A 115,343-nucleotide genomic window follows, 5' to 3' on the forward strand; every position below is an offset into this window, starting at 1 on the left:
TCTCGCCCAAACGCTGTATGTGGCGACAAGCTCATAACACGATCGAAACTTTTGCGACGTTGAGCGTTGTTAATTCCATTCACTCTTGGTAGCGAAGAGGCATTGATCAGATTGGCAGTATGGTCGCTACCATTCAATAGCTGAGCATAGCCGTTAAGGCTGAAACTTGGGCTAATGGAGTCTGATTCACTACTCAACACATCCATTAAGCGACCTGCCCAGCCTAGCGTAGTGTTGCTACCAGACCAACCACGTTGCCATTCGGCTTGTTGGGAATTGTGAGAGAACAGGAAAGGTGGCATTGCATGTGTGCCGTCCTTCAGCCCTGTCTTAGTCGCAGGTTCAATGAGTACACCACTATTGGCAATAGCAATCATTTTCCCAGCATCGAACAGGCTTTGTGCTTCTCCCATAGAAGGGTGCAAACTCAACGATAAACCTGAACCAGTGTTTAGTGACAAAGGCAGTAGTGATGCTTGTGGGATGGCAATGTCTGGACGAGCATTCGCGTATTCATCGTAGTGTGCGTTGTCGTTAGGCACCAACATATTAAAGCCATCGTTTCCACCAAACAAAAATACACAAACAAGGGCCTTATAGTCGTTGTTTGGCAATGCATAAGCGGAGTTAGTCCCCATCATCGAAACAATAGGTGTCGAGGCCATGGCCGCTAATAATTGACGACGTGAAATCATTGGGCTAGCTCCTCGATGTGAAACTCTTGGCTCGTGACAGCGATATAGATGGCATTGCGAACCTTTAAACTCTGTTGGGTATCTCGAAGCTCCTCTAATGCTTCTAATACTATCTCCCGAAGCTCATCACTCATTCTTTCAGAGAGCAAACGCCTTTCAATTTCTGTAATCAGAGCTTCATGATCATTGGCGATCGCTTCTAACGGTGCCGTGTTGATGACAATACGAGTTGGATTCGTTTCGCCCTCGTAATTGGTTCGCCCTGTCGCTGTCCACAACTGGTTGTTCGTCAGAATAAAATTATTCCAACTGAGTATTTCAAATTCCGGTGCTACGTCTTTCGCTGCCGCTATCTCGCCGTTTGGAGCGTATTCTGGAGAGAAGAAGTTGAACACACTCGGTGAACCTAATGGCGATTGTCCGTATGCACCAAACATATTGATGGAGTTATGGAACCGCCCAGTAGGATCAGCCGATTTAGCCTCAAATGCTCGGAAAAAATTGGTCATCGCGATAAGTGGTTCTTTCATCTTAGCAGGGGTTCGATCTCCGCCACTCAGTGCTTCAGCGTCAGTCAGAATTCCACGAATCACAGCTTTAAGATCACCTCTGACACCGGAACCGTTGTCAGAAAACAATGCACTGATTCGAGCAACATAAGCAGGCGAAGGGTTCGATGTAACCAATCTTTGAATAAGGTGTTTACTGATCAAAGGCGCGGTATTAGGGTGGTTGAGCAACATATCCATTGCCTGATCCATGTCTTGCTCTGGCGTTTGCCCTTGAGCAAAAACATTCCCCATCACGACCTTCTGTTCATCATCATGGTAGTCAGGATACGCCACCATTGGGACGAGCCAGTTCCCCTCTTTAGAACCCCACCATGGCTTAGTTTTTTCGGCGATGTGCCAGCCAGTAAATACTCGCGCAAGGTTTTCGATGTCATCTTGCGTGTAAGTTGGGATCAGTTGCCCCTGACTGTCCAATTTATCTGTGCCATCGGGGTTCAATTCATAGAGACCGATACTAAACAACTGCATCACTTCACGTGCATAGTTTTCATCTGGAAAACGATTATTGTCCGGATCCGCTTTTTGGTTTGCCATCATGGATAAATAATCACCCATTGCAGCATGCAGCGTGACAGATTCAATCAGGTCGCGATAGTTACCAAACGCATGCGTGATGAGCATATCGTAGTAGTCTGTCATCTCTACCGGACGACCACCCAAACTTGCGCCATATCTTGAGATCACGAAAAGCTCACTCAACGCGAACGCGACGCGCTGACGCAATTGGTCTGGTGCGTTCAAACTAACGTCCCACCAAACAGCAACGCGATCGGATTGATTGTAACTGTCAGCGTTCTCCGCCAGTGGATACTCTTGCAGACGTGTTGAGTGCAAAGTTGGAGACATAGAAAACTGCTTATTTAGCCAAGCCGAATAACCCAAGCTTTCTAACTCTTGATAAGAGCCTGGCGCTGGCCCAAACGTCGAGCGATACAGAAGATCGTAGCGCTGCTCTTGCGTTAGAGAGCTTGGCGCAGGAGAACTGCCACCACCATCTCCCCCACCACATGCCGAGAGAATTGAGAGACTCAGAAAACACACACTCAGTTTGAGGTGAGAACGCTTTAACATAGACAACAACCCAGAAACACTAACTCTACAGATAATTTACCGCACACTAGCGAAGAACATCATTCGCGGCAATCCAGCGCAGCATAAATCGTGCTACGGGTTCAAGTTTAGCAAACCAACCGATGTTCAACTCAAGCCATGTCAACTAATACAATATGTGTCGGCACAACTATCCTTACAGAGGAGTCAATCGTGCAACTTACTCTTGCCAGTCAGCGAAATATTCGAGTAAAAAGTCGATAGCCAATCTCGCTCTTAATGGCAAAAAATGGCGGTTCTGATACACAATCCAGCTGCTGTTGCCACTCCCCCAATAAGGTTCAAGAATGGGCACTAAATACCCAGAAGAAATGGCATCGTTGAAGCTGCTCTTTGGCAAATAAGCAACACCTAGCCCTTGAGTACAAGCTTGTAAAACCGTTTGAGCATTATTGCTCTTCCATCTACCTTGAACTCTCACGCCATCCATAGCTTTGCCATCTTTTTCAAACAACCAAACGTCTTTGTTCGCGATAATACAGCTATGATGTTTAAGCTGATCCGGATGCGTTGGTAAACCATGTTCATCAAGATAACTCTGGCTGGCAGCCGCTGCCATTGGACGATCCACCAGCTTTCTTGCCACTAAACCTGAATCACTTAATCTTCCGTAACGAATAGCAAAGTCGAAACCGTCTTCAATAAAGTTCACCATGCAGGTGTTGAAGTTGATCTCTACCGTGAGGTTTGGATGCTGCTTAGCGAACTCCATTAAAGCCGGCGCGACATGATTCTCAGAAAACGCCCCAGCCGCACTCACTCTTAATACACCGCTCAATTGTGTCTGTTGAGTAGTCAGGGTTTCATTCGCTTGCTGGAGTCCAATCACTAACTCTTTACACTGTTGATAATAAGCCTGACCAGCTTCGGTCAAGCTCACCATTCTCGTTGAGCGTGCCAACAGGGCCACGCCCAATCGTTCTTCTAATCGTGTGACTTGGCGGCTCACGTGACTGGTACTGCATCCCAACTGTTTTGCTGCTGCAGAAAACCCTTTGCTCTCCGCAACCGTAACAAACTCGTTAATGCCTTCGAAGCTATCCATATTTACCTGTGCCATATTCACCTTTGCTATTTAGCAATAATGTTTTGCCGTTTAATCATATTATCACCCATTTGGTTAGCAATTAGTATGAAGGTATTCAACAGATACCCGTAACCTCACAAGGACATCATCATGAACAAAGTACTGATTATTGTTACAAACCATGCAACGCTAGGTGAAACCGACCAAGCAAATGGAACTTACGCACCAGAGCTAACTCATGCCCTGAGCGAATTATTGAATGCTGGCTTTGAATACGACATTGCTTCTATTAAAGGTGGTCAGGCTCCTCTGTACGGTACAGACATCGAAGGCGATGCGGTAAACGCGAAAATCTTGGCAGATGATGATTTCCAGAACCGTGTAAACAACACCATTCCTGTATCGCAAATCAATGGAGATAACTACGATGCGATCTTCTACCCAGGTGGTTTTGGTCTACTTTCAGACCTAGCAAGCAACGAAGACTTCGCTAAGATCTCGGCTAAGCACTATGAAGATGGCGGTATTGTGGCAGCAGTTTGTCATGGTCCAGGTGCCCTATTACCAATCACGCTAAGCAATGGCGAAAAGCTGCTAGCATCTAAGTCAGTGACTGGTTTTACACGCGAGGAAGAGATTGATTTTGGCACTATCAATGACATCCCATTCTTATTGGAAGAATCTCTGGCTCGTAGCGCGGCGCGTTACTCTAAGGTGCAGCCATGGCAAGAGTTTGTGATTGTCGATGACCGAGTGATCACAGGTCAAAACCCGACGAGTGCTCATGGCGTAGGCCAAGCTATCGTTGATCTTCTGAAGTAAAGATTCACCTCAAACCGAATAAAAAGGAAAGCATGTTTCGTACTGCTTTCCTTTTTCTTTATTTGGAAGCGTGTATCAGCGAGCCGAAGATACTAGTACCCTGCGACTTAGGTAATCTAGGTCGCAGTGAGAGCTTTATCTTCCAAAGGCACACCAAAGAATGAACGAAAAGCTAGCGACAGCATAAAGAATGATAACGAGATCAGTGATAAAACGAAAAATCATAGTGTTGTTATAGGGCATATATAAGTGCCTATCAGAGTCCTCTAAATTGAGGAAGTTCCACAATTCTTCCTACCTAAGACATTCGCATTAAACTTGACGAAATTTCGACAAAAAAGTGGGATGGCTTCAAATATCGCCTAGCTTTAGATTATAAAGCGCTCCAATCTAATCACGTTTATTCACCGATTCAGCAGGCGGATAACCAAAGGCTTTCTTGTAGGCATTGGTAAAGTTCGAAGGGTGACGATAACCTGCATAGTAGGCTACCTCCGTTATTGAAGTTAACCCTTGTTCAAGGTGTTTACGAGCAACTTCTAAGCGGCGACGACGTATGTAACTTTTAATACTACAGCCAATCACTTCTTTGAACTTCCGTCTAAGATTGGATTCGCTTGTGTGCGAATATTCCGCTAAAGCCTTAACAGAAAGATCGCTATCGAGATTGTCTTCAATGTGGTTAATAAGGCCATCAATGGAGCTCTTGGTGCTATCCGTTGTGATATTAGAGCCTTCTAACGGAACGGGGTTCACTGGACTGTCACTGTTTGTGAGCTGCTCAAACACCTCTAAAACTAAGTTTTGAGTTAGTGCCTCCAACTTAATTTTCTTAAATGTTTCGTTTCCATTATGCAGTTCAATAATCTTGTCGATGATTGCACGTAGATGCTCATTAGAATACAGGTCAAAGTTAGCTAAGTGCTGTGAGATAAATTCGTCGACTCGACTGCCCGCATCTACTCGCTCCTCAACCCACTCCTGCGGAATCAGTACCTTTAACTTGGCAACCTTGTTTCCTTTCTGAACAGAGCGTCTAAAGGTAGCAGGTTTGGCCAAGTTAACGACCAAGCCTTGGTAGCCATCTTTAGAGTCCATATTGAAGTTCAAATCATCGTAACTGAAGTCAAGCTTGCCGCCCGTTAAGATTATTAAGATCAAAGCTTTACGCGCTGTGGATATCACTTGATGATCTTTAAGCTCTGTTGTGGTTCCCCAATGCAGAGAGAAGCTTTCTTTAACCTTGCACGTATCCACATTACCTTCAAGAAGTGGATCTGTCTCTGTGAATTGTTCAGACACCATTTGGTATTTCTCTTCAGCCTCAACCCAACGCACGAGAGCGCTTTTCCTAAAAGATGAAGATATTCGACTATTCATAAATGCCTGCCAGTTTTCATAACAATCTAGTTACTTTGCATAACTCAAACTGCTGTTAGAGGGTGAAAAAGAAAATTACTATAAATGATAATTAATATCATTAACACCAATTGGACTTTTCATGAAATGGATTTTTCTCTTTTTTGCTCTTGTCACTCAGTTATCCAGTGCTCAAGCAATGATCATTAATGCAAACAAAGCACAGAACATCAAATTCGACACCGAAACACAGCTATCTTTGAAGGTCGATAAACCTGGATATTACCGTGGCTATATCCGCAGCCAAGGATATATGGAGCAAGTGATTGCATTTAACTCGTCTGGCGACCCAATCAAGAAACTACTTAACGACCACTCCCGTGAAACCGAGATATTTTGGTACGTCGATGAAGCAGACACCTACCAAATAGAGGTGACAGCGGACAGCAACAAGCGAGTAGAGGTCGAGATGCAACTCAACCCGATCGCGCTCAAAAGCGATCAATACTTATCGCCAGATCTGCCAATCCTTAGCCCAACCCTGTCTAAAACCGCCAGTGACATCAAAGGTGGTGTAAAAGATGCTGAAAAAAAGTTTTGGCAAGCCATTGAGTCGCAGGGCGCGCCGCTCGTTGAATATCAAACCCTTAACAAAGCGATCGTTACCTTTTTATATAAAGGTGATGTCGACAATGTCCGCTTGTTAGGCGCTCCTTATGGCGGCCATGCTCAGATGAGCCAGATTGAAGGTAGTGACATCTGGTTTCATTCATTTGAAGTACCCGACACCACGCGCCTCTCATACCGAATTGCGCCCAATGTTCCCCAGTTACTAAAAGACGCAAATCGAGAGCAAAGAAAAGCGGTATTGGCGACCGCCGCACCCGATCCACTGAATCGACAGCCAACTTTTGGATCAGATACCGATCTCTTTGGCGCTGCGTCAACGTTAACGCTGAAATACGCGTCGAGCGATCAGGTTGCAACCGAGCAAAAACGACCAAAAGGGCTGGTTAGCCACTTTTCTTACAGTGACTCGATGAGTGATGAAGAGAGAAAGATCAGCATCTATCAGCCGAACAAAGTTTACCCGCTAGATAAGGCTTCACCGTTACTGATTCTATTCGATGGCGACGCCTACCTAAATAAAGTACCGACACCCGTTGTCATGGATAACTTGATTGCCGACAAAGCTATCCCACCAATGAGGGTCGTGTTTGTTAACCCATCAAGGCCAAGTTTGCGAGGTAAGGAACTCACACCCAATAAGACGTTCGCCAACATATTGGCTAATGAGCTGATGCCATGGCTTTGTGACACACATTCTATATGCCCTTCCGCAGAGAATACGGTGTTGTCTGGCTCGAGTTATGGCGGCTTAGCATCGACTTATATTGCTTTGGAACACCCAGAACGTTTTGGCAAGGTGCTCAGTCAATCTGGCTCATTTTGGTGGAAACCACGAGGCACCAAAAAGCAATTGCCACACCAGCAGAGTTGGATGAGCGAATTTGCCTCGACCAAGAGCAAGATGAACATCCAATTCTATCTCAATGCCGGTGTATTTGAGACAGAGCCAAAGAACGCAAGTATCTATCAGACCAACAGAAACCTATTCAACACCTTAAAACAGAAAGGCTATCCAGTGACGTTCAAAAGCGTTGCAAGTGGTCACGACTACTATAGCTGGCGTGTGATGCTCGCAGATGGATTAACAACGTTATTTAGTAAATAAGCCCCAAGGACTTCCCAAGAAATGGAACAAATAAAAACAAAGAAACATCAATTAGCAGTGGCTATCGCTTTAGCAGGCTCAATCTCGTTACCTTCAGTAGCAAGTGAATCCATGCAACACACAGAAACTATGGTAGTAACGGCAAACCAATACGAGACATCGATAAAGAATGCGCCAGCATCAATCTCGGTGATCACACGTGAAGATATCGATAAGCTGCCTGCCACCGACATTTCGACAGCACTTGAGAGCGTGGCTGGTGTACACGTTGCCAAGACAACAGGTGCAGAACCAAGAATCATTATCCGTGGTCTACAGAATCAAAATTCATCTAACGGAAACTACACTCTGTTTTTGATCAACGGACGTCGAATCAGCTCTAGTGAGACGGTGATCCGTGGTGCTTCATTCGATCTATCTAGTATTCCAATGAGCGCTATTGAACAGATCGAAGTCGTAAGAGGGCCAATGTCTTCGCTCTACGGCAGTGAAGCGATTGGGGGCGTGGTTAACGTAATCCTGAAACAAGCTTCAACAGAAACCAATGTCTCAGGTAGCCTGACCTACAGCATGCCAGCAGACAACAATGCCAGTGCACTATTGCCTAATGCTGGCGGTGAGTTGAAAGCAGGTAATACGTTTGTTAGCGGCTCCATCATTCCTGACGTTCTGACTTACACTGCGACCGTAGACATCAGTGATCAAGAAGCATGGTTCCCAGATAATGCAGGTGAGAACTTTTCTCCGCAGACAGAACAGAAAAGAAACGTGTTCCGAGGCTCTTTGAACTGGTTTATCACAGACAGAGACGACATCTATCTTGATGTGTCGTACTCAAAAGATGAACGTGTAGAAAACAGCTACTTCAGCAGCAGGAACATGTTAGCAACCAGCTACTACGACGGAAAAAAACTGACCAGCACTTTAGGTCATGTACGCAGTTGGGATTGGGGTGAATCGGATACCAGTTACTTCTATGAAACAGCCAAAGTGAACGAAAACAACTTCCACCCATTGGTTGATGAAGCTGAACTAAATCAAGACAATCACACAGTAGATTCAAGATTTGTTGTCGACCATTTTGACAGTCAGATCCTGTCTCTGGGTGCGCAAGTCTCTTACACCAGCGTTGAGAACCAGCGCGACTATTCGAGCTCTCGCTCAGTCACGCAAAGTGCCGTCTATGTTCAAGATGAGTATTTTGTTACGGATGATTTCGCGGCAACCTTAAGCGGCCGACTCACGCACAACAACCAGTTTGGTAATGACTTCAGCCCACGTGTCTACTTTGTTTACAACGGTATTGATAACGTCACCCTAAAAGGCGGGTACGGTGAAGGCTTTAAGTCACCAACACTTTTCCAATCATCTGAAGACTTCTCTCTAGTAAGTTGTGGTGGGCGATGTACGCTTGTGGGTAACCCAGATCTAAAGCCGCAAACGTCGAAAACATATGAGTTGTCTGCCATGTACTCTGGCGTCGATGGTTATGTGCAAGCGACGGGTTTCTTTAACGATGTTAAAAACCTGATTGACCGTGACTTAACACCTTTCTTCGACGGAACATCGACCATCATTCAATACGAAAACGTGGATAAAGTTGAAACCAAAGGTGTTGAACTGGAGGGTAACTATGAGTTCTCAACAAGCTGGTCGTTTACAGCCAACGCTACCTATACCGATGCCGTTAATAAAGTTGACGATGAGGACATCGCCTACACCCCAGAGTGGTTAGCAAACGCAAATCTGAACTGGTTGGCAACACGCGACTTATCTTTCTTTACTGGCCTTAACTACACCGGTAAGCAGAAAGATGGTAGCGACAATAACCTCGACGCCTACACTGTCGTTTCATTAGGCGGTGCATACGCGTTCAACGAGAACTTCACGTTCCGCGCCGGTGTAACTAACGTGACAGATGAACGTTTAGACCAATCAACACAAGCCTACGAAGAAACAGAAATGGGCCGTACATATTACGTGAAGGTCGATTTCGACTTCTAGCATCAATACGGCGAACGATTGAAAAAAACCATCATTAATTAATCGCTAACCCTGCACGTTTTACCATGCAGGGTTAGATAGCCACCCAACAAGTTACCGCGTCACATCCATTTTTGTTTCAATTAGATATTGATCAGCTACACCCGACCATAAGTGATAGTACCTGTAGAAAACATCATGTCCCGAAGCTCCAGAGCCGAGCTGATATAGCTCAAAATCCATATTTCCACCCGCGTTCTCATAAGACATTGCGTAAGTCTTTATCGACTCATCGGAATAAAATGGGTCGTTTCGTCCGTAGATAAATAAAGTCGGTATGCTGAGCTTACGTGCCGCATTCTCGAATAAAGGTACGTTTGGTGATACACCGCCAGCAACACAGGAATCATCAACCCAACCTCCAGCAAAGTTCATCACCCCAGTGAATGCACCTGGATGTTCTGAAGCAAACTTCAACGACAGGATCCCGCCTCTTGAGTTACCTGCTAACATAACTTTCTCTTTGTCGACCCACGGTTGATCTAAGATGAACTGATACGATGCATCGAGAGATTCCGTCGCATACTCTATACCCTCACTGATTCCCTCAGTGCTACATGTGTATTGTTCTTTGTAGCTCCCTTCTGAACCACCTCGACCTCTTCTCATCGGTATCACGAGTGCGATGTTTTTATCATTTAGATATTTCCCAAAGCCCCACGGATTGACCGTTTGTTTGGCGTACTCTTTATCACCTCCTGTCGAGCCGTGATTAAAAATAACGACAGAGAAGGGCCCTTCTCCTTGCGGCTTATAAAGAGTAGCTTCTAGAACAATATCGCTATCCCATAACCAGCCCTTATCTTTCATAGGAATTTGAATTGACTGACCGTGATCAGCAGCGACAGCACCTAAAGCAAAACTCGCGCAGGCTAGACTCAACAAAACTTGATTAGAAGTTGGAAACATGATGAATACTCGTTAGCTAATATATTGTTTTTCATAATAACTATCGATAAACGCGCAATTTGTGATCGAATCAAACTATTACAATGTTATAAAACATCATCGAACTATGTGTTCAAGCCGTTAGCTAGCCGTCTCTATTTCGTTGATACGATCACGATAGCGAGCAAGCGCTTCTATCAGGTCCGATTTTATTAAAGGCTTGGCCAATACTTCATTCGCGCCTACCTCTAAAAAAGCTTCAGTTGATGTTTGCATAATGTCGGCGGTCCACCCAAAGATCAGGATATCGTCATGGCCTGCTTCACGTATTTTCTTAACTGTCTCCACCCCATTCATTTTCGGCATATGATTGTCAATAATCAGAAGGTTAAAGCGCCCAGTCTCGACCATAGCTAAAGCCTCGTACCCATCTGCACAAGTTACACACTCAATGTTTAATTTATCTAGAAAACCATTGGCGATAATACGGTTCATTTTGTTGTCGTCTGTCACCAGCACCTTAAATGATGAGAGATCTATTTCTTGAGGTATTGAGCTTTTATCTTCTTCGTGAACAATTTTTGGCAATTTAATAACAAAACTAAAGCAACTTCCCTTTGATAGCTGACTTTCCACATTAAGCTGGCCATTCATAAGAGTGACAAGCTTGTGGCAAATGGCTAACCCAAGCCCAGTACCACCATAATTTCTTGTCGTAGAGACATCTGCTTGCTCAAACTCATCAAAGATTGAACCAAGCCTTTCTTGTGGAATTCCTATCCCCGTATCCTCCACGGAGAATTGAACTTTCGATTGCCCTAGTGGTTTTATGCTGACGTTGATCTTGCCACTTTCAGTGAACTTCAATGCGTTACCAACCAAGTTAAGCAGAACCTGTCTAATTCGCACGGAATCACCGTTGTATGCCAAGTTAGCATCACACTGGTCGTTCAAACTAAACTCAATGCCTTTTTCTGAGCATAACGTCTGATAAGTATTCAAGACTGGGCTGGCTATCTCTGACATTTTGAAGGGATGAGGATCGATCTCTAACGAGTCGTTTTCAATTTTAGCCAGGTCGAGAATGTCGTTAAGAATGGCAATGAGATGCTCACCAGACCCAAGAGCTAACTTAAGGACATCTCTCTGCTCATCTCTTTCTAAATCGTCGACGAGCATCTGCAAAATACCCAATAACCCATTCATCGGTGTTCTGATCTCATGGCTCATTGTTGCCAGAAATAGTGACTTCGCATCATTAGCTTGGCGTGCTTTATGGGCTTGGTCTTCGAGCTCCAATCCAAGTTTTTTAAACTCTGTAACATCACGCTCGATAGCGATAAAGCGTTCGACTTCCCCTTCCCCATTTCGTAAAGGAACGATATCAATATCGACCCAATAGGGTGTTTTATCTATGGTGTAATTCAAGATCTCTGCTTTGACTTGGTTACCCTGCTTTATTGCAGAACCGATATTGCTCGCCATTTCGCGGCAAGTATCCTCTCCTTGCAAAAAGGAGCCTGGAGTTAACCCTTTGACTGCATCAAGTCGGTACCCTGTCATCGTCTCAAAAGCACTGTTAACCCACTCAATACGCCCTTCTTGGTCGGTAATCACGACCGCATCTCTAGCCGTTTTTACTACAGTTGCAAGAAGGTGACTTTCACGCTCTTTCTCTGCTAACAGTTTGTTCGATTCTTCAAGTTGCTTCTTCGACCCGTCTAACTCACTGTGAGGGTTCACAAACAGCTTCTTCCCCATCAATACAACCAAAACTGAACTGATCGCCAAAACAATCAAGAGTCCATTAAATAACTCTTTCTGCAGAGCTGACAGTTGTTCATCGAGAAACGAACGACTAATACCTTGAGTGAGAACCAAATCTCCTCGAGTTAATGCCGTTTGAGTCAACAACCACTCTTCACTATTGTGGTTGTGTTTTACGTTGGTGTGTGAATGGCCATCACGTGCGAGTTCACCGCCCGTTTCTAAGAGTTCTGTAACCGGAGGAACTGTTTGGCTGAGTTCATACCACCGCTCTCTACTCGTCACAAATGAACCAAAAAAGTCATCATAATCAACCGCAGTTTCACCGTATAGAACACCTGTGAAGTCGCCGGATTGATACAAAGGCATGAATAGCTTGATACAGATATGATTCGTATCATCGTGCAGCAGATATAAAATACGCTCATTCACTTCTTTGTTGGCAAGTGCATTGAAAATAACGCGCTCTTGTTTGGCTGCGGGGTGACGAAATGTATCCTCAAATAAGATCTGCCCAGTACGGTCTCGTACCGCAAATTGCATCGATTGGTTTTGACCTTTGAAGCGCTCTAACTGAAAGGCAAGGCGTTCTATATTTGAACTGGAAGCAGCATCAATCACACCTTGATACTGAGACGCCAAGATAATGCGATCCTCTGCGACTTCGAGGTACTTCTCCATAAAAATTTTGGCGGATTCAAGCTCAAAGCTACTGTTCCCACTTTGCAGCTTTTTAACCGTGGATTGGCTGTGATTTGAGAGCACGTATATTGAGATGGCGCCGTAAGTCAACGACGTCAACAAAATGAACAGAGCTAGAAGAACTTTGGGGCTCACCGAAGATAGCTTGGCCATATCTAAATGACTTCCATGTAATTTTCAAAGCGTGATATGAAAACTATAGGATAAATCTGACTCTGCGATGCCGAATTTCCATCCCAGTCATACATTTAGAGTGTTACTGCCGTCGGTGTTTGCATTTGTGGGCTCTCTAACATTGGTCAATAGATATGAAAATCCAGCGCCTAAACGCTGGATTGAGCCTTAATATTTCTGTAGTGCTATTTCACCGGTACCAATGGCGTGTTGCGGATTGTCTCTAGGTACTCAACATTGGCCTTCCAATCCGTTGGTTCATAGAAACGAACAAGTCCAGCCCAACCATCGACGACATCAACAGAGTGCTTTGCATACTCTGGATGGTCGCTACAGTTTACAAACAGTGATGTTGTACCATCGCCATTGTCTTTCATGCGATCGTTACCGATGTAGAAGTTATCTTTCGCAATCCAACCGTCGCCACCGTAAGTCGTCAATGACCAGTAACCGCCTAACGCTTCGTTAAGATCCGGGGTAGGAATTCGCCATTCTGAACACTCTGGCGATTCACCTTTAAGTTTCGCTGCATCGAGGTATTGAGCAATATCTGATTTAAGGCCGCCCCAACCGTAAGCAGAAACCATGTTGAAGTGATGGAAGTCAATGTCAGCCCAGTCACTACCAAAACCCTTAACTGCTAAGATCGGAGAGCCTTTCATAGCTGAAGCAATGAGTTTCTCACGATACTTAATCACGTCTTCTTCTTTAAAGCCCTTAGCTTCATAAGGCTGACTCGAGTTAGTGATAAACTGCATTAGATTTTGGCGACGCTTGAGGTCTTCGACATCTCCCATGTCTCGTGTACGAGCCAATAAGTAAACGTGATTACCACCAGTGAGATCTTCAGGAGTGATCCTAACTGTCTCTCCACGACGAACCACTTTATGTGTCATGTGGTTCTCATCGATAATGTGGATGATTTGAAAGTAGTCGTTGTTTTCAGCTGGTACGTTAAAAACAGCGCCTTTAGATACATCGACGACCGCTAAAGAGTAAGCAACATCACGGTTTGAACGAATAACGGTTTGGTTTTCCATACTTACAGGTGCATCATGAATCCAAGTGTTGACTGGTACATCTTCTAACACTTTAAGGAAGTTCCAATCAGACTCTGCCACCGAGTAGTTGTTCCAGTTCACATTGTTTACCGCTTCGTAATCAAAGCCTAACTCGAAAGAGTCAACTGTTGAAGCCGCGCGTGGTTGTGCCTGTTCCGGGTTGGCATTTCGCTCGTTAGCATGAACGATTGAAGTTGCTAATAGGGTCATTCCTGTTGCAATAGTTAGAAGTGTTTTTTTCATGATTTACTCTCGTTGTTTGGTATGACGAGGAGTATCCATTGAATTTGAGCTATGCTCCAATGAAGTAAATGAAATCAAGATATATCAATTTGTAATTTTTGGAGTATGGGAATGAATCTACGGCAGCTGGACATGAATCTTTTACTTGTCTTGAAAGTACTCCTAGAGGAATGCAACACGCGTCGAGCCGCAGAGATTCTCAACCTGAGTCAACCTGCTATCAGCCGAGCACTTGGGCGATTAAGAGAGAATTTCAATGATGAGCTGTTTGTCCGTTCACGTTATGGGTTAACCCCTACCGCTAAAGCAATAGAGCTAAAAGTTGGATTACTTCCTGCTATAGAATCATTAGAGCACGCTTTATCGCCTCAAGACAGTTTCAGTCCTAATCAACTAGAAGGAACAATTACCGTCGCGATGAATGGATTTATCGCCAACGCCTATTCAGCAACACTCTGTAAACAGATGTTAGAGCAAGCGCCGAATGTGCAACTAAATGTGGTCTCGTGGGACAATCAAACATCAGACAAGCTTTTGAGTGGTGAAATTGATGCCGGAGTGAACTACTACCCTTTGGAACTGACGAAACAGTTGTATCAAAAAAAGATCGCAAACGATCGATTCGTCTTGTTATGCCGAAAAAACCACCCTCTTGCCGGCAAACAACTCGATTCTGTTGCCCCTCAGTCGGTCGATATTGCCAGTTTGGTAATCCCCGATTGGAACGAGAAACAGGCCTTTGCGATACGGGCATTTGAATCGGTGGGGTTGGTTGGACAAATCAAGTTCCGTAGTAGTTATCTGCACAGTATTGTTGAGATGGTTGAACAAAGCGATTTGGTTTTCCCATGCTCCGAGTTACTTTCACACCGTCTGAGCAATCGCTTATCCACTATTGAAGTTCCGTGTACTGCGGATATCCCCACTGGAGATCTAGCCGTCGTGATCTCTAGAAGACTCTATCGCAGCCCAAAATACAATTGGCTACGTGAACAAGTTGAAGCATCGTTCAAGCAAACCATCAAATAACTCGCGATATCCTTAAATATTCCGACTTATCGTTAACTGCTGCTTAACGATTAATTAATTTATTGTTAATTCTATTAATTTATTTTGTGCGTAAACTTGTTAGCACTCGAGTCATAGGGTGAACGGATAACACTATTTACCCCACGGTTAACCCGATGGAAATCAGCTGGCTGAAAGCTCAAATTTGACTGGTGTATTGAATATAGGAGTACTGAGCAACTAGCCGCATTTTAGTTAAATACTTCAACGGTAAATTTAAATGGTACACAAGTTTTCTTTTCTAGCAACAAGCGCCACTCTCTGTCTAAGTCTATTAGCACTTCCAGCCCAAGCCTCAGTTAAAGTGGGGATGGCTGTCGACCACGGCTTAGGTGTGAATCTCAAGTTTAATGACACAGTAAATGTCTTCGCCGGTAATGACGGCTTTGCACTCGATTACCACTTCACTAAAGGCTCGATGTCCAACGACGGCTCTGTTGGCTATTTTATTGGCTTTGGTGGCTGGACAGATTGGGATGATGATTTTGGTGTAAGAATGCCATTAGGTTTAGATTGGAACTTTACATCAAACTGGCACCTTACAGGCCAATTAAGCCCTGCCTTTCAAATACAAGACAAATCCAAGTTCAAGATAGACGCTGGTTTTGGTATTCACTACCAATTCTAAAATCTTTCCTACATAGGTTTATTTCGAGAGTCTTCAATGAGTTTAGAACGAAAGATATTATTTTCTCTCGTGATCTCTATATTTCTATACAGTGGATATATTTTCGATCATATCCACTCCAAATCGAACACGGAGATGCGTTCCTTTAACATGGCAGTAGAGAATGTACTCACCATGAAAAACCTACTGTTACTGAAAGCCGATATGGTCACAAAAGAGATTTCCGATGTAGAGAAATTGAAGGACGATATTTCTTCAGAAATACTCAATACAACAAGAGAGCTCGTAAAATACGATGCTGCCCATATTCGGAAATATGGCGCGCTGTACTTTCGCAACTATGAAGATAACTCCGTTATCCATATTGAAGACGGGCATGACGACTTAACGTCTGGCAGCAATCTCATTTCAAGGTGCGATAACAATGAAGATTGCGCCTTAAACTCAAGTCGACAGTCATGGGTGGATAACGTCATTATATCTAAGTTCCATGGAAGCTTTTTTACGATAAGTTCACCTATCTATTACGGCAATAAAATCATTGGTGACCTATCTTATGACATCAACTTTGACTCATTACTCAACACCTCGGTGACCTACGATTACTCATCAACCATTAATAACGGAATAACCATTCTCCAATTGTCCGACCGCACGGGCATGAAAGAGAATGCCTTATCCTCTTTTCGGGTAGAAGTTCTCGACGATCGGGCACTGATTACGATTAAGCTCTACGCAGGTTACTGGATATATGAAAGACTATTTGCTCTGGTAATATTTTTTGCAATCTGCTTTCTATTCTTTTGGGGATGGGGTAACCACCGCTCTTTAGGGTTCGAAATTATAAGGTCGAATACAGACTACTTAACGAAAGTACTCAATCGAAAAGCGTTAGACGCACAAATCGTAAGACCTGATATTAAAGACTTCCTTTTAGTATCAATCGATGGAAACAAAATTAAGCATGTCAATGATAACTATGGCCACGCAATGGGTGATAAAGCGATTATTAAAATTGCAAATACTCTCAAAGATACACTGCGTTCCAATGACCTTATCTACCGTACAGGAGGTGACGAATTTATCGCCCTACTCAAAAACTGTCCTGAAAAGAAGGGTGAAGAGCTGATGGGTAGAATCAATGACAAACTCGCCGTCTGCCCTGTTGTTGAGAATTTAGCTATCAGCATTAGTTACGGCCTTGCGCAAGTAAAAGAGTTCAGTTCCTTTGAATCGGCATTGATGCATTCGGATAACGAGATGTACTCGCATAAAACAGCAACAACAAAATAGAAGAGCGCTCGACATTTCGTCGGGCGTTTTTTCATCTATAGCAGGCTTCTTGCACTTCTCTCAAAGTAGATACTTATTCGCACTCGTTGTTTATAAAGCTCGGGATCTTACTGCTAACTTTCCACCAGCTGTTATCGGGTTAGCTGCAATCACAATATCACCACTAGTGATATCTTATATCAATACGAGTCTATTTTTCGCCCTCTAATTTCTCGTCATACTGGTTAGGTAATCTAAAATACTGAAGCTTATTTGAGAGTAATTATGAAAAAAACCATCCTAGCTACTTTAATGTCACTGGTGTCCACCTCTGTTTTGGCAACCGAGGTGACTAAAGAGAACTACGTTGAGGCAGAAACCGATTGGTATTTTACCGGTGTTCAAACAAAAGCAGGTGTAAACACTTGGATGCACGACGCTCCAGTGAGTATCGATAATCAACAAGTGATTCGTTCGAACCGTGACGTTGCTTACTCTATCGCTATTGTCGATGTCTCAAAAGGGGCGACTTTTACTGTCCCTGAGTCCGATCATTATCAAATCATCCACATCATGGATGAGCTGCACCTTTCGCACCAAGTGGTATCACGTGGCGAATCATTAACCATCACCGCGGATGATATCAATGGTGAATATGTTTACATCCTAGCGCGCACAAAAATTGCGGGTGATGACACGGCAGAGCGTCAACAACAGCTTAAAATTGAAGCCAATGCTGCTCGCCCTTACCCATCAAAAGGCTTTGCAGAGCAAGACGTAATGGCACTACGCCAAGCCCTTGTGATGGAATTCATTGAAGGCAAAGCCAAGATCTTAGAGCACAAATCTTTTGTAGATAAGATTGAGCAGGCCGACCCTACCTCTTACCTTTACGCAACCGCTGTGGGTTACGGTGGTCTTCCTTCATACGAAGCTCAATACCTACCATACGTAGTGGGTGGTGGTTCAGCTAACGAGTGTCAAACATTCAAGATGCCGAAACCCGACTTAGACTATGCCAATGGTGGCTTTTTCTCTCTTACCACCTATGACACTGCAGGCTGGATTGTCGAAGACAACTTCTATATCGGTCACGAAAACATGAAAGACAACGGCGACACGTTCGAAGTGGCGTTTAACTGCCCTGGTGTTGCACATTCGATTGATGTTCAAGAAGGATGGACGGGCGTATGGCGATTCTATAAGCCAAACGACGAGATGGCATTTATCGATTTCATAGACAGTATCCGCAGCGTGAGCGTTCAGTAATCAGCAAGTCGGCTTTAGAACCAGCACTTCACTATGCTAATGCAGCATATTAAGATGAACCTTCTACTTCGGTAGGAGGTTTTTTTTGAGGAATGCGCATGGATTACAACCTAATAAAAGTGTTTGTTGCATTAAGCCAAACTCGCTCACTAACGAAAGCGGCTGAAATGCTCGGGATGACGCAACCGGGCATTAGCATGGCGCTAAAAAAGCTCAAAGCGGAAGTAGGCTATGAGTTATACATACGCAAAGGCAGAGGCGTGGAATTGACTTCGGAAGGCTTATGGCTAGCTGAACGCTTTGCGCAGGCCGAATCACTGCTAGATGTTTCTCGAACTAAGGCTAAACCCGTTATTTATTGCAGCGAGTCGTTATTGTATCAACTTGACGGCAAAATCGATGCTCATTTTTTGGAGTCTCCTTTAAGCGATGAGCAGCTAGTCGAAGATTTAACTTCAAGAAAGGTCAACTTGGTGGTTGACCATCTGCCTAGACAATCGAGCGCACTCATTTCAGAGGTGATCTATCAAGACCAAATGGTGGTTGTGTGTCGCCAAGATCACTCTAGAATCCAGAGTACCCTCACAAAAGAGCAGTATTTTAGTGAGCAGCATGTTGCCCTAAAGATGAAGCGTCAAAGTATGTCTGCGTTTGAGTATCTGCAAGTCGGACAAAGCGTAGAGCGAGATGTTGTTGTTGAGACGAGTTCGATTGCCAGTATGATGTTGTTGGTTTCTGAAGGTGAGCGGTTAGGCAGTGTTTCAAGAAGCATGTATGAACGCTGGGGAGAAAAACTCGGTTTGAAGTGCTTTGAATTTCCCTTTGAGTTCAGTCCTGTTGAGTACCATTTGATTTATCACCGTCGTTATCTTAATGATCCTGTTCACAGCGAACTTCGAGAGCAAGTGAAGGCTATTTTCAAGTAAGTCGATAAGCTAGGCGACATTCGTTCTTTCTAAAAACGGGACAAAAAATCAACTGTTCCGCACTTACCAATGGTGAGTTAATTCATAGTTACTCACCATTGGTAAGACTAATAAGGTCAGGTATATGCCTGACCTTTTTGTTTTTAACCAAAATTTACACTACGTTGTGGTTATACACATGCACATCTCGTTGTGGAAACGGGATTGAAATACCTTCTTTATCTAGGCTCTTCTTCACTTTTTCCGTCATGTCCCAGTAGACATCCCAATAATCAGCCGTGTTTACCCAAGGACGAACGATGAAATCAACCGAAGAGTCACCGAGAGCGTGCACACGAACCATAGGCTCTGGTGTCGGAAGTACACGCGGGTCACTCGTCAAAATATCCATGAAGACCTTTTTAGCCTTGTCGATATCGTCTTGATACCCAATGCCAAATACCATATCAACACGACGAATACTCTCTGCCGTAATATTATTAATCACATCTCCCCAGATCTTATTATTTGGGATCACTAGGCGTTGGTTATCTACAGTTTGAATTGTTGTCGAAACCAGACTCATTTTGTTTACCTTGCCTTGAATATCGTTCACTTTCACAAGGTCGTCTACATCAAATGGTCGGTAGATAAGAATCATCAAGCCTGATGCAAAGTTGGACAGAGTATCTTGCAATGCAAAACCGATGATCACACCCGCCACACCAAGACCAGTCAGCAGCGGCCCTAGCTCAATGCCAACTTGCGACAGCGCCACTAACGCGCCGATAAACATCACCGCTTTAGAAGCAATCGAGGTGAAGAAGTTTTGCATCAAGACGCTAAAGTTCATCTTGGCGCTTTTCACGCTCATGCCAACACCGACCGCTACCAGGTTGGCAACCTTTTTAGCTGCAAACAGTATTGCTAAGCAAAGCAGCAGACGAACAACCAGCGATGGTGCTTTATCCACCATCCAAAGCTGAAATGAGTGCACTGTTTCTTCAACGAAAGAGTAAGCAACGTCCACATCCAGAAGATCAGTATTGAGATGCCTTTGGAGCTGTTCAAGTAACGCTTGTTGTTCCGTCATCTCCATTCCTAAGGAAGACATCATATCCACTATCGATTTGAAACTATGAAAAGCGATCTCTAGCTCTTCGTTTTCTTGTACCAATTCACGCGTAATGTCCTCATTATTGCTGATGAATGCACTACGATGCTCTAGCTCGATAATTTTGCCTTCTTTATACAGCAGGATGTTGGCTAAAAAGTCTGCTCTAGCGCTCACCGAATGTTTGAATGCCGACTTTGCGCTGCTGATAGGAACGCTATGAGATTCAAGTTGACTGATCGTGTCCATCAACTGCTCATAGTAAGTATCCATCATCATAGAACGACGCTGAAGGTTAGCGAGTAAACTCGGTTTTTCGTCTTCTTTAGCGGAACGAAACTCAATAGCGAGCGTGTTGATTTTCTCTTCGCTCAAGCGCAGCAAGCGTTGAGTAATATCGAGTTGCGCAAGGAGTAATTCAGATGCACCTTCAGTATCTTCTTGAGCTAAAAGCTCGACGATCTGGTTCTTAAAGTGGTCATTTTTCCGTTTAAGAATGTTCTCGTGAAAATCTTGTTCATTAACAGGAATATCACCGGCTTTGTGAGCATGCTCAAGGGTAGATAGGTCATCGAGCAACTTACTTTGAGTTGATTCTAAGTCTGTAGCGAAACTGTGTCCGGCAACAAATAGAGCCAAAAGAAGAAAGAGTTTGGTTAGGAGTGGGTACATTAGTGCATCGCCTATAGGTTAGCGTAATGACATCCTTGATCGTTTGATTAAAGTTATTGTTTATACGAGGAAAAGAGGAGCCAATATACTCCTCTCTAATGTTGACTAGTCGCTGCATAAGACTCAATATTCATCCTTATGCAGCGAGCGATAGTCACAAGTGTTTAGAATTGGTAGTTAAACTCAATGCGGTGATCGCCATCTTCAAAGCTGGTGTTTTCAGTCCAGTTTGCAAAGTAGCGAACGTTAGCGCGAGGCGTGATTTGGTAGCTTACTGCAAACTCATGAGCAAGTACGGAGTCACTCTGTTCAAAGCCGTAGTTTTTGAATTCAGACGATCCTGAAAGTGAACCAAGGTACATTGGGTTATAGTTCAGCCAAACTTTATCGGTCAGCTGCATTTTGCTGTACATACCCGCGACATAGAAAGTACCGTGCATGTTGTAGCGATCGCTAAATTCAGCCGCGTCCAAATCCCCACCTGTAGTCCCTGGCAGCTCTTCGCCAGCCGCAATACCTAAACCAGCTAAAGGATAGAAATTAAACATCCCCATTTGCGGCAACGCTTGGATAAAACTATAAGAAGCACTACCTTGGTTGGTGTCAAAATCCCAAGACATATCAACTTGAGCACCACGACCGTTGGTTAAATCAACACTAAAGTTGCGAAAACGAATAGAGTCAATACTGTCGTCGGTATCGCGGCTACTCCAGCCCATTGCATCCCCGGCGAAGCCTTTTATCTCTAAGACATTCATCCCCATTGTGGTATCACTGCCAGTATCATAGGTTTGGCCTATTTTCAGGTTTAGACCTTTGTCCGTATAACCGAAGCCTGCTTGGGTGTACACTGCCAAAGGATCAGACATGTCTTGAACTTCGGCATCTTTTGCAGTTTCTTGAGCAATTGCAGAGCTTGAAAAAGCAATCACAGCCATAGAAAGAATAGAGCGACGTAATAGCATAGTAACCTCATAGATTTGTTATTACGTCCATGTAATTTCAGCTTGTGGTGGTATGTATTGTTTCTAGAAACGACTGTCGAATCGCGATACCACCCTGTAAATGTGCAATTACTATACAAACTGGACACAGTTAACTAAATTCACATAAACTTAATTATTCATTAAGCAATTCTTTATGGTTTAAAATGAAGTTAAATAACGTTGATCTCAATCTGTTGAAAGTCTTTGTGGTGGTATATCAAGAGAAAAGCTTGCGTAAAGCGGGAGAAAAGCTCTTTGTTTCTACCCCTGCGGTTAGCCAAAGCATCAAAAAACTCAAAGAGTCGCTTGGAGAAGAGTTATTTGTTTTATCCAATAAACAATTCCTACCAACCCCATTCTCTGACGACCTTTATCAGCGTGTTTACCCGTTATTAGATGGCTTGTTCATTGCGATTGAAGAAGGCAGACAATTTAGCCCTGCTGACTTAGAAGATACCTTTCATATCGAAGCTAACCCGCATATTCTGCCTTGGTTGACACCGGCTATGTTTAAGCTTGTCACCAATGAAAGCCCTAAATCCACTCTCATCACACACACCATCTCTCAACATTCATTGGAAAAACTCCAACAAGGTAGTATCGACTTTGTGGTTCATTTCGGTGCCGAAGATCTACCATCAGAAATTATTGCAGTGCCATTAGGTAAACTCAGTTTTGTCTTGGCCGTTCGACATGAACATCCAGTAAAGGAATCCATTGCAAAGATAGAAGATTTGCTCTCATTTCCGTTTGCTCACGTTGATTTAGCGTATTTCGATAAGAGCAAAAAGTCTCGAATTGAAGAAGAAGCCACAAGAAGGGGAATGCACATTAATATGGGGCTGCGAACGACTTCCATTGTTGGTTTGATTGAAACAGTGAAACAAACGAATGTCATCGCCCCTTGCATGCTGCCTGTTGTAGAACAACACAGTCAGGATGTACGAGCGATTACAGTCACAGGCTTAGAAGGTGCCGAAGAGATGCAGGTGTTTGCTTACATCCATAAGAAGAATCAGCACTCCGCAAAATATAAGTGGTTACTAGACCACATTGAAACCGCAATGACGGAAGCTTGCCACCTTTAAGATATACCAATTAGTCATATCTTGTTTTCATTTTATTAGTTGGAGCATTTTTAAAGCCGTCCGCATACTGACCTCATCGAAACAAACATGAGACACAACGATGAACAAGACAACTTTAGCGGCTCTATTGGCAACCTTCTCATTCGGTGCAACGGCTGGCGACTACGATCACGCGCCAATTGGTGATGTTAACTGGAATAATTACCATCAAGCTGAATCGGACTGGAACTTTTTAGGCTTACAAGAAAAAGTCGGCGTCAATCAATGGTTACACGCTGAGCCGGTATCTAAAGAGGCTCAAACCGTCATTCGTTCCAACCGTGATGTCGTTTACTCAACAATGGTGGTGGATGTCTCTGAAGGCGCGACTTTCCATGTACCAGCTGACAATAATGACTACTTCCAGATCATCCACATCATGGATGAAAACCACTTAGTACATAAAGTGGTTCGTCGTGGCGAGACTCTGACTTTGAATGCTGATGATCTTACGACAGGTACTCACGTTCATGTTCTCGCTCGTACTCGCATTGCAGAATCAACTGAAGATACAAAGCATCGTCAAAACTTACTATCGATTAATGCTAACTCATCGACCCCTTATCAGGGCAAAGGCTATAACCCTGATGATGTAGTGAACTACCGCTTGAAGCTAATTAACAATGTTATGCAGCACGGTGCGCCAATCGAAGCTTTAAAAGGCTTTGGTTCAGACTTTGACGCTGTTGAGGATCACCACTTTAAGTATGTCACTGCGTTCGGCTATGCGGGCTTACCGGCCGATACAGCACAATACTTGGAGCGTGTACCGGGTCAAGGTAAAACAAGTTGCCAAGAATGGACGATTCCAAAACCTAATCTAGATTTTGAAGGCCGTGGAGGTTACTACTCACTTACCACCTACGCTGCTGATGGCTGGATCGACTCAGAACATTTCTATGCGTCGGGGGAAGACATGCGTGACAACGGTGACGGTACCGTTTCAGTGACCTTCAACTGTGGCACGGGCGAGGCTTATAACTTTGAAGTATCTGAAGGTTGGGCTGGCGTTCTTCGCTTATATGAGCCAGTCGACGTAAACGAAACCTTAGAATACATGCAGACACTACGCGGTATTCAAATCAAAGAGCTGTAATTCCTCGCTCTTAACCTACCTCCGTGTTTGTAGCAAATGGATTTGCTCTCGTCATGAACCTGGCTAGAGCATTTTCATTTCTATAACGCTCACCCTTTTTTATTACACCTACGCCTAATATTTCTGGAATCTTTATGAAAACTAAATTCTTCACTGCTGCTCTGTGTTCTCTATTTCTTGCTGGTTGTGCCGGTCAAAATGTAGCGACGGTTAAAACAATGGAGCTGAATATGAAGCCTGTCGATAACCGATATGCAAGAGCAGGACTTACCATCTTGATGTCACCAATTTATGTTCTAGCAACCGGCGCGGATTTTTTCATATTGAATGGTATTGAGTTTTGGACCGGGACCAACCCAATTACAGGAAAACCGTCCATTTACGACACCTCAACAAATACTTGGTTAGACATCAACGATGATCTGCCAGAAGAGGTTCGCGACGCGGCGCTAAAAAACCACGCAATCACCGTTCAATAAATATCTCTGTAATTCATCGCAACCTTGAAACAGCCAACGTTATTACGCGTTGGCTATTTAATGACTTGGTTACTGAGTTACTGGGCCTATTAGCGCTCGCTTTTCATATCAGCGAACCCACAATTGATCCGTAAACTGAACCTTCTCGATATTCAATAATACGTTGTCGCCATCACGCCCTGTGAGCATATCATTCAACTGTACTATTTCTTCCCCAGAGTCACGGAGGTGATATTCACTGCGAAGACCATGAACGATGACCGTATTTGTGCCTTGATTACCTGTTACCTGATTATCATGACCATTTAGCTCAACGTTTGCATCGTTACTCCCTGTCAAAGTGACCTTAGTGAGATATTGAGAATGGTGGGTATACGGTGTCATCGGGTCATACTTCATTTTGAAAGTGCCATTGAACGTATCCGAAATATAGGCGTCATAGCTCAAGGTTGGAGAGAAAATCTGTTCCGTGATGTATTGAGCGTTAGGATCCTCTGATGAGAAGTCTCCACGATTTTTAACGCTGTACATACCCCACATGCCTTTTCCGGTATAGGCTCCCCAAAGTCCATAATAACTGTCGATGACCGCAGCAAAATACTCCTGATCTACGCTTACCTCTTCTTGCCACTCAGTAAGAATATCTGCAGGCGGTGTGTAAGCACTGTTCAGAGCTTGCTTCTGTATCGTATTGAATTCTTTTTGGAACTCAGGCAAAGCCGTACGCCCACCCTCTGGAGAGTTGAGAACTCCAATGCCATAATCATGGACCAAGTGTAATATCTCTTCATAGGAAGCATCGCGATGTTCTTCATAGTCTTGTCGAACGTACCAATCGCCACCTTCCACCTGAATTTCCTCTTCAAACAGAGGCTGTCCATCTAAGTCATCATTATATTGAGGCTCATCGTGGTAGTTCATCAACTTCAATATCGCCCCGTTATTCGCCATGGCATTGGCTATGTCGCGTTTAGAATCCTTATCGCCATATTTGGTCCCTTCCACTGGGGTTAAATAATGATTCAAGACATTGACCGCTTTGACGATCTGATAAACGCTCAATCGATCCATAATCAAAATATGAATCGATTTACCATTAGGCGCTTTCACTGCCACATATCGGTCGTAACCCGCTCTAGAATAATTTGAGAATTTTGAAGGTACAGATTCAATCGTAACGCCATGCACAGTGGCGAGCGTTGCCGTAGTAGATATCCCCGTTGAACTGCCTTGATTAGAACTATTACAACCGGAAAGCAAAGCCGCCGTGATCACAGCGGCTATGGATAAAATTTTCATGATAAACCTCATTACGCTCAACGAGGTATCAATGTACGTAAAAAGAGCGGGGCCATAAGTGACGACGATGACTAAAAGACATTCCCATACAATCTCTTACAACCCGCCTTACATTGCCATTCTATGTCGACCACTCCTTAGCGTTACCACTGGCCACGATCAAACCTTAAACTTATCAATGGCCAGAGTCAGATCGCCCGCTTGACTCGCAACTACTGTCGCGGACTGCGCATTTTCTGAAACCGCACCAACATTGACACAAGTTAAATCTCGAATCGTGTTGACGTTACGTGCGATCTCTTCAGAGACACTGCTCTGCTGCTCAACTGCCAACGCGATCTGTGTGCTGCTATCCAATATGTGCTTCATTTCTTCCATAATCGCTTTAATATGGCTCAGCGCTTGCTCGGATAAGTGAACGCTGTCAGCACCTTTATGGCTACAAGATTGAATTGTCGATACCACGGTTTGAGTTTGTTGTTGCACGGCGGTAATGATCTCAGAAATCTCTGCCGTCGAACGCTGAGTTTTCCCCGCTAATGATCTCACTTCATCAGCGACAACTGCAAAACCACGGCCTTGCTCTCCTGCCCTCGCTGCTTCAATCGCAGCGTTTAATGCAAGTAAATTTGTTTGTTCCGCGATCTCTCCGATGACGTTCAATACCGAGCTAATTCGATGAGACAGTTCTACTAAATGATTCACCTCATCACTCGCGCTCGACAAGTCACTAGAAAGTTCGGTGATCGTATCGCGTGTTTCGACAATTTCATTAAAACCTAATTGAGCATTGTCGTAGCTTCGCTGTGTATTATCTGCCGCACTTTCTGTTGTACTGGCTACCTCTTTAATCGACTCACCCATCTCGGTAACAGCGGCAGCAACGCCGTCGGTTTCTAGTTGTTGGCGATTCAAAGCCTTCTCTGTATCGACACTGCTCTGTTGCAATTGCGTCGATGCAGCGCCAAGTTCACAAACGCTGCCTTGCACTCGAGAAATAAGCCCCTGTACGCTCTCTAGAAGAATGTTTAACTGACCCGCCATTTCTGAGATCTCATCGTTCCGATCAGTGTTAGCTTTCAAGGTTAGGTCATGGGTATTCGCTATAGTCAGCATCATTTGGCTTAGCTGACGAATATTCCCCTGAATATTCTGAATCAAGATGTAAGAACCAAAAATGAGCAAGCCTGTGACCAACAGAACCGATATCGTGATAAAGCGCTCAATGCTATTTTGCTCTTGAGTTAACTCTGTATTCAACGTGGACTCGATACCATGGAAAATCGTGAAGATTTCGGAAATTAAGGTTTTCATCTCTGCGCGCATCCCTGCGACAACGTTTGATTCCGCGTCACGATTAACCACCGTAGCCTCAACATCTTTACGATAAAGCGTAATCTTTTGACGCAATGAAGAGAGCTCAGGGACACGAATACCTAACTCATTTAGGTCATTAGTCAGTAATCCAGACAGCATCTGGAAGTCTGAATACTCATTTTTGAATGAATCTAACTTAGAGGTGGCAAATGAATCGGATAGATCTCGTTGAATACGATCCATCTGTAAAAGAGACACTTCCATCTCTTTCACTTCAATTAAGGTTTGTTCCAACTTTAGCAGTTTCAGATTAGCTAACTCAGTAATGGTAACAATGGCAATCAAGGCGAGAATAGAAAGGCCAGTTAAGCCAAATAGTTTAGTTTTTATCGTCATTTTGTGTCTCAGGGCAGCAATCGTTCAATAACTACTTATAATCCATAAGTATTTTTGCTGCTTTGTAACATTTTGTTACAGGCGTGTCACTCAAACATTACTAAGAAAGCTGCATTGCGCGTAGTTTTATAATATAGACAGTTCGCAGGGTGCCACTCACCACAGTATTCTAACGAATCTAGCCTTTACCTAAGCTCAAATAATGCGTAACACACGCGACTCCTAAAACTCCAAGTTTAGAGAAAGTGATTGAGTAATCATTAAGTTATTTCTTTTGATAGCTTGATACTTTAGACTGCTTTTAACGTTGTAAAAAATGAACAAGGATAGACGATGAGCTCAAACCAAATTTTAGACCAAGCACTGATCGAAAGTGGTCGTGACATTCCATTAACTGAGCTCCTTTTCGCTAAGCGAGTGCTCGATAACTACCTAGCGGTAGCGAAGGAAACAAGCCCAGCAGAACTGCTTGTTGAAATGCGAGAAGCGGCTAAAGGCGTAGAATATTTCAAAACAGAATCAAGCCCGTGTGAAGCTCGAAATGTTATCAGTGAAATGTTTAAAGCGATTGAATCTGCGCTCTCTTTTGAAGAATTCAAATCAATCGCATCAAAGCCCCAGCAAGCCCTGCATGAGCTGATCGAAGACCGAGCTCAACTGATAAAACATGAGCGAGGACTTCTCCTTGCTGCTGGTTATGATTTATCGCGCGTATAAACTTTTAAAGGCCACTTATCTCGTGGCCTTTTTCGACTCTAACACCTAACCGTCATCAAACATCAGTTTTTAGCATCATATTCCATGCGGGCTTTTTCTATGTGTTTCTGATGATCACCGGCCCAAGAGACCAATTGGTACAGTGGCTTAACAATCTCTCTTCCCATTTCCGTCAAGCAATACTCAACTTTAACTGGTACTTCTGGGTAGACCGTACGATTCACATAACCATCTCGCTCTAAATCTCTGAGTGTTTGTGTGAGCATTCTCTGTGAAATACCTTCAATTCTCGATTTCAAAGAGTTGAATCGGTCTTCTCCATCCACCAGCGCAAACAAAATCAGTAATGACCATTTGTCACCGATATGTGCAACGACATTTCGAATTGGGCAGTCTTCGTTGTTGTGAAATACACGTCTATCTGGTTTTGTCTTTGCCATCGTTTACCTCACGCTCTCAAGGTGAATTTATCTATATAGGTTACCAAAATGTGCCTAGGGCATGTTTTGGTGCGTTCTTGTACAGTAGGTTACTATTAATTACTATGGTTATCAATGTATACCTAGGCAAGAAAAACAACGGAGTGAACCATGTTTAAAGCACTGACCTCATTTATCCTTTTACTGGCAAGCACGGCTGCTTACGCGCAAGCTTCAGATAAAATCATCATCGACTTACCTTCATTACAAAAATCAAACTGGTCTGAGCAAGAGCTTAATAACGCGACGATCATTACCGACTTCGTTCAAAACTTGATGAACAACCATGATTTTAACTACGTTTTGACTCACTACAACGACAGCTCATACACTCAACATAATCGAAACCTACCTGACAAAATCACAGGCCTTGTCGGCTTTTTGCAAGAGTTCGTTGAAGAGTACCCAGACTACACCTACGATGTGAAACACATCTACGTTGATGGTGATTACGTTATTTTTCATTCTCATGCGACGTTATATGCAGAAGATCGCGGCAACGATGAAAAAGGGATGAACATTATTGATACATGGCGTTTGGAAGATGGAAGAATTGTTGAGCATTGGGATTCAATCCAAGCGCTGGATTTTTCGATGAGACTGTATTCACTTATCAGTGGTGGAGATATCGCAAACTCAAATGGGGTTTTCTAAACTCAGAATGCTCAAAGAGCAGTACCCATCAAAGGTACTGCTCTTGGTCGTTAGTTGCTTTCGTCAAACTTCTGCGCAGCTTGTTTTAATTGATGAATGTCATCAGCGCACAGGTATCTTTTTAACGCATTGAACTTGTCTTCAGGCCAATCGTAGATGTTCAAAGCCAAAAGCTCTTCTACGATGGGTTGGGCAAATCGATATTTGATGTGTTTAGCCGGAGACCCTGCAACAATGCTGTATGGTGCGACATCTTTCGTCACAACGCTGTTGGCAGCGACAACCGCACCTTCACCGATCGACACACCAGGCATGATCATCGCTCGCATTCCTAACCATGCGCCGTCACCTATGTGTGTATCACCCTTACCGATATAGGCTTCTTCGATATAGTCCATAAACGGGTATAGACTGAACCAATCAACGCGATGTGTATGGTTCCCTCCCATCAAGATCACGACTTCAGCGCCAATACAAACGTAATCGCCAATGTATAGTTTGTCGATCTCCCAACGAGGTTCCCACTCGCGGCTGATTTCATCACCATGCAAGTAACGCACAACGGATGATTCAAATCCGTTATCCCAGCAATCGCTGTAATAACTATGCGTGCCTTTGATCAATATATTGGGGTTGGTATTTACCTCATGCAGATACTGCATTTTCGACCAATGCTTCTTATCCATCTTTTCACCTTAAATTCGTGTTGATATAAAAAATTCGAAAACTCAAACAACGAATTAGTCAGTGAATACGAGGTTGTTTTAATAAAGGAATAAGTTGCATGTCAATACTCCATGAGCTGTGAAGCGGTGATGTTAACACACCATGAGTCATGCTTGATATTATGTAATCTTAGATCGCAAAGAATGTGTAGTACCCGATAACTTATGCTGTTCTCTGTGCCTCACACTCACCCATTAGACTTTAGTCTAAACCCAAGATCCACTCTCCACCCCCCAATTTAAACAGAAATTTACGCGCCTTCCCTAATGCCACAGCCCGTTCAATAGATTAATCAAACAATCGTTGCTGAAAAACGAAATACAACTAGTCACTCACTGCCACTAAAGCCCAAATGAACTGTGTTACGGTTGCTGTCACAATCAAATCCCATACAACGATGTGTCGAGCAAGGATGACAAACAATACCCCTTTTATAAACCGAAACAGCTTGGCAGGGCTCGCCGCAACCTTGGTAGGTGTCGGAATTGGTCGATTTGCCTATATTGCTTTGATGCCTGCGCTAATTCAGCATGGATGGTTTAATCAAGACCAAGCTGCTTATTTGGGCGTGTCTACTCTTGTCGGCTACCTACTAGGTGCACCTTTAGCGAGCTTATTATTACGATTTTTTAGTCCCGGTCACCTTGTCCGTACTGCTATGGTCATTAGCACGTTCAGCTACTTCGCTTGCGCGTTCGAACAGGCGCCTCTTATTTGGTTTTACCTATGGCGGACACTCGCGGGCACTATGGGCGCACTGTTAATGATTTTGGCGCCACCCATGGTTCTAAGGAGCGTCTCTCCTCAATCCAAGAGTAGAATCAGTAGTGTGGTATTTTCTGGTCTAGGGATCGGAGCCATGCTCTCAGGAACCTTAATACCTTTACTGATCAGTACCAGCGTCATCTCAACATGGATTGGAATGGGCGTCATTACGCTATTGGCAACATTATTAACTTGGCGCGCATGGGAAAGTACATCCCCGTCTTCTAGCGCTAGCTACATCAAAGCATCTTTCTCTCAACTCTCTGTTTCACAGCGCCGCTGTGTGATGCTAATTTTCATCGCTTACACCTTTGATGCCATTGGATACCTGCCTCACACTCTATTCTGGGTAGATTACATCGTAAGAGACATTGGTATGTCTTTTAGCGGGGGTGGTTTTTTCTGGGCTGCTTTTGGGGTTGGTGCCGCCATTGGCCCAATATTGATTGGTATAGTCGCGGAAAAGCAGGGCATCAAACTCACCTTGTGTATTGCATTCCTATTTAAAGCGATTGGCGTAGGGCTGCCACTCATGAGCATTCACCCTAGTGCCTTATTCATATCTTCCATCTTGGTCGGTATGTTCACACCGGTGACTGTGATGCTAGTTTCAACCTATACCCTCGAGTGCGTGGGCTATGAACTCCATACTAAAGCTTGGGGTTTAATGACCATATCCTTTGCCCTTTCACAAGGCATTGTGGGCTTTTTGATGGCCTATCTATTGAGCCAAGATGCGACCTACTCTCAGTTATTTCTGGTATCGACTGCCGCTTTGATAATCGCCGCGCTTTGTGTCTCATTTAGCTCGACTCAAACTCAAGTTGCGTCACCATCCCCAGCTTCGAATAGAAATTAAAGGACGAATTATGAAACTGTATCTCAATGACACCTCCCCCTTTTCACGCGCAGTGGTCGCAACAGCGATTCTAACGCAAAACACCTCTCTATCTTTCGAATGGGTCGACCCATGGGCCTCACCTAATGAATTAGTGGACGTGAACCCGTTTTGTCTAATCCCAACGCTTGTAACCGACGAAGGTATCGCACTATCTGAAAGCCTATGTGTTTGCCAACACCTCATCGAAGTGAGCCGTTCACAGAAGCTAATACCTATCGACTATCAAAACACTGATCAAGTTAGCCAGTTGGGTTTTGCAAAGACACTGATGGAAATCGCGTTTAGAAGTGCAGCATTAAAGCGTTATACCGAAGAGTCGAACGAGTTGATTGCTCGTGGCGAGAAAGGCATGTCTTTAGCGCTGGTGAAGCTAAACGAGCAATTGAGTCCCACATGTATCGACTCTTATCTACTGCCAACCCTTGCCAACCTATACCTTCACATCGCTCTGGATTACGTGCAGTTTCGCCATAACACGATTTTCAGCGACATTAAGAACGATAATATTGTCGAGTTTATGCAGCGCTCGCCCTTCACTGAAGTGCTGAGTGTTATTGACCTTGAAACTCTGTCTACTCAGCCAACTTTCCAATCCATTCAATGGCCATAAAAAGTAATATGACTGAAAAACAAGGCTCACACTAGTTGAGCCAATAATAAGCCCCTTCAATGTAAAAATGAGTTCATTTACTCATTGTTTAAGTTAGACGCATCATCCTAAGTTATCATTCTTAACCTCAACATCTCATTTATGTCTGTAAGTCTTTGTTGGTTATTAAAAATAATTAGTATGATGCCCGTGATGTAATAACCAATGGTTAAGAAGCTACCCTCATAAATCGGAACGAAATTGTGTCTAAGTATCAACTAAGAGGGCGGCTCAAAGTTCAGGACGGTCGCCATATACAACCAGCCTAAAAAGATTTAGAGAGTTTCATAATACAAACAGGAATAATGATGAGTTTTGATATCGCTGTTTTAAGCCTAGACAAAAAAATCACCAACGCAGAAGCAACAGATATATACGCAGAGCTAAACGAAGGCAACTATTCACGTATAGCACCGAATGACGCGATCAACCGTATCTATCATGAGTTAACGGCTAAACACCCTGAGATTGATGATGTTCCCGAAGATAAAATTGATGACTTAGATTTTTGCCCTTGGAGTTGTGATATCGACAAGTCTGATGGGCATTTAATTATTAGCACAGTTTGGCCGAAATCAGACTATGCACACAAGCTCGTTCAAGAGATTGCAACTAAACATCAACTTCCGACCTTCGACCCACAAAATGGGGTTATTACATATCCCGATGGCTCCAGTGGAATCGAGAGTGAAAAGAAAAAATGGTGGCAATTTTGGTAAGTTCGCATCCGATGATGACATGAACACTATCGTTTGATGTTTTCGTATAGATGGAACGACTAGTCGCCACAGCCTTACATCGCACCAACACTCAAAAGGAATCATTACTTTGAAAACTCATGAATGTGTCTCTTTCATTATTCTAAATGAGGCAAAAGTACTGTTGGAGAGACGTAGCGAAGAGAAAGAAACGGATCCTGGCTTGGTTACCATACCCGGAGGTCACGTAGAAGACGGAGAGACTCGCATTCAAGCTTTAGTGCGAGAGGTGCAAGAAGAACTTGATGTAACGCCCACTGAATACAAGTTCTTGTGCTCTCTTTACCACCCTACCAAAGAGCTGCAACTCATTCACTATTTTATCGTCAGTGGTTGGAATGGAGAGATAAAGCCTTATGAGGCAGATAGTGTTGAATGGCATACGTTGGAGTCAGCAGCCGTTGAAATAGCCGCTGACAAAGTTGCCTTACAAGAACTAGAGCGCGTTCAAATGTTTCTTTAGATTTGGTTCCCGCTTTTAATGAGTTATAACAGTCTGCGTTATGCCCCCTCGACTCAATGAACATACGCTATTTAATGAACCAGAATGCAACCCGTCATTAATGACATTTTCCCTATCAATACCTAATCTAATCAACACATGAAGAGAACGAAGAAACCCTCTGGTATATTTTTAGCCCTTTATCTGTTTTAATTTGAAAATCATCCAGCCAATAGATGCTAGCTAATAAGTGAGTATCTCCTATCAGTTCGCAACGTTCTTTTTCATGTAGCGCGTCAAATTCATGATTCCAACATGTTGATATGTCGATGACTATTATTCTTTCTAGCTCGAGAAACTGGTGGCTAAAGTGCTCATACAATGACTCTATACCTTCTGCGTAACTCAGCACTAGAGTGCATCTCCCTTCACCAATATCGCAAAATCTATATTTTCGGTCGTTTAAATATATTGTGCAATCCACGTAGAACTATCCTCATTAATTAATTCAGTTCTCATTATTTTGATTAAATCGAATGTTTTCGAGGAATTAGAGAAATTCATATATGAAAAACCAAGTCAACCAAATATGAATTTCTCTAACCCATAGTTTGAATAACCTGTTCACATTAAGTTAGCGACATGCTTAGGCGCATTGCTTTAGGCCAATCGCATTAAATGCTGAACCTAAGTACATGACTTGAAACGAACCGATTGCTGCAGAGGAAATTGCAGTATTCATCCGATTAACTCTCGTTAAAGGACATTAGCGAGTCTTCGATTACTTAACAAAGGCTCAATATGCTCAACGCACTCAAACAAGAATATAAATTGCCACTTGGCCTGCTCGCCGTCCTGTTTTTTAAGCTGGTCGGCGACAATTGGTTACAAGGTGGCGTAGAACCATTCACTTATATCATGATTACGGCGGCGCTGTTTTATGCCGTCATGAGCGCTATATTCTCGGTTGTTCGTCACTCTGACGCTCTAGCAATAAAGCTTGGTGATCCGTATGGCACCTTAATACTGACGCTGTCCGTGGTACTACTCGAAGTCATTATGGTCTCGTCGGTTATGTTGACCGGAGACTCAAACCCCTTCTTAGCACGTGACACCATGTTTGCTGTCGTGATGGCAGTACTCAATGGCTTTGTTGGTATCACCTTGTTGATCGGCGGTATGAAATACCATACTCAAACCTACAACCTTGATGGAATAAAAGCGTACTTGGTGGCCATTATCCCACTCTCATTACTGTGCTTGGTACTGCCTAATTTCACCAGTATGGATCCACTGGGTAACATGTCGACCAGCCTAACTTGGACATTAGTGCTCGCTTCGATCGCCTTGTACGCCGTATTCCTGTTTATCCAAACACGCACCCATACCGACTACTTCATCGATGGCGACAATGAAGATCACCACGAACATCACGGCCCTCTGCACAGCAATATATTCCACACGATCATGCTGGTGAGCTATTTGATCGTGGTGATTTTGTTAGCGAAAAGCCTCGCGATTCCAATTAACGATGGAATCACGGAGATGGGCGCACCTGCCGCGCTGGGTGGATTAATCGTCGCGTTAATTATTCTTGCTCCTGAAGCAGTCGGTGCAGTCAAAGCCGCTGTCACTAACCAATTGCAAAGAGCAATGAATCTGTTCTTTGGTTCTGTTCTTGCCACCATTGCACTAACCGTACCTGCCGTTCTGCTGATTTCAGGGGTAATGAACGAACCCATCCAACTCGGCCTAGCCCCTGCTGAAATGGTCTTACTCGGCGCAACACTCCTAATGACCAGTGTCAGCTTTAGCAGCGGAAGAACCAACTCGCTCAATGGTGCAACACACCTCATTTTGTTCTTTGCCTACATCATCTTGATGTTTGATTAAAACACATTGTGGGCTCCGGCTATCAACAGCCAGAGCCCATGTTAACTTGGAGTATCCATGCAAGAGATTATTTCCGCGATTTGGCTGCAAGACTTTGATGCCTTACTTGAATTGAATTCACTGCACGTTTTATTGCTTTTGCTTGGTGTCGTGCTTTTCCTCGAGTCGAGTTTTGTTTTCTTACCACTACCCGGTGACGGCCTAGTGCTGTTTGTCGGGGGCATGGTAGGTTTAGGCGCGATTGATTTTTCAAGTGCTCTAATGCTTCTAACCAGTGCCTCTTTTTTGGGCAGTATCGTGGCCTATTTCCAAGGGCGCTGGCTGCACAATACTCCGTTCATGCGTAAAGCCGAGCAAACCCTTCCAGATGAATCATTACCCAAAGCAAAAAGACTGTTAAACCGCTACGGTTTTTTATCCTTATTCGTTTCGCGATTTGTTCCATTTGTCCGCGTGTTGACTCCCATGTTAATGGGCGTCGCTCAACTAAGTGTGGTTCGCACTTTGCTGGTCAGTTTCACAAGCTCAATCACTTGGGTCATCAGTCTATTAATGGCTGGTCAATGGATCATGCGCCATCCGTTCATCTCTCAATATCAGGAGCTACTGACTAAGTGGTTTTTATTGGGCAGCTTGATATTGATGATGACCGCATTTATCACCCTCTTGATTAGGGTTGCAACCAAGAAGCAACAACCACAAACATCCGAATAAGAATCTCTTCAATCGTATTATCACTTATTGTCAAAGGTCTAACATATGACATTAATTACATTAGCTTTTTCATCAGAAGGGGCGGAAAAGCTGTATCTCAAAATACTGGAGTGTCTCACGCTAAGAAAGGCTAAACGACTGAATCAAACGCTTCTAGAGTCTGAACCCACCGAACTGCCATCAGTATTAAGGAAGCTCACCGACCAGCAACGTATCGCCACTTGGACTCTATTAAGTGAAGTAAACCCAAGCCTTGCTGCCAACTTACTTGATCACTTATCTGATCCCGAGCTTCTATGGCTGATCAGTCAACTACCTGAAAGTAGCACCATAGTGCTATTTCAATATTTGCATTCCGCAGACCGTCGGCTGCTACTCAATGAGCTGCCAAGCGACCTACAAAAACAGCTCAGGCAAGCCCTACCTTCAACATGGAAAGACGAAGAGCGCGCAGCCTTGATCTGTCCACAAGACTCTGCCGGAGGGATTTGTAAAAGCGAAGTCCTCAAACTGGCAGCAGACGCGACCATCGACAGTTTGAGCGCAATATTAAGCGCAGAAGAACACAACTTAGATCGACTAGAGTGGCGTTACGTTTACTTGCATGACAATGAAGGAAGTTATTTAGGCGGGCTGAAGATCCGTGATGTACTGCTACTACCACGTGGTACGTCATTACGGGAATACATAGATACCACAGTGCCCGTTATCAGCCCTGACACGGATCTAAATACGATTAAAAGTACGCTGGACACCACTTTACACCCCGTTGTTCCCATCGTTGATGGACAAGGTTTCCAAATAGGCATCGTCGGCTTTAAGCATCTCAATGAAGCCTTATACCAACGTTCGAAGCAGCAAATGTTAGAGCAATCCGGTGTATTTGGTGGTGATGAATCTCGCACCATGCCAGTACTAAAACGTAACCTACGTCGACTCGCATTTTTGTTGCCTTCCGTCGCCTTAAGTTATGCCGCTATTTCAATCATTGCTATTTACGAGCCCATCATTGAACAAATTGCCGTCTTAGCGGCCGTGTTACCGCTTGTCGCCAACCTTTCTGGTGCGGCTGGGAATCAATCCGTTGCCGTGTCGATACGTGAACTTTCTATGGGGCAAATCTCACCTAAAGATTTTCTGTATGTGGTAGCCAAAGAGATCCCAATAGGTGCCCTTAATGGAATACTAATTGGTAGTATTTTGGCTCTGCTTACGCTGTTCACGCTTGGCGGAGAGCACGCTGGATTACCATTGGTTATCGCCATTGCTTACACACTTTCTTCCACTCTTGCCGTCGTGATCGGGGGGACATTGCCCCTGCTACTAAAACGGCTCAACTTCGACCCAGCTATGCTATCAAGCCCTATGCTGACAACCTTAACCGACGCAATTTCGTTCTTCAGTGTTCTATATCTAGCACACGCTTTTTTACTGTGATGTAACTTTCTTTTCCACCACTAAATGGAGACTCCTATGCATATAGAAACATTATTCACCTATATGACACTCACGATTCTTGGTCTGCTACCCATTATGAATCCACCCGCAGCAGCAACGGTTTTACTCGGTTTGAGTAAGGGACGAGATAAGAACTATATTGTGTCGCAAGCCAAAGCGACTGGACTCTATCTTTTCATTGCCTTGTGCATCACCTTCTTCATTGGGGCATCGGTACTCGAACTCTTCAGTATTTCCATACCAAGCTTGCGTTTAGGTGGGGGAATCATCATTGTTGCGATTGGTTTCAATATGCTGTTTCCTCGCTCCGACAATGGAGCAGCCCCGTCCGGACAAGATTCAATCGCACTAGTCCCATTGACCATTCCGTCACTGTGTGGCCCAGGTTCTATGGCTATGGTCATCAGCCTAGCCGCTCAAATCGCTACCTATGAAAACCACATCAGTATGACTAGTGTCTATGGTGGTGTCGTCGCCGGGCTTGCTTTCGTCGCACTTATTGCGACCTTCACATTAACCATGGCATACCCTTTGCTTAAAGCACTTGGTCAGAATGGAATTAACGCATTTACCCGAATTATGGGCTTTCTACTAATTTGTATGGGAGTGCAATTTTTCACAATTGGGATTCAAGAAATCGTTCTTGAGATCAACGAACTCTTATAAGTCACCAATACAGCCCCAGCTTGAGCCTCAACCAGTTTTGGTTGGGGCTTTTTTATGTTTATACGTTTAGCAAATATGAATCGCTGTAATTCATAGTCAAAAACCAAGTCGATAAATAAAATAGCGTCATAAACAAACACAACTAGGATTTATATTTATGAAACTAACTAAAACATCGCTATTAATTGCATCACTTATTTCTTCACCCTTAGTACTTGCAAATACTAATATTGATTTTTCAGATTCTAAACAACATTATTCGGGTTTTAATATTGGTTACGGCAGCAACGATTTTGATATTGGCCTTCAATATGCCAAGTCACTAAATAACGATTGGAGTTTGCTAAGTTCATATAGTAGTGACGACAATTTTGATAACCACGAACTTGGCTTCGACTTCCAGCGTACTGATGGGCTAGGAGGTGCTTTTAATTATCACCACGATACTGACTATCAATCTCGAGATTTACGTGCGAACGACTACCAGTTTACTCTATATCGTTCAAGTAATATCACGGACAAGCTTAACGTGACACCAGAACTTGCACTAGGTAATTTAAAGCACCAAGACATGAGCAGCAGTGTTTACTACACCAGTGCATCACTCGATATGACTTACAACCTGAACCCTAGCATGTGGGTAGGGTTCACACCGGAATACACTTACAGCTTAGGTAAAGTGAAAGAAAATAATGGAAATCAATCTACGCTGAGAGATTGGGATTACACAGCAGAGCTTGGTTATCAATTTAATGGCACGAGCGCATTCGTATATAGCTATCAATATGATGATGGTAATAATCTTTCATTATTTTCGTTTAAGCATTCATTCTAAATTATTAGAGCTGCCGACAATAGGCAGCTCATTTTTTTAATATCCATTTTAACAATACTTTAATAGGCGAGCCATTTTGAAAACCAAACTATTATTGCTGAGCTGTATTGTCAGTGCCTATTCTATCGCTGATGAAAACACAATTGACTTTGAATCCGCGGTAGAAGAATTTACAGAAGCCACCATAGAAACTTCTCCCGTTGATTTCACTGACCCAACAGCAGCTTATAGCTCTCTCCAGATAGGGTATAGCAACGAAGGCTTTGAGACAGGATTTGGTTATGCCAAAACGATTACTGATAATTGGGCCGCATTGATTTTTGCACAGTCTCTAAACAACTTCGATACTTACAGAGTGAGAGCTGCTGCGCTAAGCACCAATTTCGGTAGTGGCATAATGGGAGACTATTTATACGATGAGCGACACGATACACACACTTTCGTACTGAACGCAATGCAAGTCCTGCCACTGCATGAACGATTCATTATTGCACCGGTTATTGGCGCGGGCGCCATTTTCAACGATAGCCTCAATAAAGAAGTGCCTATTGCCATGGCACAATTATACAGTGTGATGACCATTACCGAGCAAGCTTCTATAATGTTCGTACCAATCTATACGATGTCTTTAAGCGACCAAACTCTTAAATTCAATACGTTAGACTGGGAGAGTGGCTTCTCCTACCGAGTCGCAGATAATCAAAATGTTTCAATCAACTATGGCATCTATGACCAATCCGACAACAAAGTTGGATTTAACTACACCTATGCTTTTTAGCTGTATACCTGCTATCTAGGTCGAATTCTACGCACCGGCTTATTTCAAGCACTCAAGTTCAAAATTCTTACTCCACTTCAAACACCTACTCCCTTTTAGTAACAAGGATGTTGCCGGCGAACACGTTATATTAAAATTGACTGCCGCTCACACCCCTTTCTTGCGGAGTGCATCAAAGATTCATTACCACATAACATTCGTAACCTATTGAACAACTCGCAATTTCCCTTATTCTTAAATGGTGCTTCTAAACTTCATTACGAAAAGGTAACCCATGAAAGAACTTCAAGACTTAGATCTAAATCTACTCAAGTTGCTTAAAGCGGTTGTCGAAACTCGTAATACTCATGTGGCGGCAGATAAGCTTGGTATATCACAAACCAGTGTGAGTCGAGGCATGGCAAAGTTAAGAGAGACCTTTGGTGATCAACTTTTCATTCGAAAAGCGCACGGTGTTGAACCTTCAGAACTGGCAGAAAAGCTCGCAGAAGCTGCGGATGAAATGTATTCGCCGTTGATTAAAGTGGTCGAGTCCTACCACAACTTTGAACCAAAAGAGTTTACGGGTGAAGTTACAATTGCCCTGAATATATTTTTGCTAGAACTGTATGGCGATGGCATCTTTGAAGCGCTACAAAAAGTGCTACCAAAGGCACGCTTCAAGTTAGTCTATTGGCAAGATAAAAGCTTAGTGGAAATGTTGAATGGTCAAGTGGATTACTTACTGCAGCTTTCTGGCATTCCATTTCCACAAGATATCTATCTACATAAGCTCACCGAAGTGAAGTTGAGCATTGTCGCACGCAAAAACCACCCAGTACTAATGAAAAGTAGCCACTGGGAAGACATCCACCATTTACCAATCAGCAGAATATTAATCGATGGTATCAATACCAAAAGGGCCCCCGTAGAAGATCTCTATAAGTCAAAAGGCTACAAAGCAAACATGGCACTTTCGACGCACAGTATCACTGTGTTGCGAAACAAGCTTAAGCACTCAGATTCGATCTCTTTTGGCAGTAGTTTTATGACTGAGGGCGACTCAGATTTAGCGTGTTATCCGCTACCGAACTTGCCGAAAGAACTCCGACAAATTGTGGTGGATGGGGGCTACCTGCAATCTAAACGCGGCTTCCCACTCCACCAACTCTTGCACCAGACAATGCAGCACTTCTTTGACAATCTTGCCCAGCCGGAAGTACAGTATCCCGAACAGTCGGCTACATAGATCCAGACTGACGTACTGCAGAGGTTGCAGCTGGATACATAACGGTGTCTTTGATCTCATACTTATATTCATAACTAAAGTCTGGAAATGGGAAAGCTTGCTCTTCATGCCACTGCGCAACCACTTGCTCCGCTTTCCGTTTCTGCTCTTGGTTATCCGTCGATACCTTATCAAATAGCTGATATTGAGTGGAATGCGCTATCTTGGCGCCCACACTGTCAACCTGAGTCAGCATTGAAAACAGAATATCTTCTTGCACTGCCATAAACTCTTCATGATCTCGGCAACTGATGTAAGCCATCATATTAATATTGATAGAGTACTCTCCTACTCCCATCAACCGTACTCGCACCGGCTCCTCTTCTATCATTGGGTGCTGCAGTAATAAACGGCGAATGTTGACGATAAGCACTCGCAACTGTTCGAGTGAGGTTTCTGAACGGAGCCGAATAATATGATCCATACGTCGCTTGTCACGCCGCTCTAGATTATCTATTTCCATATTGGCAAATTCTGAGTTAGGTATGGTAATCAACGAGCGCTCTAAAGTGCGAACACGCGTGGAACGTAAGCCTATACTCTCAATTGTGCCTAGCTTATCGCCGTAGCGACAAAACTCACCAAGCTTCACCCCACCATCGGCATACAAGGTTAAGCCATTAATGACATTTTCTAAGATCGGTCGAATGGCCAAAGCAACCGCTAAACCACCCACACCTAAACCAGCAAGAATTGGGGAGATAGAAAAACCCATAAACTCAATGACGTAAATGCCAAGAATAACGATCGTTAGACCGCCAAAAATACGAGCGAGTACAGTGATTAATGAGGAATCGACATGTTTGCCGTTATGCTTCTTGAATGCGTAAATGTCGGCGAAATAGTTAAAGATCGCCATAATTAGCCAAGAAACAAAAAAGAACTGCGCGAGCAAAAATGAGGTTGTAAACAACTGGTAAACTCCACCAGTGATCCAAACACCATCATCAATAATCCATCTTGCGAGCAGTAATAAATTCACAACCCCGACAAGAGAAAACAGCCTGCCCGCCTGCCATTTCAATCCTCTACCTTCCCAACGAAGGTTCCAACGCTCACCCAATATGAAGCTGATTTTCATCAGTATTCGACACGCAACCAGAATGCCTGCAAGTGCGAACCACTGCCACATCGGTAACGGGCCATGAAGTTCATTGAATGGTTGAGGCAAAGATAGAATAAATTGCTTAGAAAACAATGGCCCCGGGCTGATCAAAAACTCTTGATAATAGTCAGAACGGTTCTCCGCATCATAGGGAAGCGCGGACATCGTGCGATACCAGCGAGACAAACTCTGAATCGTGCTTGAGCTGAAAAGAAACTGATCACTCCTTTCGCCCTCCGCTTGACGAGATATTACGATTTCTGTGTTTCCAAAACGCCAGTGTTCAATGCCTTTTTCTTTCACTTGAATTACATCAGGCGCAAGTTCATGAGTCGCCTGGTCGATCCGGTCGAGTAGCTCTCTAAGAAGAATGATTTTTTCCATCACCACGACGGTTCTACTGCGATTAGGCACCATAGAAAGATCCATGGTTCGTTGGACTTGAGAGTAGGCGTATTGCGCTTCTTTTGTATGTAATGTCTCTTGCTGCCAGTGCTCAATGACAACACTGGAATCTCTCATAAAACTTGCAAGCGTCTTATTTGGGCTTGATGTGTCTGATAACTCAAGGGTTGTGCTCGATATCGCTAATGAACTGGATATCGTTAAGCACAACCCAAGCAGTGTTTTGAATAGCACTCTAATCACAGGCTTCTCCCGCTATTACGCAGTTTTAGCTCCACCATTGGTGCGATGGGGTATGAGTGGTCTAATACGGATTGATGTGGGGCATAGTGATAGTTCGCACTGAGGAGAGTCGCGAAACATCTGAAAATGGACGTGAATATTTTAGTCATCATAGCCTCCTAGGTAAGAAGCCACATCCCTGTGAATAAGCGTCGGTTACACTTCCTTATAACTAGCGATTAATATGTTTGTTGAAGAAATTCCTCAATTCATTAAGCGCATCATCAGACTCAGGCATATCGAATAATAAGCTATTCATGTAATCACCATGAGATTGCCCGTCATAAATATGAAGATCGGTTTCTACATCCGCACTACGTAATAGGCGGTGCATTCGAACGGTGTCACTTAATAAGAGATCACGAGTACCCGAAATAAAAAGAGTTGGTGGAAACTCATCAATCTCGGCATAAATTGGGGAGATGATTGGGTTATCAAGTGACTCTCCCCCTGCATACAATTCAAATGTTCCATCAATCATCCCAGCTCGCTGACCGAGCGGGTCAAGCCCTTGAAGGGTTAACCAAGAGTCTGATGTCTCTTTCAAATCAACCGCAGGTGTGCCCGCGAATAACGCACCCGGTGTTGGTAGACCTAACTCTTGCAGTTTAAGTGTTGTCGCCAAGGTCAAGTTACCACCAGCAGAGGTGCCAAACATAGCGGTTGACTCTGGAGACTGAGTTTTAATCAGCTCTTTCCACACCGCCACCGCATCATCAACGGCCGCAGGGAATGGGTGCAGTGGCGGCTGGCGATAATCAATTGAAATCACTTGTGCCCCAAGTCCGTCCGCCATCCATATTGCTTCACGTAGTGCCGACTCGCCACCACCAAAAACAAATGCCCCACCGTGAATATGAACAAGCCACTTATCTTTATATTCAGGTGCAATGTTTTTTGGCGTCACCAAGAAGGTATCAACACCTGCAATCTGCTTCGTCTCAAAAGTCACCCCCGTGCGCTCAAGAGCTTTATGGGCAATCTCTATACCGGGAGCGTCGAACTGAGTTTGGAACGCTAACCACTCTTCTGTCGTAGTTGGAACAGGTAGTAACGGTGTGATCGTTCTATTCTCTAAAATTTGTGCAAACTCTGATGAAACGCCTGCAGGTGTGGGTACCGTTCGTTCTTTCATCGTTATGTCAGCAAGTACAGCTGTGCTTGATAATCCAAGTAATAAAGCAGGGATGATTGTACGTAATGAATTCGATTTCATGATGACTCCAGTTATTAATTAAAGGCCACTTTCGGCTAACGGGTTCATTATCACTTCCCTCAATAATAACCGCGATGAATTACAGAAATTCAAATTTGTAGCCAATTAGCCGCAATTATGAATTTCTCTAATTCCTACCCATCCGGAAAAATCAGTGTGATATTGAGATTAGAAAACATAAGGAGGGAATATGAAGTACTTACCAACCAGCTTAATCTTGATTGGTTATTTGGCCTTTTTCTCCATATTAGTTATTCGGCTAAATAGTTAAAGTAACAATTAAAAAATCAGACATACCTTTATTTTATATCAATAACATTCTTTATTAGATCAAACAATTCGGAGTTAAAATGAAACTTAATGCATCGACTATTTCTATAAAAACATTTCTAATAACCGCATCTATTAGTGCCACTACGGTCGCTAGTGATGACATATTCCCTAACCATCAAAATATATATAACGGTTCAGAAGTTAACCTAATTAAATATGATAATGGTGGAGTAGTAAATTCCATTGTTATTGATAGCATTGCGAAAACCCAGCCTGAGGAGGCATACATCAAACAAGTAGCAGACGGCGTTTGGGCTTTAACTGGCTTTCATTGGGGCTATAAAACCGTCATTGAAGGAGATACTGGGCTAATTATTTATGACTCTGGTGACGATATAGAAGAAGCTCGAGAGATCATTGAGTTAGTGCGAGAACACATTAGTGATAAGCCAATTCATACGGTTATCTACAGCCATTCGCACTATGCTTTTGGTTCGAAAGCTCTACAAGACGTTTATGACGGCGAACTGACTGTAATAGGCCACCCTAAAGTCAACTCAAACATACTAGAGAGTGGCGGTCTTGGTTCATCGATACCAGAATTGTCACCAACATTAACGGCTAGAGCCTATCAGCAGTTTTCTGTGTTACTGCCAGAAAGTGGAGCAGACGCTAAAGCCCCTAATCCTGTAGGTAAAACCAAAGGGTTCACCCCTGTAAATACGCCTGTAACAAACGGTGAAGTAATGACTATCGATGGGGTTGAGATGGTGTTCTATACCGACTTTGACAGCGATACAGATGACCAAGTTATTGTGTACTTACCTGAGTCAAATACCGTCCTGAACAACCATTTATGGCCAACCTACCCTAACTTCTATACGTTGCGAGGTTCAATATACCGAGACCCGACACACTGGGCTGAAGGGATTCAACTTCTCCGAAGCCTGAATCCAGAGCATTTAATTAACACCCATGCAGAACCGCTCAGTGGTCAAGAGAATATCCAAACAGTATTGAATGGTTACTACGATGGCATTATGTATCTCTATGATCAGACTCTACGCGGTATCTTACTAGGACAAACACCCGAAGAGCTAAGTTATTCTGTGCAGTTGCCTAAAGACTTAGCTGAGTTCCCTCATAACCAAATGAGCTATGGTGAGTTTGCCTACTATCCAAAAAGCATCTACCAACATGCGTTAGGTTGGTTTAATGGCGAAGTCGAAACGTTAAATACCATTGAGCCAAGTCTACAAGCCCAAAAGATAATTGAAGGCTTTGGAGGCGTCGACGCAGTGAAAAAAGAGCTGGTTAAGACTTTAGAAAACAAAGAATTTGCTTGGTCAGCTGAGTTAGGAGGCTACTTAGTTCGTGTTGCGCCAAACGATAAAGAAGCCAAGCAACTTTTAGCCAATGCGTTAAGAGAAATGGGTTATAGAACCGAAGCGACTATTCCACGTTCTTGGTACCTCACAAAAGCACTCGCTTTAGAAGGTAAGCTAGAAATCCCGACAGTCGTCTTCTCAGATGCAGATTCTATCATTGACACGCCATCGGAGACTTTCATTAACCAGTTCCGAGTGCGTCTGGATCCGAAAGCTAGTTATGGTAAAAACCAAATGCTGGCAATTAACATCACAGATTCTGATGGGCCTACATCAGGATTACATGTTCGCAGTACGGTTGCGGAGTTTGTGCCTAATGTTGCCGCTTATACGCAGCAACCAAACCTCGAACTAAGCCTACCTAAACACGTTTGGGTGCAGTACTTTGTTGGAGAATTAGATTTAGATGAGATGTTGGATAGCAGTAACGTAGTCACTAACAACAAGAATGATGTAAGAGAGTTCTTTGGCCTCTTTGATCAATTAAACGAGTCGAGGACTCATTTTGTATCCCCATCACAGTCATAGACTTTGACATGGCTATGAGCTAAAAAGCAAACCACATCCGAACAAAGCCTCCACTCAGGAGGCTTTCTGTTATTCAATCAGCTCTTATTTCTATTTATCGAAGTGCTCGGACATCTTTTGAAGTGTCGCAAGGGTGGTTTCTAGATCTTTAAGGTCAAGACCATCGGCACCCTTAGCAGCCCATGAGAGTTGCTTGATGTATAAAAAGTTGTAAACGCGTTTTCCCTCATCAGTCAAATCAACAAGCTTGGCACGCTTATGGTGTGGGTTGTCCAACATCGTTAATAAGCCATCTTTTACCATCACATCGACGAGTCTTTGTGTTGCTTGGCGACTTTGTCCCATGGTGCGACCAATTTGCGCGACTGTCGCTGCTTGCTCAAGTTTGACAATAGCACCCAGTACTTTCCAGCGAGCACTGCTCATTCCAAACTCTTTGGACATCTCATCGCCTTCCGCATTGAGCATTCCATTCACTTTAAAGATTTCTAAAACAACATTGGTGAACATTTCACCCTTTGGATCAATATACATAACTGCGCCCAACACATTTAACTACTTGCTACTCTATATGTTCAGAAGAACAAATTCAAAAGTAACAAGTTCAAAGCCTTAGGTTGCGATTAGAGCGTCACTTATGCTCTAGCAGCAACCTAATTATGCCTTTATCGGCTTAGCGCCGAACACCGATGAAAAGCCCAACCTGAAGAGTCTGATACCGCTCACGACATCGCCTCACCAGATTGACAACACAATGTCAATTCAAACAATAAGACACCTTGTTGTCAAATATCACCTTATCACTAATTTTATTCAAAACTCTCAACAAAACACAACTAAGTATTATTTAACAATAAGTTAAACCAATACAAAACTAGCGTATTGATTAAATTTGATTTTAACCCTCAAAAATAAAATTGACAACAAGTTGCCTTTTTACTAAGTTTCACATCGACAATATGTTACCAACTAAGAGAATCCCGATTATGAAACCAATCATTCACCGCACCGCTGCTATCATTGCCACCCTATGTGTCGCAACTTTTTTTACTTCAACGTTGGTTGTTGAGTTATTTGGTTCAACAGAATCCATCCAGTTGGTGAAATCTCTTATCGTCTTTCCTGGGCTGTTCATATTGGTACCGGCTATTGCAACCACAGGGGCGACAGGCGCCGCTATGGCCAAAGTAAGAAAAGGGAAAGTGATTGAGCGCAAAAGTAAGCGTATGCCGATCATCGCTTTCAACGGCATCGCTATTTTGATCCCAGCCGCTTACTTCCTTAATCAATGGGCGCAAGCCGGTGAGTTTGGGACTCTCTTTTACGGAGTACAGGCACTAGAGTTGATTGCAGGTGCAACCAACCTAAGTTTAATGGTGCTAAATATTAAAGATGGTCGTAAGTTTTCGGCAAAAAGAAGAAAGTGAAACAACAGGTATTGTCAGTCACAGGTGTGAGAGCAAACCTAGGCCAGTGCAATAAATAAACAAAAGCCGCTAACAATAAGCGGCTTAAATACTCGGCACTGTTAGAGGTACCTTACAAGTACCCCTTTCCGTTAGGTTGATTTAGAAAGACATACGGTTACTTTCTTGCGAATAAGGTAACCGACTTCATCCCAATCATCATGCTAGCAATAAACAGGATGATGGTAATACTGCCCTCTCCTAAGCTAGCCACTGCTGGGCCTGGGCAGATACCACCTATCCCCCAACCTAGGCCAAAAATAGATGCGCCCAAAATAAGTTTGTGATCAATCTTTGTATTCGTAGGCAGGCTAAACGCATTGCCATCAACAGTTTTACTACAAGGTTTGATGATGAAATGGTAGAAAGGCGTAAATACGAGCAAAGCTCCCCCCATCACGAACGCAAGACTCGGATCCCACTCACCTGTGATATCAAGAAACGCAAAAATGTTCGCAGGGTCGACCATTCCAGAAACATTCATTCCAGCGCCAAACAGTACGCCAGATAAAAGAGCGACAAATAAAGAAACAGGGGGCATCTAAAGCACTCCTAAAATACGACGAACGAATACAACGGCGATCGCGACAATCATAAAGGTACAAGTCGCAACAATTGAACGCTTCGAGAAACGTCCCATTCCAACAATTCCGTGCCCACTCGTACAACCATTACCTAAACGAGTACCAATACCTACCAGTCCCCCGGCAACCACCACCAATCCAAGGTTCATCGCACTTAAATCTGGCAATTCGAAACCCATTGGACGTGTAAAAACGATGCTAATAACCATGCCGAACAAGAACAGAACTCGCCATAACCGGTCTCCCGATTTTGGCGTAAGTAACCCTCCAATAATCCCACTGATCCCAGCAACTTTTCCACTAAACAACATCAGTAGACCTGCAGATAGACCAAGCAAAGCACCACCAGCCAACGCATGCCAAGGCATTGAGAATTCCATCTATTTGTCCTCTTGTTGATGTTTACAAAATACCGTGTGAAGAGAGCACATCAACATCATGACGCGCTCATCGGCCAACGAATAAAACACTTGTTGTGCTTCTTTTCTCACTTTTACCAAGCCTTTCTTTTTCAGAACCGTAAGCTGTTGAGAGAAAGCAGACTGACTTAAATGAGATGACTCCAGCAATTCAGTAAACCCAACCTCACCACTACTCAGCTGACACAGCACCATCAACCTGTCAGGGTGAGCCATCGATTTTAAAAACTCAGCGGTTTCATTTGCGTTATCACGCATGTCTTCAATGTTCATTCAAACCATCTCATCACTTAATTTTGAACAATATCATGGTACACCCAATTAAATTAGTCAAATCTAATTTAGAAAAATATACATTAGACTTTTCTAATTATAGGTTTTATAGTTGTTGCCATTCAGAATGATCAAAAGGTGACCTTATGACTAAGATTCTTATCGTTGGTGGCGTTGCTGGCGGAGCATCTGCTGCTGCGAGAGCGCGACGTTTAAGTGAAGATGCAGAAATCATCATGTTCGAAAGAGGAAATTTCGTCTCATTTGCTAATTGTGGTTTGCCATACCACATAGGTGGGGACATTAAGGATAGAAGTAAGCTCCTTCTGCAAACTCCAGAGAGCTTCTTAGCTCGATTTAACGTCGATGTTCGCGTTATGAACGAAGTCGTATCCATCAACCGACACAACAAACAGGTCACAGTTAAGAATCTACTGGACGGTAGTGAGTATATTGAAAGCTACGACTTCCTTTTGCTCAGCCCTGGAGCCGGCCCAGTGGTTCCTCCAATACCTGGAATTAATAACCCATTGACCCACTCGCTACGTAACATTCCAGATATGGATCGTATTATTCAAACGATACAAATGAATAAGCCTGAACACGCGACTGTCGTTGGTGGCGGATTCATCGGTTTAGAAATGATGGAAGCCTTTCATCAACTGGGAATTAAAACCACGCTAATTGAGATGGCGGATCAGGTGATGACTCCTGTTGATCGCGAAATGGCAGGCTTTGCTCATGCCGAAATTCGCGAGCAAGGGGTTGACCTTAAATTAGGCGTTGCACTTCAAGCGGTCGAGTACATACCGAATGACCATATCGCTAGTATCGGCTCTGGTGAAGACGAAGAGCACCAACATATTGAGGGTGAGTTGAACCTTACTCTGAACAACGGTGAGTCACTTACCACCGACATCTTAATCATGGCTATCGGTGTACGCCCTGAGACGAAATTGGCAGAAGAAGCTGGGCTTCAAATCGGTGAGTTAGGTGGTATCTACACCAATGAAATGATGCAGACTAGCGACCCTAGCATCTACGCCGTTGGTGATGCCGTCGAAGAAAAAGACTTTGTCACAGGTGCACAAACTCTCGTTCCGCTTGCAGGGCCAGCTAACCGTCAAGGTCGTATGGCTGCCGACAACATGCTCGGACGCAATGAAACCTACCAAGGTACACAAGGCACGGCAATCTGTAAGATTTTTGATCTTGCCGTTGCCTCAACAGGTAAAAACGAGAAGCAGTTGAAACGTGAGGGTGTGGACTATGAAAAAGTCTATGTACACACCGCAAGTCACGCTAGCTACTACCCTGGGGCTGAGATTGTCTCATTCAAAATGCTGTTTGAACCGTCTTCTGGAAAAATCCTGGGGGCACAAGCCGTCGGCAAAGATGGTGTCGATAAGCGTATTGATGTGATGGCGGTTGCTCAACGAGCCGGCATGACTGTCGAGCAGCTGCAACACTTGGAGCTCACTTACGCTCCACCATATGGCAGTGCCAAAGATGTGATTAACCAAGCGGCTTTTGTGGCAAACAACATCGTCAAAGGTGACGCCAAACCAATCCACTTTGATGAGATCATTAACCTCAATGACGATCAGATTCTGTTAGATGTACGAAATCCTGGCGAACTCGAAAACGTCGGCTTTATCTCTGGTGCTGTCAATATTCCAGTAGACCAGCTTCGACAGCGTATGGATGAGCTGCCAAAAGATAAAGAGATCATTATCTACTGCCAAGTAGGATTGCGTGGCAATGTGGCCTATCGCCAGCTGGTCAACAATGGGTTTAAAGCAAGAAACTTAATTGGCGGCTATCGCACCTTTAAGTTTGCTAACGCCTAAACGAGACCTTGTAACAACTGCTTGCTCCCGAATCGCCAACAGATAGTCCGTGCAAGAAGTTAGTGTAATTAAGAGTCGCTGTAACACATAACGCCCCTCTAGGTTACTGTTTATAGAACCTGAGGGGCGTTTTCGTATTAGAACAGATTATTGGAGTGTTTTACTGAGACAGCAGCTTTCGCACAGGCTCGGGCTCCGTATATTCCACTGATTGGTGGTTAGCAAGCTTATCCAATTCGGATTGCTCGCCAATCACAATCAGCACATTCTGGTCCACCAGCACGTCTACCACTTGAACATCGTGTTGATGAAGCAGCGCTCTTACCTCGTCTTCCTTCCCTTCAACATACTTAACAAAGTAACGAGTAGGTTGTTGCTCCACTTGTTCAGGGCGTTTATCCACCAAAGGAAAGCCTTGGTTATTAGCCAAACTGTGTGAGCTCAGCCCGAGTGCTAAAAGCGCACTCACCCCCATTGCGGACAATGAAACAAAGTTCAACGCCTTCATAGTCACTCCTTATTGAAAGGTTAGTGTCCAACTGTTGATGGTTCCTGTGTCTCTTCTGGCACTGTCTACCGCTTTAAGTTCCCAAATGCCTTGAGATTCAAAACCCGTAAAGTCGACTTGGAAGGTGGTATTGATATCATTGGCACTACCGCCTTGATTGTCATGCAGAACCACTTGCCCACCCGTTGGAGAAGTGAGCGTGATACGCAGATCACCAATGTAGGTATGAGCAACATCTAAATCAATCGTTACCAAACCCGCGTCACCAGAACGAACGACATCAAGTTCACTCACAACGCCCGCAGCACTGTTATCAGGAATCGCAACAGCATCAGAATTAGTGTAGCTATTTAGATCGCCTCCATTACCTGAGCCATCCGGGCCATTACAACCAGCATCTAAGTATTGCTTCGCAGCATCTGCATTCACAAGACCATGACCAGTACGATTGTCACGACCCACGACATCGATATCCGTTGCTGTCTTGATCAACGCATTACGCACTTGTGAAGCGGTACATGTCGGGTGGTTACTCCAAACCAAGCCTGCAACACCGGTGACATGCGGCGTCGCCATTGATGTACCGTTGTAGTACTCATAGTCTTCGTCTTTGGTGGTCGATACCGTAATTTCTTGACCAACATAGCCTAATAACTCCTGACCAAAGGCACGATCAACCGTCACCGACACCATGCGCGCAGCGTTGTTTTGATCGACTAAGAAAGGGTTCTGTAAGCCTGGAAGTGCTGAGTTACTATAAACAATCGCTGCACTTGCCCCTGCGTTGTAACACGCTTGAACAGCATCAACCTCAGGATAACTACTCGAAGACTGATTACCAACGCGTTCAACCAAGCAGATCTTGCCTGACATATCACCACAATTAAAACGACTGCCAGACACCTCGCAGCTTGCTAATGCCGCTGTAATGGAACCTGAAACGGGATCAGGACCGTAACTGCCGCCACTCTGAACCAATCGGTTGTGAGGAACAATACCACGTTCAAATTGACTAACACCGTTAAGTTTGATGTCTGAAAGCTTACCTTCACCGACAGTAACGGTAGACAAAATCGCCACACCCGGACCTGAGATCTCGACTTGGTTTGTCGCCTGAGAGAACGCAGCATGATCGCTCTTATCATCCACCGCAGCGACGGACATCACCGAGTCGTAAGATGCTGGATAACTGTGTGCCGTATTGCCGTCGTTACCTGCTGCTGCAATTAGCAGCACTCCATTATCGTATACCGCTTTTAGGGCATTTTTCTCGGTCACACTCGATTGGCTACCACCCAGGCTCATGTTGACCACATTAGCACCGTTGTCGGCACAAGTTTGTACCGCCTTCACCAAGCTAGATGAGTACCCCCAACCCGCTTCATTGAACACCTTGACGATGTGCAGGTTCACGTTTTGATTAGGCATGATCCCTTTGATGCCCTCAGTATTAGCAATCGCTGCAATGGTGCCTGCTACGTGTGTACCGTGCGCGTTGTTATTCCCAGGAACGCTCCAAGAACCAGTGCCGCTGTCGTTAGTCCCCGACACAAGATTGCCACTCAGATCGTTATGAGCGAAGTCGTAGCCTGAATCGATAATGCATACGGTGCGATTACCTGCGTTCGAATCCTCCAGAAGCTGAGCATTCACCGCTTGATAGCCCCAAGGAACGGTTTCACTCAACAAGTAACGCGGAGGGTCAACCTCTACATACTCAACATCACTACGATTGCGCAATTTCCCCAACTCTGAGTCTGCCATCTCCACACTGTAGATCGCATTTTTACCTAACTTTTCGACCTTACGTGCTTTGAGCTGATCGAGCACCGACTCTTGCACAATGCGCGGCCCCCAAAACACGTTCCCACCCATGACGGAAGGGCTAGATGCATCCTCTTTAAACTTAACGATGTACTTGGTTGGCAAGTTGGATTCATCGAACCCAGAGAATGGAGCCGCCTGCGCTGACATAGACAATGTCATCGCCACTGCTACGGCGGACAGTGGCATTAAGCCTTTCATATTTAACGTTGTATAGTGCATCTGCTTTTTCCTTTAGCATATTTTTATTCACACATAACCCATGAAGAATCATTTATAAAATCCACTCATGGGCTATTCAGCTATAAATTAATTGCTCTAAAGTCCAAATCATTCACCACACAAATGTTTATTTCTTGAGCGGTTATCACTCGCTAAACCAAAAGAGTGAACACTCAATACCCAATTTATCGTTTACAAAACCGCCAATTATCTATCAAAAACATGAATTTCGAGTTATTTTTATTGAGTATTTATTCTAATTGACAATAAATCTCATTAAAAAAGAAGAGGTAAGCCATAATCAATTATCTTGGAATTGATAAATAAATAACTAAGCACGCTTTCATACATGCTTTTGATTCCAATACGATGGTTATTGTTTGCTACTCTTTTCCGATATGATTAGCCGTTGTGAATTACGTATAGTTATGCTTTTTGTTAAGCCCATGTTCGTCAAAACATTGTTCATATCGGAGTTGAGTTCAATTTATGAATTTACTACACCTACAAGCGCTTTTATTAGCCGCGGAGACAGGTTCAATTTCTGCTGCAGCTCGTAAGCTGGGGAAAAAGCAGCCGCAAGTTAGTCAATGGATCTCTGACTTAGAAATTGATCTTGGGGTTTCCTTTTTTGATAGAACTGGAAATAAAACATCACTCAGTAAGGATGGGGAGCGTTTGCTGCCTTATCTTTCCCACAGTATGAGTCAGCTTACCAAGCTGGTTAAAAGTGCTGAAATGATCGCCCAAGGAGAGTCGACCGTGGTGAGAATTGGGATTGAAAACTATGTTCCCGACCTTGCTTTCGCCACCCCTCTTTCTCAAGCACTAGAGCTGCCTAATTTGTGTATCGAGGTGTATCGCGAAGATAAAGCGCAGCTCATGCAGGATCTAAATGAAGGCGACGTCGATATCATCATTACTCATGAGTCCGATATCCTTCATCATCAAAACTTCGAATATTGTCGCGTAGGTCATTACAGAGAAGTATTAACGTGCAGCCCAAAGCATCCTCTTAGTCAATTGCCGGTCGTTACAACCAATGACTTAAGCCAACACCGTGAGCTAATTTGGGGGGAAACAGATAGCGATCTTGAAACGATCAATGAAAATCACGATGGTTTTAGTCCTAATTTTGGCTTTTTCTCGGACGTACAACTTCTAATAGCGATGCTAACACGCGACAAAGGGTTTGCGTTTTTGCCCAACGAGTGTGTTGATGCCTACATTAAAAATGGCGAGCTCATAGCTCTGAATTGTGATTTTGAGCCAGTGGGGATAGATCGAAGAATTGAGTTATGTTGGCGCAACGGCTTAACGCTGTCTCAGTATGGTCTTCAAATCGTAGAGGCTTTCAAAAATAGTCACCAACTACAAAGTCGCCCTATTACTTAGAGTGATTATCTGGCGTTTCAGAAGTCGCGATTAAAGCATCCCACCAATCATAGATATACAGAGATGCGTAAATTGGGAGAACAGCCCATAGCAATGGGTCATCCCATACTGTTGACGTTATTCCAATGGCTGCAATAGCCAAAATAATAAGCTCAGAAATACCAATCAGTAAGAGTAATTTGGTTAAATGAGCCAGTGCTCGTTGAACTACATTTGAGAGCTGTGTTTTTTGATAAGTAGCTTCGAAAAGGCCAATGATACCTGCGGCCATTAACAGCCCAATCACGGAAAGGATTGCACTTTGGTTTTCTTGTTCCATCTGACGCATGCTGTCAAATGTAAACCGGAACAATAGAGGCACAATAAATAATAGAAGTACCAACTGCCTAACTGCTATTTCGACAAAAAAGTGTTTTTTCTGCATATTAGACTCCACTAGAAAGGGTGTAGAGATAACTCCACACCCAAGTTTTTTACTCTTCAGCGTCAAATACAATATCACCCTGTAGTACCGTCATTAATATCTCCGTATCGGCGATATCATCTGGCGATAAGCGAGTAATGTCGCGATCTAAGATCGCAAAGTCTGCTGACTTTCCAACTTCTATGGAACCTGTAATCTCTTGTATACCAAGACTTTTTGCTGCGTTAATGGTATACGCATCAATGGCAGACTTTACATCAGGTAATCCGGTGTTTCCCATTCTTATGCTGTTTGCAATCCCGACAAGCGGGTTAAGTTCGTGAACATTCCAGTCACTACTTAATGTCAGGTTAGCTCCCGTATCAAAAATAGCTTTAAGATTCATAAGTGCCTGTGCTCTTTTTGCGCCTAGGAATAGCTTAGCCCATGAATGGTCGTGCTCAACAACATATTCCGAACCGACTTGAAAATCCGCAGTGACATCAAGAGTAGCAAAGCGATTCACATCTTTGGGGTCAACAAGCTCGACATGAGTCAGGGTGTATGGTTTCGTTGAGCCATTCCTACGAGTATGCTCCACGGCATTAAGCGACTCGCGCACTGCACCGTCTCCAATCGCATGAATATGTGCGCTATAACCAATCTTATCCAATGCATCCAACCACGTTTTCATCTCGCTTGGTGGTATATAGTTAATACCGTAAGGCTCATCGGGAATGTAAGTATCTAAATAAGGTGCAAGTGTTTTAGCGGTGCCGTTTATGGTAATTCCGTCACTGTACATTTTTACCTGGTCTACCAATAACAAACCGGATGTATCACTAGTTTGAATTGTTTTCAGGAATGCTAACTGCGGCTCCATAGAGTCTGCAGGATACACCCAAGGACGCAGAGAAACTCGCGCAGTTAGATTGCCGTCTTTTTCTACTTGTTTCCAAACTTCATACCAGCCACGCTTCCAGTACAGTCGCCCATCACCAATAGTTGTTATTCCATAAGCTGCCGACTCTTCTAAACCTGCCATTAAACCGTCATAACTTTGGTTGAACTGCCCTTCCAGACTATTCCACGCCATCTCCATCACGATATCGCCAGCATTATCAAATAAGATTCCATTAAGTTCTCCGGTAAAAGGGTCTTTAAGAATCTTCCCGCCTTGCGGTTCTGGCGAGTCTTTAGTAATTCCAGCCAGCTCCATTGCTACAGAGTTAACCCACATCGAGTGCGAAGTCTGCTCCATGATAACAACGGGGCGATCAGGAAAAACACCATCTATCACCTCCAGAGGAGTTTGTGTATTCGTTTCATTTAGAATGGCATCAAGCGAAAAACCATACCCCATCAGCCAACCTTTAGATTTACTGCTCCGGCTACACGCCTGTAAGTAAGGAATCTGACCTTCCAATGAAGCATCCATACTCAGCTCGCAATTACCACCCGCTTCGGAAGCGGCTTCAAATACGTGATTATGGTTATCAATAAAACCTGGCATGACATAAGCGTGTTCGAGATCGATGATTTCTGTGCTTTGATTACGATACGGCTTGGCGTCTGCCCCATTACCGACAAACACGATATTTCCATCATGAATGGCAATCGTATTCGCTTCTTCGTAACCATAAATTTTTGCGTTGGTTAAAATCGTATCAGCGTTTTCAGTAGCCAATGCATTCGAACTCATTGTTAAACTCACTATCAGTGTCAAAGGAAGGATTCGGCTCATCATTTACTCCTTTCACTCCCTAAAGCCTTATTGCTTTATGATTGCAGGAAGCGATTTGTTATGCGTTGAATAAAGGTTAAAGCAACAAGCGAGAAAAAGAAAAATAGCGAGTATAAGAATATTTAGATAGCCAGATCGTTGTACTCTCGTCACAAAGATGAGTACCCTGCATAACAGGATGGTACTGGCTTTCGACTTTACCAATGCTACTACCCAAACTTAACCAAAAGACTGACTATGAAATTTGATATCAACACATTGAAACACCACCAACTCGTCGAAGATGGCCAACTAGAAGGGTGCTACATTCATCAGCCAGTTCAAGGCAGCCAAGAAGATGATAAAGAAGTAGTAGCCGAGCGCAAAACGCTCGAGCAAATGGGGTTTAAAGTCGTTCAGGTTAAGGCAAAAGGCGGGACAACAACCTTTGCCGAAGCAATGCAAAAGCTTGCTAAGAAGACGGGGCATATACCTAAAGAATAAACACCGAGTAATTAAGCGGCGTAGTTCTCCATGTGGTCGTCTTTTCCTACGAAGTAATGATGCGAGTAAAATTCGCCTTTAAAAACTTCAAGAATAGCGATAAGCGAAACGGTACATGCTTGCGAGTTGGATACATACCATAGATATTCACTATCGGAAAATTGGCAACATTTTCAATTTGAACTAAATGCCCGCGCTTCACATGGGGATTAACGAATACACTTGGTATCATCGCAATCCCCATTCCATCTAAAGTCGCTTGAATTAACGTGTGTGTATCTGAAATAACAGCGACCCAAGGCTGCCTATAGGAAAGGCTTTTTCCATCAATGGTGAGTGTCCAGTAATCCCCATCTCTTGAATTCCCCATATGTAAACAATCGTGATCCATCAGCTCAGTATAATCAGTTGGAGCTTGATATTGTTCTATGTATGAAGGAGCCGCATAAAGGCCGAATTCTGACTCTCCGAGCTTAGTTGCGATATAAGAAGAATCCTGAAGTTCGAAGGAAAATCGAATACTCAGATCTATCTCCTCCTCAATCAAATTTATATGATGGTTCGACAAAGCTAAATCAAAACGAATACCTGGATATTCGTTACGAAACTCTTTGATAGCCTTCATTAAAAAAGATCCCATGGCATCAGGTGCGGACAAACGAATGAGCCCTTCTGGGTTATTTTGATGTGCTGTCGCCAATGAGTCCTCGAGCTGCTCAATATCACTTAACACCGCTTTCGCCCCCTCGTAATAGGCTTTGCCTCCCGGTGTAAGGTGCATACTGCGCGTTGTGCGATTTAACAACACAAATCCTAGTGAGTCTTCTAACGCGGCAATATGTCTACCAACAATCGCAGGTGTGATACCCAGTGATTTTGCCGCTTTAGAAAAGCTCCCTTTATCGACAACAGAGCAAAACAGCTGCATATTCCGGTACTTATCCATTTGATACCTTTTGTATTAAGTGAAGTTACTTTTACGCCTATTGTTCTATTCATTGATGTTAATTATCTTCTGTTTCATCATCAACAGTGAAACGGAAATAATCATGTCTCTTACTTCAAAACTCACCACTCTTTCTCTGGTTTTAGGAATGGCGACCAGTGTCAGTGCTGCTGACAGTTTCGATCCTTCTAAACCGGTAATGACAAAACTGAAAGATGGCATCTATCAATATTCTCAGTTTTTTTACAACAGCTTGGTTGTTGTTACCGACGAAGGGGTGATCATCACCGATCCCTCTGGAGATGCTCGCTCAGCACAAATGATGAAAGAAATCCGCCGTGTGACAACGCAACCCGTTAAAAAAGTCATCTATTCTCACGACCACTTTGATCATTCCCGTGGGGGAAAAATCTTCAAAGATCAGGGGGCTGAGTTTATTGCACAAGAAAACTGCACAGACTTACTCTCTCGAGATTTAGAACAAAAAGTGGCTTACCCAACAACGACTTATAGAGATGACATGACTATCTCATTGGGTGGGAAACAAATCGACCTCCATTACTACGGTAAGAATGATGGTAACTGTATGAGTATTGTGCACATGCCTGAAGACAAAGTTCTTGTTGCCGTTGACTGGCATTTACCACAGTACCTGGTGAGCTCAGGTCGTTTGATTGAACAAGACTACGTCGCAACATTAAATACGATTAAACGTGTTCGAGAAGAACTCGAATTCGACACTATCGTCAATGGCCATATTCCGGTCGATTCACCTGAGCTTCTAAAAGAGAGTGAAGAATTTGCCCAAGCTCTATTTGACGCGGTTTGGAAAGGGCTACAAGAAGGAAAATCTGTCGATGAGCTTAAAACGTCGATAAAACTTCCTAAATTCCGTCATTGGAATGGTTACGAGGAACACCTATCCGCTCATGTTGAGCGCATGGCTTACTCAATTTGGCATGGTAACTAATTGGAGCGTAACGATGAAATTACATGTATTTGATAGTTGCCCTTTTTGTGTCCGAGTTAAGACCGTTATTGGACTGAAAAACCTGAATTGTGAAATCAAGCCAATGACACTAGGTCAGCTACCGGCATCTCTAGACGGTAAGTTAGAGCGTTTGACTGTTCCTGTACTTGAACTACACCAGCCCCATGATCGTGAAAGCTCACTAATGGTCGAGAGCCTAGATATCATTCGTTACTTGGATCAACTAGATAAGCCGCTATTTGAGGGTTATGAAATATCAGAACCGTTACAAGATCTTCTGACGCGACTCTACCCGGTATCTGCACAACTTCTATACCCGAGAATGCCGAAGCTGAATCTCCCTGAGCTTGCATCACCGTCGGCACTCAAGATGTTTACCGAGTCACGCAAAAACGCTTTGGGCCAATCAATTGATCAAGCGTTAGCAAGAACTAAAGAGTACCTACCAGAGTTACAGCAACTTTTAGAAGAGCTCGAATCATTCATTGAGCTTGATGACTTTATATCTGGCAAGCGAGCGCTGAGTATCGACGACGTTGTCATATTTGCTGAGATAAGAAGCTACACCATGATTGCTGAACTTGAAATGAGCGAACGCCTTATGAAATTTGTACACACCATTGCATCACGTTCAGGCGTGTCTTTATATCCAAAAATCAGCGAGTAATGGAGTTTAAGATGGCAAACAACAAAATTCTTCCTCTGTTGGTAATTTTCTCACTCATACCTTTGGGACCACTAGCGATTGATGTCTATTTGCCATCTTTTCCTCAAATGATTGAGAGCTTTGCTGCCTCCGACAGTGAAATAAGGCAGACCATTTCAATCTACATTCTGGCTTTGGGGGTCAGTCAACTCATTGCTGGGCCGGTCTCTGACCGTAAGGGTCGAAAGTTTTCAGCAATGCTTGGCTTGTTTATGTATGCCGCCGGTAGCTTGTTGGTTGTCGCTTCGTCCTCCCTAAATATGCTGTACGCCGCGCGAGCAATTCAAGGTGTCGGAGCGTCTTTCACCATGATTACGGCAATGGCTTGGATACGTGATAACTATGAAGGAGACGCTGCTGGAAAGTGGTTGAGCTACATGGGTGGCGTGACCAGTGCTGTTCCGACAATTGCTCCGCTAATTGGTAGCGGGTTAGCACTATTTTGGGGCTGGACCGCTGGCTTTTACCTCATGGCTGGCTTGGCAATATTGCTTTTTGTGCTCTCTGCAATGGCTCTTAAGTCGCAACCGAGTGTTAAGACAACAATGGAGGTAGAGGATACCGAGGCTCTACAATGCAACGTACGAGATATATTGAGCAATCGAAGTTTTTTGGTGTATTCGCTGACAAACATGCTCAGTTTTGGCGCCTTATTAACCTACATCTCTGTCGCCCCCATAGTGGCAATAAGTGAAGGTGGGTTTTCTCAAGTACAGTTCTCTGTGATGTTCGGGATCATTGGAGGCGTTCAAATACTGTCTAGCCTGATTGCCCCCAAGCTAATGAAAGCGTTTGGTCGTAGAAATACCGTGCGTTTAGGTACTGTGATTATCGTTATCGGTGGCATTGGATTGTTATTCATTGCACCGAATGCCACATACCTATTCTTTGTTTTATCGGCATTAGGCGCCGCGGGGTTCAGTCTTCTTTCTGGCTCAGCGACATCATTGGCACTCGAGTCATTTAAGTACTGTGCTGGTCTAGCGACATCAATTGATGGTTTTTTGAGAATGATTGGTGGTGCGCTGCTTGTAGCAATTTCAGGATTGATGGGCGTTAGCGGTATCTCTACATTAGCCGCGGTGATGTTGCTATCAATACTGCCCGTTATATTGGTTACTTTGGATAATCGAATCGTGAATGCCGCAAGTAGAAGCGTAGGTTAGCCATTAGAAATTAGGTCAAAAATAAACGCCCCAATGGTTGGACGCCAACTATTGGGGGCTTTTTATACCCCACTAAACTATTGCAAAACGTGGTCGATAAACGTTCTAACCTTGTGTGATGCAACAACAGAGCTCGGGTAAACAAAATACAATTCAGTTGACCAAGTATAGTCCGTTAATAAGTTCACAAGCTCTTCTCGTTTTAGGTAATCATTAACCAGAAAATCCAGTGCACATGCAACGCCTACTCCACTTTTGGCCATTTCGACTAGCATCGCCTCAGAGTCCGACCGTATCGTTGAATTCAATTCAACAAACTCATGAGACTCATCCGTAAAATTAAATCGCCATTTATCCTTCGTGAGACAACTTCGATAGTTCATACAGCGATGTTTTTTTAAGTCAGACGGGATGGTTGGCGTACCATTTTGTTCTAAGTAACTCTTTGAGGCGACCACTTTGGTACCGATGTCTTTGATCTTTCTACATCGAAAGCTGCTATCCGGCATATCACCGATATGAAAGGCCAAGTCGATTCCATCAGACACGAGATCATCCAATGTATAGCCGTACGTAAATTCAAGTTCTACCTTAGGGTATGCTTGAGCGAACGAACTGATTTTTTGCATGAGGTCTAAATCATGTTCAAGAACGATCGGGAGACGCACCTTAAAAGAGCCACTCAAAGTCTCATTACGTTGATCGATAACATCGTGAGCTTCTTTAATATCATCAAGAATCTTTGAATATCGGTGATAAAGATACTGTCCATGCTCTGTTAAGGATAACGTCCTGGTCGTTCTCTGAATGAGCGTACACTGCAATTCATTCTCTAACTGACGAACTTGCTTGCTGATAACAGATTTGGACAACATCAGCTCATCCGCAGCCTGAGAGAACGAATTGTTCTTCACTACGGTATAAAAGGTAGTGACCAAATTTAAATTCAAGTTTTTCATAGGGGCACCTCAAATAGTCTCTCAATTCTACCCCATTACTACTAAAAGAATTCACAAGTTCCTTTTACATACCTCACGTTATAGTTTCTCTACAAGAACAATCTTTCCACGTAGCTTTGTTTTTCAAAACCTCGATTTCACTCATTCTGTGTCCATACCAATTTTCATTAAAGGATACAGACATGACGAATATCACCCATGACGTAGCAGATTTGGCGCTTGCGCCTGAAGGTACTAAACGAATCGATTGGGCGCGTGCACACATGCCGATTATGCGAAGTCTTATTACGCGCTTAGAAAAAGAACAGCCCTTCAAAGGGTTAACCATCGGCATCTGTCTTCATGTTGAAGCCAAGACTGGCGTATGGATGGAAGCTCTAACAAAAGGTGGAGCCAGAGTTGTTTTAACCGGTTCTCCGGGGTCGACCCAAGACGAAACCGCAGCGGCATTGGTGAAAGATTACGGCGTTCACGTATTCTCTCATCGCAATGAATCGTTTGAAGATCACATGCGCTACTGTGAAAACGTTCTTAGCTTTAATCCAGACATCATTGCTGACAACGGTGCGGACTTACACGAACTTGTGTTTACTCACCCTGAGTTTGAGCACTTGCAAGCCACGTTGCTAGGGGCAACAGAAGAAACGACGACAGGCGCTAACCGCCTCCGTGAAGACTTCAACTCCGATAAGTGGTCGACGTTGATCATCAACGACACCATGTCTAAGCGCATCATTGAAAATCGCTTTGGCGTAGGTTCGTCGGTTGTGGACGGAATAATGCGAGCCACCAACGTTATGCTTCATGGCAAGAAAGTTGTCGTCATTGGCTATGGTTACTGTGGCTCTGGAACCGCACAGCGTCTACGAGGAATGGGAGCTCATGTCACTGTGGTTGAGAACAATTCTCTGACTAAGCTTGAAGCGCACATGGAAGGCTTCTATACCTCAACACTTGAAAAGGCACTGCCTGATGCCGACATGGTTGTCACAATCACAGGTCGTGACGATGTGCTACGCAAAGAGCACTTCGAGCTCATGCGTGACAAAACCATCATCGCAAATGCTGGTCATTTCCAACGAGAAATTAACTTACCTCAACTTAAGTCGATGAGTGAGAGCGTTAATCGTATACGCCCGCACGTCACTGCTTATCAAATAGCCGGTGAAAACAAAGAACTGTTTGTGTTATCAGATGCGAACTTAGTCAACCTATCTGCAGGTGATGGAAATCCAATTGAAATTATGGACTTAGGTCTTGCTCTTCAAACGCTTAGTCTTGAGCGTATCGCGCTGAATGCCAAGTCACTCACCAAAACACCGCAGCCAGTACCCTACGACATCGAAATGATGGTTGCAGAGCTAGCTTGTGAGCACTGGATCAATCACTAACCCTCACTATAAAACGGCAAACTGTTTTAGTTTGCCGTTTTAACCGTTTACTTGGCATAGTCAGCGAGTTGGTGTAGTGAGTTTTAGTATTGTCGCAGTAACTCTCAGTTTTATTGTTAACCAAACAAGCAAAATATAGAGTCAATCGGCCTTGATCAAGCTTGATTAAAATATTGAAAGCGACTGGATTTTTCCGACGGCACTTTCTTAATTTGAAGAGCCCTTTTTCAAGTCAAAAATTCATTTCGCAGTGTGCGATTCGCAGCCTGCGAAATGAGCTTATTTTGAGTTCATTTCAGCTTTCCCCTGACAGCCTAGATGAGTCTTTTTTTCTAAAATCTGGCCTGTGAAATACATTTAATAGGTCAATGTTGCATTGTTCTACATCACATATATTAATAAAAGTGATGACCATTACATTTATTAATGAGATGTATGTCTCTCTTAATGTTTTGATTACTTTCTAAGCTTAGTTGATTTTTATCCAATTAAACAGAAGGTTATATGATAAATAGAATAATAACACTAAGTGGCGTTGCATTACTTTGTTCAGCAAATGCGCATGCACAAATCCAAAATGGAAGTTTCGAAAACTGGGAAGGAAACACACCATCTGGATGGAGTGTAATTGATTCCGGCATTGCGGTTTCCCCCTCTAACGTTCCTGTCACTAACGGCAGTTTCTCTGCGCAAGTAACAGTGAATACAGGCACTCAAAGTAACACCGATTTTCTGCAAACGATAAGTGTTGAACAAGGGAAAACTTATGATTTCTCTGTCGATGTTTACCATACGGAAGGCAACGTGAAAGCTCGCCTTTTTGTTGATGGCTATTTAGGTTACTCAAATAATGGTTTAACGAACCAGTGGCAAGCATTGACTCACTCGTACAGTGCTACAAGCACCAAAGACATTGTTGTGGGCGTACGATTTTATGATGAAGCAGGCTTTGATGGTTCGGAAGTTGTGTACCTAGATAACTTTCAGCCTACGGTCACTCCACCCACTCAAAGCTGTAATGATACCAGCGCCACACTTACGCTAGTGACGGATAACTATGGCTCTGAAACCAGTTGGTCTCTTAAAAACTCAGTTTCTCAAACTCTTTATTCTGGTTCAGACTATCAAAATAACACCACCAATGAAGTGGAAATGTGTTTAGCAAACGGCAGCTATACGTTAGAAGTTAAAGACTCTTATGGCGATGGAATGTGCTGCAATGTGGGCAATGGCTCGTACAGTTTGTCGGTTAATGGAACCATTGTGGCGTCTGGCGGTGATTTCCAATCAAGTCAGAGTACAGAATTTACAGTCGGTGGCTCAACGACACCACCAACTGAACCACCAGTATTAGGCGAGTATTACAAAGACGCTGAAGGCAAAACGGGCTTTGCGTTAAAAACGGCCTTGCATCAAATTATTGATAACCATAGTAGTCAGGGTTACACCGCTATCTGGACATTAGTGTCTGAGGCTGACCTAGACGCATACTATGAGACAGATGGGTCAATTCTCGATATGTATTCAGAGAAGCCTTCAGGTTCGGATTCAATCCAATTCACTAAGGTGACTGATCAATGCGGTCAGTACAGCAAGGAAGGTGATTGTTACAACCGCGAGCACTCTTTCCCGAAAAGCTGGTTTGGTGGAAAAGTGGAGCCAATGAACTCTGACGGTCATCATCTATTTGCTACTGACGGCTACGTTAACTCGAAACGCAGTAACTGGCCATTTGGTGAGGTGGGTAATGCAACATACACGTCAAGCAATGGCTCTAAACTAGGCAGCGCAGCGAGCTCTCTTGGTTATGTGGGTACTGTGTTTGAACCAATTGATGAGTTCAAAGGTGATTTCGCAAGAGCATATTTCTACATGGCAACACGCTATGAAAATGAAATCGCGAGCTGGGAAGGTAACTCTACAAGCTCAAACGCCGTTCTGGATGGAACCAATACCACCGTATTTGAACCTTGGCTACTTACTATGCTTAAGCGTTGGCATTCTATAGATCCAGTAAGCCAAAAAGAAATCGACCGAAACCAAGCGGTACATGATTTCCAAGGAAATCGTAACCCGTTTATTGACCATCCAGAGTTTGTCAGCCAAATCTGGGGGAATTAAACGGTATATAACCGCCGTGACAATGGTTTCATGATAATTGAATTAAGCCCAATCCTTCGTTTGGGCTTTTTTATTGAAAGGCATTAGAGCGCTGATTTCCATACCTTTAGTTATCTATGAATTGCTAATTTAGAGGAATCTTTGACACATTCCTTGTCCAAAAGCTTCATTGATCTGAAATTATACTCGTGGCACTTTCTAACTCAAAAATGCCCCATTGTAATTTATGATATTCGTCCATCGCTCTTTTGTGTATTTAATTTGACCTACTTTTTCAAATTTGTGTAGTGTCCAGGGTGCTGAGGTTTAGCACATCAAAGTCACTTTAGTTCTTCAATGCAAATTCATATAAACCAACAGGTTAAGTGTAATTCTAGGTGCTTATCACTATTAAGAAACCAAATGTTAAGTTAAAATTCATATCAAACGTACCTAGTAGGAAAGTATCGAGCGCTTGTTCATCATGAAGATTTATATTTCAAAAACTTTATCCATTACAGATTATGAAGGTTTTCACTTGGTTCAAGACCACATAGGAACCAACTTTGGAAGCCCTTGGGATGATTTTGGCTACAAAGTAACATTCAAGCTTTATCATGTCTCCAAAGGTAAATTTAATAAAGTAGGAACTTTAAAATTACTGATCGATGGTCAGAAACACACCGCTTCATACTTCTATGAAAAAGGAGAGCAAATATCAAAGAATATCTTTGATGTAACAGAAATGATTGGAGATCTAACAGCAGTTTCTCTCGGTGAAAGTATTGATTACTATCAAAAACTGAGCTTCGTACTTGGAGAAGTACAAGAGAAAGTTGATAACTTATTATCACACCTTCACGATGCGAGTTACCTATATGAAAACATCGCTGAATTTGTCCAATTTGACGGTTACGACGAAACTATAGGTCGTGATGGGGAAACTACTAAATCATTAATAAGAAAGGGGTATCACGTAGCCTTAGGCACTTATGAAACCGAAACTAGGTTTAACCTACAACTTGACGAACCATCAGAAACGATGGATCCAATAGAGTTTAAATTTAATACATCAAAAGAAATTGCAAAAACTAACATAAATCTTCTAATTGGAGAAAATGGAGCAGGTAAAAGCTACGTTCTGAAACGGATAACCGAGGTTATGTCTGGTGTTCATGAAAATAGTCATAGCTGGCCATTTTTTCACAAGCTAATAGTTACAGCATACTCTCCTTTTGAGAGCTTTTATACTAAAACTCAATTGCTCGATATGTTAGACAAAAAACATGAAAAACCGAAAAGAAAAAGAAAATCAAAAGACAGAAGAAACATACAAATAAATAAATATGCTTATATTGGTTTCAAGGATGATAGAAGCAACTTTAATTTAAACTGGCCAAAAGAATCTAGCGTCAAGTCAATAAAGTCAATAATGAAATATGACCGAGAAGAAAATTGGTGGAATGAAGATAATCGACTGAAAACGTTAAAGGATACACTCTCTCTCTGCATGGACTTTGATGACATCGCTGTAAAGCTCATTTCCACTGGTGAGTTTTATAAAGTAAACAGCCAGAAAACAAAATCATTCAATGAAAAAAAAGAAGACTTTGATGAAAAGGAAGGACTATTTTTCCTCAAAAATAATGTTCCAATAAGCTTAAGTTCAGGACAAGAGATTTTCTCATATATGATCCCTTCTCTAGTTGCCGAAATTGAGGATGAAAGTTTAATAATTATCGATGAACCAGAACTATATCTTCATCCTACGCTTGAGGTTGCTTTAATCAATATGTTAAAGAAGCTATTGAGTGAAACTAAGTCTTCCGCCATTATTGCAACTCACTCTCCCCTAATAGCACGAGAAGTCGCGAGGGACGGTATTGTTATACTAAAGAACAATAATGGGTATACAAGAGCTGTCAAACCAGAAATACAAACCTATGGCGAATCACTTGAGATTATCATTGGAGAGACATTCGAAGACTTCCACACCGACAAGCCTTTTCAAAGTGAAATTGATCAATTAAAACAAAAAGAAGGTCTAGATAACATTGACTCAATGTTATCAAAATATTCGACAAAAATTGGAGATGAAGCTTTAGCCTACTTATCTGCTTCAGAAGTCGATGACGATATAGATTTCGAGGTGAGATAATGAAATATCTAGGTCATACCAGAGTTAAGAAAAAGTCACATAAAGAGTGGTTATCACACGCAACATCCTCAAAAAAGAAAAATGTAGATGATTTAAAGGACATAGAAGATCAACTAATCGATGTTTATAAAAACTATGATGGAATCGTAAACAGTCACTCAAAGATAATACATAAATCTCGATTCCAAAAAAGCTCTGATGTCCTAAAAGACTTTTACAATAAACCACCTGCCGATTTAAAAAAGGAGCTGTTAAAGAGAAGGAATGAACATGGATTAAGTGAATGTCCATTTTGTGGAAATCCCGTTTCACCGAACACTTTAGATCACTTCATACCAAAAAGTGATTGGCCGGAGTTTGCTATCTTCCCAAACAACTTAGTTCCTCAATGCCGAGATTGTGCACCTATTAAAGGAGATGACTACTTTGATGACACTGAAAATCTAGCGATATTTCATAGCCCTATGTATCACAAGGCTTTATCAGAAGTAACGTTCTCGATAGAGGTTGAATTTGACCAAGCCACAAGAGCAATCAGTGTAACACCAAAGATTTGGCTAACTCATGACATAAACTCTTGTGCTGTATCCGTAAAGAGGTTGACACTTCATTTTAGAGGTTTACAAGTAAAGAAACGAATTATTGCATACAGCAATCGAATGATAAGACATTGGAAAAGCCTTCTAAGAAAAAATAACTTTGATATATCGGATGCTCTTACAACTCGTATAAATGAAAGAGCACCCAATGATCAAGATAAAAACTGGGAGACTGCACTCTATAAAGGGATTCTTAATAATCAGGATCTTGTTAACTATTTAGAAAGCTTGACTCCTACTGTGAAAGCGGAAGCAAAAAAAAACAAAGTTCCAATGCATGAACTGGAACTTTGACTTGAAGTACCTAAAAAGGAGAACCTAACTTGCGTTCTCCTATTGATGTGTGATGAAGGCTGAGATTCGTAGGTTTGCACCTTAGCGTGTAAATCATTGGTCTAGTTTTAAGCTAGACCATTTTCATATCTAGATGCGCTTAGGTGTGCGATACAGGTTACTCGCTTGATGGCAGAGATCTCCAAGCAATGAGATTATTCTGTAGTCTATTTGATATACTTGAACTAATCCATGATTCACTAAATCAGCAAAACCACTAACCCATTTCTGTCCAAAAGTGAGTTAGGACTTCAAGTTTAATTCTTCTCTAATATTCTCAGTCTCTTACCCAAAACAACCCCCATTGTCCCCAAAGGTTTTTGGGTGGAGGAATGGGCCTGGCTAAGAAGCTTTTGCCCCAAACTGCGTTGAAGTAGAGGCTCTACTATTATTGATAACCTGTCTTTTCTCATATCGAATCTATTGCCATCACAGCTAGTTGAGTGACCTGAATGTAAAGCAAGGTGTGCTCTTGTGAAACAGCGAATGGATGCATAAAGCCTTGCTTTTTACTCTGCTATAATGGTAGCAAATAATACCCCAAATAACCCTAATTTGTCATTATAGTAGCAATAATAGCCTATCCACAGTGATGGGCTTTTTTGTCATTCGTGTTAATGCAGTAATGATGACCATCACCATATTTTTGCTACAATAATAGCAACTATTCCGCAATTGGCGTTATAATTGATACCATAATATCAATTTATGAGGAATGTATGTTATCTCTTTATACCGCTTATGATTTGCAGATGGAACTCAAAGAGTTTATCAAGTCTGCTCGGAAAAAAGATAAACTCAGTGTTCAGAAGATGGCTGATCTCTCTGGCGTACCTTACGCGACGATCCGAAAGTTTGAGTCATCTGGCAACATCTCATTGCGTCAGTTCCTCATGCTTTATGAGACAGTCGGTGACTTGAAAAAAGTGAAAGAGCTGACAAAGTCGTCTGAACCTGAATTTAAATCCATAGAGGATGTGCTTCGACATGCTTAACTCAGCCCTAACCGTAAAACGAACGCTTAGCACAGGTGAAAAGGTAGTTGTCGGCAAGCTAGCTGAAAATAGTAAGCAAAGCTTCTTTCAATTTGATGAGGCTTATTTAGGCGCTCACTCAACCTCTCTGGCTCCGTTCAATTTAAAGGCTGATACAAGCCTACAAGTTGCGCCTAGAGAGCCGCATTACGGCATTCATGGGGTATTTGGAGATAGCCTCCCTGATGGTTGGGGCCTTTATCTCATGGATCGTGTATTTAGACAGAACGATCATAACCCCAAGGAAGTTACCGCCCTAGAGCGATTGGCTTATTTGGGTGACAGATGCATGGGTGCGTTGAGCTATGAGCCTGAATTAGATTTACTTGATGAGTCCAAGGAGTCGATTGATATCATTACCCTTGGCCGAGCTGCGATTGAAGAGTTTGAAGGCACCGAGTCTGCTTTGCTTGAACACTTGATGAATACTGGTGGTTCGGGTGGTACTAGGCCAAAAATGAACGTTACACGTTTATTGAATGGGCAATATTCAACATTAGATGACGCACTAGGAACAAAGCTTATCGTAAAACTGACATCTGAAAAGTTTGACTTGAAGCACTCTGAATCATTAGTCGAATATTGCTATATGCAGATGGCCCGTAATGTCGGAATTGAGGTTCCAGACTTTGATTTAATTGATGCGGGTAATGGACGATTTTGGCTAGAGCAGGAACGATTTGATTGCACCGAGCAAGGCGGTCGAATCCATATGATTTCTGCGTGTGGGTTGTTAGATACACCGTTTCGAGAGCCTTCTTTGGACTATGTAGATTTAGTTAAAGCTACGCGCATCATGTGTAGTGTCACTGAGTCTCAGAAGCTCATTAAGCGCTGCATGTTTAATTACCTAACGGTTAACCAAGATGATCACAGTAAGAACTTCAGTTTCCTTGCCAGTGACGCCGATAACTGGACGCTATCGCCTTTCTACGACATTGTTTACAGCCCTAACCCTTACAAAGAGCATATGACGGCATTTGGTGGTAATGGCCGAACGCCAAAGAATGCACTAGACCAGTTAGCTGCTCAGGCGGGGTTGTCATCAAAGAAAGCGATTATGGTTATGGCTGAGGAAATATTTGAAACAACACGCTCGTTTAGTCTTGAGGCCAAACACCTGGGCTTGTCACCTAACCTAATCAAGGAGATTGATAAGGATATGGTAGAGAAATTTCAGGCGCTGCAAGTGTAGGTTAAATCAAATTCGCCATGACGTTGTAGATGATTTGAGGGTTTTACAGTAGCTGAGGTTATTCGAGTTAATCTGTAATATAAAGTTCGCAACGCGTGCAGAAGCTAGCCCAGTCGATACCTTAAGAGCAGGAGGTCATTGGGTTAGTTTTAACTTGGACTCAGTAAGACTATTGCCCTCAAGTTGTTCACTAGCAGACGAATGACTCAAAAGAATGAAAAGCTGACGTTGATAAAATATTAACGCCGTAATGAGTAGAAGACTTATGCACACTCCCAATTGATAGAGAGTAAATTAATTATAAGCACCACAGAGACCTAGGGCTGGCCTTTTTGATGACATGGTCAATGAAAAGTCTAGTTGGTTTGGTCATGTATTTGTGGGATTGATAGATGATAAACATATTTGACTGTGGCGTATCATAGTCAGTCAAAACTTGTACGAGTTTGCCGCTTTCAAGATGACTCTTAACTAATGCAATAGGCACGTAAGCAACACCTAACCCACTCAGAGCAGATTCGATAATCAAGTGCATACTTGATGCTGCATACCTCCCAGCAACTTTAACTTGGTAGGCTTTTTCTTGCTTCATAAAATGCCATTCATTAGAAAGTTGTGATTTCCCCATAATAAGACAGTTGAGCTTTGCCAAATCATCGGGGACTTTTATTTTTCCTGCTGTACTCAAGAACTCTGGGCTTGCACAGCACACGCTATATTTTGGCCCTATTCGCCTTGCAATTAAAGAAGAGTCTTTCAAATGACCTGAGCGAAACGCGACATCAATTCTATCTTCCACCATATTTACATAGCTATCAGAAGTATCCAACTCAATGCTAATTTCTGGATATTTCTTTAAAAACTCAGCAATCCAAGGCTGAGCATATTGCATGGCAAAGTCAAAAGGCGATGAAATGCGAACCTTTCCCTTAGGCTCGGATTGTGCCTGCATAATCAATTCGTTTGCTTGCTCAAGCGCTACAAGGTGCTGCTGACACAAATGAAAATAGTGCTTACCTTCTTCCGTCAATGATAACTTTCGTGTGCTTCGATGAAGTAGCTTTACTCCTAGGCTAGCTTCCAATTGAACGACCTTTCGACTGACCGTAGTTGAAGGCATAGCTAATAAACTGCTTGCTCCCGCAAAGCTACCTGCTTCGACAACGCTTATAAAGACCTTGATATCATTAAGGTTCATAAATTACCTACAAAAATGGGATTAACAAACCCGAATAAACCATCTAATAAAATAATAAGTCTTGCAATAACCTTTATCAACAGGATTTGAAGCGGATAAAACGTGATGACAAGACAAATTAAAAAAATTAGAAATGGCAGAAAGCATGGTCCAGTTAGTAGCTTTGTTTCGGCAACTAATATAGAGGAGCTTAACCCTTTTGTATTGTGGGACCACTTTTATTTGCCTCAAGTGGAAGGTACAGCAGGGTTCAACTTTCACGGTCACTCAGGCGTTGCCACCATTAGCTACCCTCAAATTGGTGATATAGCGCACGAAGATACAGGTGGGCACACTGGACTACTAAAAGCTGGAGGCATTCAAATCATGTCTTCAGGCGCAGGAGTTTTGCACAAAGAAACCGTGCTTCCTGATAAAAAACATGCCGATGCTTTCCAGCTTTGGGTTGCACTACCTGAAAAAGACTTGGAAATGGGTCCTGTGACCTATTCTACATTACAAGAGCAAGACATTCCTGTCGTCGAAGTTAATGGTGCCAACGTCAAAATCCTTGTCGGAGAGTATCACGGACAGAAAAGTGCTGCTCAACCACCAGTTGATATGTCGTACTTTCACATCAACCTAAAGGCCGATAGTACATGGTCTCATTCTAGCCAAGCATCACACTCCACAGCATTTATTTATGTCAGGAAGGGAGTGATAAAAACTGGTGGAGTTCGCTTAGAGCCAGGTGAACTTGGTATCTATGAAAACCAATCTGAACTTATATCTGTTAACGCACTACACCAAGATGCTGATTTCATAGTGGTAACAGGTATGCCATTAAAGCAACAGCTCATCAGTAATGGTGCGTCAGTACACAGCAGCAATTCAAATTTAATCGCAGGTGTTCAAAAGATAAGACAGCTGCGCGCACACGGCATTCGCCAAATATCTTAATAGAGAGGTCAATGATGAAAACTACAACTTTTACACCAGAAAACTCAGTGATGTTACTAATCGATCATCAGGTCGGGACAATGGGCTGGGTTGGCTCATTAGAACTAGATGAGATTAAGAAAAATACGGTTGCGTTAGCACGTGCAGCAAAAGAAACGGGTATGCCATTAATACTTACTTCTAGCATGGAAGACCAAGCGCAAGGGCCCCTTTTTGATGAGTTGATACAAGCCGTACCTGAAGCCTATGAAAACCGAATCCTTAGAGCTGGTGTAGTGGATAGCATGAAAGATGAAAATTTTGCCGCTGCTGTTAAAGAGACTGGTCGCAAAAATATTATTATCGCGGGTATCACAACAGATGTATGTGTTGTTTACCCTGCGATAACAGCTATTAGCGAAGGCTACAATGTACAAGTTGTTGTAGATGGCTCTGGCTCTCCAACAACAATTGCAGATGAAACGGCATTAAGACGCATGGAAAGCCATGGTGTTACATTGACTTCTACAAACCAGCTCATTGCGGAATTGGCACAAGATTGGAGCAGTGAAAACGGTGGAAAATTAATTCAGGTTTTATTTGAAGAAATTCTTTCTAAATTGCACTAAGAGCATAGGTGTTGAGATAACTGTTTTGCATCTCAGCACCTTTTATTTACAGGAAAAATGAATGCACACATTTACTCCCAATAAGCACATATTAGCCATTGCTACTTACTTTTCCTTATTACCTTTAGTGTATTTTTTACCAAAGCTATTAGCCCCATATTTGCCAGAAAGTGAATTACCAAGACTAATGGTGCTCCTTGCGATCATAGTGCCAATAACCTCTTATCTAATATTACCAAGTGTTGTTAGAGGCTTAAGGCACTTGAAGTCATGAAATTAAGTGAAATAGCAATGCAATTCATAAATATATTCGAATTAAACAAAACACTTACATTCAACGGCTACTTTTGTACAGAGCATTATGACCTTTTGGCGTTAACTGAAGTAGCATAGCCTTTTGGTGGGATGGGTTAGCTAATGTTTCTAACATACCGTCATCGATAGCTGTTTGCAGGTTCTCTGAACACTTTGACGTGTGATCCCCATTTGACGTGCAACTTCAGCTTGTGTGAGAAGCTCATTAACAAGAGCGATACAGATTTTATTAGTGCACTCGAATCTAGATAACACCATGCGCTACCTTGGAGTGGACCTGGAAGACGCTCACTAGACTGCCTATACGTACTGATACAGGTTTTTCTCCTGAAAAACCTATGCCCCAAAACTGCGTTAGAATTTTTATTAAACAACTTTATGCTGGTGGCATATGACTTACCAAACGTTAGACAACAGATACATAACCACTCCGATTCGTAAATCAACGAATGTACATGTGTGCTATAGGTTCATCGTTCGGTACTTTCTTGGTGTCTGATTAAACAATTTCTTAAAAGCCTGTACGTAAGCGGAATCGGATGCATATCCCGACTCGATAGCAACTTCCTGAATGCTCCTTTTCGAGCTTAACAACTGCAAAGATAAAACTAGCCTTATGTTCTGTCTCCACTGTGCAAAAGATTGAGAAAACTCTTTCGAGCACAGTCTAGACAACGTGCGCTCAGACGCACTACTTTATTTGCCCATTCTTTTAGTGTAAACGACAAATCAGGCTGCTTTTTAAGCTGTACAAAAATAGAGAAAAGACGCTTATCGGTTGGGATAAGCAGAGGTATTTCATAACTTTCTGCTACTTGGATTTGATCTCGCAATACCATTAACAAATGCGTGATATTGGACTCAGATTGAGAATGTGTATTACTTTCAAACAGGATGAGTATCAACTCTTTGACGAAAGAACTTACCTGGCAGGATTTAGGTTGGTCTCCATACAGAATATTTTTGCTTGGGTTGAGGTAAATCGCCAAAAATTGTGTGTCTGTGATAGCAACGGATTTATGAAGTGTATTGGCAGGTATATAGAGCATGCCATTATGAGGAACTATTCCGCTTTTATCACCAATGTCTGATTGTAACAATCCTTGGCGTGGAAACACTATTTGATGCCATGGATGTGAGTGGAAATCATCAATATAACCAGAGGCCATTTTAGTTGTTCTAGTTATGAATTGTTTATCAGGATGGTCTCTGATTATGTCGTTAGCTTGCATGATTGGCGACTTATCTACATTAGGTGACCTTTAGTATAAAATACGCCACTTAGATTTGGTATAACATTGCCAATCTATTGTTAGGTAAAGGGTTAAAGATGCGTATCCATTTCATTATTCATGAACATTTTGAAGCTCCTGGAGCTTATGAAACTTGGGCGAAGAAACATCGTCATACCATTACATATTCGCGAGTTTATCTAGGTGAACCTCTCCCCAAATGTACTGAAGACATTGATTTTCTGATTGTTATGGGTGGCCCCCAAGATCCTGTGACCACTATCGAACAATGCCCTCACTTCGATACCAAAGGTGAGCAGGCAGTAATTGCACAAGCGATTTATGAAAGCAAAGTCGTACTTGGTATCTGTTTGGGATCCCAACTTATTGGAGAAGCTTTAGGTGCTCGTTATGAACACAGCCCTGAACGTGAAATTGGTAAGTTCCCCATAACGCTGACCAAAGATGGTATTACCCATCCACTGTTTGACCATTTTGGCACAGTACTGGAAGTAGGACATTGGCACAACGATATGCCGGGACTGACTCCCGATGCAAAAATCATTGCGTTCAGTGAAGGCTGTCCTCGACAAATCGTCGCTTATAACGATTTGGTGTTTGGTTTTCAGTGCCATATGGAGTTGACTAAAGAAGTCGTAGCGCTGCTTATCGAAAATACTGATCTCAGTGAGGCCAAAGATTATCGTTTTGTTCAGAACCCCGAAGTATTACTGAGTCATAACTGTGATGAGATGAACGAAAAGCTGCATGGCTTTTTAGATAAGTTGGAAAGCTTCTATAAATCAAAAAACTAAGTGGTAGTAAAGTGTCTTATGAAAATTTGGTTATCAAGAAACAATTATTACTAACAATAAGATATTCTTACCCCTATAACGAACGCTAAAGCTGTTTTAAATATGAGAAGTAGTCCACCTTCTTCATCTCATTTAGGAAAACAGCTAACATAGAAATATCCAAAAACAAGTTTCACTGTTTATTACTCAAATCCTCCAAATACACAAAAACCAGCCTTATTATTAGGCTGGTTTTCTTTATCAATAAGGCCAGTCGCCTCTATCGGTTACAGATCTTACGCTTGCGCGACAACTTGTTCGCCCTGCTCTACTTGGTCTGCATCATCTTTATTGAAACCTTCATGCAGACGGTAGTAGCGTTGATAGATAAGGCCACTGATGGTCATCATAATTGCTGGCAGACCAATCATCATAAACTCTAGCCCCATGATTGTGCTTGCAGATTGCTCTACGTTTGGCACGTAACCGACTACAGATAGACCAACACCGACAATGAAACCGCCCGCTGCACCTGCGAACTTAACAAGCATGGTTTGTACAGAGAAGATAACACTTTCGCTGCGGCGACCCGTCTTATGTTCACCGTAGTCTACAACGTCAGCTAACATTACGGTTTGCAGTGCGTTTGCGATACCGACACCGAATTTGATTGCTGCACCAGCCATACCGATCATGATTGCGTTTGCTGGTGCGATAAAGCCCATAACTAATAGAAGTACACAAGACAGAACTGGGAAGCCACAAGCGATAGGCCATAAAAGTTTACGAGGTAGGAATGCCGCAATACGTGGGAACAAGAATACACCTGCCACTTCAGCAGCGCCTGCAACAGCCATGTAAACAGGGAATAGTTCCGCGTTACCCAGTGCGTAAGAGAAGTAATAGATTGCGAAGCCACCAACAAGTAAGTTAGCGATTTGGAACGACAGAACCGTACCGATCAGCGCTTTAAGCTGGTCGTTCTTACCAATGATGGTTAGCACGTCTTTGAAGCTGAATTTCTCTGCTGGTTTTGCGTTCGCTGGTGCCGCTTTTTCTTTAACGTTACGCGCAATCAAGAATGCGCTCATCACGAACAGAACCGCAATCAACATTGCTACATTGAAGAAGCCGTCACCTTGGTTACCGTTACCAAGTTCACCAACGATGTGCAGGCCGTAAGTACCTGTGATAAACCATGCAAGGCTGGCAAATAGGCGTGGCCACACGACTAGCTTTTCACGTTCTTGACGCTCGCTAGACAGCGCAGGAATCATTGACCAGTATGGAATATCCATAATCGTATAGGTAAGACCCCATAGGATATAAGCTGCCGCTGCGTAGATGTACAGAGTCGTGCCTTCAAACATGTGCGTGCTGAAAAGGCCGACCAACACAATAGCATTAAGCATTGTACCAATCACAATCCAAGGGCGGAATTTACCGAATTTTGAGCGCGTGTTATCAACGATCACACCCATCATTGGGTCGGTCACTGCATCAATGATACGTGCCGCTAAAAAGATGGTACCCACGAAAGCAGCAGACAAACCTGCCACGTCAGTGAAGTAAAACATTAAGAAGATATAGATAGGCGCGCAGGCAAAATCTTTACCGAGCGCACCAAGACCGTAGGACAGTTTGGTTTGTAGCGTAATTTTATCAGACATAATCGTTCCTTTAATGTCGTACTATTACTCATTCCCCTAACAAGAATGGATAACGTCGACGTTTTATTATTTATATTTCGACGGTAATGCTACTCATAGACTTGCTGTCTTACTGTGATCAAATACGCCCTTATGGAAACGTTTCCAGTAAAGTTTTGAAAATGAGACTCTGAGCACAAATGATCTTTCACTAGCAAAAAAACAAAAGTTTTTCCCTTACATTTCAAAACCATAAGACCAATTGATAATAATAACAATTATCATTAAATTATTACAAACAAACGAAGAAAGCCACACAAATTTTAAACTTGTGCGGCGTTTTTCCAGGATCAGGGTAGGATTAATGAGCTAAGTGCGCTCTATCTTTGTTATGACGTTTTAATGCGTTGAAATTTAACTAACATGGCGCTTTCAGCATCGAGTATAGGCATAGTTAAACCTATTTCGGCACACCACTCGCCCGATAACTCGCAACCAGATTCAGTCCAAGGGGGTTGGTAATTCACAATGTCATCGTAATTTGATGGTTTATCCAACACCGATACTTGATAGATCCCGTCTGGGTCAAGACCTGGGATCCGTAGGTGGCCACTGAGCGAGTTAGTCGGCATCGCTAACTGAGCAATCATAACCACCGCCTCAGATTGGTCTTCAGATACCACAGCATGTATCTGATGGGCACAGTCATCCGTCGGCACACGCCAGGTTTTTCCGCTGTGCAGTAATGGACGCAATATTTTGTGTAGCTTGATGTAGTGCTCAAAGCCCTGCTTCTCGGCTTGTTCTTCTTTGACGGGATCAAGCTCAATCCCCATATGACCGAACAGTGCAGTAAGCCCGCGAAACTCGATACTGTGACGACGGCGTGTACTGTGACAATGGCTTGCTCCTATATGGCTCCCCATCACTTCTGGTGGGAAAAAGTAGCTCATACCACGCTGAATCGTTTGGCGCTCTAAAGCATCGTTATTGTCTGAGGCCCAGAATCGATGAGTACGTTTAAGCACTTCATAATCGATACGACCACCACCCGCCGCACAAGATTCAATCTCGACATTCGGGTGTTTGGCTCGCACTTTATCAACGAGCGCATAATATCGTTGAGTCTGATTGTAAGCAGCGGCCTGACCAAGGTGTGCTGGCTGAACGACTTCACGGTTCATATCCCACTTGATGTAAGCGATATTGTAAGTCGAGAGGAAATGATCCAATCGCTCAAACAAGAAGTTAAACGCATCATCGTTTTGTAGATTAATCACATATTGGTTGCGGCCTGTTGGTTGCTCGTAGCCATCTACAGCCAACAACCAGTCAGGGTGAGAGCGAAATAGATCAGAATCTTTATTGATCATTTCTGGCTCAAACCACAACCCAAACTCCATCCCCAACTTATTTACGTGCTCCACAATCGGGCGTAAGCCATTTGGGTATTTAGTTTCACATAGGAACCAATCCCCTAGCCCTGCTTTGTCACCGTCGCGCCCTTTAAACCAACCATCATCGATAATAAAACGTTCAACGCCCATTTCGGCGGATTGCGTCGCCATAGACATGATGTATTCTGGATCGTGATCGAAGTAGATGCCTTCCCAAGTATTAAGGTGGATAGGACGCGGCTTGTCAGCGAAACTTGCTGGTAAAATAGTCTCGCGAACATGAGCATGGAAATGGTGACTCATGGCATTCAAACCTGTGTTGCTGTAGCTTGCGTACAACCAAGGGGTGGTCAGGCTTTCACCCTCTTCCAACGCGATCTCTCCCGGCAGATAAATAACCTCTGCTTGCATGTATCTACGACCATCCGCTTTCACATCGACACGCAGCCTGTGATTACCGCTCCAAGCGAAATGGAAGCCCCATACATCACCTTTCATCTCATCGAAGTGCGCAGTGCCGACAACCAACGCGGGATAGTGCTCATGAGATGTTCGGCCGCGACGATTTTCTTGTTGATAGCCACCTTGATGTAATGGCTGACGCACAGTTTGAAATTCATGGACCCAGCGACCATAGTAAGTCATCAATTCATTAGCACGGGCTGGTAAAGGTAAAGTATTCGCAAGACGGCTTACCTGATAAACACTGGTTTTAGTATTAGTGAGCGTATGACGAGTCTTTAACACATCATTGGCATCTAAAATCAGCTCAGTTCGAAGACGAAGACCCGCTTTAGTATCTTCACTCTCGACCACCACACCATTTTCATTCTCTTCAACATGACGGATAACAAATACCGGAGCCCAATCTTGGCCATTACGATGACCTTCAACACCGGGACTACTAAACACACCTCGGCCAAGCTCGGGATTTAGCGTCATGGCGACATCATTATCTAATCGCCCATAAGGCACGGGCCGATGCAAAGCGCGGCGATACTCTTTGTAATCACCACTTACCTTCTTACCCCAATGCAGGATCTCGGCATAGTCGCCAAGCTCTACGATTAGCTGCGTTTGCTTACCTGTCAGTTCAACCAGTGTTTTGTCCGTCATCTTGTCTTACCTTGAAACTGGAAATTACGTCGCATCATAATGAAATCTTAGAAAGAATCTGTGACCAACCCCTAATCATGAAAACGTTTCCATTGAAATAATTCCAAGTCATAGACGAGCTAGATAGTAAAAGCCGCTTCTTATATTACGTAACAATTTATAGGAAAGGTTACCTGCTTATTTCTTCAAAGGTACCAATATCTTCAATACCAACGACAATTTCCCCACCATGTAAAAATATTATTTATCAACATCTTAAAAACACAACATCATCATTTAGGCGACTAAACACCCATTTAACACGTGCCACTCTTGAAGTCATCGAATAGCCCTCGTATTCTGAAGCCTTCGAGAACGCGATGAAGTGTCTCTATTGGGTCCTAACTTAATACCCCAGATTGACGGTGTACTCAGTTCAAGGCGTTCAACCTTGAGTGACGTGACTACATTTATCTTCTTTGTCTCACATGCCCAATTGATTTCAATTGGGCTATCTTCCTCCCATAAAGTCTCTTAATTTCATAACCTTAAGCCTCAAAACGTTTACTACTTCTAATCAATTCCGACAAAACACCAAGAAAACGATCTCACAAAACCATCACAATAAACCCCTAAAAAACATCAAAAAGCCAAGATAAAACTGGATTAATGTCACATTAAACATCCAAAAACCCAGCAACCGACAAAAAATGCCAACCTCATCATGAAAACGTTTCCAGAGTTTATTTACACTGCGCAGCGAGTTAGGACTCAATAAAAAAATAATCCATATATAAAAATACAATGGAGACACTTCATGAAACAAAAGACGCTTGTAAGAGCGCTAGGGCTAACCCTCGCCCTTGCACCGCTTGCTGGTATGGCCGCAGTGGAAAACATCAATTACTTCGGTTACGCCAAGTGGGGCAACATTTACACCGATAACGACGAACATAACTCAGGAAAAGGCAAACGCAACGATGTAATTCGAGCGAGCCAAGGCTACGGCAACTACCGTTTAGGTAACGAGCTGAACTGGTGGGAAGCGGGCCTCAAAGCCGACGTTTGGCAACAAGGGGATGCGTACTTTGATACCACGCTTTACCTAGGCAGTGGCGAGAGCTGGGGCGACGTTAGCTTGATCCAGATGTGGTCTGCAGGACACGGCCTGATTGACGGACAAGCCGATGCCAAGGTATGGGCAGGTGAACGCTTCTACCGCCGTCATGAAGTCCACATGATCGACATTAAATACTGGGATACTTCAAGCACTGGTATCGGTGTAGAAGATTGGGACTTCGGGTTTGCTAAGGGTCACATCGCTTGGATGGCACCAAACTCCAGCGTCGACGGTCGCAGCTTGCACAACCTTGATGCACGCCTTAGCGACATCACACTCAGTGACAGCGCAGATCTTACCCTTGGTCTGAACTATGTTTTCACCCAAAACTCTAGCTATGACGAGAGTGACATCACCACTTCTGGCGCAATGTTATCGACGCTCTACCGCCAAGCTTGGGATTACGGCTCAAACACATTCGCTTTCCAGTACGGTACGGATGCGTTGGCGGGCGGCTTGATGAGTGCAGAAGGCGGCTCAAACCGTAAGTACAGCACGGGTGTTGAACACGACGGTTACAGCTGGCGCATTTTCAACTCTGGTGACCTAAACGTAAGTGAAGACTTCCAAGTGATGTACTCCATCGCCTACCAAGATAAAAACCTCGACAACGACGAAGGTGAGAAGTGGTTCAGCGTAGGTGCTCGCCCTCAATACAGCTGGACAGATTACATGGCTACCGCGCTAGAGGTGGGTTATGAGTCCGTAGAAGCTCAAAACGGTGCAGGTACCAATGACATGTACAAAGTGACAGTGTCGCAAATGTTCCAGGCTGGCAAAGGCGTTTGGGCTCGCCCATCACTTCGTTTATTCGCGACTTACTCAGAGAAAACCGATGAGTGGGGACGCGGGGGCGATGTCTACGGCCAAGCACAAAGCATCGCCAAGCAAAACATCGATGAGATCACTTTCGGCTTTAACGTCGAAACATGGTGGTAATCCTACCCGGTAACTATTTTTGACCCAACGGGGTGAGCAAAGCGTTCACCCCTCATAGGACACAAGCAGATGAAACTAAAACCGCTAGCTACTCTTTTTATGGCATTGTCTTTGAGCGCATGCAGTGGATTACCTGAGCAGACTTTCAATACAGATTTGAGCAAGCAACCATGCTGTTCAACCTTAGAGACTCTCCCGCTAACGACGCTGTCTACGCCATTCCACCAGCAAGTTATTGTAGATGCTGAACTGCCTATTTTAAGTGACGCGGTCCTACTTTCATCAAGCTCTGCGTCACACCAAGCGCTTCCTGTTGTCGGCTATGAAATAACGTCAGAGAACCCACTTTCACTTCTTGTACGCTCTTATGTCGACAACAACGCACTATTTGCAGCTAACGTCTTAGTTTATGACAAAAACTGGCAGCTTATTTCTCGATATTCAGCACAGAATTTCGATTACCACCCAACTGGCATGCGCGGTTTAGAACGCATCGAGAAAGTAATCACCATCAACCCACAGCTAAACGGTGCTCAATACATAGTTCTCGCTTCCGACTCTTCAATGTTTGGACAAAAACTCGCACGACAGCACCCAGAACAGGTGTATGCAGAGTCTCAGAACATCATTGGCAATAAACAACTTCCTTTAGTGGCGGATTACCAAGCCTTTGGGGTCGTCGAGGTGACCACCAGCGCATCAGACAACAACGCAGTTCTCACGTTATTGACTGAGCTAGGTACACACACTAAGCAAAAACCGAATTCACACATTACACCAGCCTCCTCTCCAGAAGCGCTGGATGAGTGGGAAGTATTTCAATCTCAAATCGATAAAGCACTCGAAAACGATAACGTACAGCAAGCCGCTGCGCTAGCCAACCAAGCATCAAAACAAGGCTATACCCAAGCCAAAGATTATCTCGTAGAGCAGCTAGCGAAATAACGATTCATCGCTCTCCGACTCGTTCGCAACGCCATTCACTTTATTGCGCTGCGAAATGATTGCAAAAACAGATTAGTAACAAAGAAATTTAAGTAGGAACATCATGACAGCATTCTCAGATATTATTCAAAGACGTGATTGGGAGAATCCACAATCGGTCAATATCAACAACCTCAAGGCACACAGCCCACTTGCAAGCTTTCGTGATGAAGAAGATGCTCGTGACAATGTGAATGCCCAGCGCCAATCGCTGAACGGACAATGGAAATTCAAACTGTTTGACGCACCAGAGCAAGTTGACGGCAAGTTCATCGAGCCTCAATTCAATGATAAAGACTGGGGTGAGATCACTGTCCCTTCAAACTGGCAAATGCAAGGTTACGACAAGCCTATCTACGCCAATGTGAAATACCCATTCGAAGTAAACCCGCCATTTGTACCCAGTGATAACCCAACGGGCTGCTACCGCACTACCGTGTCACTTTCTGAGGAGGACTTAATCAATACGCAGCGCATTATCTTTGATGGCGTAAACTCGGCTTTCCACCTTTGGTGTAACGGTACTTGGGTTGGCTACAGTCAAGACAGCCGCCTGCCTTCTGAATTCGACCTAACGCCTTACCTTGTTGCGGGTGACAACAGCCTAGCTGTCATGGTGATTCGTTGGAGTGATGGCAGTTACCTAGAAGACCAAGATATGTGGTGGCTAAGTGGAATCTTCCGCGACGTGACTTTGCTGTCTAAACCACAACACTGCATTGAAGATGTGTTCATCACACCGGATTTAGACGCGTGTTACCGCGATGGTTCACTGTCGATTGTGACTTCGATTTCTGCGCCGGACACCTACCAAGTTCAAGTGCAGTTGTTTGATGGCGAACAAGCCGTGACAGAACCACGCATCGACCGCCCACACAACCGTCGCATTGACGAGCGTGGCACGTGGGATGACGTGGTATTCCAAACGTTGCACGTACGCGAGCCAAAGAAATGGACGGCGGAAACACCGAACCTTTACCGCTTAGTCGTTTCACTATTCGATGAAAATGGCACGCACTTAGAAAGCGAAGCGTACCCTGTGGGCTTCCGTAAAGTCGAAATCACCGATGGCCAATTGAAGCTAAACGGTAAGCCTTTGTTGATCCGCGGCGTGAACCGTCACGAACATCACCCAGAGCTTGGTCATGTGATGACGGAAGAAGACATGATCCGTGATATCTGCTTGATGAAACAATACAACTTCAACGCGGTACGTACGGCGCACTACCCGAACCACCCTCGTTGGTACGAACTGTGTGACCAATACGGCTTATACGTGTGTGATGAGGCGAACATCGAAACGCATGGCATGCAGCCAATGAACCGCCTATCGAGCGATCCACAATGGGCGCACGCTTACATGAGCCGCTACACCCAAATGGTGATGCGCGATAAGAACCACCCTTCGATCATCATCTGGTCTTTAGGTAATGAGTCTGGTCATGGCAGCAACCACAATGCCATGTACGCTTGGTCTAAAAACTATGACCCTTCTCGTCCAGTGCAGTACGAAGGCGGCGGTTCAAACACCACAGCAACCGACATCATTGCGCCAATGTACGCGCGCGTGAACACAGTCATTGAAGACGAAGCCGTGCCTAAATGGGCAATCAAGAAATGGGTGTCGTTACCTAACGAAACTCGTCCTTTGATCTTGTGTGAATACGCACACGCAATGGGCAACAGTCTGGGTAGCTTTAATGATTACTGGGATGCGTTCCGCGATTACCCTCGCCTACAAGGCGGCTTTATTTGGGATTGGGTCGATCAAGGTTTGAGCCAATGGGATGAAAACGGCCAACACTTCTGGGCTTACGGCGGCGACTTTGGTGATGAAATCAATGACCGTCAGTTCTGCATCAACGGTTTGATCTTCCCAGATCGCACGGTTCATCCAACGTTGGAAGAAGCAAAATACTGCCAACGCATGATCACTGTGTCACTGCAAGAGCAAACCAAAGAAGCTTGCACACTATTGGTAACTAACGAGAACTTGTTCCGCGCGACCGATAATGAGCAATTGAACTGGTCTCTGTTGGAAGATGGCAAAGTCATCCAAACGGGTTCATTGGCGCTTAACGTAGAAGCCGACAGCCAAACAAGTATTGAGATTGCCCTTAATTTCACGCCAAAAGCGGAAGCGCAATACCACTTAAATACCGACATTGCTCTGATTGCTGCAACGCCTTGGGCAGACGCAGAACACGTCGTCGCTTCTGAGCAAATGGTGCTGCGCAATACAGCTGGCCTTGCTCTGCCAACATTGGAAACGCAACCAGCCCCAATGCTAGCGCAGCAAAACAACACCGTTTTGGTGTCTAGCTTGGATGAAAAACATCAATGGCGTTGGGATAGCGAAACTGGCTTGATGACCGACTGGCGTGTCGATGGCGAAGCACAAATGCTTGCGGCACCACAAGATAATTTCTTCCGTGCGCCACTAGATAACGACATCGGCGTGAGCGAAATCGACAACGTCGATCCAAACGCTTGGATGTGTCGTTGGGACATGGCAGGTATCGACCAGTGGGAACGCCAATGCGTCGCTTGCCACAGTGAAACCCTAGCGCACGCAGTGAAAGTGACTTCGACGTTCGCTTACCACTTTAATGGTGAAGTACAGGCGATCACGACTTGGACACACACCCTGAGCAATAACGGTGAGATGGCATTGGCTGTCGACGTGAAATTGGCTGATGATTTACCACCAATGCCACGTATCGGTTTGGAATTTGAACTGCCATCGAATGAGCAAAACGCGCCGATCACATGGCAAGGCTTAGGTCCATTTGAAAACTACCCTGACCGTTTGGCAGCAGCGCGCTTCGGCCAGCACACACAAACACTTGAACAAATGCACACGCCATACATTTTCCCAACCGACAGCGGTCTGCGCTGTGGTACGCAATGGTTGAAGGTGAATAAGCTAGAAATCTCGGGTGACTTCCAGTTCAGTGTGAGTCAGTACGCTCAGCAACACTTAGCAGCAGCGAAGCACACCAATGATTTGGTCGCAGAAGAGAAGATTTACGTGCGCCTCGACCATAAACACATGGGCGTAGGCGGTGATGACTCTTGGAGCCCAAGTGTGCACAAGGAATTCCAGTTAACGGACAATCAATACGCTTACAAGGTGACATTTAAACCCGCTCAGTAATCGAGTGATGACATAAACACACGCCAATGTAGCTCAATCCCCAAGTTCAGGCTTGGGGATTTTTTATCTAAGTAACCCTGTGCAACAAGTATTGAAGAGGCTAGGAAGGAATTAAAATGATCTTGCCTTCTAGTGGCTTATTGGACTCAATAAGCTCTATAGCTTGTAAATAATCACTAAAGCACATACTGCGATCGACATCTAACGCAATGTCATTGGAAAGAAAGTGCTTTAACATGCTCTCAAACGCGTTTCGCCTTACTTGACTACCAACACCGTCTTCCCAGTATCGAAGAAAAAACGTTCTGAATTCTACATTCGCTCTTTTTGCACTTTGAAAAAAAGACGGCTGATACAGCTCTAATGAGAGCGTGCCATAATTTATGAATCGGCCAGCATCTTTCAATGTATTAAGTAACTTTTCTCCTGCTGTACCTCCGATTGCATCAAACGCAACGTTAGGTAACGGAGCACCCAGCCTTCGAATCTGCTCAACAAAGTCTTCGTTAGTGTGAATAACATAAGGGGTCTTGTGCCGGTACCGATCTGGACTAGACGTCACAACGATCAATGTAAAACCCAACGATTGAGACAACTGAGCGAAAATCTTACCGATTGCTGAGTTTCCTGCATTGATGATTAGACAATCATCATTGGTTAATGCAGCAACCTCTTGCGTCAACACCCATGCCGTTAGGGAGTTAATGTAAAGCTGGCTGGCAAATCCCGCCTCTAGATGTTCTGGAACGTGAAAAAGATTGTTTGGCTCCACATCAATATATCGCTGCCAAGTACCACTGGTTGCGACCACAACACGATCACCCTCTAGGAACTCAGAACTGTGAGATTGTCTGACTCTACCAACCGCTTCAAAGCCCGGTACTCTAGGAGGCACATGATTTTTCTTATATTGCCCTACCCCATAAATTGACAGTAAGTCACTTGGGTTAATATTGGTCGCTTCAACTTCGACTCGAACTTTGCCCTGCCCTAATACCTCTAATGAAACAGATTCATATTTTAAAGATTCTTTAGGATCACCAAATTGGTGTTGATTGATACGACAATTGAGCAGTGACATAGATATCATTTAGATGAATAAATACAGGTTGATCGAGGAGGGTAGCTTTTCTCACTAAAGGAAGTAAACCCCACTATTACTCATTTTGAGTACGAGTTGAGCAACCTAACACTATTTAATCAGTGCTAAAACTTCTTTAAACTCGGGCGCTCGACAGTCTTCAATCATTTCGTACAGACACATTTCAACACCCGTAAGTCCAACGCCATTTGCGGTGAGTTTCGCCATTGCGAGAGCTTTATTGGCTGCTGTTCTTGAAGACGTACAATCCGTCACCAACTCGACTCGATAGCCCATCTTACGCAGCGATAACGCGGTTTGATAGACACAGATATGTGCTTCAATTCCACAGATTAGCCATGTATCGACTTTGGTGTTTTCCACCGCCAGTTTAAACGTCGCTTCTTTACAGCCATCAAAGGTGTATTTAGCGATGGCTAGATGATCCTTTGCCAATACTTGACGAACCGGCTCAACGGTTGGCCCCAAACGATCTGGATTTTGCTCTAGCCATACAATAGGCAAATTAAGTGCTTTAGCACCTTTCACCAGCTTTGTCGTATTCTCAATATTAGCGTCGCTTTCATGCATCAAACTCGCAAGCTTTCCTTGCACGTCAACGACAATCAACCCTGTGGTGTTTTTCGATAGCATTTTCACTTCCTATGAGCATTAGTTCATCTGACTCTGTTAACTAAGTCATTAGAATGTATCAGAAGTTCAGAACAAGCGGTTCAGAAAACGTATAAAGTTGCTACGTGCTCACGCGAATTGAATTTTGATCAAAACAGCGCACTCAAGATTCAGCGACTCAGAACAAATACCTAAATCGCTACACACATCGGTGTATTTGAAATCGGATCGCGGAATACTTTTGCGTTCAGGTCAAAAACACCATCAAGCAATGCCTCTGTCATCACCTCGTCAGGCGAACCTTCAGCCACAACACAGCCCTTCTCCAACACTACTAAATGATCACAATAACGGCACGCTTGATTAAGGTCGTGCAGCACCACAACCACAGTTTTACCTTTGGCATTCATTTGTTGCATCAAATTCATTAGTTCTACCTGATGCGACATGTCTAAATACGTGGTTGGCTCATCAAGCATTACGATGTCTGTATCTTGTGCTATTACCATCGCGATCCAGGCCCTCTGTCTTTGACCACCAGATAACGATTCAACCGGCTTATCAGCATATTCAAGAACGCCTGTATCAAGCATCGCTTGTTCCACAATGGCTTGGTCGTCTATTCCTAACTTTCCCCAATGGGATACATAAGGTGAACGACCATATTCGACCAGTTTTCTGACGGTAATACCTTCAGGACTAACTAGGATTTGTGGCAGAAGCGACAAAGAACGCGCAAGTGCTTTATCGCCATAGCTTGATAATGGTTTACCTTCAAACAGCACCTCCCCTGACATGGGTTTATTGATTCTTACTAAGGTTTTTAACAAAGTGGATTTACCACATCCATTAGGACCAATTAACGCGGTAATTTTCCCTTTAGGGATTGAAACCGTGAGGTTTGGGATAATCGTTTGTTTGCCGTACGCGACGGATAGGTTCTGCGTTTTTAGCATGGTTACCAACCTCGATAACGATAAAGAAGGAAAATGAAATAAGGTGCGCCAATCACTGATGTAAGCACGCCAGCAGGCAGTTCGATAGGAGGGTTCAAACCTCGAGCAAGCACATCAGCACAGGTCACTAAAGTGGCCCCCAGCAAAGCAGATGCAGGGATTAGTAACTTGTGATTATGCCCGAAAAGCAAACGCGCTAAGTGCGGCGCCAATAGCCCAACGAAACTGATTGTACCGGCTACTGACACGCTGACACTCGCGATTAACACAGCGGCCAACAGAGCGAGAACCTGAATCTGTTTTGGCTTGATACCCAGTGTAGTCGCACTCTCCTGACCAAGCCCCAACACGTCTAATCGCCAAGCAAGCCATAGTGCTATTGGCACTAGTAGAACCAACGCACCCCAAATAAATGGCACTTGCTGCCAGTTCCTGCCCCAAAGACTACCTGTTAGCCACACCATGGCAGTATTGATCTCGATAGGGTTGGTGACGAGCAAGAAGTCAATGCAACTGGCAAGAAACGCACTCACGGCGATACCGATCAAAGCCAGTTTGGCCGGTGTTGGTTTAGACCACCATGCCAACAAGGCAATCAACCCAGCCGCAAAAACGCCACCAAACATCGCAAATATAGGGAGTAAACTCACTGGTGCATTTGGAAACCAAACCAAACTCGCAGTTGCAGCGAGGCCTGCTCCAGCACTAATCCCCATTAGGTCTGGAGACGCCAAAGGGTTCCGTATCACCCCTTGTACTAACACGCCTGAAAGCCCTAACCCTGCACCAACGCCGATGGCGAGCAGCATGCGTGGCAACCGATACTGTTGGATTACAAAATCATCACTAGAAAAAGCCATCAAATGTTCCATCACTTGAGAAATCGAGAGTGATGCTGCCCCAACAAACAGGCCAGAAAAGGCCATCAACATGAGTAGCCCAAGTAATAACCATACCTTCGCATTATGATGCATTAAGACTTCCTTGTCGCAATGAGAATAAAACATGGTGTCCCTAGTAAAGCGGTAATGACACCAACGGGCGTTTCTGTTGGGAAAGCAATCGCTCTTGATAACGCATCTGACCAAGAAACCAACGCTGCCCCTGCCATCGCGGAAACGGGAATCAACACATGATAATTATGCCCAATCATAGGGCGAACTAAATGAGGCACTAACAATCCGACAAAGCCAATTGGTCCTGCGATAGCAACACTTGCACCCGCCAGCAAAACAATTGTCACGCCACAAATGAATCGCGTAAGACGAATATTACTGCCTAGCCCTATAGCGACCTCTTCACCAAGCGCCAGCAAATTGAGATTGCGAGCTAGGCTCATAGCCAACCCTAGCCCCATCACTAAAGGTGGCCACAGCATTTGCCATTGCTCATCATCCACGGTAGATAATGATCCTGTAAGCCAATGCAGCACGCTATAAGCCATATCGTCTGCAAGAATCAATGCAGCTCGAGTCAACCCAATCAATAATGCCGTAATGGCGATGCCCGCTAATACCAAGCGCAATGGGTGAGAGCGTGCAGAAAAAAAGCCGCCGAGGAGCATCACAGCACCACCGCTTAACGAGGCTCCGATAACAGCATTAAGAATTGGATTCAGTTCACTAACAACAGGCACGCTTATCGCAGCTAAAGCCATAAAACAGGCAGCTCCAGCATTAATACCAAGAATCGAGGGAGATGCGAGTGGGTTTCTGGTTAAGCCCTGCATCAGTAAACCCGCAACCGCTAGGCTCGCGCCAATCAATAACCCTGCATAGGCCCTTGGCGCTCTTAGCGTCGCCAAAATTTGATGAGTCATATTGCTCGAGTCAAACACAAGCCAATAGTCAACTAAGTCATTAAAATTCAGAGAAAAGTTGGACCATCCCAGCATAGACGCCGCATAACCAGATAGCATCAAACACAATACTAACGACGTAAATGCAGCGACTCGCCACGGCAATAATGGCAAGCTTCGCTTGCCTCGTGAGATCAACATCGGTCTCATGAACGTTCCAAAATCTGCTCTAGATTTTTCGCCATCTGCTCAGCCGCTAACATGCCTCGATTCAATGACCAAAGTGCCGGTGAAACTTCAACAACTTGCTTATTTTTTGCTGAGGTCAATAGGTTAAATAACGGATTTTTCTGCCAGTCGTTGACCACATTAGGATGAGAATAAGCGCCTAATAATAGCCAGTCCGGATTGGTTTTTAACAATAACTCAAAACTGGTTGGTAAGTACGCCTTTTCATTCAACTCCTCAATCGGGCTCGCTATCCCTAATGTTGTCAGTACTCCTCCGGCATATGATGCTGGGCTATGAAGCCACATTCCTTTATCTGATACGACAGCAAACTGGACGGTTTGCTTTAAAGAGAAGTGGCTTTTGAAATCGAGCATAGTTTGTTGATGCTTTTGAATTCGTTGCTCCATGGCTGATTGCTTATCAAGAGCGACACCAATCTTGAGCGCTGATTCTAGGTTTTCTTGATATGTTTCACCTCGGCTTTTTAATAATAAAGTCGGCGCAATTCGTTGTAAGTCTTGATAAACAGTACGGTGACGCTCTGCATCTGCAATGATCAAATCGGGCTTAAGAACAGCAATGGCTTCGAGGCTAGGTTGAGATCGCATACCAACCGACTGCCAAGGTTCAACCAATTCTCGCACCGCTGGAATCACACGTGTTGAGTCATTATCATCGGCGACACCTACGGGAGAAACGCCTACCGCGGCTAACGCATCTACAAATGAGAACTCTAGAACAACGATGCGTTGCGGCGCGGTGCTAATCTCGAACTGGCCTTGCTCATCTTGGATGACTCTTGTTTTCGCCAAACTAGAGAATGAGATTAAGCACATCGCCAATACAGTGACGCTCATCCATAATCTCTTCATTACGCGAAGTGTGTTCGTCGAAACTCGTTGAAAGTCGTTTCCCATATTAAATTATCCTCTAACGCTAAACCGTGAAAGTCGCCAAGAGTATTGGCGACTTTTATTCGTTATGATTTTCAATAAATTACGTATTAGAACTGGTAGTTAAGATCCAAAGTATAAGAGCGCCCTGGCGCCGGATAGCGACCAACAGGACTCGTATCAATACCTCGGAAGTAATAGTCCTCATCAAACAGGTTGTTGACCGCAAAGTTCATGCGCAGTTTGCTGCTCTCGTCCTTGTACAGATCAGAACCTAGGTTGAAGTTCCATACCATGTAGGCTGGCACTTTGCCCGTCGCACCAGTAGCATCTTCGGCGCTGGTGTTCGCATTATCAGAGTACGACTCACTGAAGTAGTAACCAGAAAGAGTGGTATCTAACTTGCTAAACGCGTAAGTCGCGTCCCAGCTAAATTGATGTTTAGAGGTATAAGGCAGTTGATTGCCCTTGTTTGCACCCTCTTCTTCAATCGTTGCGTCTAGGTAGTTATAGCCAGCACCTAAACTAAGAGCTTGGAGTGACTCAGGAGTATAACGGCCGGAAAATTCAACACCTTGGTGGAGTGTTTTACCAATATTGTCGAAAGTTTGGCTCGCGCTTTGCCATTGAAGCTGATCTTCAAAATCGATTCGGTAAAGCGCAACATTGAAGCTGGTTGAATCAAGGTTGTAACGCGCACCTAGCTCGTAGTTCCATGCAAGCTCACTGCCCTCTTCACCTTTACCGCGAATGTAAGCAATTTGCGGTGCACGTAGAGATTTCTGTGCGTTGGTGTAACCCACCCACTGCTCAGTAAGATGGTAAGCCACCGTTAGGCCTGGCAGCCACTCTGTAACTTTATTGTCCGTGCTTTCAGCGTTACCTAAATCATTAAATGCCATATCTATTGATTCATATCGAATCCCAGGTGTGACCTTTAGATCATCATTAAACAAACCTATTTCATTACTGATATAGCCAGCAAAAGCGTCAGTGTCCAAATGCCAATCACGTGGGGTTGTGGTTGCCCCACCTGCAATCGGTGTTTGTGTAAGCTTGTAATCGATATCTTCGTTAACGTAGCGCGCCCCAACAATCAAGTTTTGAGTCACGGAGTTACCATCAAAATAGATCGCCAATTTAGGCTCAACACCATAGACAGCAAATTCTCGTGGTGATGTGCGAATATGGGTCGATGGCAATGACGGATCAGCCCAGTGACCACCAGCACTATTAAAGCCCCATTGGAAGAAACGCTCAGAGCGGTGACCAAATGTCAGTATCTCGAGTTCTGCGCTATCCGCAATGTTCAGATCATGTAAGTATTTTAGGCTCCAACGTGTTGATTCACCTTGGTACTCATCATATGGTCGCTTCGATTGAGTGCGATCATTCTTGTAATCTTCTGGCGATAAGGCACCCGGCATTTGAGTATCGGCGTCGTAGCGTTGAACGAAAGCTTGTAACTCTTGAGTATCGCTGAGTAACCACTGCAATTTCGCTTGGAAGTTTTTGACATCCGTGTCGGAGTGCTCTCGAAAACTTTCTCCTGTTAGGAAGTTACCTTCCACTTGAAGGGCCAGTGTGTCAGTAAGCCAACCGCCTGTGCGTAAATAGAGATCATTTAAAGGAGCATCACCATCTTCAAAAACAGTCAACCGGTTACTGATTTCCGTTTGCCATTGGTGGGGAATAGGTTTCGTCACTAAGTTGATCACACCACCGACGTTATTTGGTCCGTACTGAACCGCCGCGCCACCGCGCACAATATCAATACGATCAAGCATCGACAGCGTCGCTGGGAAGATCGACTGTCCGGTATGGCCATAAGGCGCAAGAGTCAGTGGTACACCATCCATTAGAAACTGAGCATGACCACTTCGGCTCGCTTTCAAGCCACGTACTGAGATGTTAGGTAAAACACCGGTGCCAGTTTCATCTTGAACTTTAATACCCGGTACACTTTGAAACGCAGAATCAATAGAAAGCGCACCGGTTTTTTTAATCTGTTCATTAGTCAAAACGGTACGAGCCCCTGGATACTCTTTCACATCCTCGAGCTCTGAGTTACCTATCCAGCTACCAGTAACGACAACCGTTTCCATGGTCGTAGTTTGAGGATCTGACGTGGCAAATGCGTTTATGGAAGTCACTGAAGCGATAGCTATAGCAAGAGTACTGAGACGCAACTTCTGATGCGATTGAGTACAGGGGTTACCATCCAAATTCTGGTAAGACATGAAAATCTCCTAAAAGGCAGGTTAAGGCCAAAGGCAGTGTCATCGATTAGATGTGTCCTTCAACCTTTCGGGCTAAGTGGCCTCAAAGTGAGGCCAAAACTGTTCGCTATTTGCTAGCAAACAAAGCAATAATGTTTAAAACTCAACTGACATTTAGAACTGATAACCATAGCTGAGCATGAATTCGGCAGGAGCACCGTAACCAATCTGGTTCGTGCCAGATGTGCCATTAGTCGCACCTAGAATGTATTTCTCATCAAAGACGTTATAAACATTCGCTTGGACTTTATGACGACCCGTGGTGTAAGCCGCCATCAAATCAACCGTGGTGTAATCCCCTAATGCGACCGCTTCATTATTACCTGCATAACGATCACCGACGTATTTAACACCACCACCTAAACGCCAGTTATCATCTAACTGATACGTGCTCCACAGCGAGAAGAGGTGGTCAGACACATCGTTTGGTTTTTTACCTGTATCTTTATCTTCAGCATCAAGGAAACTATACCCAATCGAAATATCCCACTGCTCTGAAATCTGACCGCGAGCTTCCAGTTCGATACCTTGGTGACGCGCTTCAATCTTGCTGATCACATCCCCGTCAGTATTGGTTTGCGGTTGCTCTTGATCAATTTGGAAAACCGCAGCATTTAGCATCAATGCGCTATCCAGTAGATAAGCTTTTGCACCCACTTCTTTTAGATCGGTATGGAAGAATTCAGCCAACTTAGGGTTGATATAAATACCGGAATAAGGCAACTGCCATGAACGGGCTAAGCTTGCATACACAGACATATCATCTGTCACGCGATAGACTAGGCCACCACGGTAGCTAACTTTGTTATCGTCAAGGTTCTCTTTTTCTGCGCCGAATTTTTGCTGTTCAAGCTCCATGGAGTCATAACGCACATTACCGATCACTGAAAGATCACCAAAGGTGTAGACATCTTGAATATATACGCCTGTCGTTGTTGTGGTGTTGTCTCGGAAAGGTTTGAAGCCTGGATCGGGTGTTGGGCCTGCGACAGGGTTGTATATATCTTTCGGTGGTAAGGTTTTGTCGCTTGCGAGCGTAAGATCGATATTGATTTGGTTGTAGTCGGCACCAATCATCATTTGGTTGGATTCGGTTTCCCAAACAAGCTCAGACTGTAATGTTGTTGTCGTTCGAGGGTCGTAACCAAAATTATTTACGGTTTGAGAGACTTGATCCCCGGTTACGGTCCCTTGTCTCGTCCCTTTTTGTTCTAACTCGATATGGTTGTATGCTGCGCGGTTTGTCCATACCCAGTCACTGTTCAAGTGCCACTCATAATTAATACCAACGCGAATACTATCCGATTCTTGATAATCATTGGTACCGCCGTAAAAAGTACTTTCGGATACATCGACTGGTTTACCATTTTTGGATGGAACGCCACGGTAAGGCACTAATTCTTGGTGAGCATATTCAACGTCGAGATCAATAATGTGTCCATCAGAAGGCATCACTCGAATCGTTGGGGCGATAAAGAAATCGTTAGAATCCACATGATCAACATAGGAATCCGCTTGGCGGTGCTCAACGTTAATGCGTCCATTTACCTTGTCAGAAAACGCCATTGAACTGTCTAACTGGCCTACAAATTGGCTATTGCTGCCCACACTGCCTTTAACACTTGTAAAGTTATCACCGTTAGCACGCTTAGTGACTAAATTAATAATACCACCGGCAGAACCTCGTCCATAAAGTGCACCTGCAGGCCCTTTCACCACTTCAACACGCTCGATATTCGCCAGGCTTCGGTAGGACTGTAAAGTTCCGTCGTCACGCATCCCATCTCGATACATGTCATTAAGTGCATCAAAACCACGAATAACGAATTGGTCTCGGCTGCCTTCACCTAAGGTATTATTCACACCCGCAACACCATCGAGTGCATCCACTAAACGTACCGCGCCTCGGTCTTCCATTTCTGTCTTTGTCACCACAGAAACCGCTTGCGGAACATCCAACCATTCAACATCCGTTTTCGTTCCCGACTGCGGCATATGCTCAGCATATCCTTCGTATTGATGACCAATAACTTGCAGTGTTTCATCCACAATAACCTGTTCTTCAGCGGTTGCAGTTGGAATGATAGTCACGCTCGTCAAGACTCCACCAATTGCTAATGCAAGCGGAGACAAGGGCAATTTCATGTTCATTTACTAATTCCATTTTAGTTTACAAAATAACAACGACGCGAATGAAAACAAATATCATTTATATTTGCAATAAATATTTTTTGATCTATATTTGCGTGGCAATATGCAACAGAGCTATTAATAGTGTTATCAATAAAAACAATAAGATAGAAAAATACTCTTCACTAAAAACAAGAAAGAGACCACTTGAAAGTAAGTTGTGAGCAGGTAACGACAACCTTTGGAAAATTAGGAAAGCTCAATGAAATCTACGATTATTATCGTAAGTCATGTCGTGAATGATGCTGTCACTCACGGCTTCGTACCGACAGCAAAAGCCATGGGTCTTCACGTCACTTTGGTCACAGATCACAAGCTCAACCATCTAAAATTGAGAAACAATGACGAGCGTTTTAGCCCAGACGCCATTCTTGAATGTGATGTATTTAATCCACTTGCACTTATCGAAACCATCACCGAACAAAATCTGAAACCTAGCGCTGTTTTTAGTAACAGTGATCACTTGCAAACCTCTACCGCCATATGCGCTCAATTCTTCGGTTTGCCAGCAAAAGATTGGACCGTAACGTTACAAGCAAAGAACAAGCACCTCACTCGCCAAGTTCTGAACGAAAAATCTTTGCCCAATGTGCAAAGTGAATTGATCTACCACGACACCGACTCTACGTTGAACTTTACGTTTCCTGTCGTCGCCAAACCCAGAGAGGGCGTGGCAAGCCTAGACGTCCAGCTTTGTAACTCTAAGATTGAACTGGAAAGTTATTGCGAGCGCTTTTGGCAGAAACACCCAACTAGCCCGATCTTGGTTGAGGATTTTTTGCAGGGACCGCTTATCACCGTAGAAACCTTGGGAGACGGAGAAAACTTTACGGCACTTGGTGGGTTTGATGTAGATCTCTCTGAGCCTCCATTCTTTATTGAAACCGGTGCCACTTGGAATGGCGGCAACAGCACTCAATTTAAGGATGAGTGCGTCAGGCAGTTACAGGCATTTGGCGTCGGCTTTGGTGTTTGTCACAGCGAATTCATCATCACAGAGTCAGGCCCAGTATTAGTTGAAATAAACTATCGGAGCATTGGAGATGGTAGAGAGTTCTTACTCGACAATCTAAGTGGTGGGAAATGGTTTAGCACCATCTTAAGCTTACATCTTGGCAACAAGCTAGATCCTTCATTCCAAATAGCTGGCAGTGCAGATGTCCACTATGTTGTCGCAAAGCAGAGTGGCGTCATAGAGGGAACATCCACGTCTTTCATTCATCAAGATGGGGATATTGTCATACAGCAGCAAGTGCTCAAACACCCAGGTGATACCTTCCTACAAAGCTTTTCAAACAAAGATTACTTGGCGCGAATTTCTATAGTGTCGCCTTCAGGACAAGCTCTAGATGCGGTTCTTCAACGCACCATTTCTCGATTCAATCTAACACCAAACAACGAGGTGACCGCATGAATGGCAATGCTTCATACCTAACTCAGCGACTCGTGGATACTTGCCTTCGTGAAGACCTATTTGGCTTAGTGTCTAAAAGTCAGTTCAAAGCTAAAGTTTCTGCCGCTATTACTGTTTCGAATTATCCGAGTGAACAAGTATGGGCTGTCTTTTCACATTCGGATTTCACGCTTTATCTACCCGTGACTCCAAGTTACTACATGCAACGCTGGGTATACGGTTCTCCAAATGATATGGCTTGCAATGGTTGGATCATCGAGGAAAAGGGGCAGGTTAAACTTCAACACGACTATCATGATTGGATTAAATTACTAAAGGCATGTGCACACGAAAGCTCTCATCCATTGCTAGACGGTTACTTACAGGAACTGGAATGTGCGGAGGAACACAAAGCACTATGTGATAACGCTTTCCAACAACATTCTGAATCATTGATCCAGCCGATCTCTCAACTACAGCATTGGCATCAAAAACTGCTGCGCGCTGATCAGATCGCGTCATACCTTGATCACCCTTATTATCCAACCGCCCGCGCAAAATTTGGTTTGAGCGATACAGACCTCGAACAATATGCGCCAGAGTTTGCACAAAGCTTCGCTCTACGTTGGCTAGCGATTGATAAGTCACTCGTCACTCTGACCAGTTCGCAACCACTATGCTGGCCTACCATGGAGCAAGTGGGTCTACCGGGCAACTTTGCTCTGAGTCATCACTTATTCCCGGCCCACCCATTGACACTGCAAAGCCTTGAGTCTCTTCCCGAAGGAATTATTGAAGCCCCTACTCCATACCTTGATGTAACGCCTACACTATCAGTACGTACCGTCGTCGTGGATTCTGCACCACACATTCACATCAAAGTACCGCTTATCATGCGTTCCCTAGGTACCAAAAACATTCGCTTAATCAAGCCTTCGACTCTTTATGACGGACACTGGTTTGAGTGCCTGTTAACGCACTTAGAGCAAAGTGATACCGATTTACAAGGCACGCTATTTCATTGTAATGAGAAACACGGTGGTCACGTAGGAGACGACAAGAGCTTCGCTTACATCGTACGTGAATATCCATTAAACCGTTCGCAAGACAAAGCTCTCGTTCCTGTTGCCGCGCTTGCTAGCCCAATGCCCGATGGACGCTTGTTCTTAGAGCACCTCGCTGAGCAGTATAATCACAACGACACGTTAACTTGGTTTAAGGATTACGTTGACCTACTTTCGAAAGTCCATCTGAGATTATGGCTCCGCTACGGCATCGCATTGGAGTCCAACCAACAGAACGCCATTATAGCGTTCGATGCGCAGGGAAAAATGACCCTAGCGATGAAGGACAATGATGCAGCGCGAATTTGGCCTGAGCGATTTAAAAACTTTGAACACCTCTCACCCGTTAAGTGCGATCAATTACTGGATCAGCGCATCAAAGTAAACGATGAGCTGGCTCTTGGCCAGATGTTCACTACCATCACGTTACAGCTCGATATTGCAGCGATTGTTGAAGCAATGGCCGCGCATGCAATTGCGCCATCTGCTGACCTATACAACATAGTGGCAGCTAGCCTCTCACGACAGTTAGAGCAACTTCGTAATCAAGGTCATGACGTAACACTTGCCAACAAGATGCTATTTGAATCACCGAACCTGTATGCAAAATATTTATTGAGCTCAGGCAGTTTGCTCTCGAAAGAAGCCTCCGGCGCTAGCGATATCAACAAATTCTATGGGTTATCGGCTCCTAACTTCTTACTACTTACCAATGAAGAAGCACAACACGCTTATTTAGAATCCATCAAACAGAGCGTGAGCTAATCCAACATGACCAAACTCATATATTGCGTGCTGCTCTGCCACTTCATCGCAGCATTTGCAGCCTTAGGCATGCCTCTGTTTTTACCTATGGTATTACCGACACTTGGCGCACATATTGATTCAGACTGGGCTGGCATTTTGTTTATTTTGCCAACTTTTTGTACTGCGTTAGCTGCACGATTTTGGGGGCAGTTTGCTGATAAATTTGGCAGACGTCGCTCTCTATTACGAGCCCAGTTAGGACTTGCTGCGGGATTTGCTCTGTGTGGTTTAGCAGACAATCTAGCGATGTTTGTGTTTGGTCTTATTGTTCAAGGAACCTTTGGCGGTACCATGGCCGCCTCTAATAGCTATCTATCAAGTCAAATTAAAGACGCAAAAACCCTCGGTACCTCACTGAATAAGACCCAGCTTTCGGCTCGTTTGGCATTGATTGTCGCGCCCATCGGCCTAGGTTGGAGCTTATCGGAGACAAATCCGCTGAATGCGTATCTGTGGTTGTCTGCCTTACCCTTGTTAGCATTGGCAATCACACTAACGCTCCCTGCTGATAGCATCGTGAAATTGGATGCGGATAAAGAAGTTAAAGGCCAAAAAACAATTCAAACAGAACAAGCAACACAGAAGCCCGTTCACAATCTCTACTGGGTATTCGGTGCACAGTTCTGCTTTGCTTTTGCTATGGTCGTCACCTTCCCGTACTTCTCACCTTTTGTGCAGCAATACGGGGTAACAACCCCTGCATGGATAGGCTTTTTATACGCCCTTCCACACGGTGTTTACTTACTCTTTGCCGGAAAAATTCATCTGTTTTCAGAGTGGCTCAACCGCCGTCATCCACAAAATACCTTGTACCTTGGTTTTGGCTTGCTCTCAGTCAGTACTGCGATACACCTGATACCCGACCAAACAACGCTGATCATCGCACGAGTTGTTTTTGGACTTGGTATGGTCTGTTGCTACCAAGGGCTGCATCAAGCCTTAGCCAACCAAATCGACCGACAGCAAAGTGGCAAGATATTTTCGCGCTTTGATGCCATGTCTAAATGGGGCGGTGTTGCCGCGGGGCTAAGCGCGTCTTTTATATCAAGCTTGGGCTGGCTTGAGGTTCCTTTCTTACTTTCTACTTTGATCAGCTTTAGTACTGCTATCGCAATGATCATTCTTTCAAAATTTGGACATCGACATGTTAAACACTCATTCATCTCCAACTAAGAACCAAGCTAAGAACAATGCGCAGATAAACCTCAGCCAGGTTCAGCTAAATCAAGAAAAAGCCCAATTAAATACCATTATGGGTGTAGTGAACTGTTACCTTCGTGAATATGCAATACCCAATAATCAAGTTGAATGGAGTTTCAGCTCGGCATCACTTCCGCAGACATTAAAAAGGAATTATGTAGCCCAGCAACGCGTGGCAATACACCTTCCTCAGCAGAACCGGGCACACGAGAGTGACCTGTTAGTCTTACCTATTGAATACATGAGTAAGCTAGGAAAAGTAAAACTTTCGGATGCACCTTGGTTGAAAACAGCCGGAGCTGGCTGGTCTAAATTGGACGCGACTCAAACCCTGACACTGTTGCTCAACTACCTTAAACAAATGTTGATGATCCCGTTCAATAACGAATTGGTTGAACAAATGCAGAACAGCTTACTGGTCACCGAACAGTTCCTAAATGCCGACAATCCTCATCAACAGCACAATGCCTTTATCGCTTCAGAACAGTCGCTACTCTGGGGACACACTTTTCATCCAACACCAAAAAGTCGCTCTGGCGTAAGCATGGATGACTTGCTGGCTTGTTCCCCAGAAGTTGGGGCGCAAGTACCTCTGTATTGGTTTGAGGTGGAAGCAACTTTACTGGATGTATTACGCTCAGATACGCGTACATCACCTAAAGCGATGCTCGAACAATTGGCTCCAAGAGAAAGTGATTCAGAATCAAAATTACTTTATCCGTGCCACCCTTGGGAAAGCTACACACTTCTACAAAATCCAGCAGTTCAACGTGCGATTGAACAAGGAAAAATAACACCATTAGGCTTAAGTGGAGACAAACTGTTACCCACTTCATCTGTGCGTACTCTTTATCACCCAGATATGGAATGGTTTGCGAAGTTTTCCATCAATGTGCGCTTGACCAACTGTGTTCGCAAAAACGCATGGTATGAACTCGACAGCGCCGTTCAGCTAACCTCTATTCTACGTTCGATAAAAGAGGGCGAGCAGCTGCGCAACCCTGTATTCAAGGTGATGAGTGAGCCATACGCAACGACACTGAATCTAGGATCGATTGCTGAGCAAGAGCATGACGACATCATTAAAGCTCGTGAATCATTTGGCATTTTATATCGCGAAAACTTCACACTCAGCGAAATCGATATTCTACAACCGACATTAGCAGGTTCGTTATTTGCATATGACCGAGAAGGAAACAGCTGCATAGCTACCCAGTTAAAACAGAAAGCGATATCAACACAGAGCCAGTATGAAAATCTCGCAACCTTGTGGTTCGAGCGCTACTTACACTGCTTGGTTCCAGGTGTGTTTAACTACTACTTCAAACATGGAGTCGCATTTGAGCCTCATCTACAAAATACGCTAATTGGTTTAGAAAAAGGTATGCCATGTTGCGTGTGGATTCGCGATCTAGAAGGTACAAAGTTGTTACCTGAATTTTGGCCATCAGAGAAATTACAACAGCTTTCAGAAAGAGCCCGACAATCGGTTTACTACAGCCGAGAACAAGGCTGGAATCGCATTGGCTACTGCACCTTTATTAATAACATCAGTGAAGCCATATTCTTTATTGCTGAAGAAAACGCCAAGCTTGAAGAGACATTATGGAGATCACTGAAAGCAGCTATCGTGCGCTGGCAGTCGATCAATGGCAAACAGCCAGAGTTAGTCTCCTTACTTGATGGCGGCTTTTTCCCAAGTAAAAACAACTTCACCACTCGTTTGATGCAAAATGCCGACAAAGAGTCAGGTTACACACTCATTGCAACACCGTGGACGGCTCTAAACAAGGGACAAAGTCATGACTAACCCAACTCAACTTCCTTCGTACATTGAGCAAGAAGTAAAGCAGCTCGCGACGCAGCAAAATCAACCATTGTGTGCTTACCTGTATGACCTAAATGCACTTGAACAGCACATCAAACAGATGCGCCATGTATTACCTAAAAATGTGGAACTATTTTATGCCGCAAAAGCGAACCCTTCAGCACCAATATTGAAAACTTTAGCACCGTACGTTGATGGTTTTGAGGCAGCATCTGGCGGAGAACTTAGCCACCTTCAGCAGCAAGAGCTTAATAAACCGCTGATCTTTGGTGGTCCAGGTAAAATGCCAAGCGAATTAGAACAAGCAATACAACTTGATGTCGATGCCATCCATGTCGAAAGTATTACGGAACTTCAGCGAATCGGAGCTTTAACACAAAAGTTGAATCGACCCGCTTCCATCTTTCTGCGCATGAATATCGATATTGGGGACATCACGCTCAGCAAGCTAGCCATGGGGGGAAAACCGACTCCATTTGGTTTCGATGAAGCTGAGTTGGATAACGCCATCATGCATCTGCGTGATTTCCCATTGATAGAGCTGAAAGGCTTCCACTTCCACCTAATGTCACATCAACTCGATGTTGGTCGTCACTTAGCACTCGTTCAACGTTACTTCCAAGTGGTTAAGCAGTGGAAGAAACAATACTCGCTTGAAGACCTCATTATTAACCTGGGTGGAGGCATGGGGATCAATTACCAAGATCCTAGCCAACATTTCCCGTGGATAGAATTTTGCGACAAATTAGAATTCTTGATCGCTGAAGAACACATGCAAGATTGGAAACTACGCTTTGAGTGTGGACGATATATTTCTGCGCCTTGCGGCTACTATGTGATGGAAGTGTTAGACATCAAACAGAATCTTGGTGAAAACTTTGTGATTGCTCGTGGTGGCACGCACCATTTCCGTACACCAGCAGCACAAAGCCACGATCACCCTTTTACTGTCATCCACAATCATCAGCACTCGACCATTTCGAATCCAATCCAACACACTACTGCCAATTTAGTTGGTCAGTTATGCACACCAAAAGACGTACTCGCTCGAAACCAAAACATTGAGTGCATCGACATCGGTGATTATCTTGTGTTCACCTTAGCAGGAGCATATGCATGGAACATTTCTCACCAGAACTTTTTGATGCATGAGCCGCCTTTATTCCATTACTTCTAAAACCAAGGCTATGATGGTGATACAACGTCGCTCATGCTCCAAGCGACTAAACATCTATACATATCAGCTGTAGAGAACTATAAACATAAAAAAGCGAGTTCAATTGAGCTCGCTTTTTCATCTAAATTCATGATGTATAGCGATAATTATTACTTAACTGTTTGAGTTCGACCGCTACACATTGTTAAATAGCTCAAAATTTTTAGTTCTGAGTCCACTATGGCAACCATCAAAGACGTCGCGAAAGAAGCTGGCGTATCCATTGCTACCACTTCACGAGTTCTTAACAACGCTCCACACACCAGCGAATCGGCCATTATTGCTGTAAAAAAAGCGATGAAAAAATTGGGCTATCGTCCCAATGCGAACGCTCGAGCATTAGTGAGCAAATCTTCTAATACTATCGGTGTGCTGGTTAATGATATGTCGGCACCTTTCTTTGGCTCAATGATCAAAGCCATTGATACCATTGCGAGTGAGCAAGAAAAACAGTTGCTGGTGGGCAGCGGTTACCATGACGCCACGAAAGAGCGCAATGCCATCAACCTTTTGATCAACAGCCGCTGTGAATCATTAGTCGTTCACAGTAAGGGGATGTCAGACGCAGAACTCACCAAACTCGCAGATGAAATACCAGGCATGGTGGTTATCAATCGTGTTGTTGATCAGATAGCCGCGCGTTGTGTTGCTCTTGATAACCGCCAAGGTTCCTACATCGCGACGGAGCACCTTATCCGCAATGGCCATAAACATATTGGTTACCTGTGCTCTAGTCATGATATCGACGACGCTCGCGATCGCCGTGAAGGATATTTGAATGCCCTGCGTGATAATGGCATTGAACCTCGCGAAGAGTACATTCAGTATGGTGAGCCTGACGAAACTGGTGGCGAGCAAGCTATGGTCGATTTAATGGCTCGCAATACACCAATCACAGCCATTGCGACTTACAATGACTCAATGGCAGCAGGATGTATGACTCTGCTTCAAGAAAATGGTGTCCGAATTCCTCAAGATATGTCAGTCATTGGTTTCGATGATGGTCATATTGCACGCTACATTTACCCGCGATTAACCACCATTCGCTATCCAATCCAAGTGATGGCAAACGAAGCCGTCAAACTCTCACTGCAACTCGCAAACAAGGAAGAAATGGAGAAAAAAGATCGCAAGTTATTTATGCCGATCTTGGTGCAACGTTCTTCTGTTGGTACTGCAAACATAAAGGACTAAGGGCACTATTGCGCCCTAAATGACACGGAATTATGCTCAACTACATATCAAGTAAAGCCCCATGGTTACTCATAGCATTTTGCTTTCTAGGTTTTCTCATGCCTAGCCTCTCAATGCATGTCTTTGAAGTATTACCGTTTGTCCTATTCTTTTTGATGTTCTTTACCTTAGTCGGCCTCGATCAAAAAGCGCTACTTAAATCCCTGATACGTCCAAAGGGCTGGCTCTATGCTGTGATACACACCTTCGGGATGATGGCTCTTTGTGGAGCGGCGATAATGATTTTTAGCTTAGATCAGGATCTCGCATTGGCGATGTTAGGAGTCGCTGCTACTGGTTCCCTGTTTGCAACACCTGCAATTGTGCGCTCCATTGGCTTGGATTACTTTTCAGCCATGACATATACCATTACTTCTACGCTATTAAAGCCTGTGGCTCTCTACGCAACGCTGTGGTGGACATATGACGATCACTTTGAACTAGACATGCAGGCTTACTCAATCAAGTTAATAATCTATATCATCGGCCCTATTATCCTCTCTTTTTTGATCCACGCCTGCGTTGATCAATCTAAGATCAAAAAAGTGCATACTGAGCTAGCTAAGTACAACATCATGCTGGTGTTTCTTTTCCCACTCGGCTTGATGGGCGATTATCGTCAATTATGGGATACAAACTCAGAGTTCGCGCTACAACTTTTCCTGCTGGCTTTCGTTTTATGCCTGAGCTTTTTCGTTGCCGCTTACCTCATATTCAATTTTACCGATCGCGATGGTGCGAAGATTGCCGCAATCACATCTGGAAACCGAAACGTGCTCCTCACCTACACCATTGCAGGTGCCTATCTAGGTCCTCTATTTTTGCCTCTTGTTGGTGCTCTTCAGCTTCCAATTTACCTACAGCCTTTGTTGATCAAGCGCCTAATGAAATAGTTCAAAACGTGAGCCTGTATTACGGCTCGCGTGACCACTTTCGAATTGACTCAACCTTGCCTCTACTTATTGGATTAAGGCGCAGAGTTTAAACCTGAAACCTGTAGACAGGTCAAACGAGCTCAAACAAAAAAGCAGCTCTTATTTGAGCTGCTCATAGAAAGGTCTTAACGCCAGAAATTGACTAGAGCACATCACGCAGGTTCTTACGCTCTTCGATCTCTTCCTGCTCGGGGATGGTCCCAGACAGTGTAATGGATTTTGGCGCGGCTTTAATCCGAGTCGTCGTTCTAACCCCTTTGCTACTAGCACGTGCTTTCGGATTGTATAGCTCAGGGTTTATCGTCAGACTTTGGCGTACCTCAACCGCAAACTCTTGATTCTCGTTTTCCGGTAGATAATTACTTTTCAGATACTTAATCGACATTAAGTCTTTGCTGCGTTTTAGCGTGAATAAGCACTTAGTCAAACGCATTACTGATGTAAGCCCTGCTCCAGACGCCATGGTTATCTCTTGATTACCACGAATTTCATCTTTATTGACGTGATGCACTAGCAATAGGCTCGCACCTGAGTCATTGGCTAGTGACTGAAATACATTCTTAATCAGTCTGTCGTGTTTCACTTCCTCACATCGCCCGATTGCTTCTGTTACGGTATCGATAATCACTAGATCAAATTGAGCAAATGTTTCTTTAAGTTGAACCAAGTACTGCTGATGCTCTATTTGTTCTTGGTGTGAGCAGTCAGGCGGTATAACGATAGGCTCAATATCGGTCATAAAGTGCAAGTTATTCTTCAGTTCAGAGCGTATTGTCGGCGTACAACTTGCTAGCTTATCTTTCATTCTGGTTTGTATAACACCTGCCCCATCCTCCGAACTCAAAACCAGTGTTTTAGCGGGTTTATCGGCCGCGCTCATACCCAATAGGGTCATCGAAGAGGCGTGTTCCATAGCAATACACAGTGCTAAGTGAGATTTACCAACATTTGGGGCCGCTATCAACATCCCCACATGACCTTTAAGTAAACCTTTTAGGCTAAAGCTCATTTCTTGACTTGCACGTGACGACATCAGCGTATCAAGAGATTGAGTTATCATGATTCACTTTCTCCGATATAGAAAATCTGAATACCGTTGCCGACATCTCGGAACTGTAGGCTAAAGTCTTTTTCAATTTGTACTGCATTCGCTAACAGGTCTTTTCTAAGATCGCTACGGAAGCTGTGGCTAACTTTTGAAGCTATAGACTGAATATAGCTATCTAGCGCCCACTCAAACTTCTTGTTATGAAGAAACTCAGCTTTATGTGTAGTTATGTACTTTAAAAATGAGCGGACTGATGGCTTGCTGTAGTTCGTCATTTTGTGTTGTTCGAGGCGGTAATAGTAGCCATGATCACGAATGGCCTGTAGCAGACGCATATCAGGAACCAAAAACACATGATTGGTTAAGTTCTTGGTTGTCTTACGACCGGTCTTGAATTTGCTACGATCACAATAGAAGCGGTAATCTTGTACAAATTCCAGTGGTTTTTTACCTACTACGTTTTGATCATCATCGAGTTCATTGATCACTAGATGTGCAGTTGCCAATTGAGTGATTCTACGCTCAATTTGATCATAGTTAGCTCTTGTAGTTGCCATTCCCATTCGCGTAGCCAATTCATACATACTCATCGAGAGAACTGTTGCGTCTCGATCAATAAATGAATCAAAGCCATCCTCCTGTGTATCCGATACATCGCCATCGGTAATTGTTTGATATACCTGTGACCAGGTCAGCCGAGCACCTGCTTCATAAGAAGAATCATCCAATTGGATGGTTTGTGCGTAGGCCAACATTGTTTCTAAGATATCGCGGTGAGGTTGCAGTAAATAGTCAACATGAAGATCAACTCTAAAATTTTTACCGTAGCTATTGATGTTCACACTTTCTAATGGATAGTTAAGATCCGTACCACCATTCTGCGCAATCTCAACCAACTTAGACTGCATAGTTGATGTTAACCGAGATGCGGGATGAAAAATCGTTGCTCTAGAAAACAAAATGGATGAGATGAATCGATTCTTTCGATCTTCTTCATTAATAACGGTTAAGCTGGATGATGAAGTCATGATCATTACCTATGGATACGATTTTATCAGTCTAACAGAGATCTTCGATTAACTCATTAACTTCGGTAAATATCCATATCAAATCGGTAAATGTTGATAGTAGATCACAATAACCACCTATAAACATCGGCAGATGTTTAGTTACTTCGGTAAATGTTTAGTTCTTATAGGTTGATCTTTATTTACCGATCTCTTCCCTTATGATGCGTGTTGTGGTTACTTTATAGGCTTGGATCGCTTGATGATCATTGACCTTTAGCAAATTAAGATCTTGATTCATGTGCGATCGGTTAATGTTGATATTAAAACAATCGGGATCGGCAAATGTTTATATGCTAGATCGTCTAATGTTATTAAATTTTCGGTAAATATTTATATCTAATCGGCTAATATCTACGTTTAATCGGTAAATGTCGTTACTTAAAGCGTTACACTAAGAAACTAGAACCTTTAGGATCTAGTTTCAAAACAATACCAACTTCACTTAGGTTCTGTCGGTGACTCAAAATCTCATCACAAAACTCAAGAGAGTTTTGCAATGAGCTGTTGAGTTTATCGACAAACTTCAGTTGTTTAACACTCTTTTTGTTCATCATTTGTTCTTTTTGAGATCGGCGGTATTTTTCTTTCAATGAACGAAATTAAATTCATTGTGTAAGATCGTTAAATGTCATTATCTCTATGTCGTTAGATATAAACATTTAACGAAGTAGATTGATCTGAGGAAGATTTACTGTAGGTTTTATGGTGTTTTGATCTTAATGTTCAGATCATGGTGATATGTGTTATATCAATATTGATTGATCATCAGTAGTCAAAGAAATACGTAGTTTAGTATGTTAATTTTTTGTCAATGTTCAGGCTGAACATTAACCGATTATTGATGATATTGTGTTCAGTATAATGGTCATAATATAGATGTTCTTGATGAGTTTTAGTTTGTTGTTTTTAATAAACAATATCCGTCACAACTAATTAGTGTATTGTTCTTTCTGTATTCGTAACTATATAAAGATAGAATGAATACTAGGTTACACCGTAATACTTGCACTGTGATGAGATATCAAGCGCATTCACTTATTGTTATTAAATCTAATGTTTAGTTTGAACATTGACATTAGTCTTGTCGATGTCGCTTTGTTATAGATGAATAAAAGCCAGCTTAAGTTACTCACTTAGCTGGCTTTTTAATTTCAATTCTAGATTAATAATCTAGTGTGCCACGAATTGGGTAATGGTTATTAGGATCTCGTATCCAAGCTAAACCGCGCGTTAATGCTCCTAGTTCTGGACGCACAAAAGGATTATTTGAAATATCAACGACGTGTAACTCCCCTTTCTCATTAACGATGAATAATCCTGGCTCTGCAAAGTTATGATCGGTTTCTTGTTCTGAGCGTGGAAGCGAAATGTAGACGCCTAGCGTTTTCATTTGTTCTTCGGTGAGTCCGTAAGCGATTGGGAAAGAGATATCGAGTTTCTCTAATTGCTCTTGTGCTTGATGTTTTGCGTCTGCAGAGACTGCAAGAATATCAACACCTGCGTCGTTGAAGGCTTGCTTGTAGTTTTCAATCTCATTGAGGTATTTGGTACATAATGGACAGTGCTTACCTCTATAGACAAACACAGCTTGCCATGTCATTCCTGACTTTGGTTCACCTAAGGTGACATTTGTTCCGTCTAGTAAAGTAGCATTAATAGTAGGAAACGAATCCCCTGCTTTGAGTTTATTTGATTGCCCCATTTGGTTCCCTTTTTATCGAACTTGAATTCTTAAACCACTTCAAATATAGAAGTGATTCCCTTTAGCGACAAGCAGTTACCATTTAGTAACCTACCCCACCCATCACCCACATGAGGCGTTTTTTTGTCAATGTTCAGGCTGAACACTGACAGGTTTGATCGTCGTTTCGCTGCACAAATTGTTTTTGTACAGATGTTGCTCGATAGGCCACATCAAATCACTAAACAATGTTATATGCTTTTAGTTAAACAGAACTAATCAATTAGTCTTCGAGGTCCCTAATGTTTACAAGCTTGGTAACATCAGAACTCCCTGAAGAGCTGTATTTATCTGATACGGTAAGACAGGGAGAGAAACGAGTCGCAGACCTTCTTGGTATATCGATGTATGAATTGATGGAGCGAGCTGGAGAGTCGGTATTTTCTGTCATTCAGCAAAGGTATGAACATTGTCGTCATATTCTGGTGGTTACTGGAACGGGTAACAATGGCGGTGATGGCTATGTTGTTGCAAGACTAGCATTGGCGTCAGGATACAAAGTGACCTTATGGCAAGTTGGTTCATCTCAAAAGATAAGTGGAGATGCGAGGTCTGCAGAGCAACTCTTTCGATCTGCTGGCGGTAAAGTGTACGAACCAAACTTTGAACTAGACGATAGTATCGATCTCATTGTTGATGGAATTTTGGGGACTGGGCTAACTGGCAAACTGAGGGAGTATGCTGAGTCTGTCATCACCACATTAAACAAGTCTAGCTGCCCTATCATCTCAATCGATGTTCCATCAGGGCTAGATAGCGATACCGGTAGACAGCTTGGAACGACGGTTAAGGCAAATGCGACTGTCACCTTTATTGCCCTCAAAAGAGGCTTAGTTACTGCTCAAGCTCGAAGTCATGTTGGGGAGTTGCTGTTTGCAGGGCTAAGTGTAGATAGAGCCTTTGCTGATCATAATGCACCAAATGCTTTGCTCACGAGTGCAAGATGGCGAGATAGGTTGAAAGCTGGAGCACAAGACTCACATAAAGGTAGCCACGGGCGTCTATTGGTTGTTGGCGGCGGTGACGGCATGAGTGGTGCTGCGTATCTCGCCGCTGCAGCTTCGTTGCGTTCCGGGACGGGGTTGCTGGCCTCTATTGTTTATCAATCTAGCTGTTTCCCTATGCGTTCTTTGTTACCTGAAGCTATGGTGTCAGATGTTGAGCAATTATCAGAAAGACTAGATTGGTGCACAAGTATCTGTTTGGGTGTGGGTTTAAGTCGACTTGATTGGGGCAAACATGCTTATGATGAGGTGATGAGTCGAGCTTACAACGTACCTAAAGTGATAGATGCGGATGGCTTGTATTGGTTAGCTCAAGATAACCTAGATGCCCGCATGATAGCAAATACTGTTATTACGCCCCACCCTGGTGAAGCCGCGATGTTGCTCAATTGCAGTGTCAAAGACGTTGAAACCGATCGTTATCTTTCAGTTGAGAAGCTATGTCAAAAGTATCAATGTGTCACTGTGCTCAAGGGAGCGGGAACCTTAATTAGTGATGGTAAAAAAACGGTAGTATGTCACGCAGGTAATGCTGGAATGGCGACTGGTGGGATGGGTGACGTACTTGCCGGTGTTATCTCGTCACTACTGGCACAAGGTTATAAACCTATTGATGCAGCAATATTAGGTAGCGTTATTCACAGCATGGCTGCTGACCACAATGCCAGTAAGTATGGACAAGTAGGTATGATGGCATCTGATGTATTAGATTCTCTTCGTCATATCATTAACTGTTGAGATGGATAATCTTGAGCGGCTATTTTGTCTCGCTTTTTGTCAATGTTCAGGCTGAACATTGACAAAATTAAACCGCAATTTATTGTCGAAAGTTGCTCTCTAATTGAAGTTCGAAACAGTCGATGTATATAAACTCACTCCGATTCAAGAGTTTGATTTTTGCTTGTCTAATGTGTGGTGACACTAGGAGAACTCAGATCCCAAGTGAAAGATGTCGCTTTCTCTGAAAGTGTCCAGAGTCTTGCTGCCATCTCTTCATCCAGTGCAATTCTATCAAGGTCATTCACGTCTACTGGGCCAACTGTGTCAGCGCGTTTAGTTGGGCCATATAAAGTTTCTGTCGTTAATCCATCTTGTGTCGCACATAGTAACTGGGGCCACGCGCCTTTCTCAGCTGATTGAGCTATAACTCTCGACATGACGGCCCATAACACTTTGTTGAATGTACTCGCAGTGTCCTTTAATAAGTTGGTTCTGGAGGCTCCGGGATGACATACATGAACTTGTACCGGTTTGCTCGCACGTTGAAGACGGCGCTGTAGCTCGTAAGCAAACATTACTTGAGCGAGCTTGCTTTGAGCGTACGAGTCCCATGCTGTGTATCTATCGTTGAAGTCAATGTCTTCAAATTGAATGCGTTTCTTACCCATTTTATATGCGGTACTCCCAACAACGACGATTCGCCCGTTACTTTCTTCTAAACGTTGATATAGCAATCCGCACAGTAAGAAATGACCGTAATGGTTAACGCCTAGTTGGCTTTCGTATCCATCACTAGTGAACTCTTGCTTTGCGACTTGAGCTATGGCGCCATTACAGATAAGTGCATCAATTTTCGCCGTTTTTTCAAGCAGTTCCGATGCGGCTGTTCTGACTGAAGTTAAGCTAGCAAGGTCCATCCGTATAAAGCTGACGTTGATATTTTGGCCCAAGCTAGCTTTAAGATCAGCAATGGCTTGTAGTGACTTATCTCTATTTCGGTTCATCATTATGACTTGAGCGCCTTTTGATAGGAGTACATGTGACGCTTGAAAACCAGTTCCACTGTTTGCTCCAGTAATCACATAGGTTTTTCCTGAAAGAGAACCAATCTGATCGGGTGTCCAACCTTTGTTACCGAATTGCTTTGTTGTCATTATCGTAACCTCATTCTGCATATGAAAATGTGTTGAGACTAGAGCACTTAAGGTTAAACGTGCGTGCACTGTCGATGATAGTATTTCTGGATGAAATGAACTATAACTCTCAGTGAGTGTGAATTGTACGCGGATTGATCTCTAAAAATTGCCTATTTATATCGTTGTGGTGTTAAGGAAGAAAAGATGAAGCAAAATCTAAAAGATTGGGTTGCCAATCGACTGACAACAGATGGCATGATTGAAAGCAGAATTAATGGGGTGCATTTATTCAAAGTAACGAACGCAGTACCTTGTGCACCGGCGATTTATGACCCAGCTTTGATTGTTATATTGAATGGAAAAAAGGAAGCGATACTAGAAGGTGACCGATATGTTTACGACAGCAAACAGTACATGTGTTGCGTCGCTTCACTTCCGGTAGAAGCCGGTACGCCAGAAGCATCAGTAGATGATCCCTTAATCGGAGTTTATGTCTCTCTTGATACCAAGGTTATGAAAGAACTGACTATTGAAATGGAAGAGACAAAAGGGTGTGAATCTGGTTTTCAATCATCTATTAACCCACAGAGCCTAATGCTTTCAGACTGGGATGAAGAATTTACGGATGCATTATATCGCCTTGTAACCATAAGTGACAATGTCACTGATTCTGTGGTGTTAGGGGAAGGTCGCTTACGAGAGCTTTATTATGCGGTGTTAAAAGGAGACTGTGGCCCTTCAGTGAGGAAAGCGTTCAGTGTAGGTAATGGTATCGCGCGAGCTATTGAGCACTTATCGATGAACCTGGAGAAAAACGTTTCGATTGATGAACTGGCATCGTTAGTTGGGATGAGTAGGGCAGTGTTGCATCGTAAGTTTAAGCAGGCAACAAACATGTCTCCCATTCAGTTCATGAAATCGATGCGCCTCAATAGTGCTGCAATGAAAATTGCGAAGGGCACAAATGTCAGCGAGGCTGCTATGGAAGTAGGTTACGTGAGTTCATCTCAGTTTAGCCGAGAGTTCAAACGTCTATATGGGCAATCACCGAAGCAGTGGGTTCAAGCAAAAGGGTTGGTCAATAATATTGCATGATTTCTTGACAGTGAGTGAATGAGACAAATGGGCAAGTTTTAAAGAGTATGTCACCTAGCGTAAGAGTTCGCTCACCGCTAATCTTTATCATCTATTCGATAACGGTTAGTGATTATGAAAAAGCGTATTTTATGTATAGGAGTTTGTATGGCTGTGACTGCTGCATCATCTGCGAATGACATTAATAAAGAACTGTATGACTTGGAAGAAACAGTTACAGACAAAGAAGGAAATACTTATCGCACTGTTACTATCGGTGACCAGGTATGGCTAGCGGAAAACTTACGGAGCACCAAATTTCAAGACGGCTCTGATATTAGGTCAGCGGTTATTCCAGAAGACGCCCCAGAAAACTTATTGAAGTACGGCAGGTTATATGACTGGCATGATGTCTCCGATCCTAGAAATATTTGCCCAATAGGGTGGAGAGTTGCCAGCGATAAAGATTGGATGGCACTAGAAAAAGCGATTGGTATGCCAAATGAAGAACTTGGTGTAGAGGGCTGGCGAGGCGGGGAGAACAATCTAGGACTTCAGCTGAAAGAGTCCCAAGTTGATGGGCCATTTAAAAAAATTGATAAATCACAGCTCAACAAGCAGCGGTTTTTTGCTCGACCTGCCGGAGTAAAGTGGAATGGTTGGTACATCACACAAGGTGCGTACAGTGAGTTCTGGACTGGAAGTAGTGCGACGGAAAAGAAAGCGTATATTCGCACCTTGGCGTACTCGTGGTGGAATGCACACAAAGGCGAAATAAGACGTGCCACGAGTTCCAAGGACTACATGTTTTCTGTACGGTGCGTGAAGATTTAGCGATATCAATGGGTATTTCGAAAGTGAGGGCGTGTCACGACTCTCATCGAAATCGTGAATAATCCTAAATGTTCGTGA

The 115,343-nt window shown here is 43.6% G+C and carries 95 protein-coding genes and 2 pseudogenes (1 of these 97 cut by a window edge); 55 read left to right on the top strand and 42 right to left on the bottom strand.

What is annotated here, in order from left to right; translation table 11 throughout:
* From OCV50_RS22380 to OCV50_RS22390, 3 genes are all read right to left on the bottom strand, one after another.
* Nucleotides 1-695 carry the 5' portion of a DUF1501 domain-containing protein gene (locus tag OCV50_RS22380; protein WP_261905447.1) on the bottom strand. 616 nt of this gene lie to the left of the window's left edge, so the window shows 695 of its 1,311 coding nt (coding positions 1-695); its start codon is at nucleotides 693-695; its stop codon lies off the left edge, out of view.
* Complete coding sequence (locus OCV50_RS22385; RefSeq protein WP_261905448.1) at nucleotides 692-2,338, bottom strand: DUF1800 domain-containing protein; 1,647 nt, start codon at nucleotides 2,336-2,338, stop codon at nucleotides 692-694. The genes OCV50_RS22380 and OCV50_RS22385 overlap by 4 nt, the downstream gene beginning before the upstream one ends.
* A gap of 199 nt (nucleotides 2,339-2,537) precedes the next feature.
* The gene (locus OCV50_RS22390) at nucleotides 2,538-3,422 is read right to left on the bottom strand and encodes a LysR family transcriptional regulator (RefSeq protein WP_261905494.1); all 885 of its coding nucleotides are present in this window, start codon (nucleotides 3,420-3,422) and stop codon (nucleotides 2,538-2,540) included.
* A gap of 132 nt (nucleotides 3,423-3,554) precedes the next feature.
* Here OCV50_RS22390 and OCV50_RS22395 point away from each other — a divergent pair, with 132 nt between their 5' ends.
* Nucleotides 3,555-4,226 (top strand): type 1 glutamine amidotransferase domain-containing protein, encoded by a 672-nt coding sequence (locus tag OCV50_RS22395; RefSeq protein ID WP_261905449.1) that lies wholly within the window; start codon nucleotides 3,555-3,557, stop codon nucleotides 4,224-4,226.
* Nucleotides 4,227-4,616: 390 nt separating this feature from the next.
* Here OCV50_RS22395 and OCV50_RS22400 read toward each other — a convergent pair whose 3' ends face one another.
* Complete coding sequence (locus OCV50_RS22400) at nucleotides 4,617-5,564, bottom strand: helix-turn-helix transcriptional regulator (protein ID WP_261905450.1); 948 nt, start codon at nucleotides 5,562-5,564, stop codon at nucleotides 4,617-4,619.
* Nucleotides 5,565-5,727: 163 nt separating this feature from the next.
* On the opposite strand from OCV50_RS22400, the gene OCV50_RS22405 reads away from it, so the two are divergent.
* Nucleotides 5,728-7,320, top strand: coding sequence for an alpha/beta hydrolase-fold protein (locus tag OCV50_RS22405; RefSeq protein ID WP_261905451.1), 1,593 nt, complete (start codon nucleotides 5,728-5,730; stop codon nucleotides 7,318-7,320).
* 21 nt (nucleotides 7,321-7,341) lie between these two features.
* On the top strand, nucleotides 7,342-9,324 hold the full coding sequence (locus OCV50_RS22410) for a TonB-dependent receptor domain-containing protein (RefSeq protein WP_261905452.1): 1,983 nt from the start codon (nucleotides 7,342-7,344) through the stop codon (nucleotides 9,322-9,324).
* Nucleotides 9,325-9,417: 93 nt separating this feature from the next.
* On the opposite strand, the gene OCV50_RS22415 is transcribed toward OCV50_RS22410, so the two are convergent.
* The 3 genes from OCV50_RS22415 to OCV50_RS22425 form a co-directional block, all read right to left on the bottom strand.
* Nucleotides 9,418-10,272, bottom strand: a complete 855-nt coding sequence (locus OCV50_RS22415; protein WP_261905453.1) for a dienelactone hydrolase family protein — start codon at nucleotides 10,270-10,272, stop codon at nucleotides 9,418-9,420.
* Nucleotides 10,273-10,392: 120 nt separating this feature from the next.
* On the bottom strand, nucleotides 10,393-12,873 hold the full coding sequence (locus tag OCV50_RS22420) for a PAS domain-containing hybrid sensor histidine kinase/response regulator (RefSeq protein ID WP_261905454.1): 2,481 nt from the start codon (nucleotides 12,871-12,873) through the stop codon (nucleotides 10,393-10,395).
* 206 nt (nucleotides 12,874-13,079) lie between these two features.
* Nucleotides 13,080-14,198: a DUF1254 domain-containing protein gene (locus OCV50_RS22425; RefSeq protein ID WP_261905455.1), complete on the bottom strand. Its 1,119-nt coding sequence runs from the start codon at nucleotides 14,196-14,198 to the stop codon at nucleotides 13,080-13,082.
* 132 nt (nucleotides 14,199-14,330) lie between these two features.
* On the opposite strand from OCV50_RS22425, the gene OCV50_RS22430 reads away from it, so the two are divergent.
* The 5 genes from OCV50_RS22430 to OCV50_RS22450 all read left to right on the top strand — a co-directional run bounded on the left by OCV50_RS22430 (nucleotide 14,331) and on the right by OCV50_RS22450 (nucleotide 19,361).
* Nucleotides 14,331-15,227 carry a LysR family transcriptional regulator gene (locus OCV50_RS22430; RefSeq protein WP_261905456.1) on the top strand — a complete coding sequence of 299 codons (897 nt, stop codon included), beginning with the start codon at nucleotides 14,331-14,333 and terminating at the stop codon, nucleotides 15,225-15,227.
* Nucleotides 15,228-15,486: 259 nt separating this feature from the next.
* A complete protein-coding gene (locus OCV50_RS22435; RefSeq protein ID WP_261905457.1) occupies nucleotides 15,487-15,894 on the top strand; it encodes a hypothetical protein in 408 nt (135 codons plus the stop codon).
* Between the two features lie 174 nt (nucleotides 15,895-16,068).
* Nucleotides 16,069-17,187, top strand: a complete 1,119-nt coding sequence (locus tag OCV50_RS22440; RefSeq protein WP_261905458.1) for a GGDEF domain-containing protein — start codon at nucleotides 16,069-16,071, stop codon at nucleotides 17,185-17,187.
* 264 nt (nucleotides 17,188-17,451) lie between these two features.
* Nucleotides 17,452-18,435, top strand: coding sequence for a DUF1254 domain-containing protein (locus tag OCV50_RS22445; protein WP_261905459.1), 984 nt, complete (start codon nucleotides 17,452-17,454; stop codon nucleotides 18,433-18,435).
* A 98-nt stretch (nucleotides 18,436-18,533) separates the two neighbouring features.
* On the top strand, nucleotides 18,534-19,361 hold the full coding sequence (locus OCV50_RS22450) for a LysR family transcriptional regulator (protein WP_261905460.1): 828 nt from the start codon (nucleotides 18,534-18,536) through the stop codon (nucleotides 19,359-19,361).
* 154 nt (nucleotides 19,362-19,515) lie between these two features.
* On the opposite strand, the gene OCV50_RS22455 is transcribed toward OCV50_RS22450, so the two are convergent.
* Both OCV50_RS22455 and OCV50_RS22460 read right to left on the bottom strand, forming a co-directional pair.
* The gene (locus OCV50_RS22455) at nucleotides 19,516-21,126 is read right to left on the bottom strand and encodes a mechanosensitive ion channel family protein (protein WP_261905461.1); all 1,611 of its coding nucleotides are present in this window, start codon (nucleotides 21,124-21,126) and stop codon (nucleotides 19,516-19,518) included.
* Between the two features lie 164 nt (nucleotides 21,127-21,290).
* On the bottom strand, nucleotides 21,291-22,091 hold the full coding sequence (locus tag OCV50_RS22460) for a hypothetical protein (protein ID WP_261905462.1): 801 nt from the start codon (nucleotides 22,089-22,091) through the stop codon (nucleotides 21,291-21,293).
* Between the two features lie 185 nt (nucleotides 22,092-22,276).
* On the opposite strand from OCV50_RS22460, the gene OCV50_RS22465 reads away from it, so the two are divergent.
* The 3 genes from OCV50_RS22465 (at nucleotide 22,277) to OCV50_RS22475 (ending at nucleotide 24,814) form a co-directional block, all read left to right on the top strand.
* Entirely contained in the window at nucleotides 22,277-23,200 is a 924-nt protein-coding gene (locus OCV50_RS22465; protein WP_261905463.1) for a LysR family transcriptional regulator, read from the top strand.
* 100 nt (nucleotides 23,201-23,300) lie between these two features.
* Complete coding sequence (locus OCV50_RS22470) at nucleotides 23,301-24,335, top strand: DUF1254 domain-containing protein (protein ID WP_261905464.1); 1,035 nt, start codon at nucleotides 23,301-23,303, stop codon at nucleotides 24,333-24,335.
* 134 nt (nucleotides 24,336-24,469) lie between these two features.
* Entirely contained in the window at nucleotides 24,470-24,814 is a 345-nt protein-coding gene (locus OCV50_RS22475; RefSeq protein WP_261905465.1) for a DUF3332 domain-containing protein, read from the top strand.
* A 108-nt stretch (nucleotides 24,815-24,922) separates the two neighbouring features.
* Here OCV50_RS22475 and OCV50_RS22480 read toward each other — a convergent pair whose 3' ends face one another.
* On the bottom strand, nucleotides 24,923-26,113 hold the full coding sequence (locus OCV50_RS22480; RefSeq protein ID WP_261905466.1) for a hypothetical protein: 1,191 nt from the start codon (nucleotides 26,111-26,113) through the stop codon (nucleotides 24,923-24,925).
* Between the two features lie 159 nt (nucleotides 26,114-26,272).
* On the bottom strand, nucleotides 26,273-27,826 hold the full coding sequence (locus tag OCV50_RS22485) for a methyl-accepting chemotaxis protein (RefSeq protein ID WP_261905467.1): 1,554 nt from the start codon (nucleotides 27,824-27,826) through the stop codon (nucleotides 26,273-26,275).
* Between the two features lie 333 nt (nucleotides 27,827-28,159).
* Here OCV50_RS22485 and OCV50_RS22490 point away from each other — a divergent pair, with 333 nt between their 5' ends.
* Entirely contained in the window at nucleotides 28,160-28,543 is a 384-nt protein-coding gene (locus OCV50_RS22490; RefSeq protein ID WP_239842849.1) for a hypothetical protein, read from the top strand.
* A 62-nt stretch (nucleotides 28,544-28,605) separates the two neighbouring features.
* Here OCV50_RS22490 and OCV50_RS22495 read toward each other — a convergent pair whose 3' ends face one another.
* Nucleotides 28,606-28,983, bottom strand: a complete 378-nt coding sequence (locus OCV50_RS22495; RefSeq protein WP_261905468.1) for a winged helix-turn-helix transcriptional regulator — start codon at nucleotides 28,981-28,983, stop codon at nucleotides 28,606-28,608.
* A gap of 150 nt (nucleotides 28,984-29,133) precedes the next feature.
* Between OCV50_RS22495 and OCV50_RS22500 the strand changes: the two genes are divergently transcribed.
* Nucleotides 29,134-29,676, top strand: a complete 543-nt coding sequence (locus OCV50_RS22500) for a nuclear transport factor 2 family protein (RefSeq protein ID WP_261905469.1) — start codon at nucleotides 29,134-29,136, stop codon at nucleotides 29,674-29,676.
* Between the two features lie 50 nt (nucleotides 29,677-29,726).
* On the opposite strand, the gene OCV50_RS22505 is transcribed toward OCV50_RS22500, so the two are convergent.
* The gene (locus tag OCV50_RS22505; protein WP_261905470.1) at nucleotides 29,727-30,362 is read right to left on the bottom strand and encodes a CatB-related O-acetyltransferase; all 636 of its coding nucleotides are present in this window, start codon (nucleotides 30,360-30,362) and stop codon (nucleotides 29,727-29,729) included.
* 452 nt (nucleotides 30,363-30,814) lie between these two features.
* On the opposite strand from OCV50_RS22505, the gene OCV50_RS22510 reads away from it, so the two are divergent.
* From OCV50_RS22510 to OCV50_RS22560, 11 genes are all read left to right on the top strand, one after another.
* The gene (locus tag OCV50_RS22510; protein ID WP_261905471.1) at nucleotides 30,815-32,026 is read left to right on the top strand and encodes an MFS transporter; all 1,212 of its coding nucleotides are present in this window, start codon (nucleotides 30,815-30,817) and stop codon (nucleotides 32,024-32,026) included.
* A 10-nt stretch (nucleotides 32,027-32,036) separates the two neighbouring features.
* Nucleotides 32,037-32,678, top strand: a complete 642-nt coding sequence (locus tag OCV50_RS22515) for a glutathione S-transferase family protein (protein ID WP_261905472.1) — start codon at nucleotides 32,037-32,039, stop codon at nucleotides 32,676-32,678.
* Nucleotides 32,679-33,025: 347 nt separating this feature from the next.
* A complete protein-coding gene (locus tag OCV50_RS22520) occupies nucleotides 33,026-33,436 on the top strand; it encodes a hypothetical protein (protein WP_261905473.1) in 411 nt (136 codons plus the stop codon).
* 109 nt (nucleotides 33,437-33,545) lie between these two features.
* Complete coding sequence (locus OCV50_RS22525) at nucleotides 33,546-33,938, top strand: NUDIX domain-containing protein (protein WP_261905474.1); 393 nt, start codon at nucleotides 33,546-33,548, stop codon at nucleotides 33,936-33,938.
* A 780-nt stretch (nucleotides 33,939-34,718) separates the two neighbouring features.
* Nucleotides 34,719-35,810 (top strand): calcium:proton antiporter, encoded by a 1,092-nt coding sequence (locus tag OCV50_RS22530; protein WP_261905475.1) that lies wholly within the window; start codon nucleotides 34,719-34,721, stop codon nucleotides 35,808-35,810.
* Nucleotides 35,811-35,867: 57 nt separating this feature from the next.
* Nucleotides 35,868-36,524 (top strand): DedA family protein, encoded by a 657-nt coding sequence (locus tag OCV50_RS22535; protein WP_261905476.1) that lies wholly within the window; start codon nucleotides 35,868-35,870, stop codon nucleotides 36,522-36,524.
* Between the two features lie 45 nt (nucleotides 36,525-36,569).
* On the top strand, nucleotides 36,570-37,961 hold the full coding sequence (locus OCV50_RS22540; protein ID WP_261905477.1) for a magnesium transporter: 1,392 nt from the start codon (nucleotides 36,570-36,572) through the stop codon (nucleotides 37,959-37,961).
* A 36-nt stretch (nucleotides 37,962-37,997) separates the two neighbouring features.
* Complete coding sequence (locus OCV50_RS22545; protein ID WP_261905478.1) at nucleotides 37,998-38,648, top strand: MarC family NAAT transporter; 651 nt, start codon at nucleotides 37,998-38,000, stop codon at nucleotides 38,646-38,648.
* Between the two features lie 157 nt (nucleotides 38,649-38,805).
* A complete protein-coding gene (locus OCV50_RS22550) occupies nucleotides 38,806-39,483 on the top strand; it encodes a hypothetical protein (RefSeq protein ID WP_261905479.1) in 678 nt (225 codons plus the stop codon).
* Nucleotides 39,484-39,559: 76 nt separating this feature from the next.
* The gene (locus OCV50_RS22555) at nucleotides 39,560-40,261 is read left to right on the top strand and encodes a hypothetical protein (RefSeq protein WP_261905480.1); all 702 of its coding nucleotides are present in this window, start codon (nucleotides 39,560-39,562) and stop codon (nucleotides 40,259-40,261) included.
* 274 nt (nucleotides 40,262-40,535) lie between these two features.
* Nucleotides 40,536-41,489, top strand: a complete 954-nt coding sequence (locus OCV50_RS22560; RefSeq protein WP_261905481.1) for a LysR family transcriptional regulator — start codon at nucleotides 40,536-40,538, stop codon at nucleotides 41,487-41,489.
* Here the strand turns inward: OCV50_RS22560 and OCV50_RS22565 are convergent.
* Nucleotides 41,482-43,281 carry a mechanosensitive ion channel family protein gene (locus OCV50_RS22565; protein WP_261905482.1) on the bottom strand — a complete coding sequence of 600 codons (1,800 nt, stop codon included), beginning with the start codon at nucleotides 43,279-43,281 and terminating at the stop codon, nucleotides 41,482-41,484. The genes OCV50_RS22560 and OCV50_RS22565 overlap by 8 nt on opposite strands.
* Before the next feature lie 211 nt (nucleotides 43,282-43,492).
* Nucleotides 43,493-44,536: an alpha/beta hydrolase gene (locus OCV50_RS22570; RefSeq protein ID WP_261905483.1), complete on the bottom strand. Its 1,044-nt coding sequence runs from the start codon at nucleotides 44,534-44,536 to the stop codon at nucleotides 43,493-43,495.
* A gap of 350 nt (nucleotides 44,537-44,886) precedes the next feature.
* Here OCV50_RS22570 and OCV50_RS22575 point away from each other — a divergent pair, with 350 nt between their 5' ends.
* Nucleotides 44,887-46,725, top strand: coding sequence for an alkyl sulfatase dimerization domain-containing protein (locus OCV50_RS22575; protein WP_261905484.1), 1,839 nt, complete (start codon nucleotides 44,887-44,889; stop codon nucleotides 46,723-46,725).
* Between the two features lie 90 nt (nucleotides 46,726-46,815).
* Here the strand turns inward: OCV50_RS22575 and OCV50_RS22580 are convergent, their stop codons facing one another.
* Nucleotides 46,816-47,253, bottom strand: a complete 438-nt coding sequence (locus tag OCV50_RS22580) for a MarR family winged helix-turn-helix transcriptional regulator (RefSeq protein ID WP_261905495.1) — start codon at nucleotides 47,251-47,253, stop codon at nucleotides 46,816-46,818.
* 458 nt (nucleotides 47,254-47,711) lie between these two features.
* On the opposite strand from OCV50_RS22580, the gene OCV50_RS22585 reads away from it, so the two are divergent.
* Nucleotides 47,712-48,152 (top strand): hypothetical protein, encoded by a 441-nt coding sequence (locus OCV50_RS22585; protein WP_261905485.1) that lies wholly within the window; start codon nucleotides 47,712-47,714, stop codon nucleotides 48,150-48,152.
* Nucleotides 48,153-48,309: 157 nt separating this feature from the next.
* Here OCV50_RS22585 and OCV50_RS22590 read toward each other — a convergent pair whose 3' ends face one another.
* The 3 genes from OCV50_RS22590 to OCV50_RS22600 are packed head-to-tail and all read right to left on the bottom strand — an operon-like array spanning nucleotide 48,310 to nucleotide 49,467.
* Complete coding sequence (locus tag OCV50_RS22590) at nucleotides 48,310-48,732, bottom strand: YeeE/YedE family protein (RefSeq protein ID WP_261905486.1); 423 nt, start codon at nucleotides 48,730-48,732, stop codon at nucleotides 48,310-48,312.
* Nucleotides 48,733-49,155, bottom strand: a complete 423-nt coding sequence (locus OCV50_RS22595) for a YeeE/YedE family protein (RefSeq protein ID WP_261905487.1) — start codon at nucleotides 49,153-49,155, stop codon at nucleotides 48,733-48,735. It abuts the gene before it with no gap.
* Nucleotides 49,156-49,467 (bottom strand): ArsR/SmtB family transcription factor, encoded by a 312-nt coding sequence (locus OCV50_RS22600; RefSeq protein WP_261905488.1) that lies wholly within the window; start codon nucleotides 49,465-49,467, stop codon nucleotides 49,156-49,158.
* A gap of 146 nt (nucleotides 49,468-49,613) precedes the next feature.
* On the opposite strand from OCV50_RS22600, the gene OCV50_RS22605 reads away from it, so the two are divergent.
* On the top strand, nucleotides 49,614-51,317 hold the full coding sequence (locus OCV50_RS22605) for an FAD-dependent oxidoreductase (RefSeq protein WP_261905489.1): 1,704 nt from the start codon (nucleotides 49,614-49,616) through the stop codon (nucleotides 51,315-51,317).
* Nucleotides 51,318-51,477: 160 nt separating this feature from the next.
* On the opposite strand, the gene OCV50_RS22610 is transcribed toward OCV50_RS22605, so the two are convergent.
* Both OCV50_RS22610 and OCV50_RS22615 read right to left on the bottom strand, forming a co-directional pair.
* On the bottom strand, nucleotides 51,478-51,825 hold the full coding sequence (locus OCV50_RS22610) for an ATPase (protein WP_261905254.1): 348 nt from the start codon (nucleotides 51,823-51,825) through the stop codon (nucleotides 51,478-51,480).
* Nucleotides 51,826-51,834: 9 nt separating this feature from the next.
* Nucleotides 51,835-53,871 carry a S8 family serine peptidase gene (locus tag OCV50_RS22615; protein ID WP_261905255.1) on the bottom strand — a complete coding sequence of 679 codons (2,037 nt, stop codon included), beginning with the start codon at nucleotides 53,869-53,871 and terminating at the stop codon, nucleotides 51,835-51,837.
* Between the two features lie 489 nt (nucleotides 53,872-54,360).
* Here OCV50_RS22615 and OCV50_RS22620 point away from each other — a divergent pair, with 489 nt between their 5' ends.
* Nucleotides 54,361-55,266 (top strand): LysR family transcriptional regulator, encoded by a 906-nt coding sequence (locus tag OCV50_RS22620; protein ID WP_261905256.1) that lies wholly within the window; start codon nucleotides 54,361-54,363, stop codon nucleotides 55,264-55,266.
* On the opposite strand, the gene OCV50_RS22625 is transcribed toward OCV50_RS22620, so the two are convergent.
* Together OCV50_RS22625 and OCV50_RS22630 are read right to left on the bottom strand one after the other, a co-directional pair.
* The gene (locus tag OCV50_RS22625; protein ID WP_261905257.1) at nucleotides 55,259-55,690 is read right to left on the bottom strand and encodes a hypothetical protein; all 432 of its coding nucleotides are present in this window, start codon (nucleotides 55,688-55,690) and stop codon (nucleotides 55,259-55,261) included. The two genes, OCV50_RS22620 and OCV50_RS22625, sit on opposite strands and share 8 nt — an antisense overlap.
* 49 nt (nucleotides 55,691-55,739) lie before the next feature.
* Nucleotides 55,740-57,413 carry an amidohydrolase gene (locus tag OCV50_RS22630; RefSeq protein ID WP_261905258.1) on the bottom strand — a complete coding sequence of 558 codons (1,674 nt, stop codon included), beginning with the start codon at nucleotides 57,411-57,413 and terminating at the stop codon, nucleotides 55,740-55,742.
* Nucleotides 57,414-57,650: 237 nt separating this feature from the next.
* Here OCV50_RS22630 and OCV50_RS22635 point away from each other — a divergent pair, with 237 nt between their 5' ends.
* Entirely contained in the window at nucleotides 57,651-57,896 is a 246-nt protein-coding gene (locus OCV50_RS22635) for a hypothetical protein (RefSeq protein ID WP_261905259.1), read from the top strand.
* Nucleotides 57,897-57,942: 46 nt separating this feature from the next.
* Here OCV50_RS22635 and OCV50_RS22640 read toward each other — a convergent pair whose 3' ends face one another.
* Nucleotides 57,943-58,842, bottom strand: a complete 900-nt coding sequence (locus OCV50_RS22640; RefSeq protein ID WP_261905260.1) for a LysR family transcriptional regulator — start codon at nucleotides 58,840-58,842, stop codon at nucleotides 57,943-57,945.
* Between the two features lie 103 nt (nucleotides 58,843-58,945).
* Here OCV50_RS22640 and OCV50_RS22645 point away from each other — a divergent pair, with 103 nt between their 5' ends.
* The 3 genes from OCV50_RS22645 to OCV50_RS22655 are packed head-to-tail and all read left to right on the top strand — an operon-like array spanning nucleotide 58,946 to nucleotide 61,705.
* A complete protein-coding gene (locus OCV50_RS22645; RefSeq protein ID WP_261905261.1) occupies nucleotides 58,946-59,812 on the top strand; it encodes an MBL fold metallo-hydrolase in 867 nt (288 codons plus the stop codon).
* A 13-nt stretch (nucleotides 59,813-59,825) separates the two neighbouring features.
* Nucleotides 59,826-60,500: a glutaredoxin 2 gene (gene grxB, locus OCV50_RS22650; RefSeq protein WP_261905262.1), complete on the top strand. Its 675-nt coding sequence runs from the start codon at nucleotides 59,826-59,828 to the stop codon at nucleotides 60,498-60,500.
* 11 nt (nucleotides 60,501-60,511) lie between these two features.
* Nucleotides 60,512-61,705, top strand: a complete 1,194-nt coding sequence (locus OCV50_RS22655; RefSeq protein WP_261905263.1) for a multidrug effflux MFS transporter — start codon at nucleotides 60,512-60,514, stop codon at nucleotides 61,703-61,705.
* Between the two features lie 77 nt (nucleotides 61,706-61,782).
* Here the strand turns inward: OCV50_RS22655 and OCV50_RS22660 are convergent, their stop codons facing one another.
* Nucleotides 61,783-62,664, bottom strand: a complete 882-nt coding sequence (locus OCV50_RS22660) for a LysR family transcriptional regulator (RefSeq protein WP_239842816.1) — start codon at nucleotides 62,662-62,664, stop codon at nucleotides 61,783-61,785.
* Nucleotides 62,665-62,846: 182 nt separating this feature from the next.
* Between OCV50_RS22660 and OCV50_RS22665 the strand changes: the two genes are divergently transcribed.
* The 6 genes from OCV50_RS22665 (at nucleotide 62,847) to OCV50_RS22690 (ending at nucleotide 71,474) form a co-directional block, all read left to right on the top strand.
* Nucleotides 62,847-64,055 carry an adenosylhomocysteinase gene (locus OCV50_RS22665; protein WP_261905264.1) on the top strand — a complete coding sequence of 403 codons (1,209 nt, stop codon included), beginning with the start codon at nucleotides 62,847-62,849 and terminating at the stop codon, nucleotides 64,053-64,055.
* A gap of 504 nt (nucleotides 64,056-64,559) precedes the next feature.
* On the top strand, nucleotides 64,560-66,176 hold the full coding sequence (locus tag OCV50_RS22670; protein WP_261905265.1) for an endonuclease: 1,617 nt from the start codon (nucleotides 64,560-64,562) through the stop codon (nucleotides 66,174-66,176).
* 463 nt (nucleotides 66,177-66,639) lie between these two features.
* Nucleotides 66,640-68,313 (top strand): AAA family ATPase, encoded by a 1,674-nt coding sequence (locus OCV50_RS22675; RefSeq protein ID WP_261905266.1) that lies wholly within the window; start codon nucleotides 66,640-66,642, stop codon nucleotides 68,311-68,313.
* Entirely contained in the window at nucleotides 68,313-69,206 is an 894-nt protein-coding gene (locus tag OCV50_RS22680) for an HNH endonuclease (protein WP_261905267.1), read from the top strand. The genes OCV50_RS22675 and OCV50_RS22680 overlap by 1 nt, the downstream gene beginning before the upstream one ends.
* A gap of 758 nt (nucleotides 69,207-69,964) precedes the next feature.
* Nucleotides 69,965-70,240: a helix-turn-helix domain-containing protein gene (locus tag OCV50_RS22685; protein ID WP_102282377.1), complete on the top strand. Its 276-nt coding sequence runs from the start codon at nucleotides 69,965-69,967 to the stop codon at nucleotides 70,238-70,240.
* On the top strand, nucleotides 70,233-71,474 hold the full coding sequence (locus OCV50_RS22690) for a type II toxin-antitoxin system HipA family toxin (protein ID WP_261905268.1): 1,242 nt from the start codon (nucleotides 70,233-70,235) through the stop codon (nucleotides 71,472-71,474). Before OCV50_RS22685 ends, OCV50_RS22690 begins: the two co-directional genes overlap by 8 nt.
* Nucleotides 71,475-71,772: 298 nt before the next feature.
* Here OCV50_RS22690 and OCV50_RS22695 read toward each other — a convergent pair whose 3' ends face one another.
* The gene (locus OCV50_RS22695; RefSeq protein WP_261905269.1) at nucleotides 71,773-72,672 is read right to left on the bottom strand and encodes a LysR family transcriptional regulator; all 900 of its coding nucleotides are present in this window, start codon (nucleotides 72,670-72,672) and stop codon (nucleotides 71,773-71,775) included.
* Nucleotides 72,673-72,777: 105 nt separating this feature from the next.
* Between OCV50_RS22695 and OCV50_RS22700 the strand changes: the two genes are divergently transcribed.
* The 3 genes and pseudogenes from OCV50_RS22700 to OCV50_RS22710 all read left to right on the top strand — a co-directional run.
* A complete protein-coding gene (locus OCV50_RS22700) occupies nucleotides 72,778-73,611 on the top strand; it encodes a pirin family protein (protein ID WP_261905270.1) in 834 nt (277 codons plus the stop codon).
* Between the two features lie 14 nt (nucleotides 73,612-73,625).
* Nucleotides 73,626-74,219, top strand: coding sequence for an isochorismatase family protein (locus tag OCV50_RS22705; RefSeq protein WP_261905496.1), 594 nt, complete (start codon nucleotides 73,626-73,628; stop codon nucleotides 74,217-74,219).
* 526 nt (nucleotides 74,220-74,745) lie between these two features.
* Nucleotides 74,746-74,829 (top strand): annotated as a pseudogene (locus OCV50_RS22710) (integrase); the annotation flags it as partial.
* 167 nt (nucleotides 74,830-74,996) lie between these two features.
* On the opposite strand, the pseudogene OCV50_RS22715 reads toward OCV50_RS22710, so the two are convergent.
* Nucleotides 74,997-75,766, bottom strand: a pseudogene (locus OCV50_RS22715) (AraC family transcriptional regulator).
* Between the two features lie 98 nt (nucleotides 75,767-75,864).
* Between OCV50_RS22715 and OCV50_RS22720 the strand changes: the two are divergent.
* Nucleotides 75,865-76,581, top strand: coding sequence for a type 1 glutamine amidotransferase (locus OCV50_RS22720; protein WP_261905271.1), 717 nt, complete (start codon nucleotides 75,865-75,867; stop codon nucleotides 76,579-76,581).
* A 275-nt stretch (nucleotides 76,582-76,856) separates the two neighbouring features.
* On the opposite strand, the gene melB is transcribed toward OCV50_RS22720, so the two are convergent.
* Both melB and OCV50_RS22730 read right to left on the bottom strand, forming a co-directional pair.
* On the bottom strand, nucleotides 76,857-78,230 hold the full coding sequence (gene melB / locus OCV50_RS22725; protein ID WP_261905272.1) for a melibiose:sodium transporter MelB: 1,374 nt from the start codon (nucleotides 78,228-78,230) through the stop codon (nucleotides 76,857-76,859).
* A 368-nt stretch (nucleotides 78,231-78,598) separates the two neighbouring features.
* A complete protein-coding gene (locus OCV50_RS22730) occupies nucleotides 78,599-80,722 on the bottom strand; it encodes an alpha-galactosidase (RefSeq protein ID WP_261905273.1) in 2,124 nt (707 codons plus the stop codon).
* A 796-nt stretch (nucleotides 80,723-81,518) separates the two neighbouring features.
* On the opposite strand from OCV50_RS22730, the gene OCV50_RS22735 reads away from it, so the two are divergent.
* The 3 genes from OCV50_RS22735 to OCV50_RS22745 all read left to right on the top strand — a co-directional run bounded on the left by OCV50_RS22735 (nucleotide 81,519) and on the right by OCV50_RS22745 (nucleotide 86,901).
* Nucleotides 81,519-82,760: a carbohydrate porin gene (locus OCV50_RS22735; protein WP_261905274.1), complete on the top strand. Its 1,242-nt coding sequence runs from the start codon at nucleotides 81,519-81,521 to the stop codon at nucleotides 82,758-82,760.
* A 69-nt stretch (nucleotides 82,761-82,829) separates the two neighbouring features.
* A complete protein-coding gene (locus tag OCV50_RS22740; RefSeq protein ID WP_261905275.1) occupies nucleotides 82,830-83,705 on the top strand; it encodes a MalM family protein in 876 nt (291 codons plus the stop codon).
* A gap of 103 nt (nucleotides 83,706-83,808) precedes the next feature.
* On the top strand, nucleotides 83,809-86,901 hold the full coding sequence (locus OCV50_RS22745) for a beta-galactosidase (RefSeq protein WP_261905276.1): 3,093 nt from the start codon (nucleotides 83,809-83,811) through the stop codon (nucleotides 86,899-86,901).
* A gap of 100 nt (nucleotides 86,902-87,001) precedes the next feature.
* Here the strand turns inward: OCV50_RS22745 and OCV50_RS22750 are convergent, their stop codons facing one another.
* The 8 genes from OCV50_RS22750 to OCV50_RS22785 form a co-directional block, all read right to left on the bottom strand.
* Nucleotides 87,002-87,982, bottom strand: coding sequence for a zinc-dependent alcohol dehydrogenase family protein (locus OCV50_RS22750; protein WP_390905178.1), 981 nt, complete (start codon nucleotides 87,980-87,982; stop codon nucleotides 87,002-87,004).
* Nucleotides 87,983-88,093: 111 nt separating this feature from the next.
* Nucleotides 88,094-88,636, bottom strand: coding sequence for a hydrolase (locus tag OCV50_RS22755; RefSeq protein ID WP_261905277.1), 543 nt, complete (start codon nucleotides 88,634-88,636; stop codon nucleotides 88,094-88,096).
* A 170-nt stretch (nucleotides 88,637-88,806) separates the two neighbouring features.
* Nucleotides 88,807-89,571, bottom strand: coding sequence for a Fe(3+) dicitrate ABC transporter ATP-binding protein FecE (gene fecE / locus OCV50_RS22760; protein ID WP_261905278.1), 765 nt, complete (start codon nucleotides 89,569-89,571; stop codon nucleotides 88,807-88,809).
* A gap of 2 nt (nucleotides 89,572-89,573) precedes the next feature.
* The gene (locus OCV50_RS22765) at nucleotides 89,574-90,545 is read right to left on the bottom strand and encodes a FecCD family ABC transporter permease (protein ID WP_261905279.1); all 972 of its coding nucleotides are present in this window, start codon (nucleotides 90,543-90,545) and stop codon (nucleotides 89,574-89,576) included.
* Complete coding sequence (locus OCV50_RS22770; RefSeq protein ID WP_261905280.1) at nucleotides 90,545-91,579, bottom strand: FecCD family ABC transporter permease; 1,035 nt, start codon at nucleotides 91,577-91,579, stop codon at nucleotides 90,545-90,547. Before OCV50_RS22770 ends, OCV50_RS22765 begins: the two co-directional genes overlap by 1 nt.
* Nucleotides 91,576-92,472 carry a Fe(3+) dicitrate ABC transporter substrate-binding protein gene (locus OCV50_RS22775; protein ID WP_390905184.1) on the bottom strand — a complete coding sequence of 299 codons (897 nt, stop codon included), beginning with the start codon at nucleotides 92,470-92,472 and terminating at the stop codon, nucleotides 91,576-91,578. The genes OCV50_RS22770 and OCV50_RS22775 overlap by 4 nt, the downstream gene beginning before the upstream one ends.
* Before the next feature lie 131 nt (nucleotides 92,473-92,603).
* The gene (locus OCV50_RS22780; RefSeq protein WP_261905282.1) at nucleotides 92,604-94,733 is read right to left on the bottom strand and encodes a TonB-dependent receptor family protein; all 2,130 of its coding nucleotides are present in this window, start codon (nucleotides 94,731-94,733) and stop codon (nucleotides 92,604-92,606) included.
* 153 nt (nucleotides 94,734-94,886) lie between these two features.
* A complete protein-coding gene (locus tag OCV50_RS22785; RefSeq protein WP_261905283.1) occupies nucleotides 94,887-96,923 on the bottom strand; it encodes a TonB-dependent receptor in 2,037 nt (678 codons plus the stop codon).
* A 241-nt stretch (nucleotides 96,924-97,164) separates the two neighbouring features.
* Between OCV50_RS22785 and OCV50_RS22790 the strand changes: the two genes are divergently transcribed.
* The 7 genes from OCV50_RS22790 (at nucleotide 97,165) to OCV50_RS22820 (ending at nucleotide 106,596) form a co-directional block, all read left to right on the top strand.
* Complete coding sequence (locus tag OCV50_RS22790) at nucleotides 97,165-98,376, top strand: ATP-grasp domain-containing protein (protein ID WP_261905284.1); 1,212 nt, start codon at nucleotides 97,165-97,167, stop codon at nucleotides 98,374-98,376.
* The gene (locus tag OCV50_RS22795) at nucleotides 98,373-100,184 is read left to right on the top strand and encodes an IucA/IucC family protein (protein WP_261905285.1); all 1,812 of its coding nucleotides are present in this window, start codon (nucleotides 98,373-98,375) and stop codon (nucleotides 100,182-100,184) included. The genes OCV50_RS22790 and OCV50_RS22795 overlap by 4 nt, the downstream gene beginning before the upstream one ends.
* Before the next feature lie 6 nt (nucleotides 100,185-100,190).
* Entirely contained in the window at nucleotides 100,191-101,399 is a 1,209-nt protein-coding gene (locus OCV50_RS22800) for an MFS transporter (protein ID WP_261905286.1), read from the top strand.
* On the top strand, nucleotides 101,371-103,236 hold the full coding sequence (locus OCV50_RS22805; RefSeq protein ID WP_261905287.1) for an IucA/IucC family protein: 1,866 nt from the start codon (nucleotides 101,371-101,373) through the stop codon (nucleotides 103,234-103,236). Before OCV50_RS22800 ends, OCV50_RS22805 begins: the two co-directional genes overlap by 29 nt.
* Complete coding sequence (locus tag OCV50_RS22810; protein ID WP_261905288.1) at nucleotides 103,229-104,431, top strand: type III PLP-dependent enzyme; 1,203 nt, start codon at nucleotides 103,229-103,231, stop codon at nucleotides 104,429-104,431. Before OCV50_RS22805 ends, OCV50_RS22810 begins: the two co-directional genes overlap by 8 nt.
* Nucleotides 104,432-104,650: 219 nt before the next feature.
* Nucleotides 104,651-105,664 (top strand): substrate-binding domain-containing protein, encoded by a 1,014-nt coding sequence (locus OCV50_RS22815; RefSeq protein WP_239842658.1) that lies wholly within the window; start codon nucleotides 104,651-104,653, stop codon nucleotides 105,662-105,664.
* A 98-nt stretch (nucleotides 105,665-105,762) separates the two neighbouring features.
* Nucleotides 105,763-106,596 carry a hypothetical protein gene (locus OCV50_RS22820; protein WP_239842657.1) on the top strand — a complete coding sequence of 278 codons (834 nt, stop codon included), beginning with the start codon at nucleotides 105,763-105,765 and terminating at the stop codon, nucleotides 106,594-106,596.
* A 184-nt stretch (nucleotides 106,597-106,780) separates the two neighbouring features.
* Here OCV50_RS22820 and OCV50_RS22825 read toward each other — a convergent pair whose 3' ends face one another.
* From OCV50_RS22825 to OCV50_RS22840, 4 genes are all read right to left on the bottom strand, one after another.
* Nucleotides 106,781-107,698 carry a helicase RepA family protein gene (locus OCV50_RS22825; RefSeq protein WP_261905289.1) on the bottom strand — a complete coding sequence of 306 codons (918 nt, stop codon included), beginning with the start codon at nucleotides 107,696-107,698 and terminating at the stop codon, nucleotides 106,781-106,783.
* Nucleotides 107,695-108,720: a hypothetical protein gene (locus OCV50_RS22830; protein WP_032550802.1), complete on the bottom strand. Its 1,026-nt coding sequence runs from the start codon at nucleotides 108,718-108,720 to the stop codon at nucleotides 107,695-107,697. The genes OCV50_RS22825 and OCV50_RS22830 overlap by 4 nt, the downstream gene beginning before the upstream one ends.
* A gap of 422 nt (nucleotides 108,721-109,142) precedes the next feature.
* Nucleotides 109,143-109,307, bottom strand: a complete 165-nt coding sequence (locus OCV50_RS22835; RefSeq protein WP_261905290.1) for a hypothetical protein — start codon at nucleotides 109,305-109,307, stop codon at nucleotides 109,143-109,145.
* 611 nt (nucleotides 109,308-109,918) lie between these two features.
* Entirely contained in the window at nucleotides 109,919-110,458 is a 540-nt protein-coding gene (locus tag OCV50_RS22840; protein ID WP_239842653.1) for a redoxin family protein, read from the bottom strand.
* 281 nt (nucleotides 110,459-110,739) lie between these two features.
* On the opposite strand from OCV50_RS22840, the gene OCV50_RS22845 reads away from it, so the two are divergent.
* Complete coding sequence (locus OCV50_RS22845; protein WP_261905291.1) at nucleotides 110,740-112,239, top strand: NAD(P)H-hydrate dehydratase; 1,500 nt, start codon at nucleotides 110,740-110,742, stop codon at nucleotides 112,237-112,239.
* Between the two features lie 167 nt (nucleotides 112,240-112,406).
* On the opposite strand, the gene OCV50_RS22850 is transcribed toward OCV50_RS22845, so the two are convergent.
* Nucleotides 112,407-113,375 carry an SDR family oxidoreductase gene (locus tag OCV50_RS22850; protein ID WP_261905292.1) on the bottom strand — a complete coding sequence of 323 codons (969 nt, stop codon included), beginning with the start codon at nucleotides 113,373-113,375 and terminating at the stop codon, nucleotides 112,407-112,409.
* Nucleotides 113,376-113,561: 186 nt separating this feature from the next.
* On the opposite strand from OCV50_RS22850, the gene OCV50_RS22855 reads away from it, so the two are divergent.
* Together OCV50_RS22855 and OCV50_RS22860 are read left to right on the top strand one after the other, a co-directional pair.
* Nucleotides 113,562-114,452, top strand: coding sequence for an AraC family transcriptional regulator (locus OCV50_RS22855; protein WP_261905293.1), 891 nt, complete (start codon nucleotides 113,562-113,564; stop codon nucleotides 114,450-114,452).
* A gap of 114 nt (nucleotides 114,453-114,566) precedes the next feature.
* Entirely contained in the window at nucleotides 114,567-115,265 is a 699-nt protein-coding gene (locus tag OCV50_RS22860; protein ID WP_261905294.1) for a fibrobacter succinogenes major paralogous domain-containing protein, read from the top strand.
* Nucleotides 115,266-115,343: the final 78 nt, after the last annotated feature.

Origin of the sequence: Vibrio fortis (assembly GCF_024347475.1) — a bacterium.
Classification (GTDB): domain Bacteria; phylum Pseudomonadota; class Gammaproteobacteria; order Enterobacterales; family Vibrionaceae; genus Vibrio; species Vibrio fortis.

Excerpts from the sequence above, each read along its gene's own strand:
- OCV50_RS22700 (WP_261905270.1), top strand. The coding sequence starts at position 72,778 with ATGACAAGACAAATTAAAAAAATTAGAAATGGCAGAAAGCATGGTCCA.
- OCV50_RS22690 (WP_261905268.1), top strand. The coding sequence starts at position 70,233 with ATGCTTAACTCAGCCCTAACCGTAAAACGAACGCTTAGCACAGGTGAA.
- OCV50_RS22625 (WP_261905257.1), bottom strand. The coding sequence starts at position 55,690 with ATGCAGAAAAAACACTTTTTTGTCGAAATAGCAGTTAGGCAGTTGGTA.
- OCV50_RS22595 (WP_261905487.1), bottom strand. The coding sequence starts at position 49,155 with ATGGAATTCTCAATGCCTTGGCATGCGTTGGCTGGTGGTGCTTTGCTT.
- OCV50_RS22500 (WP_261905469.1), top strand. The coding sequence starts at position 29,134 with ATGTTTAAAGCACTGACCTCATTTATCCTTTTACTGGCAAGCACGGCT.
- OCV50_RS22390 (WP_261905494.1), bottom strand. The coding sequence starts at position 3,422 with ATGGATAGCTTCGAAGGCATTAACGAGTTTGTTACGGTTGCGGAGAGC.
- fecE (WP_261905278.1), bottom strand. The coding sequence starts at position 89,571 with ATGCTAAAAACGCAGAACCTATCCGTCGCGTACGGCAAACAAACGATT.
- OCV50_RS22515 (WP_261905472.1), top strand. The coding sequence starts at position 32,037 with ATGAAACTGTATCTCAATGACACCTCCCCCTTTTCACGCGCAGTGGTC.
- OCV50_RS22675 (WP_261905266.1), top strand. The coding sequence starts at position 66,640 with ATGAAGATTTATATTTCAAAAACTTTATCCATTACAGATTATGAAGGT.
- OCV50_RS22510 (WP_261905471.1), top strand. The coding sequence starts at position 30,815 with ATGACAAACAATACCCCTTTTATAAACCGAAACAGCTTGGCAGGGCTC.
- OCV50_RS22540 (WP_261905477.1), top strand. The coding sequence starts at position 36,570 with ATGACATTAATTACATTAGCTTTTTCATCAGAAGGGGCGGAAAAGCTG.
- OCV50_RS22425 (WP_261905455.1), bottom strand. The coding sequence starts at position 14,198 with ATGAAAAAAACACTTCTAACTATTGCAACAGGAATGACCCTATTAGCA.
- OCV50_RS22585 (WP_261905485.1), top strand. The coding sequence starts at position 47,712 with ATGAAACCAATCATTCACCGCACCGCTGCTATCATTGCCACCCTATGT.
- OCV50_RS22570 (WP_261905483.1), bottom strand. The coding sequence starts at position 44,536 with ATGAAATCGAATTCATTACGTACAATCATCCCTGCTTTATTACTTGGA.
- OCV50_RS22705 (WP_261905496.1), top strand. The coding sequence starts at position 73,626 with ATGAAAACTACAACTTTTACACCAGAAAACTCAGTGATGTTACTAATC.
- OCV50_RS22560 (WP_261905481.1), top strand. The coding sequence starts at position 40,536 with ATGAAAGAACTTCAAGACTTAGATCTAAATCTACTCAAGTTGCTTAAA.
- OCV50_RS22460 (WP_261905462.1), bottom strand. The coding sequence starts at position 22,091 with ATGCTATTACGTCGCTCTATTCTTTCTATGGCTGTGATTGCTTTTTCA.
- OCV50_RS22475 (WP_261905465.1), top strand. The coding sequence starts at position 24,470 with ATGAAAACTAAATTCTTCACTGCTGCTCTGTGTTCTCTATTTCTTGCT.
- OCV50_RS22610 (WP_261905254.1), bottom strand. The coding sequence starts at position 51,825 with ATGAAGGCGTTGAACTTTGTTTCATTGTCCGCAATGGGGGTGAGTGCG.
- OCV50_RS22660 (WP_239842816.1), bottom strand. The coding sequence starts at position 62,664 with ATGAAAAACTTGAATTTAAATTTGGTCACTACCTTTTATACCGTAGTG.
- OCV50_RS22600 (WP_261905488.1), bottom strand. The coding sequence starts at position 49,467 with ATGAACATTGAAGACATGCGTGATAACGCAAATGAAACCGCTGAGTTT.
- OCV50_RS22835 (WP_261905290.1), bottom strand. The coding sequence starts at position 109,307 with ATGAACAAAAAGAGTGTTAAACAACTGAAGTTTGTCGATAAACTCAAC.
- OCV50_RS22800 (WP_261905286.1), top strand. The coding sequence starts at position 100,191 with ATGACCAAACTCATATATTGCGTGCTGCTCTGCCACTTCATCGCAGCA.
- OCV50_RS22465 (WP_261905463.1), top strand. The coding sequence starts at position 22,277 with ATGAAGTTAAATAACGTTGATCTCAATCTGTTGAAAGTCTTTGTGGTG.
- OCV50_RS22860 (WP_261905294.1), top strand. The coding sequence starts at position 114,567 with ATGAAAAAGCGTATTTTATGTATAGGAGTTTGTATGGCTGTGACTGCT.
- OCV50_RS22770 (WP_261905280.1), bottom strand. The coding sequence starts at position 91,579 with ATGAGACCGATGTTGATCTCACGAGGCAAGCGAAGCTTGCCATTATTG.
- OCV50_RS22825 (WP_261905289.1), bottom strand. The coding sequence starts at position 107,698 with ATGATAACTCAATCTCTTGATACGCTGATGTCGTCACGTGCAAGTCAA.
- OCV50_RS22480 (WP_261905466.1), bottom strand. The coding sequence starts at position 26,113 with ATGAAAATTTTATCCATAGCCGCTGTGATCACGGCGGCTTTGCTTTCC.
- OCV50_RS22645 (WP_261905261.1), top strand. The coding sequence starts at position 58,946 with ATGTCTCTTACTTCAAAACTCACCACTCTTTCTCTGGTTTTAGGAATG.
- OCV50_RS22420 (WP_261905454.1), bottom strand. The coding sequence starts at position 12,873 with ATGGCCAAGCTATCTTCGGTGAGCCCCAAAGTTCTTCTAGCTCTGTTC.
- OCV50_RS22575 (WP_261905484.1), top strand. The coding sequence starts at position 44,887 with ATGAAACTTAATGCATCGACTATTTCTATAAAAACATTTCTAATAACC.
- OCV50_RS22775 (WP_390905184.1), bottom strand. The coding sequence starts at position 92,472 with ATGAAGAGATTATGGATGAGCGTCACTGTATTGGCGATGTGCTTAATC.
- OCV50_RS22520 (WP_261905473.1), top strand. The coding sequence starts at position 33,026 with ATGAGTTTTGATATCGCTGTTTTAAGCCTAGACAAAAAAATCACCAAC.
- OCV50_RS22440 (WP_261905458.1), top strand. The coding sequence starts at position 16,069 with ATGAAAAACCTACTGTTACTGAAAGCCGATATGGTCACAAAAGAGATT.
- grxB (WP_261905262.1), top strand. The coding sequence starts at position 59,826 with ATGAAATTACATGTATTTGATAGTTGCCCTTTTTGTGTCCGAGTTAAG.
- OCV50_RS22455 (WP_261905461.1), bottom strand. The coding sequence starts at position 21,126 with ATGTACCCACTCCTAACCAAACTCTTTCTTCTTTTGGCTCTATTTGTT.
- OCV50_RS22450 (WP_261905460.1), top strand. The coding sequence starts at position 18,534 with ATGGATTACAACCTAATAAAAGTGTTTGTTGCATTAAGCCAAACTCGC.
- OCV50_RS22395 (WP_261905449.1), top strand. The coding sequence starts at position 3,555 with ATGAACAAAGTACTGATTATTGTTACAAACCATGCAACGCTAGGTGAA.
- melB (WP_261905272.1), bottom strand. The coding sequence starts at position 78,230 with ATGTCTGATAAAATTACGCTACAAACCAAACTGTCCTACGGTCTTGGT.
- OCV50_RS22755 (WP_261905277.1), bottom strand. The coding sequence starts at position 88,636 with ATGCTATCGAAAAACACCACAGGGTTGATTGTCGTTGACGTGCAAGGA.
- OCV50_RS22810 (WP_261905288.1), top strand. The coding sequence starts at position 103,229 with ATGACTAACCCAACTCAACTTCCTTCGTACATTGAGCAAGAAGTAAAG.
- OCV50_RS22845 (WP_261905291.1), top strand. The coding sequence starts at position 110,740 with ATGTTTACAAGCTTGGTAACATCAGAACTCCCTGAAGAGCTGTATTTA.
- OCV50_RS22590 (WP_261905486.1), bottom strand. The coding sequence starts at position 48,732 with ATGCCCCCTGTTTCTTTATTTGTCGCTCTTTTATCTGGCGTACTGTTT.
- OCV50_RS22805 (WP_261905287.1), top strand. The coding sequence starts at position 101,371 with ATGTTAAACACTCATTCATCTCCAACTAAGAACCAAGCTAAGAACAAT.
- OCV50_RS22730 (WP_261905273.1), bottom strand. The coding sequence starts at position 80,722 with ATGACGGACAAAACACTGGTTGAACTGACAGGTAAGCAAACGCAGCTA.
- OCV50_RS22605 (WP_261905489.1), top strand. The coding sequence starts at position 49,614 with ATGACTAAGATTCTTATCGTTGGTGGCGTTGCTGGCGGAGCATCTGCT.
- OCV50_RS22550 (WP_261905479.1), top strand. The coding sequence starts at position 38,806 with ATGAAACTAACTAAAACATCGCTATTAATTGCATCACTTATTTCTTCA.
- OCV50_RS22665 (WP_261905264.1), top strand. The coding sequence starts at position 62,847 with ATGACGAATATCACCCATGACGTAGCAGATTTGGCGCTTGCGCCTGAA.
- OCV50_RS22430 (WP_261905456.1), top strand. The coding sequence starts at position 14,331 with ATGAATCTTTTACTTGTCTTGAAAGTACTCCTAGAGGAATGCAACACG.
- OCV50_RS22545 (WP_261905478.1), top strand. The coding sequence starts at position 37,998 with ATGCATATAGAAACATTATTCACCTATATGACACTCACGATTCTTGGT.
- OCV50_RS22720 (WP_261905271.1), top strand. The coding sequence starts at position 75,865 with ATGCGTATCCATTTCATTATTCATGAACATTTTGAAGCTCCTGGAGCT.
- OCV50_RS22495 (WP_261905468.1), bottom strand. The coding sequence starts at position 28,983 with ATGGCAAAGACAAAACCAGATAGACGTGTATTTCACAACAACGAAGAC.
- OCV50_RS22535 (WP_261905476.1), top strand. The coding sequence starts at position 35,868 with ATGCAAGAGATTATTTCCGCGATTTGGCTGCAAGACTTTGATGCCTTA.
- OCV50_RS22840 (WP_239842653.1), bottom strand. The coding sequence starts at position 110,458 with ATGGGGCAATCAAATAAACTCAAAGCAGGGGATTCGTTTCCTACTATT.
- OCV50_RS22815 (WP_239842658.1), top strand. The coding sequence starts at position 104,651 with ATGGCAACCATCAAAGACGTCGCGAAAGAAGCTGGCGTATCCATTGCT.
- OCV50_RS22780 (WP_261905282.1), bottom strand. The coding sequence starts at position 94,733 with ATGTCTTACCAGAATTTGGATGGTAACCCCTGTACTCAATCGCATCAG.
- OCV50_RS22435 (WP_261905457.1), top strand. The coding sequence starts at position 15,487 with ATGGTACACAAGTTTTCTTTTCTAGCAACAAGCGCCACTCTCTGTCTA.
- OCV50_RS22680 (WP_261905267.1), top strand. The coding sequence starts at position 68,313 with ATGAAATATCTAGGTCATACCAGAGTTAAGAAAAAGTCACATAAAGAG.
- OCV50_RS22415 (WP_261905453.1), bottom strand. The coding sequence starts at position 10,272 with ATGTTTCCAACTTCTAATCAAGTTTTGTTGAGTCTAGCCTGCGCGAGT.
- OCV50_RS22745 (WP_261905276.1), top strand. The coding sequence starts at position 83,809 with ATGACAGCATTCTCAGATATTATTCAAAGACGTGATTGGGAGAATCCA.
- OCV50_RS22695 (WP_261905269.1), bottom strand. The coding sequence starts at position 72,672 with ATGAACCTTAATGATATCAAGGTCTTTATAAGCGTTGTCGAAGCAGGT.
- OCV50_RS22820 (WP_239842657.1), top strand. The coding sequence starts at position 105,763 with ATGCCTAGCCTCTCAATGCATGTCTTTGAAGTATTACCGTTTGTCCTA.
- OCV50_RS22735 (WP_261905274.1), top strand. The coding sequence starts at position 81,519 with ATGAAACAAAAGACGCTTGTAAGAGCGCTAGGGCTAACCCTCGCCCTT.
- OCV50_RS22410 (WP_261905452.1), top strand. The coding sequence starts at position 7,342 with ATGGAACAAATAAAAACAAAGAAACATCAATTAGCAGTGGCTATCGCT.
- OCV50_RS22630 (WP_261905258.1), bottom strand. The coding sequence starts at position 57,413 with ATGAGCCGAATCCTTCCTTTGACACTGATAGTGAGTTTAACAATGAGT.
- OCV50_RS22740 (WP_261905275.1), top strand. The coding sequence starts at position 82,830 with ATGAAACTAAAACCGCTAGCTACTCTTTTTATGGCATTGTCTTTGAGC.
- OCV50_RS22635 (WP_261905259.1), top strand. The coding sequence starts at position 57,651 with ATGAAATTTGATATCAACACATTGAAACACCACCAACTCGTCGAAGAT.
- OCV50_RS22685 (WP_102282377.1), top strand. The coding sequence starts at position 69,965 with ATGTTATCTCTTTATACCGCTTATGATTTGCAGATGGAACTCAAAGAG.
- OCV50_RS22485 (WP_261905467.1), bottom strand. The coding sequence starts at position 27,826 with ATGACGATAAAAACTAAACTATTTGGCTTAACTGGCCTTTCTATTCTC.
- OCV50_RS22655 (WP_261905263.1), top strand. The coding sequence starts at position 60,512 with ATGGCAAACAACAAAATTCTTCCTCTGTTGGTAATTTTCTCACTCATA.
- OCV50_RS22750 (WP_390905178.1), bottom strand. The coding sequence starts at position 87,982 with ATGTCACTGCTCAATTGTCGTATCAATCAACACCAATTTGGTGATCCT.
- OCV50_RS22615 (WP_261905255.1), bottom strand. The coding sequence starts at position 53,871 with ATGCACTATACAACGTTAAATATGAAAGGCTTAATGCCACTGTCCGCC.
- OCV50_RS22385 (WP_261905448.1), bottom strand. The coding sequence starts at position 2,338 with ATGTTAAAGCGTTCTCACCTCAAACTGAGTGTGTGTTTTCTGAGTCTC.
- OCV50_RS22620 (WP_261905256.1), top strand. The coding sequence starts at position 54,361 with ATGAATTTACTACACCTACAAGCGCTTTTATTAGCCGCGGAGACAGGT.
- OCV50_RS22445 (WP_261905459.1), top strand. The coding sequence starts at position 17,452 with ATGAAAAAAACCATCCTAGCTACTTTAATGTCACTGGTGTCCACCTCT.
- OCV50_RS22850 (WP_261905292.1), bottom strand. The coding sequence starts at position 113,375 with ATGACAACAAAGCAATTCGGTAACAAAGGTTGGACACCCGATCAGATT.
- OCV50_RS22530 (WP_261905475.1), top strand. The coding sequence starts at position 34,719 with ATGCTCAACGCACTCAAACAAGAATATAAATTGCCACTTGGCCTGCTC.
- OCV50_RS22855 (WP_261905293.1), top strand. The coding sequence starts at position 113,562 with ATGAAGCAAAATCTAAAAGATTGGGTTGCCAATCGACTGACAACAGAT.
- OCV50_RS22785 (WP_261905283.1), bottom strand. The coding sequence starts at position 96,923 with ATGAACATGAAATTGCCCTTGTCTCCGCTTGCATTAGCAATTGGTGGA.
- OCV50_RS22830 (WP_032550802.1), bottom strand. The coding sequence starts at position 108,720 with ATGATCATGACTTCATCATCCAGCTTAACCGTTATTAATGAAGAAGAT.
- OCV50_RS22795 (WP_261905285.1), top strand. The coding sequence starts at position 98,373 with ATGAATGGCAATGCTTCATACCTAACTCAGCGACTCGTGGATACTTGC.
- OCV50_RS22505 (WP_261905470.1), bottom strand. The coding sequence starts at position 30,362 with ATGGATAAGAAGCATTGGTCGAAAATGCAGTATCTGCATGAGGTAAAT.
- OCV50_RS22670 (WP_261905265.1), top strand. The coding sequence starts at position 64,560 with ATGATAAATAGAATAATAACACTAAGTGGCGTTGCATTACTTTGTTCA.
- OCV50_RS22490 (WP_239842849.1), top strand. The coding sequence starts at position 28,160 with ATGAGCTCAAACCAAATTTTAGACCAAGCACTGATCGAAAGTGGTCGT.
- OCV50_RS22640 (WP_261905260.1), bottom strand. The coding sequence starts at position 58,842 with ATGGATAAGTACCGGAATATGCAGCTGTTTTGCTCTGTTGTCGATAAA.
- OCV50_RS22470 (WP_261905464.1), top strand. The coding sequence starts at position 23,301 with ATGAACAAGACAACTTTAGCGGCTCTATTGGCAACCTTCTCATTCGGT.
- OCV50_RS22790 (WP_261905284.1), top strand. The coding sequence starts at position 97,165 with ATGAAATCTACGATTATTATCGTAAGTCATGTCGTGAATGATGCTGTC.
- OCV50_RS22405 (WP_261905451.1), top strand. The coding sequence starts at position 5,728 with ATGAAATGGATTTTTCTCTTTTTTGCTCTTGTCACTCAGTTATCCAGT.
- OCV50_RS22765 (WP_261905279.1), bottom strand. The coding sequence starts at position 90,545 with ATGCATCATAATGCGAAGGTATGGTTATTACTTGGGCTACTCATGTTG.